The following is a 115,343-nucleotide window of genomic DNA, read 5'->3' as shown; positions in this document are numbered from 1 at the left end:
GGGCCGCACCGCACCGGGGCCGGTGGTCACCTGGACCCAAAATTCACAGCATACCCACCGAAACGCCTTTGACATTGCCAAGAATGTGGTGGGGGAGGAGTATACGGATCTGGAATTTTTTAAGGAAGCCGCGGAGATCGGACGCCTCATCGGATTGGAAGCCGGGTATGACTGGGACGATGGGCGCCAGGATATGCCGCATTTTCAGCTGGGTCCCTTTACCCGGATTATCTATCCGGAAGGGTACTCCCGGAAGGAGGAACCATGACGAAAGGAAAAAAATGGTTCATGGCCGGGGTGCTCATCCTCAGCCTGTCCGCATTTCTTTATGGAGAAAATCACCGACTCACCGTCACGGCAGTCCTGGTGGAGGATGAGAAAATCCCCGCAGGCTTTGGCGGATACCGGATTCTTCAACTCTCCGATCTCCATGGCCAGACCTTTGGGAAGGACCAGACCCGGCTCCTGGCCAAAATTCAGAAACTGGATCCCCATCTCATCGTCATCACCGGGGACTTCCTGGACCAGAAGACCACGGATCTGAGGGCCCTGGAGGATTTAACCGGGGACCTCCTGGAAGTGGCACCGGTCTATGTGGTGTCGGGAAACCATGAGGGTGGACCTTTGGGCGAAAAGCTTCTCCAGCGGATGGAGAAGTTGGGAGCCCGGGTGCTGCGAAATGAAGCCGTACTCTTAACCCATGCAGGAGATGAACTTCTCCTGGCCGGACTTTCGGATCCTGTACTGCAGATCGGGGACTTTCAAGAAGCGCTGAAGACCCTGTCCCAGGAAACGGCGGAGGCCCCTTACCGGATTCTTCTCGCCCATCGGCCAGAGTATTTGCCGGACTACGCCGAAGCGTCCTGGAATCTCGTCTTCTCTGGCCATGCCCACGGGGGACAGTTCCGTCTACCCGGCATCGGCGGGCTGGTGGCTCCAGGGCAAGGTTTCTTCCCGCCTTGGGATGCGGGACTTCAGGAAGCAGGGGATACCCTCATGATGGTGTCCCGGGGACTGGGCAATAGCATCATTCCCCAAAGGCTGGGCAACCCGCCGGAGCTGGTCCTGGTGACCCTGCGCCATCTTTCAGCCCCGTGACGGGTGTTCATGGTTTAGCCACGGGGAGGAAACGGATTTGACATGAGCCCCGGGTATAATGGAGAAAATGGCCTCTTGGCCGGGGAAGGAAGATCATCATGAAAGAGAAACTTCGGATTAAAGGGCTGGGTCACTCCGCCTTCAAGATTACCCTGTCGGATTATCATGTGGTTATTGATCCCTATGGGGACCATAAGGTCCCGGGCCTTCTGCCCCTTCGGGTAGATGCCCATGCCGTTTATGCCACCCATGGTCACGGTGATCACCACTTTCTGGAAGCGGTGACCCTCCTGGCCGAAGCACCGCCCTCCCCCTGGACCCTGACCCGGATCCCCTCTGCCCATGACGGGGTGGGCGGAAAGCTCCGGGGAATGAATGACATCCTTCTCTTTGAAGGCGGGGGCTGGCGCATCGCCCATTTGGGGGATCTGGGGGAAATGCTCTCGGAGGAGAAGCGGGCCATGCTTCGTCATTTGGATGTTCTCATGATCCCCGTGGGGGGATTTTTTACCCTGGGGCCCCAGGAAGCGCTGGAGCTTCTGGAGGCTCTTCATCCCCGCATCGTGGTGCCCATGCATTATCGGGAGGGGGAATTGGGGTATGAGGAACTGGAGGAGCTAACCAGTTTTCTTCAGTTCTGCCCCGAGGTGAAACACTATCCCACCGGAGAGATCCTCCTGGATGAGGATACCCCGGATCAGACGGCGGTGTTGGCCTACGTTCCAGGTTCCGTTTAAATTTTAGCCAAGGTTGGGGTATTTTTTCGGGATCCTCCCGGGGAAGCCATGGCATCTCCCCTAAAATTGTGCTAAGGTGAAATCAGGATCACCATGAACCACAAGGAGATGAGACCAGTGAGGATTATTTTGCTTGGACCGCCGGGAGCCGGAAAGGGAACGCAGGCTCACCACATCAGTCTTCATTACCAGATTCCCCATATTTCCACGGGAGACATCTTTATGCGCAACATCACCCAGGGAACAGCCCTGGGAATGCAGGCCAAGACTTATATGGATCAGGGCCAGCTGGTGCCGGATGAACTGACGGTGAAGCTGGTGGAGGATCGTCTCCATGAGCCTGACTGTCACGAAGGTTTCTTGCTGGATGGCTTTCCCCGGACGGAGAACCAGGCGAAGATCCTGTGCGCCCTTCTGGAAGCCCAGAAGGAGCAGCTGGATGCCGCCCTTCTCATTGATGTTCCTGAGAGCCTCATCCGGGAACGGATGCCGGGTCGTCGGATCTGCCCCCATTGCGGCGCCACCTATCATGTCCAGTTTAACCCGCCCCAGGTGGAGGGTATCTGTGACAAATGCCAGGAAAACCTGATCCAGCGCAAGGATGACCGGCCAGAGGCAGTGGAAGCCAGACTTGTGGTTTACACCACCCAGACGGCACCCCTCATTGCTTTCTTCAAGGAGAAGCACCTTCTCCTTCGGGTGGATGGCACCCGGGAAATTGATGAGGTGGAACGGGAGATACGAAAACTTCTGGATCCGTTAGTCTAAAAGCAAAGCCCTGCATTTCTGCAGGGCTTGTATTATTAGGGGAGAAGAAAGATCATCCCTTCATAGGGATGGAAGGTCACGTCGTCTCCTTCCTCCCGGGGGCGGTAGTTCCCCAGCAGGTATTTCCGGGAACGGAATTCTGGCGTAAAAGTGAGGGTGGTCTTCTTGCCGCTGAGGTTGAGGGCCACTAGAAGTCGCTGTTCTCCAATTTCCCGCAGATAGACCATGACCTGGGGATGGCTGCGAAGAAGACTTTTGAAGGACCCTTGACGGAGGGCAGGGTACTCCTGCCGAAGGGCAGTGAGTTTCCGGTAGAAGTCCAGGAGGGAGTTTTCCTTCTTTTCCTCATCCTCTACATTGATGTAGCTGAAGTTGGGGTTCACCGTGATCCAGGGCTTCACGGAGGAGAATCCGCCGAAGTTTTCCGCGGACCACTGCATGGGCGTCCGGGCATTGTCCCGGGACATACTGCTGACGATGCGCCGGGCCATACCCTTAGGCAGGTGCATCCGTTCCTGAAGGATCCGGTAGGCATTGAGGGCTTCATAATCCTTCCATTCCTCCGGTTCCAGCGGGCAGTTGGTCATTCCGATTTCTTCCCCCTGGAAAAGGACGGGGGTGCCCCGGAGGGTAAAGCTTAGCATGGCCAGGAGTTTGGCGGATTTTCTTCGGTACAGCTTGTCATCGCCAAATCGGGAGACCTGCCGAGGCTGATCATGATTGGAAAGGGCAATGCCTTGCCAGCCGCCTAGCCCTTGTATACGGGTTTGTCCGTCTTCCAAAAGACGTTTGAGATCCCGGGCCTCCCAGCGGTAGAATTTCCGAAAGTCAAATTTCCCCAAGGGACCGCAGCCCAGAAGATGGATCTCGCTGGGGAACATGAGATCCAGTTCCTTGGCCCCAGGACGGGTATAGGCGCTAAGATCCTCCTGCGTCACCAAAAAGCCTTCCCCCAGGGTGATGGCCTCGGGGTAATGATCCAGCACTTCCCGGCGCATTTCCTGGAGATAAACGTGGCTCATGGGCAAAGACACCACATGGTCAAAGGGAAACTGAAGGGGTTTTCCGTTCCCTGCATCGGGAAGGCCCGTGGCTTTACTGATGGCGTTGATGACATCCATGCGAAAACCCGCAATGCCCTTCTCCAGCCAAAACCGCATGACGGCATAGATCCCCTGACGAACGCCCAGATTTTCCCAGTTGAGGTCGCATTGCCTGGGGGTAAAGAGGGTGAGATAATACTCCTGGCTCTTCTGATCCCATTGCCAGGCTTCGTCACCGAAAGCGCTCATCCAGTTATTGGGGGGCAGGCGCTTCCCCCGGGGACCGCTCTTTCCTTTTCGGAAGAAATAGTACTGGCGCTGAGGGGAATGGGGATCCGCCAGCGCTTTTTGAAACCAGGGGTGGCGGTCCGAGGTATGGCTGGCCACCAGATCCATGAGGATCTCCATGTGGCGGCGCTTGGCTTCCCGAATCAGCTCTTCCATATCCTCCATGGTGCCATATTCAGGATTGATCTGGTAATAATCCGTCACATCATAGCCATAATCGGCATTTTCTGTGGCATACACTGGAGAAAGCCAAAGGGTGTCCACCCCCAGACTCTGGAGATAGTCCAGCTTTTCGATGATGCCGTTGAGATCGCCTATGCCATCGTCATTGGAGTCCTTGAAGGAACGGGGCCAGATCTGATAGATGATACGTTCCTGGAAATTTCGCATGATTTTCCTCCCTTGGGGTGGGTGATCTTACTTTCATTATAGCAAAGGTTTTCCTCTCTGCCGTACCTTCCTGAAATATTCCTGCTTCGCCCAGAAGGGCGGAAACCCCGCCCAGGGGCGGCTTCGGATAGGGGATCTGTCAAAGGCTGTGGGGAGGATTTGAAATTGAGTCTCAACTGTTTTATAATGTACCCTATGATCAAAATGAAAGTAGGTTCGGATATGAACATTAATGAAGCCCTGGAGGCTCTTCAGGGATTGCAGAAATTTGGAAGCATCTTGGGTCTGGAACGGATCCAGGAACTCCTTCGACGGCTCGGGGATCCCCAAAAATCCCTGAAGTTCGTCCACGTGGCGGGAACCAACGGGAAAGGCTCCACCGTGGCCTTCCTCAGTCAGATACTTCAGGAAGCGGGATATCGGGTAGGCATGTATACCTCCCCAGGCCTCATGGGTTTCCAGGACAGAATCCGCGTGGGGGGAGAAAACATCACCGATGAGGCCCTGATCCGGCTCACGGAAAGGGTTCTTTCCACCATGGAGGCCATGGTCAGCGAGGGCCTTTCCTCGCCCACGGAGTTTGAGGCGGTCACGGCCCTGGCATTTCTCTATTTTCTGGAGAAACAGTGTGATGTGGTGGTGCTGGAAGTGGGGCTGGGCGGAAGGCTGGACTCCACCAACGCCATCGATGCGCCCCTGGTCAGCGTGATTACCCCGGTGGATTATGACCACATGGAGATCCTCGGAAACACCCTGGGCGAAATCGCTGGGGAGAAGGCCGGAATCCTCAAGAGTGGGACAGTCCTGGTGCTCCATCCTCAACAGGAGGAGGCGGACCGGGTTATTCGCGCCCGCGCTCGGGAACTGGATATTCCCGTCCACAGCGTCCTCACGGGGCAGGCCCTGCCCATATCCCGACAACTGGAAGGACAGCGCTTTTCTTTAGCCGGGGAAAGCTTCACCCTAGGAATCCTGGGCGATCACCAGATCGCCAATGCCCTCACGGCCATGGCCGCCGTCCGCGTGCTGGAGGAAAAAGGGTTCACGGTCTCCCATGAGGCGCTGAAAAAGGGGCTGGCCAACGCCCGATGGGGTGGCCGCTTCGAGGTGCTTTCCACAGAACCTCCCGTTCTTGCCGATGGTGCCCATAATCCCCAAGGGGCAAGGGTCCTGGCGGAAAATCTCAAGAACTATTTTCCCGGCAGGCAGGGCATTTTCATCATGGGGGTGCTGGCCGACAAAGACTTTGACGCCATGATCGAGGCTGTGCTGCCCTATTCCAAGGGCTTCCTTACGGTGACCCCCAAGAATAACCGGGCACTGAAGGCGGAGCTTCTGGCCGCGGCCATAGAGATGCGGGGAAAGTCGGCCAAGGCCATGGCCTCCGTGGAAGAAGCATTAGCGGAAGCGCGGCGCATGATGGAGCCCTCGGACTATATCGTCTTCTTTGGGTCCCTGTACACCATGGCGGAAATCCGAAGCCTGTTCCTTTCCTAACTGGCCTTTCATCATCTTGACAGCAACTTGTCATTTTCGTGTAACCCATGGAAGAATCTCCGCGGGTATACTGAAGATAACGAAAACCCATGCAGGAATTTTCGAAAAAGGAAGTGCATGATCATGAAAAAACTGCTTACCGCCATCAGTCTTGTGATGCTGGTCCTCTTTGCAGTTTCCTGTGCCGGAAAAGTTACCCCGGAAACCCCAGCGGAATCTCCTGCAGCAGAAACCCCGGAGGAAACCCCTGTGGAGACCCCCGCAGAGACCCCGGAGGTGGAGCCGAAGACTCTGACCATCGATGAGCTTTACCCGTTCACGGCCAATGTGGAGCGCATCTACGAGGGGGAGGGCAATGAGTTTGCCGCCCTCACGGAATATGTGGATTTTCTGGAAGGAAACCGCATTCAGATTCGGCGCAGCAACGGAGGCACCGAAATCGTCTATGTATTGGAAAAAACCGCAGATCAGCTGGTGGAAGTGTTCCAGCAAGCCGAAACCTACTACAAGGAAAATTTCCTGAAGAAGGATGCTGCAAGCCCCAAGATCTGGCTCAAGGCCCCCATTGCTGTGGGAACGACCTGGTCAAGCGTTGCCGGCGAAACCAGCACCATTACGGCGCTGGATAAGGAACTGAATCTGCCCTACGGATCCGTGAAGGCCGTGGAAGTGACCACGGTATCTCCCCAGGGAACGACAAAAACCTATTTCGCCAAGGATCTGGGTTTGGTGAAGATCCTTACGACGGGAGAGGGCTATGAGGTTTCCTCTTCGCTGAAGGAAATAAATCCCAATCAGCCCCGGGTGAAGGTGGTCAATTTCTATTATCCCAATGCCAAGGATGAGAAGATTTTCCTTTATCGCAAGAACATCACCTTCCAGACCAATGATATTCCGCGGAACCTGCTCGTGGCTGCCTACAAAGAACTGCCGGCAGAGGCCGTAGGCGTACTCACGGCCAACACCAAGGTGAACTCCCTCTACCTCAATAATGACGGCATGGTGTACGTGGATCTCTCCCAGGACTTCCTCACGGAGATGAATCTGGGCTCCGGCTTCGAAGCGTTGGTTCTCCAGTCCTTAGCCAATACCTTTGGCGACTACTATGGAAGAGACAAGGTAATTCTCACCATCGACGGCAAGACCTATGAGTCCGGTCACATTATTCTGGACAAGTTCGAACCGCTGCAGGTGAACTATGACAGCATTGTCGACATGAATTAAGGTGTTGAAAATCCCCGGGACCGGGCTTTAAGCCCGGCATCGGGGATTCTCTTATGCCCAGAATTAAATTTGATGCTATTTAATCGGAGGCAAATCCTTTTCCTGTGGTATAATGGGGGAAGAATTACATCTAGGGGAGGAAATCATGCACACGAATACCGAAAAGAAATCCGTTTTTCAGAATAAAGCCGTCGTCATTCTCTTGGCGGTATTTTGTTCCATCCTTTGGGGAAGCGCCTTCCCTGTCCTCAAAATTACCTACCGAGAAATGTCCATGGCCGGAGACGACCTTTACGGGAAGATCCTCATCGCCGGCATCCGGTTCACCCTAGCGGGGCTCCTGATCCTCGTCTATGCCGCCGTGACCATGAAGGAACAGCTAAAGATCCGCACTCGGCGCGATTTTGGCCGGCTTCTTTTATTGGGTCTCGTCCAGACGTCCCTGAACTATTTCTTTTTCTACACGGGAGTCGCCAATACCACCGCCTCCAAAGGGGCCATCATTAGTTCCCTTTCAAATTTTCTCGTCATTATCCTCGCCCACTTCATCTACCGCAATGACAAGCTCAACCGGAACAAGATCTGGGGGATTCTCTTTGGACTCCTGGGGGTGCTCATCGTCAATATGGGCACGGGGCTGGATGCCCGCTTCACCTTCACCGGGGAGGGCTTCATGTTTATCTCCGTGGCCACGGGGGTTCTGGCAAGCTTCATGGTGAAGGCCTACAGCTCCACCATGCATCCGGTGCTTCTTTCCGCCTACCAGCTGGTTCTGGGGGGAGGGGTCATGCTCCTGGCTGCCCTTTTCGGAAACTACGAGGGGTTAACCCTGACCCCCTTAGCGGGAGGACTTCTTCTCTATTCCGCGCTGCTTTCCGCCGTGGCCTTTACCCTCTGGTATATCCTTCTCAAGTACAACAAGCCTGGGGAGATCACCATGTTCCGCTTCCTCATTCCGGTATCCGGGTCCCTGCTCTCGGTAATTTTCCTCAAGGAAAAACTGACCCTGCAGGTGGTGCTGTCTCTTCTGGCCATCATCGTAGGCATCATCCTCGTGAATCGGGAAGTCCCGGGGCAGAAGCGTTAACCCGAAGAAGAGCGCAAAAAAACAGGATTCCGAGGAATCCCATCGATGATCCTGAATGGAGGCTTTAGGGCCTCTTTTTTTGTGCTCTTTTCCCGAGACAGCAGAACTTCCTGGAGGAACCAAAGGGCGGTTAGGGGAAGGGCCGCTGAAAAACTGCCCCATCGGGTATTTGGGTGTAAGAAGGGAGAGGAGTGGATTCCCCAGCGCTGAAAATCAGCTGATTTTGCCCCACACGAAAGACAAAGCGGTATTGTTCATCATCGGTGGTGAGGATCAGCTGTTCCTTTTCCTGGGTAAATGTACCTTGGGCCAGATAACTGCTTAAGGGGCTGGTCATGAAGAAAAAGTGGTGATCTTCCTTTAGGGTAACCGCGGGCTTGATCACTTCAGTGGAAGCGGAAAACTCATACTTTCCCAGGGGTACGCCCGAGGGTTTGGGGGAGCCTAAGCAACCGGTGAGGAGGAGAAGGGGGAGAAGGAAGAGGACGGCAGCTTGAACAATCCGTCGCATGGGCAGGTCTCCTTTCATGGCACAAGAAAGGTTCATCCATCAGTAGTGCTAGTTTAGATGCCCGCCAGGCGCCAAAGGGACAGCACTAAAGTGTAGGCCAGGGGAACGAGGAGGGCGGGGAGCATGTTGGAGATTTTCAGCTTGGTGCCGAACACCATATTGATGCCCAGGCCCAGGATCATGATTCCGCCTACGCCGGAAATCATGGTGATGGTTTCCGGGGTCATGAGGGGCTTCAGGAGATTGGCAAAGAGGGCGATGGTTCCTTGGTAAAGGAGCACGGAGAAGCCCGAGAGCAGCACCCCAAAGCCCATGGTGGAGCTGAAGATCACAGCCATGATCCCGTCCAGGATGGATTTGGCGAAGAGCGTCCCGTGGCTGTTGGCCAGGGTGCTTTCAATGGTGCCGATGATGGCCATGGAACCGATGCAGAAGAGAAGGGTGGCGGTGAGAAAACCGTCTTTGACCTTTCCGTCGTAAATTTTGTTTACCAGAGTTTCCACATGACCGCTGAGGATTTCCAGCCTTCCCTCGATATTGATGATTTCCCCCAAGAGGGTTCCCAGGGCCATGGACAGAATGACCACCAGGGAGTTTTTCACCTGCAGGACGCCGGCGATGCCCAGATACATGACACAGAGCCCCAAAACCTTGAATAGGCTATAGCCGATGTCCTGGTTAATTCGCTTCTTGAAGATCATGCCCAGGAGACTGCCCACAACAATGGCAAAAAAGTTAACAATGGTTCCAATCAAAATATGCACCTCATCCTATTTCAAAATCAGCAGATAGTATACGACATAGATCCAGCTCAAGAGACCGTGGATAATGGCCCAGAGCACCGACTGGTGAAGACTCCAGCTGATGACCATGGCCAAACCCGTGCCCATGGTGATGCCGCTGCGGATCACTTCGCCTTTTTTCATGGGGATTCCTCCTTCCAAGGAATTTGTCTTTCAAACATTATAGCTCAAAAACCAGGCTTTGTTCACGAAATTTCAAGGTTTTTCCGATTCTGGAAGATAACCCTTGAAAAGCAAATTATGTTAATATATTATCAATTTAAGGGGTGGATGAATGATGACAGAATTTCAACAGGAAGAGTGGAAGGGATCTGCAGATCTGCAGCATATCCTGGATCATATGACCTTTATTGCCCGGGATTTCATGCAGATTCAGTGTCTGGATTCCTTATGCCTTGTGGACCGAAGAGGGACGGTACTATTTTGTGCGGGGAAAAATGGACTCCAGAACGACAAAGCCGGCAGAGGCGAAATGACCAAATGCCTGGAAACCCATCCTGAAATTCTCCAGGAAATCAAGGAGAGCATACGCCAGGGGGAAAAACGAAAAAGAGTGCTGGAAAGTCCCCTGACGGTTCTGGCTATCCCTCTGGAAGGGCCGAGAAAAGCCATGGGAGCCATGGTTCTCACCTACAGGGCAGAGGGACACAGCGAATCCGTCTGCGCCGTGGATTCTCTTTTTCAGGACCTGGTGGGTATCCATATTCTCCGGTATCAGGGAGAGGATCAAAAGGAGAATCTGGCAAAATGCAACGCTCGGCTGAAAAGCCTGGAGGATTATGAAAAGTTTGCCATCCTGGCAGCGGGGGAGAAGTTCCACTGGAACATCACGTCCATGGCCAAGGAACTGGAGATCGGACGAAACACCCTGTACAATAAAATGAAACGGTTGGGCATCAGCTGACCCACTGTGCGAAAAGTGTACAAAAGCAGAAAAATAGGTTTGTTAATTAACAAATACTTGAAAATATGTTAGAATAAAGACAAGCTAAGAAATTAGCTCCCATATGAAGGGTGGAAATACCCCTACCCTTTTGTTAAATATACTGTTTCCCTAGGCGGACCTGAGCAATCAGGTCCGCTTCCCTTTGTTCGCCAAAGGGTTTCAGTCTTCAAAAATCTCCATAAGAATGCGACCGTCGGGATCCGAAAGCCGGGTACCCAGGCTGTGGGCAAAGGTGGGGCCTTCATCGATGAGACTCATGGTTGGGATCCGCACGCCAGAACGGATCCCTTTGCCCCAGGCAAAGAATACCGTCTGATAGTCGGGTTTTTCGGGGTCAAAGCCATGGGTGGACCAGCCCTTGGCGTCATTTTCCGGGGAGTGCTCCCTTCGGGAGGTCAGGGCAGGCTGCGTATGGCTGTCGTGGAAATGGTATCCGCGGCGAGCCTCCAGCATGAAGGTGCAGTGGCGGTTAGCTCCTCGGGCCTTCGCTTCCTGGGCGCTGAGGATCCGTTCAATGCCGAAGTCCTCCCGCTGGGCAAGATCGGTGAGGATTTTCTCCACCCGGGATTTCAGCCCCTCATCCTGGGGATCGGCAAGATACACATAGGCGGAGCCGTCCTGGCTGTGGACATAGGCGTCATACTGGATGATTTTCTGCCCTCGGGTCTTCAGGAGTCCCTTGGCTTTCAGGACGGAGTTCAGGTGCATGGTATGGTTCACGGGAATCTGGTCATGGTCTCCGAGGACAAACAAGGTGGTGTCCGGGGTTCGCCCTTCCTTGTCCAGGAATGAAAAGATGGCCTGGAGCCGCCGGTCATAGCTAAGGAGCGCTTCCTGGGCTTCCTTGGAGTCATAGCCGTGGTGATGGCGCATGGCATCCAGTTCCACGAAGTGAACCATGAGGACATCCGGCTTCTTTTCCTTCAGCGTCCACAGGGCGCTGGCCAGGACAAAATCGTCCAGCTGCGGCTGGGCGATCCCTTGCCGAAGGTGGCCGAATTTACGGTTCAGGGCCAGCTCATAGTCCGGAGTGCCGTTTTGCAGGGAGACCAGGATCTGGTTCTGCCATGGGCGATTGGGGAAAATTTCCGGGAGATTCCAGGTAATGCGGGATTTTCCGGTGACGGGCCAGAGAAGAGCGCTCACGGTGAGACCCTTTCGCAGGGCGGCATCGTAGAAAGTATCCGCCTTGATCCGGTCCCGGGTCCAGTTCCAGTCGGGGCTTTCCCGACCGGGCTGCAGGAGCGTGTTGGACACCACCCCGTGATTCATGGGGAGTTTACCCGTGGAAATGCTCGTGTGGCAGGGATAGGTGAGGCTGGGATAGACGGAGTTTACCCGGTCGCACCAGGAAGCCTTCTCCATGAGCCGGGAGAATCCCGGCTGGGCCTTCAGAACGGCCAGATCTCGGCTGCCCAGGGCATCAAAGGAGAGAATGATCGTCTGCTGTTTATTCATATGCGATAGCGCGAAGCGCTGTTTCACCTCCAGGTCAAAGGATTGGAGAAACTATATCACAGGAAGTCTAAGGAATACTGAAAAGATGGTGAATAATTTGAAAACATGGGGAGAGAAAGGGCGATGCGGTCTTCTTTTGGTATAATGGAGACAGATTCAAATTAAGGACAGGGGGAGAAAGCCATGACCGTTTTGGGAAGTTCCTGGGATCAGTTTCTGGGGGAGGAGCTGAAGAAAGACTATTTCCGCCAGCTCAAAGCATTTTTAGCAGAAGAGTATGCGGAAGGCGAGGTGTACCCGCCGAAGAATCGGATTTTTGAAGCTTTTCGGCGAACAGACTACCCGGACGTCAAAGTGGTGATTCTGGGGCAGGATCCCTATCACGGGAAGGGACAGGCCGATGGTCTGGCATTTTCCGTGGCCCCGGGAGTTCCACTGCCGCCGTCCTTACGTAATATTTTCAAGGAGCGGGAGAGCGATCTGGGACTTCCCCTGCCCAGCCACGGCTCCCTGGAAGCCTGGGCCGATGCAGGGGTGCTTCTCCTCAACACCGTCCTCACGGTGCGTCAGGGGGAGGCAAACTCCCATGGGGGGAAGGGATGGGAAACCTTCACCGATGAAGTGATCCGCTGCCTTTCCAGCCGATGGGACCCGGTGGTGTTTCTCCTCTGGGGGAATGCGGCCCAGGCCAAGAAGGAGCTCATTTCCTTCCGGCATACCATCATCACTTCGCCTCATCCCAGCCCCTTGTCGGCCCATCGGGGTTTTTTTGGGTCCCGTCCTTTTTCCCGGGCTAATGAAGCTCTGGAAAAAGAGGGGAAAGCGCCCTTGTCCTGGATTACGGTCCCATGAGAAAAGAACGGTTTTCGTCATGAAAACCGTTCTTTTTGCTGTTCTTTGATTATAAGGCGGCAAAGCGCTTGGCGGAGACGCTCTTCAGCAGGAAATGGAGAAGGAGCACCAGGATCAGGAGCCCCAGGAACCCGGCCATGAAGACCACGAAGGGGGTGGGGGTGAACTTGATCCCCAGGAAGACGCAGAGCGCCGTGAGGCCAAAGCCCAGGAACATATGGATCATGGAGTTCAGATTCTGCTTTACGGCTTTTTGCTCCATGTCCCAGTTCAGTTTCGGCCAGAGTACGTCCAGGAGGATCCCCAGCTGATTGATGGCAATGGAGGCTAGGACCACCAGCACGAAGGAACCCAGGATAAAGAGCGGATCCACGGGAATCAGGGCAAAGATCAGACCGTAGAAGATGACCACGGCAATGACTTCCACATAGAAGGAGCTGAGGATCTTCGCATAGATCTGCTGCATATAGGACACAGGAATGTACTTGATGACATAGAAGTTCTTTCCTTCCCGGGAGATGGCCGTGGAGGAGATGATATTCAGGGAGGCCAGGGTGAAGGCAGCACCCAGAATGATCATGAGGAGCGTACCCTTATCCACATCCTTGGCCATGGCCAGGACGGTTTTGATGTCTTCCCCGTCTTCTGTCGTCCCCACCAGCATGGGGATCAGGAAGAAGAGGGGATAGATGAGGCTGATGAGGATACAGTTGAGGAAATAAACGGGGGTGCGGTAGACCAGCTTCAGTTCCTTCAGCGAGTAGGAGAAGAGCACGGAACGCTTGGAGGTTCCTTTCTTCAGTTCGCTGACGGTGAGCACCTTACGGTTGGCCTGGGATTCGGAGATCCCTGTGACACCCTTGAAGTAGAGGGCATTGCCCAGGAAGTAGAAGGCCACGAGAGCTACTGCCGTAAGGCCGATCATGATGAGGATATCGAGAATGCCGCTTTTTGGGCTGATGAGGGCTTCCAGAGCATAATGGCTCGTGGGGAATACCCATCCTGTGACTTTGAAGAGGGGCAGATCCCCTAAACCGCCAATCATGGGATTGGAGCCTTCGGACATGGTTCCGGCCAGATACTGGATCCCGAAGTTGAACCCCAGGGCCATGAAGAGGCTGAGAATTCCGGCGATCATGTTGAAGCGGTCACGATTCTTGAACTTATTGGAAAAGCGCATGACCACCATGGCTAGGGCTGAAGCCACCACCAGGGGGAATACGGGAATGAGGAGAAGGGCAAGGATCATGTACACGAAGTACAGAACACCGGCAGAATCCTTTACGCCGTATATGGTCAGCATGGGGAGGAAGAAGATGAGGATGATGAAATACTCGTAGATCAGCGAAACCAGAAATTTCGCGGAGAGGATTTCACCAGCTTTCACGGGGAGGTACAGGTAATTGTCCACATCCCGGGAAAAATAGAAGATGTTCATGACGGAAAAGAGCCCGAACATGAAGACCATGATGCCGGCAGATGGAATGAGAAGCCGGAGAATGAGAGACTGCATCTCCATGACGGAGAGGGCATCGTACATCTGCACCACCAGGGTACCCATGCTGAAGCCCATGAGGAGGGCCAGTCCCAGAATGAGGACGGCTGAACCCAGCCGCGTGCTGAAAAAGGAGTTTTTCTTGGTTCTGGAGGATCCGGTGAGGTTATTCAGGGTCTCGTCGTTGCGGAACATGGCCTGGGTGAGTACTAGGAGATTACTCTTCATCGCTGGTCATCTCCAGGAATATTTTCTCCAGACCCTCATTTTCACTGACCAATCCCCTCAGCTCATCCATGGTTCCGCAGAACATGAGCTTTCCTTTGTTGATGATGCCTACGCGGTCGCAGACTTTTTCCGCCACATCCAGGACGTGGGTGGAGAAGAAGACCACATTGCCCTTGTCGGCGTGTTCCCGCATCATTTCCTTCAGGTAGTAGGAGGATTTGGGGTCCAGGCCGGTCATGGGTTCATCCAGGACCCAAAGGCTGGGATCGTGGATGAGGGCGCCCATGAGGATCATTTTCTGGCGCATGCCGTGGGAATAGCTGGAAATGTAGTCTCCCAGGGCGTTTTCCATATCGAAGCGCTTGGAGAGATCCTTGATTCGCTCCTGGCGAAGGGTGCTGTCCACATTGTAGACATCGGCCATGAAGTTCAGGTATTCCAGTCCCTTCAGCCGAAGGAAAATATCCGGATTATCCGGAACGAAGCCGAACTGGCGTTTGTAGTTCAGGGGATCCTGGGTGATGGAGATATCATTGAGAATAATTTCGCCGGCATCGGGGCTGGTGATTCCCGTGATCATCTTGATCGTGGTGGTCTTCCCGGCGCCGTTGGGGCCAAGGAATCCGAAGATTTCACCGGGCTTCAGCTCCAGCGTCAGGTTGTCCACGGCCTTCAGCTTTCCGCCGTACACCTTGGTGACATTTTTAATCTGAATCATACTTTTTTTGGCTCTCTAAATTTGGAGAGTCTTCCTCCTTTTTGTGGCTTTGCCGAAATGTCACGGAAAGACAAACTTTCCGTCGGGGCAAAGGCTTGTAGCACTATAACATTGCTATATGACTGCCCTGAGTATAACAAATGAGATTCCGAGTGTAAAGTCAAAAAAGTAACAATGTTAAGACGATTTTTTTCGGACGGGAAAGGAGCAGGATGGATGCTCCTGCTCCTAGGGTTTCCTTATTTGTTTTTCAGAAGATCCCGAATTTCAGTGAGGAGCAGCTCCTCTTTCGTGGGAGCTGGGGGAGCTGCGGGTTCTTTCTTTTTGAATTTTTCAATGAGACGAATCATAACAAAAATGGCAAAGGCGACAATGAGGAAATTCACCACAGCTTGAATGAATGCGCCGATCATGATGGGCGTGCCGTTGACCGTGAAGCTGAGTGCCGTAAAATCCGGGACAGCAAAGATGGCTCCGATGAGGGGCATGACCAGATCTTTCACGAATGAGGTGACGATGGCCCCAAAAGCTCCGCCGATAATCACCGCCACCGCCAGATCCAGTACATTTCCTTTGACGGCGAAGGCTTTAAAGTCCTGCAAAAACTTTTTCATAAATAACCTCCTTTTATTTTCTGATATTTCAATTATAACATAGTCCCGGGGAAAGAAAAACGGGGAAGACCGCGGAAGATCGGGGGGTTGACGAGGCAGACCATAGTCGCAGGGACTCCCGGTGTGGTATACTGAACTATAAAAGATTGGTAAGTTTTTCCCTATTGGAAATACCGCTTCAGGGTATTTTCAGGAAGATCTGCCATACTGGATTTTAAACGTTGGAGTTGCAGACGATTTGGTGAAGGCGGGGCATGATTATGGAAGAAAAACACAGCGGAAAACTTGGTTATTTTGTACGGGAATGGGTGATCCCGGTGCTCACGGCCTTGGTTTTGGCCTGGCTGATCAATACCTTTTTGATCTTCCGCATCGAAGTGCCCACAGGATCCATGATTCCCACCATCAACAAGAATGACAAGATTTTTGTGCTCAAAGTGTATAACCGGGATAACTTCAAGCGCGGAGACATTCTGGTTTTCCGTTCGAAAGAAGAGGATGGGATGCTGCTCATTAAACGCGTCATCGGCGTTGGCGGCGATCATGTGGAGCTGAAAAATGGATTGCTCTATATCAACGGGGAACACATCGAAGAACCCTATGTGGTCAATAATTTGGACTTTTCCGGAACCTATGATGTGCCGGAGGGCACGCTCTTTTTTCTGGGAGACAACCGGGCCACCTCGCGGGACGCCCGCTACTGGGAGAATCCCTACATCAGTGTGGAGGATGTCCTGGGCAGGGGAGGACTTCGGGTTTATCCCTTGAATAATTTTGGATTTTTGAAATAGTCCCCTGGCGGGAAAGAGGAGCCTCGGCTCCAGAAGGAGGAACCCATGACCCTTGCACAATATTTGGAACAGCATAAAGAAGAGATGATTCGCGACGTGCTCCGCCTGGTGGCCACGGAATCCGTGCGCTCCGAAGGAAAGCCCGGAATGCCCAGCGGCGAGAAAGTCCACCAGGTACTCCAGGAGACCCTGGAACTGGCGAAGAGCCATGGACTGAAGACCTTCCATGTGGATGGTCATGCCGGAGTGGTGGAATACGGCGAAGGGGAGGACTATGTGGCGGTGCTGGGGCATCTGGATGTGGTCCCGGCAGGTGACGGTTGGAGCAAAAATCCCTTGGGCGAAGTTACAGAGGATAAACTCTACGGCCGGGGAACCATGGATGACAAAGGACCCATGGTGGCCGCCCTTTACGGCCTTATCGCTATCAAAGAACTGCAGATTCCCCTGAAGCACCGGATCCGCCTGATCTTCGGAACCAGCGAGGAAACGGGAGGACCGGACATCGAGAAGTATCTGGAGCAAGAGAAGCAGCCCGTGGCGGGCTTTACCCCCGATGCGGATTTTCCCGCCATCAATGCCGAAAAAGGCATCCTTGTCATTCGGCTCAGCAAGAAGCTCGAAGAGTCTCCGTTGAAAGCCCTGAAAGGCGGCAAGGCCGTGAATATGGTGCCGGATTTTGCCTCCTATACCCTTCGACTGGGGGAAAGCCTGAAGACCGATACCTTCGCAGGCGTTTCCGCCCACGGCAGCACGCCGCACCTGGGTGAAAATGCCATTTCCAAAATGCTTGAAGATCTGGTGAACCGGGAAGAGCTTCAGCCGATTAAGAACACTTTAAGTGTCCTTTGGTACAATCTTTGCCAAGACCTGGATGGTCATGCCATGGGCATCGCTTTGGAAGACGAAGCCTCCGGAAAACTGGTGCTGAATCTCGGGAAGATCGCCCTGCAAGAGGATGTGCTGGCCGCGGAGATCAACATCCGCTATCCGGTGACCTACAAGATGAATGACGTGACAGACAACATCAAAACCATTTTCGAATCCCAGGGATTCCAGATGGAGATCCTGCAGCACGATGCTCCTCTCTACTATCCGCAGGATGCGGATCTGGTGGTCAAACTCATGGACGTCTACACCCGGGAAACGAGAGATCAGCGTCCGCCGTTAGCCATCGGGGGAGGGACCTACGCCAAGATGATGAAGAACATCGTCGCCTTCGGACCGCAGCTTCCAGGCAGACCCGATACCATTCATCAGGTGGATGAGTATATCCTCCTTGAGGATCTCATGACCTGTGCGAGAATATATGCCAATGCCATGGTAGAACTGGCAAAATAGGAGGCAGTCGATGAACAGCAATAACAACAAGCCTGGGAAAAATAAGAATATCAAATTTTATATTATCTATTTTCTCAGTGTGCTCGTCATGGTCACAGTGTTCAATATCTTTGCGGATGACCTGAGAAACAAGGAACAGACATACAATCAGTTTACCAACGCCATCGAAGAAGGCCGAGTGGCAAAGATCCGCTTGGATGAATCCCAGCGCAAGTTTGAGTACTCCATGAAATCGGGAGACGAACTGGCCGGATTTACCCTCTATACGGGGCAGCTCAGCAACGATCAGGATATCCACAAGCTGATCCTGGAAAAGGAAATCCCCTTTGAAGTGGCCACGGTGCAAGTGGCTAACCCCATCCTGTCCCTTCTCGTGTCCTGGATTCTTCCCTTGGGGCTGCTGCTCTTTTTGGGCAACTACATCATGAAGTCCATGGACAAGCGTGGTGGCGGCATGATGTCCTTTGGCAAGAACACGGCCAAGCTCTATGAGAGCGATACGGGGGTCACCTTCAAGGATGTGGCCGGACAAGAAGAAGCCAAGGAATCCCTCATCGAGATTGTGGATTTCCTCCACAATCCGAAAAAATATGTGAGCATCGGCGCCAAACTGCCCAAGGGTGCACTGCTGGTGGGCCCTCCGGGTACCGGAAAAACCCTCTTGGCCAAGGCTGTGGCCGGTGAGGCCAAGGTGCCGTTCTTCTCCCTCTCCGGCTCCGCCTTCGTGGAGATGTTCGTCGGCATGGGCGCTGCCCGTGTCCGGGACCTCTTCAAGGAAGCCATGGCCAAAGCCCCCTGCATCATCTTCATCGATGAGATCGACGCCATCGGCAAATCCCGCGAAACGGGCGGATACGGCGGCAATGACGAGCGGGAACAGACCCTGAATCAGCTCCTGGCGGAAATGGACGGCTTTGATTCCTCCAAGGGAATCGTCATTCTGGCGGCCACCAACCGACCGGAAGTGCTGGACAAGGCTCTGCTTCGACCAGGCCGGTTCGACCGCCGCATCATCGTGGACGCGCCTGATCTGAAGGGCCGGGAAGCGATTCTTAAAGTTCATTCCAAAGACGTGAAGATGGGTGACGATGTGGATCTTTTGGATATCGCCAAGGGAACCCCCGGCGCCGTCGGTGCGGATCTGGCCAACATCATCAATGAGGCCGCACTGCGGGCGGTGAAAAACGGCCGTCAGTTTGTGAAGCAGGAAGACCTGCAGGAGTCCATTGAAGTGGTCATCGCCGGTCAGCAGAAAAAAGACCGGATCATGTCGCCGAAGGAAAAGCGGATCGTGGCTTTCCATGAAATCGGCCATGCCTTAGTGGCCGCCATGCAGAAAAATACCGATCCAGTGCTAAAGATCACCATCATTCCCCGCACCATGGGTTCCTTAGGGTACACCATGCAGGTGCCGGAGGATGACAAATACCTCATGAGCAAGGAAGAAATGCTGCAGGAAATCAGCATCCTCTTTGGCGGACGTTCGGCAGAAGAAGTGGAGTTCGACTCCATCACCACCGGTGCTTCCAATGATATCGAACGGGCGACCAATCTTGCCCGCCGCATGATTACGCTCTACGGCATGAGCGACACCTTCGACATGATGGCTGCCGAGTCCGTGCGCAATCAGTACCTGGACGGCCGCACCGTCATGAACGTCAGCGACCGCACCGCAGCCCTGGTGGACGAGGAAACCCTGAAGATCATCAAGGAATGCCATGCCCGCGCAAAAACCATCCTGCTGGAAAACCGCGAACTCATGACTCAGCTGGCGGAGATCCTTCTGGAGAAGGAAACCATCACGGGTCAGGAATTCATGGCCGTGGTTCGGGAGTTTAAGGGACCGGATTTCGGACTCACCAAAGCCGAACTGAAAGCCCGGGAGGAGAAGGCTCTGGCCCAGGAGGAAAATGAACATTCCGCCCTGGAAGAGATCATCACCGAAGAACCGGAGGTTCAGCCTGCGGTTTCGGAAGAGGAACCCCAAGGGGAAACTTCGGAACCAACGGAAGAGAAAAACGAATAGGACTGACCGACTAGATCAGCAGGATAGCCGTAATCGTGAGGATTGCGGCTATCCCTTTGGAGGAAAAATGAAAGAATTTAATTTAGAACTGCCCCAGAACGAACTGGTGCTGGAAGAAGCTTATTTGGCTCGGGTTATTGGCTATATTCAGGAGGAAATCCTTCGCAATACCCAGAAAAAACGTCAGGTTTACGATGAGATCATCGAGTACCGCAAAGGACAGCTGGATGAGTACCGCAGCGATGAGGACAAACAGATCGACTACTTTGACCATGAACGTTACGTTCAGGAGGAATCCTTCAAGTCCGTGGAAAAGCGCCTCACCGAGCTGACGGAGCTGGCAGGAACCCCTTACTTTGGCAAAGTGCTGTTTCGGGAAAAGGGAGCAGAAGAAGAGGGGATCTACATCGGCAAATATGGTCTGGTGGATGAAGAATCCTATGACCCCCTCATCATCGACTGGCGGGCCCCCATCGCCTCCCTCTTCTACAAGGGATCCCTGGGCCGGGACAAGTATCAGGCCCCTTTGGGGGATGTGGAAGTGGACATCACGAAGCGGCGTCAGTTTCTTATTCGTGACGCTGAGCTCCACGGGGTCTTTGACACCGAGTCCGATGTCCGGGATGAGATTTTGCTGGAAGTGCTCTCCTCCAACGTGGGAAAGAAGCTGAAGGACATCATCATGACCATCCAGGAGGAGCAGGACAAGATTATCCGCGACCGTCGAGAAGGGGTTGTGGTGGTCAATGGCGTGGCCGGCAGCGGAAAAACCTCCATTGCGCTCCATCGCACCGCCTATCTTCTTTACAACCATCGTAAGCTTTTGGAGAACAAGGTCCTCATTCTGGGTCCCAACAACATGTTCATGGACTACATCGCCCAGGTTCTGCCGTCCCTCGGAGAGGGAGGTGTCCACAACAACACCTTCAAGGACCTGGCTTTAAGCCTTCTAAATTATCATGGCCCCATCTTCATGGGCGAGGACTATACCGAGGCCCTCATCTCCGGCGATGAGGAGCTCATGGAAGACACCCGAAAGAAACGCAGTGCCGCTTTCCAGGAAGCCCTGGAGCAGCAGGTGGACATCACCGAAAGGACCTATTTTGAGTTCCGGGAGATCCGGTTCCAGGAGGTGGTCCTCATGGATGCCGAGGAAATGGAGCGGATCCTGCTTCGGGATTTCAAGCATATGCCTTTCTTCAAGCGGGCAGAGCGTCTGAAGCGCATGCTGGCGAAGCGGCTCAAGGATGCCCGTGATGTGAAAAGACTTGCCATCGACAAGAAATATGAAGAACTTCGAAAGAAGATGAAGGCATCCGGCGAGGATACCAGTGAGTGGCGAAACATGCGCCGTACGGACATTCGCCGACTCATGGCCCAGGTGAGCCTGGCAAGAGACACTTTCCGGGAATTTGCCCAAGGCGACTACTTCAACGCTTATGTTCCCTTTAAAACCTTTGATTTTCTCACGGAGGCGGATATCGCCCCCATGCTCTACCTCAAGCATCGGCTCCATGGGGTGAAGCTGCCCTTTACGGTGCAGCACCTGGTGCTGGATGAAGCCCAGGAATACTCCCTGCTCCACTTCAAGGCCCTGAAGGAAATCACCGGCTGCACCTCCATGACCATCGTGGGCGATGTCAACCAGATGATTCTGGCCGGCGAAAGCCCCATGAAGGATCTGAGCAGCGTCTTTGACCAGGTGCGTCCTTACCACCTGACCCGGAGCTACCGCTCCACCTTTGAGATCATGGACTTCGCCAATCGTTTCCTGAAGGAAAACAAGATCGTGCCCCTGGTGCGAAACGGAAAACCGGTGACGGAGCATCTGGAGGTGGATCTGGATGCCGCCGTGGACCTTATTGCCCAGACGGTGGAAAATTACCGTCGGGATAACCTGGATACCGTGGGGATTCTCACCCGGGATATGGAAACCACCCGGCAGCTGCACCGGCTGCTGCGCAAAAAGATCAATGTAAAGCTCATCGACTCCGAGGATGCGCTCCTCAAGGGTGACCTCTACATTATGCCTGCCTATTTTGCCAAGGGGCTGGAATTTGACGGGGTGATCATGGCGGAAAAAGCTTCGGGTGATGCCGAAGAGTCCCTCATTCACTACATCATGGCCACCCGGGCTCTCCATGAGCTCACCCGGATTACCTTCCGGGATCTCCATTTCTATTAAGCGATAAGAGAAGACAGCATAAAAGAGGCCGTTTCCAGGATCATCCCCGGAAACGGCCTCTTGAAATTGAGTTATAAGATGGCGACATCCAAATCCACGGTGATGAGGATCTTGGCTGTGCGGAAACGGTCTTTAAGCTTGGCTTCCAACGTTTTTCGAATCTCTTCCCGTTCTTTTTCCGTGGTGTGCTTGCTGTCCACGACGATTTCCAGAATGAGCAGTTCTTTTTCCGAGCGTCCCGTGTAGCGGAAATCATGGAAGGACAGGACATGATCCATTTCCTCCACCATTTCTCCCACGATGCGCTTCACTTCCAGATAGCGCTCATCCTTGTCGTTGAAGGGGTCCATATGGATGACCAGCTGGATGCCCAGATCCTCCCGGACATGGCGTTCGATGCGGTCCACCAGATTATGGGCTTCCACCAGCGTAAGATCATAGGGGATCTCCGCATCGATGGTGGCCATGGTGGTGGAGGGACCATAGGAATGGATATGGAGGTCATGGACGCCGGTGATGAGGGGGTAGGAGAGGATTTTCTCCTTGATGGCGTTGGCCAGGTCATCTTCGGGTTTTTCCCCCAGAAGAGGCCCGATGGTCTCCAGGGAAAGCCGGATCCCCGAATAGATGATGTAGAGGGCGATGGCCACACCGACGAAACCATCCACGGGGAAGGTGGTGAGACGGCTCACAAAGAGGCCGAGGAGCACCACGGAGGTGGTGAGGATGTCGCCAAGGGCGTCCTGGGCTGTGGCCAAAAGAGTACCTGACATGATTTTCTCTCCCAGCCGCTTATTGAGAAGATGGATGAAGATCTTCACGGAAATGGAGAGAAAAATAATGACCAGTGCCACGGTGGTGACGGTGACCTTCGCCGGATTTTTAATGCGGTCGATGGAAGATACCACAAACTGGTAGCCCACCACAATGACCAGGATGGAGATGGTAAGTCCCGTGAGGTACTCGATGCGTCCATGGCCGTAGGGATGCTCCTGATCCGGCTCCTTGCCGGCCATCTTAAAGCCAATGATGGTGATAACCGAGGACGCCGTGTCCGTCAGGTTGTTGAAGGCATCGGCGATGAGGGAGATACTTCCCGTGGCCATGCCCAAAAGCCCTTTCACGGCAAAAAGGAAGAAGTTCATGAGAATGCCCATGAACCCGGTGAGGCTTCCAATACGCTCCCGCTCCCGGGCCAGCTGAAGATCCCGTCCCTGGGTTATTTTTCGGATAATCATGTTAATCATGGCAGACTCCTTGTGGATCACCGGCCGCAGGCCGGAGGTAATAGATACAATTATAGCACAAGACATGTTAAAATAAACCTAAACGACATTTCAGGAGGATACTATGGATGAGAAATATTTAGCACTGGAGCTTCTCGACTTTCTGCATGAGTCTTCCACGGCGTACAATGCCGTGGCCGTGATGCGCGAGGATCTCCTGACTTTAGGATACCGGGAGCTAAAGGGCCAGGAGGCCTGGACCATTGGAGAAGGCGAAAAGCTCTTCTACACGAAAAACGATTCCTCCCTCTTTATGATTCAGGTGGGAAAAGACCCCCTGACCAAGGGATTCAAACTGGCAGGAGCCCATACGGATTCCCCGGGATTCCGGGTGAAGCCCGGAGCAGAAATGCTCCAGGACGGATTCCTGAAGCTCAATGTGGAAACCTATGGAGGCCCCATTCTGTCCTCCTGGTTTGACCGGCCCCTGTCTTTGGCAGGCCGGGTGATGCTGAAGGGGGAGTCCCTGCTTCAGCCCCTTTCGAGAATTGTGGACCTGAAAAAGCACATTCTCTATATCCCGTCTTTAGCCATCCACATGAACCGGAAGGTCAATGAGGGCGTGGAGGTTCACAAGCAGAAGCATGTGCTGCCCGTGGTAACCATGCTGGGCAAAGAGGAAACCAAGGAGAATTTCCTTCTTCATCTTCTGGCAGCAGAACTCTCCGTGGATCCGGATACCATTCTGGATTTTGACCTCTTTGCCTATGAAACGGAGAAGGGCTCCCTGGTGGGCCTTCAGGAGGAGTTCATCTCCTCCAAGCGGCAGGACAACCTCAGCATGGTGCACAGCATTCTCACCGCGGCTAAGAAGGCGGAATCCTTCAGCGGAATCAATGTCTGCGCGTTCTTTGACAATGAGGAATGCGGTAGTGCCTCCAAGCAGGGGGCGGACTCCACGCTTCTTCGGGATCTGCTGGAACGGGTGTACTATGCTCTGGGCGGAAATCGGGCAGGTTTCCTCCAGAATCTGGAGCATTCCTTCATGATCTCTGCGGACCTGGCCCACAGTGTTCACCCCAATTTCAGCGAGATGCATGATCCCACCAACCGTCCCGTCATCAACCAGGGACCGGTGATGAAGCTCTCCGCCAATCAGCGCTACACCTCCGACGGGGATTCCCTCAGCGTATTCAGCGGACTTTGCCGCAAGGCTGAAGTGCCCTTCCAGTATTTTGTAAACCGCAGCGATCTGCCCGGAGGCTCCACCATCGGACCCATCAGCTCCACCCATCTGCCCATCCGCACCGTGGATGTGGGCAATGCCATCCTGGGCATGCATTCCGTCCGAGAACTGGGCGGCGTTCGGGATCACTTTTATTTGACCAAAGTCCTTGAGGTCTATTTCAATCTGGACTAAGATGGTAATGTAGTTTTTTTGTCATCCCCGGGATGGCACAACTCTTTACAATGAAAAGCAGAGATTGAAATTTGAGGTGAAGGATTTGAAGAAAATAGGAAAGCTTACAGGCCTTCTTCTTGTGGCAGTCATGGCCGTGGGGATGGCCGGCTGTCAATATCTGGGGGTACCCAAAGACATCAGCGGCTACGTGGAAACCGCCCAGGAAGGCGCTGCGGACAACGAAGAACTGAAGACCTATCTGGAGGGGGTTCGCCCCGTGCTGGAGGCCTTCTATGCCGAGAAGGGGAAGCTGGAGACCGCCGAGGTGAAGGGCAATGAGATCCGCATCACCGTGGATCCAGGCACATCCCCAGACCCCTACAAGAGTTTTGAGGATCTTCTGGTCTTTGAAACCACCAGAATCACCCACAGCATCTACAATTACCGGCCGGATCATGCGGCGCTGAAGGGGCTCTACCGCATCGTCATCAGCTTTACGGGGCAGAAAACCGTGACCCTGTATGACGGACAGAGCACCACCATCAATGGAGCCAAAGGATTTGATTCCTCCACGGTGCTGGATGCCGTACGGCGCTAAGAAGGAAAAGGGGCCCGGAAATTTCCGGCCCTTTCTTCTATCCCGAAAATGGAGTAACCGTAAGGAGGATCCCCATGAGAAGCCATGAACTGAAACTGGACAAGCTGCAGCGGGAAGAGATCATCGCTCGCATCAAGGCCTACTTTGAAGAAGAACGGGAAGAGTTTCTGGGCGATCTGGCCGCAGGGCTGCTTCTGGATTTCTTTCTGGAGACCCTGGGACCGGCCCTTTACAATGCGGGAATCCAGGATGCTTACCGCTATCTGGAAGACCGTCTGGAGGACATGATGGCGCTCCAGAAACCGGAGGTGTAGCCATGAACAGACCCCTGCGAAGGGCGGAGCGGGCCATGGATAAAGAAACCCAGGAAGAAATCCTGAAACGAGGAGAATATGGCGTTCTGGGCTTTCTGGGCGAGGACGGCTATCCCCGGACCCTTCCCTTAAGCTACGTTTATGACGAAGGAAGGCTGTATTTCCATTCGGCCCGGGAAGGGGAGAAGGTGGAAGAACTTCGACAGGATCCCCGGGCCTCCTTCACCGTGGTCACGGGAACGAAGGTGCTGCCCGAGCTCTTCAGCACCGCGTATCAAAGCGTCATCGGCGTTGGGCATGTATCGGTGGTGGAGGGGGAGGAAAAGAAGCAGGCCCTGAGGAGACTGCTCGCGAAGTATTCGCCAGAACATCGAAAAACTGGAGAAGAGTACCTTCTCCGGGCGGAGAAGGCGACCCTGGTGTATCGGATGGACCTGCTCCAGGTGACGGGGAAGGAACGGAAAGCTCCTCCCGAGAAAGAGGATTAACGCAAACAAAGAGCTCCCGGAAGAATTTCTTCCGGGAGCTTTACTCGTTCTATTCGACTTTTCCCACGTCACTGAGAACCAGGGTCTTGTTGTGGCTAAGCGCCCAGCTGATGCCCCAGTCGTTCTGGAAGAGGAGGATGTTGCGGTCCCGCATGTCCTTCACCAGCCGGGTATCGGAGGTGATATTGAGATCATCGGGATTCAGCTCCTCGTTTTCGATCCAGCGGACAAAACGGTAGGGCAGGTGATCGATCTTAATGTCCACGCCGTACTCATTCTTCAGGCGGAACTCCAGCACGTCCATCTGCAGGGTGCCCACGACACCCACGATGATTTCCTCCATGCCGATGTGCAGTTCCTTGTAGACTTGGATGGCCCCTTCCTGGGCCACCTGGGTGACGCCCTTGACGAACTGCTTGCGCTTGATGGTGTCCACGGGCTTCACCCGGGCAAAATGCTCCGGAGCAAAGGTAGGGATGCCTTCAAAGCGGAACTTGTGGGACGGCGGGCACAGGGTATCCCCGATGGCGTAGATACCTGGATCGAAGACGCCGATGATGTCGCCGGCGTAGGCCTCTTCCACCATTTCCCGGTCCTGGGCCAAAAACTGCTGGGGCTGGGAAAGCTTAATGCGGTTTTTTCCCTGATAGTGGAAGACTTCCATGCCTTTCTTGAACTTGCCGGAGCAGATTCGGATAAAGGCGATGCGGTCCCGGTGCTGGGGGTTCATGTTGGCCTGGATCTTGAAGACGAAGGCCGAGAAATCCTCGGTGAAGACATCCACTTCCTCGCCTTCGGCGGTCATCCGCGGCAGGGGAGAGGAGGTGAGCTCCAGGAAGGATTTCAGGAAGGGCTCCACACCGAAGTTGGTGAGGGCGGAGGCGAAAAATACAGGGCTGAGCTGCCCGGTGCGTACTTTGGCCAGATCAAACTCATCCCCGGCAATATCCAGGAGCTCAATGTCTTCCATGAGCTTTTCGTGGAGGGGCGCGCCTAAAAGGTCCATGAAGACCTGGTCATCCACGGAGCCTTTGACGGAGCTCACGGCGGTGGAGCCGTGGGTGCCTTCCGAGGAGAAGACCTGGATGCTCTGGCTATGCCGCTCATAGACACCCTTGAACTCTTTTCCGGAGCCGATGGGCCAGTTCATGGGGTAGGTTTTGATCCCCAGCTCGTTCTGGATTTCATCCATGAGCTCGAAGGGATCCCGGGCTTCCCGGTCCATTTTGTTCACGATGGTGAAGATGGGAATGTTTCGCAGAGAGCACACATGGAAGAGTTTTCGGGTCTGGTCCTCCACCCCCTTGGCGGCATCCACCACCATGACGGCGGAGTCCGCAGCCATGAGGGTGCGATAGGTGTCTTCAGAGAAGTCCTGGTGTCCCGGGGTATCCAGGATATTGATGCAGTAGCCGTCATAGTTGAACTGCATGACAGAGGAGGTCACCGAAATTCCACGCTGTTTTTCGATCTCCATCCAGTCGGACACGGCATACTTGGCGGATTTTCGGGATTTGACCGATCCGGCCAGGCGAATGGCGCCTCCGTAGAGCAAAAGCTTTTCCGTGAGGGTGGTCTTACCGGCATCCGGGTGGGATATGATGGCGAAGGTTCGTCTTCTTTCAATTTCTTTTCTTAAGTCTTCCATAGGAATCCTCCATTCATTTGATCACGATCCTGTGACGGGCACGGGATCAAAAATTGCCGGATCCCTTGGGGCCGTGATCCGGTCGATGTTCTTTTAGGCCAATTATATATTATACGTCATCCCATGGAAAGATACCAGAAGAATTGTCCGAGGTTTCACTGATGAACAGCTTCCACGGCAAAGGAAAAGTTCGCCGCGGGACGGGGCAAAAATGTTGAAGGGGGGGGGAGAACCGAGCAAATCAGTGCTATGATGATTTTATGAGGTGATAAGCATGGTAAATATTCTGCTCCTGGGACTCATCAGTTTTTTCTCGGACATCAGTGCGGAAATGGTCTATCCATTGATTCCGCTGTATCTAACCTCGGCCTTTGGCGCCACCCCCGCTCTGGTGGGACTCATCGAGGGCCTGGCGGAGAGTCTGGCCAGTCTTCTTAAAGTGTTCAGCGGGTATGTGACGGACAAGTACCGCCATAAGAAGCGCGTGGCCTTTTTGGGGTACTCCACGGGGCTGATGTACAAAATCGCCCTTTTGGTGGCGGGATCCTGGGCAGGTGTCTTGGCCGCCCGGGTCATTGACCGGGTGGGCAAAGGCATCCGAACGGCCCCCCGGGATGTCATGGTCAGTGAGAGTGCGGAAGAAGGCCGACTGGGTCACGCCTTTGGGGTTCACAAAGCCCTGGATATGGCGGGGTCTGCCTTGGGGATCCTTTTGGCTTATCTTCTCCTGGGCCAGGCGGGCACAGGACAGTACCGGGCTATTTTTCGCCTGTCGTTGATTCCGGCGGTGCTGGGACTGCTCCTCTTTGGGTGGGTGAAAGAAAAGAAGGACCATGGTGAGGCGAGGAAACGGGAACCCTTCTGGAAACGCATGGGGGAACTGGACGGCCAGCTGAAGCTCTACTTGGCAGTGGCGTTTCTCTTTACCCTGGGGAACTCCTCCAACGGATTTTTGCTCCTGAAGGCCAAAGCGGCGGGATTTACGGACCGTTCAGTGATTCTCCTCTATTTTCTCTATAATCTCACGGCGGCCCTTCTCTCCATTCCTTTGGGGAAGCGTTCGGATCGGGTGGGGAGAAAGCGAGTTCTTGTGGCAGGCTACGGCGTCTTCTCTTTAGTGTACCTGGGCTTTGCCCGGGCAACCCAGCCCGGGGTTCTTACCGGACTCTTTGTGCTTTACGGGGTCTACACCGCCATGACGGCGGGGGTGGAACGGGCCTTCATCGCTGAGATCGCTCCGCCGGATCTCAAGGGCACCATGCTGGGGGCCCACGGCATGCTGGTGGGGTTGGCTCTTTTTCCGGCCAGCGCTGTGGCCGGACTTCTTTGGAACTACTTTGGCGCTTCCGCGCCTTTCTATTATGGAGCCGGGTTATCCCTCCTTTCTGCGTTGATACTTCAGCTGTTTCTCCGGAAAAAAGGAGAGGGAAGTGAATCCCTTCGTGAGGGCAGATAATATTAATGAAATATTAATCTTTCGATAACTTATTGATATACAAATAAGAGTATAATGGAAACACAATAAAATGGCGGAGTCTGAAGTTGACATGGATCCTCAGATGATCAGGGCTTTGGTAAAGTTTAAGCCAGGTCAGGGAGCCATGCAATGTACAGCAAGGAGAGATGAAAATGCGACGGAAAGGATTTGGAATACTGCTTCTTGGGCTGCTCCTCATGGTGTTCCTCGCGCCGGGCCTTCGGGTGTCGGCGTCCAGCGGGTACTATGAGATCACGGATTTTAATCTCACCGTGGATCTTCAGGGAAACGGTGATGCCCAGGTGGTGGAACGGATCACCTATGACTTTCAGGGAGGATTCAACGGCGTTCTCCGGGACATCGATTATTCGCGAACCAGCGGGTTAGCGGATCTTGCAGTTTTTGTCCAGGAAGGTTCCTCGCTGCGGGAGTTCAAGGAGGATGTGACCGGAGGAGCCCAGACTTATGAGCGGAGTAACGAAGGAAGCCTGGTGAAACTGAAAGTCTATGAACGGTCCGATCAGGTGAAAAAAACCTTTGTTTACCGATACACCTTGAAAAATGTGGCGGAAAAGTACAATGACATCGGCATCTTCAATCGGAAGATCATCGACACCGGTTGGGATGTTCCGCTGAATAACATCAACATTACCATCACCATTCCCGCGGGAGCCACCAAGGATCAGCTGAAGGTGTTCGCCCATGGTCCCCTGACGGGAACCAGCACCATCGTGGATGACCGCACCTTTACCTTTACGGTGCCTTCTGTGAATGGAGTTTTTGTGGAGACCCTGGTGATTTTCCCGCCGGCGCTTCTCCCTTCTTCCACCAATGTGTTTGCCCGGGATGAGCTCCAGAGTATCCTGGCCAACGAGCAAAGACTGGCCGATGAAGCCAACAAGGCGCGCGAAGAGGCCCAAAAGGCCGAAGAAGCCCGCCTGAAAAGAGAAAAACTTCGGCAGGATCTTCTACCGGTATTCGCCGGAGGTATCGCCGCAGCCCTCCTGAGCCTCCTTGCCATGGTTCGGAAGTTCAGCAAGGAGCTGAAACCCGAGTTCATGGGGGACTATTACCGGGAACTGCCCGAGGACTATACCCCCGCCGTCATGAGCTATCTGCTCAGTAAAGGGCGGACAAAGGATGACGACATCATGGCCACCCTCATGGATTTGGCTCGGAAAAAAGTCATCAGCCTGACCCCGATCACAGTGGAAAGCGGGAAGATCTTCCGGAAAGAGGAAGATTCGGTTCAGCTTCAGTGGCTGAACAAGGAGAAACTGTCATCACTCATGCCCCATGAACGGTTCCTGGCGGAATGGTTTCTGGATGACATCGGCGGCGGCCAGGGACTCATTCTGGATGATCTGGAAACCATCGTGAAAAAGAAAAAAGCGGCACTCCAGTTCCAGAATGACTATGAGTACTTCAAAGTCAAAGTCAAAGACGTGGCCGAAACCCAGGGCTTCTTCATGGCCAATAACCTTCAGGGGGCAGCACCCTTCATTGTGGTGGCGATCCTCTTCATGGGCGCCGGCGTGATCACCGGAGTTCTTCTGGGCTCCGTCCTGGCCTTCCTCATTGCCGGTCTGGGCTTCCTGATGCTCATTACCCTCATGGGGCTGAACTTTGTACGCAAGCTCTCCCGAAAAGGGACGGAGCATACCGCCATGTGGAAAGCCTTCAAGAAGTTCCTTCTGGATTTTTCCAACCTGAAGGAGGCAGAAATCCCCTCCATTGTCATTTGGGAGCACTATTTGGTCTATGCCACCGCTTTGGGCGTGGCGGACCAGGTCATTGAGCAGCTGCCCAAGGTCTTCTCCGAGGCGGATCTCTCCAATCCGGATCTGACCTATATGGGCGGATACCGCAGCTTCAACAACATCTACATCATGAATCATGCCTTTAACAACACCATGAGCAAAGTCAGCTCTGCGGTGAATGCGGCGCAGATCGCCAACTCGGCCAAGTCTTCCGGTTCCGGTTTCGGCGGAGGTTTCTCTGGAGGAAGCTCCGGAGGCGGCGGAGGCGGCGGAGGCGGCGGTGCCTTCTAATCCATGTTGTTTATTCGATCAAATATAGATGAGAAAGGAAGATGAATATGCCTACTGGAACGATTGTTTTACTTGTTGTCCTTGGGGTTATCGTACTTTTGGTGATTTTTGCCATTTCGGTCTACAATGGCCTGGTGGTCTTACGCAACCGGGTGAAGAATGCCTGGGCACAGATTGAAGTTCAGCTGAAAAATCGTGCAGACCTGATCCCCAACCTGGTGGAGACCGTGAAGGGCTATGCCACCCACGAAAAAGAAGTGTTTGAGAACGTCACCCGCGCCCGCAGCCAGGTGCTCAATGCCAAGGGTGTGGAAGCCACAGCCAAGGCTGATGCCGAACTTTCTTCCGCCATCAGCAGACTTTTGGTCACCGTGGAAGCTTATCCGGAACTGAAAGCCAATCAGAATTTCCTTTCCCTGCAGGCGGAACTGAAGGATGCGGAGGAGAAAATCCGCTATTCCCGACAGTTCTACAATGACACCACCATGAAGTACAACACGGATATCCAGATCTTCCCCAAGAATATTCTGGCGGGAATGTTTGGATTCCATGAGGAGCCCTTGTTTGAGGCTTCCGAAGCCGATCGGGCTGTACCGAAGGTTCAATTCTAAACCGATCTTTTCGTTGGAGCTGCAAGATCCTTGCAGCTTCAGCTTTTTCTTGGGTTTTTGCCATGAGGATGAGGGAATCGGGATACCCGAGACTCACGAGACACCCGCAGGAAGTTTTTTCATTGGAGATTGTTGACAGAAAATTGCTAATGAGATAAGATGTAAACAAATACACGGATTGTTACTGTTCGGCAGGCAAGACCAAGATTTCATGCAACAGGGGTTGCTTGGTTTCTTTGGTCTTTTTTTTCTTTATCTGGCCGGTTTTGCCTGGCGGAGAGGATAAAACGTGGATGGCTCTTATTCTAATTTATCCTAAAGGAGGAGAAATCATTATGATGAAGTATCTGCAAAAACTCGGCAGATCGCTCATGCTGCCCGTCGCCGTCCTGCCTGTCGCCTCGATTCTTATGGGTATCGGCTATGCCATCGACCCCGCAGGTTGGGGTGGCGGAAGCCCCATTGCCGCTTTCCTGATCAGTGCCGGTGGTGCAATTATTGATAATATGTCCATCCTGTTTGCCGTGGGTGTTGCCCTGGGCATGTCCAAGGATAAAGATGGTTCGGCCGCCCTGGCTGGTCTTGTGGCCTTCCTGGTGGTAACGAAGCTTCTATCCACGGGAACCGTGGCTCAGCTGACCTCCGTTCCTGCGGAAGAAGTCAATGCTGCCTTCGGAAAGATTTCCAACCAGTTCGTCGGAATTATCTCCGGTCTGGTGGCTGCTTCCATGTACAACCGTTTCTCCCATGTTCAGCTGACTCCAGCACTGTCCTTCTTCAGCGGCAAGCGTCTGGTGCCCATCATGACCTCCTTCGCCATGCTGCTGGTTTCCGCTGTGCTCTTCTTTGTATGGCCGGTGGTTTACTCCGGACTCGTGGCTTTCGGAACCACCATCTCCTCCATGGGCGCTGTGGGTGCCGGTATCTACGGATTCCTGAATAGGCTCCTCATCCCCACGGGACTTCATCATGCACTGAACTCCGTCTTCTGGTTTGACGCCATCGGCATCAACGACATCGGTAAGTTCTGGGCCAGTGAAGGCGTTCCCGGTGTCGTGGGACGTTATCAGGCTGGATTCTTCCCCGTCATGATGTTTGGTCTTCCTGCTGCGGCCTTGGCCATGTACCACACTGCCAAGGACAACAAGAAGAAGGTTGCGGCAGGTCTTCTCATGGCCGCTGCTTTCTCTTCCTTCTTCACTGGCGTTACGGAACCCATGGAATTCGCCTTTGTCTTCCTGGCTCCTGGACTCTACCTGGTCCATGCCGTGCTCACGGGTATTTCCGTGTTCCTGGCTGCCCAGTTCCAGTGGATTGCGGGCTTTGGCTTCAGCGCAGGTCTCATTGACTATATTCTGAGCTTGAACATGCCTCTGGCCGTCAACATCCTCATGCTGATCCCCCTGGGTCTGGTCATGGCGGTGATCTACTACTTCCTGTTCCGCTTCCTCATCGTGAAGCTGAACCTGAAGACTCCTGGCCGCGAAGATGATGAATCCGTGGAAGGCGAGGGCGTAGTCCTGGGTAAGAACGCGAACTTTGCCGTCATGGCTTCCACCATTCTGGAAGGACTGGGCGGAAAAGAAAACGTCGCTTCCCTGGATTACTGTGTCACCCGACTTCGTCTGGAAGTAAAAGACAACCTTCTGGTTAATGAAGGACAGATCAAGAAAGCCGGCATAGCAGGCATCATCCGTCCCTCCAAGACCAACGTCCAGGTGGTTGTGGGACCCCAGGTTCAGTTTGTCGCTGACGAGATGAAGAAACTGCTGTAATCCAATTCCCATAAACAGTCACAGGGCTGCGGTGAGCCGAAGGGTTCAGCGCAGCCCTTTCCACGTCCCCTTGAAAATGAGTGTTTTTTCTAGGAAAATTCAAAAATTCAATCTATAATGAAGAAAGAACAGCAAAAGGGGAGAAGGAGGTTCACCGTGAAGATCATCAAGGTATTCAACAACAATATCATCGCCGCCTTGAGCGATCTGGGCCAGGAACTGATCCTCACCGGTTCAGGTCTGGGGTTTCAGAAAAAACCGGGAGATCTGGTGGAGGAGCAGCGCATCGAAAAGGTGTATGAGGTCATGGAAGAAGGGAAGGAACGCTTCTACCGCCTCTTGAAAGACACCCCGGTAGAGCTCATCAATGCCACCGAAAGAATCCGGCAGCGAGCCAAGGATGAGCTGGGCATCTCCATGACTCTCAATGCCCTGGTGGGCATGATCGACCATATTACCTATGCCGTGGAACGGAAGAAAAACGGGATTGAGATCCCGAACCTCATGCTTCACGAAATCAAGAGCCTGTATCAGGAAGAGTTTGTCTTGGGCATGGAGGGGCTGGATGAAATTGAAAAGGCCACAGGAGTGAGGCTTTCGGAGCATGAAGCGGGATATATCACCATGCACATTGTCAACGCCTCCCTGGGGGAAAACAAGGAAAGCATCACCCGGATTTTCCAGTTCACCAACGGCGTGGTGAACATCATTGAGGAAGTCTTTGACCTGGACTTTTCCGAGGATGAAATTGCTGCGGCCCGGCTGAACTCCCACCTGAAGTTTCTGGCGAAGCGGATCCTGCTCAAACAGCCCACCACGGAAGATCAGGTGGAGGAGTTTTATGACCTGTTCATGCGGAAGAACAAGCGGTTTAAGACGGTGATCAAGAAGATCTCCGCATTCATGACGGAAAACTTCAGCCATGAGCTGACCCAGCAGGAAGCGGTATATCTCATGGTTCATATCAATAAGGCGATCAGCTGATGGAAATCCGGCTGGTTAAATTGAAAAACCGAACCTTTGCCTTCAGTCAGCGCTTGGGTAAAGCGCTGATGTTTCCTATTTCTGTGCTTCCTGCCGCGGGAATCATGGTGGGAATTGGGCACTGGATGGATTCCTTTGGCTGGGGGAGGGGATCCTTTCTTTCAGCCTTGCTTACGGCCGTGGGCATGATTATTCTTGATAACATCCCCATCCTTTTTGCCGCGGGCGTGGCCTTGGGCATGGCCCGGGAGCGGGATGGGGCTGCCGCCATGGCGGGCATTCTGGCTTATCTGGTCATCACTCGAATGCTTTCCCCGGAGTCTGTGGCCCAGTTCCAAGGGAAAGCCCTGGAACGGGTGGATCCGGCCTTTAGTTATATCGGCAACCAGTTCACGGGGATTCTTTCGGGGCTGGTGGCGGCGAAGACCTATAACCGCTTTCATCAGTTGCAGCTCCCCACGGGATTTTCTTTTTTTGGCGGCAAGCGGTCCGTGCCCCTGGTCAGCGCTCTTCTGGCGGTGCCCATCAGCATGGGACTCTATGCCCTTTGGCCCATACTCTACAACAGCCTCGTGGACTTCGGGAAAGGGATCAGCAATCTGGGCGCTCTGGGCGCCGGGATCTATGGGTTCATGAACCGTCTGCTCCTCCCTTTGGGGCTTCATCACCCGTTGAACTCCGTATTTTGGTTCGATGTCATTGGAATTAATGATATCGGGAACTTCTGGTCCTCCCAGGGAACCTACGGGGTCACCGGCCGGTATCAGGCGGGATTTTTTCCCGTCATGATGTTCGGACTTCCCGGAGCTGCCCTGGCCATGGCCCATGCGGCCTATCCCGGCAAGAAGAAGCAGACCCGGTCCTTTATGCTGACCTCGGCCTTTGCCTCTTTCTTTACGGGAATCACAGAACCCTTGGAGTTCTCCTTCATGTTTGCGGCCCCACCGCTCTATGTGCTCCATGCAGCACTCACGGGTCTTTCCCTCTATCTCAGTGCAAAATTCCAGTGGATTGCAGGGTTTGGCTTCAGTGCAGGGTTCACGGACTTCTTCCTCAGCATCCGCATGCCCTTTGCCAAAAATTTGCCCATGCTTCTGGTGCTGGGAATCGTCCTCTTCTTCACCTACTTCTTACTGTTCACCGCAGCCATCCGGAAGTTCAATATCCTAACGCCTGGCCGGGAGAAACGACGGGAAGTGGACACGTCTGCTGCAGAAAATCTCTACACCACCAACTACCGGCGCTTTGCAAAGAATCTGCTGAAGGCTTGTGGCGGCGCGGAAAATATCGTCTCTTTGGACTGCTGCATCACCCGTCTTCGGCTGGAGGTGAAAGACTCCCGATTGGTCCATACGAAACGGATCACGGAGATGGGGGTTCTGGGCATCCGAGAGATGGAGCCCGGTCTGCAAATTATCATTGGCCCCCAGGTGGCTTATATTCTCGATGAGATGCAAAAGCTCATTCATGGAAAAGGATAGCATGAAAAAGGGTTTCCCATGGCGGGAAACCCTTTTGCTTACTTCTCTAAAGGGAGAAGTCCGATTTTCTTCTGCATTTTCCGAAGGGTTCGGGTGGCTACCCGGGATGCTTTCTGGGCGCCTTCACGGTAGATGGCGGCCAGGGCTTCCTTGTTTTCCAGAAGCTCCTTCACTTTGATCTGCACCGGTTCCAGTTCGCCGATGATCACTTCTGCCACAAATTCTTTAAAGTCTTTGTAGCCTTTTCCCTCAAACTGAGCCACTACAGCCTCAGGCTTGATGCCTTGGATGGCGCAGACGATGTTGATGAGATTTTTCACGCCGGGCTGTTCATCGGTGTAGTTGACGACACCCACGGAATCGGTGACGGCCCGGGAGATTTTTCGCCGGATCACTGCAGGGGGATCCAGGAGAAGGATATAGGAATTCTCATTATCATCGGATTTGGACATTTTCTTCGTGGGATCCTGGAGGTCCATGATCTTCGCTGCACTTTCCGACACTTTGGCTTCAGGGAGTACAAAGGTATCCGAGTAGCTGGAATTGAAGCGCTGGGCAATATCCCGGGCCAGCTCCACATGCTGCTTCTGGTCCACACCCACGGGCACCAGGTTCGTATTGTAGATGAGGATATCCGCCGCCATGAGCACGGGATAGTTGAAGAGTCCGGCGGAGATGGAGGTATTTTCCTTCAGCTTTGCCGTTTTATCCTTGTACTGGGTCATGCGGGACAGTTCGCCCATGTTGGCCGTACAGGTGAGGAGCCAGGAGGCTTCGGAATGAGCCGGCACATGGGACTGCACGAAGAGCGTGCTTTTTTCATGATTCAGTCCGGCAGCAATGTAGATGGCGAGGATTTCCAGCACCCGTCTTCGGAGATCTTTAGGCTCTTGGCGAACTGTAATGGCATGGAGATCCGCTATGCAGTAGAAGCATTCGTACTCATCCTGAAGGCCGATCCAATTTTTCAGGGCACCCAGATAGTTACCCAGGGTGATCTCCCCTGAGGGTTTTATGGCGCTGAACACGATTTTTTTCTTTTCTTCCAAAGGTATTCCCTCCAACTTCTTTTTTCACTTTCTCCATTATAGCACAGGATACGGGAGGCACTGTTCCTCCTGCTGTTTTTTTCCATGGAAAAGGCAGCCACCGAAGTGACTGCCATGCTCTCTTTTTGAATTATCTTCTGGAGTTGAGCTTCTCGTTCTTTCTTGCTCTTCTGCAATCAGGGCATCTTACGGGTTCGTTTTCGAATCCTTTTTCCTTGTAAAATTCCTGCTCGCCTACTGTGAAGGTGAACTCGTTTCCGCAGTCTCTGCAAATGATCTTCTTGTCTTCCATTTTTTTTCCTCCTTAGCTACAGTAATTTCTTAGAATTTTCTGAGGCTAAGGGCCTGAACCATTCTTAACAAATACTGTGTCTAAATATTTTTTTACCTTTCGGCAAGATTATTATATCAGATAATTCCCACAAAGGGAATATCTGGGTAAAGTTTATTTCTTGTTTTATTTTAAAGATGGATTCACCAAAAACCTTTGGAAATCAGGGGTTCACGCGGAATGGGGAAAACGTGTCGATAGATTTGACAACGTTATCCTGACGCGAGACACCAGGTCGAATTTTCCGGATCCCTTCGTCGAAAAAAACAGAAGTGAAATAATTGAAAACGTTGGAAAAAAGGCGGCTGAAGGTTTGACTAAATTTTCGGATAATTATATAATTGAATCAAAGCTCATTCGGTTTCTCACCAAAAAATTAAAGGGAGTGATTGACATGATACAGGTTATTTATGGCAAGAGAGGCTCGGGGAAAAGCAAGAAAATGGTCTCCCTTGCCAATGAACAGGTCAAGACATCAAAGGGGAATGTAGTTTTTGTCGATGATGATTCCAGAGCCATCCACGAGCTGGATCGTCAGATCCGTTTTATCGATGCTTCCGAATACAGTCTCACCGATTACCGCTCCATTTACGGTTTCCTTTGTGGCATCATCTCCACCAACTATGATGTGACCACGATCTTTATCGATGGCCTATTGAACGGCATGGATAAGAAAAGCGAAAGCTCCGACAAGGTCTTTGCAAGACTGCAGGAATTCTCCGAAAAGAATTCCATCGATCTCTATATCGCCATGCATGACGAAGGCGATTTGGCCATCTCTGAACTCGAAAAATATAAGGTTTTCAGTTAACCTTTTTAAAAGCGCCTTTGGGCGCTTTTCGTTCCTTCTTAACGAAAATGAAGAGTGGCCCAAGGAAAAGAGGAGTTGAAGGACTCCTCTTTTCCTTGAGCGGAGAGTTCCTGATCCGCGTCAGGGAAAACTGGACATTTTGTTTCACAAAATCAGCAGTTTTGGGTATACTAGGTGTAGTAATAAAGGCAGGAGTTGGAAAAATGAGTGTATTTCAAGAACTAACCCGAAGGGGATATATCAAGCAGCTGACCCATGAGGAAGAGATCCAGAAGGCCCTGGAAACGGAAAAGGTCACCTTCTACATCGGATTTGATCCCACGGCGGACAGTCTCCATGTGGGCCATTTCATCGCCATGATGTTCATGGCGCATATGCAAAGAGCCGGGCACCGTCCCATCGCTCTGGTGGGCGGAGGCACCGCCATGATCGGAGATCCTTCGGGAAAAACCGACATGCGCACCATGCTGACCCGGGAAGATATTGAACGCAATGTGGCGGGCATCAAAAAGCAGATGGAGAAGTTCATCGACTTCAGCGACGGCAAAGCCCTGATGCTGAATAATGCGGACTGGCTTCTCAATCTGAACTATGTGGATTTTCTCCGAGATATCGGGATTCACTTTTCTGTGAACAACATGCTGCGGGCAGAGTCCATCAAGCAGCGCATGGAAAAGGGACTGTCCTTCCTGGAGTTCAACTACATGCTCATGCAGGGCTATGATTTCCTCTACCTTAATCAGCACCATGGCTGCACCATGCAGCTGGGCGGCGATGATCAGTGGTCTAACATGCTGGCGGGCATTGACCTGGTTCGCCGAAAAGAGCGCAAGACCGCCTATGCCATGACCTGCACCCTGCTGACCAATTCCGAAGGCCAGAAAATGGGCAAAACCGTCAATGGCGCCCTCTGGCTCAATGCAGAGAAAACCCCCGTGTACGATTTCTACCAGTACTGGAGAAATGTGGACGACAAGGATGTGGTGAAGTGTCTTAAGCTTCTGACCTTCGTCGATATCAATGAGATTGAGCGCATCGAAGCCCTGGAGGGCTCTGCCCTCAATGAGGCCAAGAAGCTTCTGGCCTTCGAAGTCACGAAGCTGGTCCACGGGGAAGACGAGGCAGAGAAAGCCAGAAGCGCCGCAGAAGCCCTGTTTGGCGGCGGAACGGACCTCTCCCATGTGCCCACGGTGGAAATCACCAGGGAAGATCTGGCGAAACCCATGCTGGACATTCTGACCGCGGCAGGAGTTTTCCCTTCCAAATCCGAAGGACGCCGAAACATGGAGCAGGGGGGAGTCACCGTTGGCGAGGACAAGGTGACGGATCCCACGCATCTCTTCAAGGAGGAGGACTTTAGCGAAGGATATCTTCTGGTGAAAAAGGGCAAGAAGAAGGTATACCGCGTCCTCTTGACGGATTAATGGCACTTTATGCCATCTCCGATCTGCATCTGTCCCTCAGCGGGGACAAACCCATGGATATCTTTTCCGATCAGTGGAAAGATCATGATCAGCGCATCCGCGATAACTGGCTGAAGAAGATCGGCCCCGAGGATACGGTCCTCCTGGCGGGAGACCTTTCCTGGTCCATGACCATGGACTCGGGAAGGGAAGAACTGGATTTCATCGCCGCCTTGCCCGGCAAAAAGATGATCATCAAGGGAAATCATGATTACTGGTGGGGGAGCATCACCAAGCTGAACAAGATGCATCCGGAAATGAATTTCATCCAAAACAATTTCTTTCCCTATGGCGACTATGCCATCTGCGGAACCCGGGGCTGGGTGCTGCCCGGCAGCGTCCTGTTCAAACCTGAGGATGAAAAAATCTACAAACGGGAGATTCTTCGTCTGCGGCTCTCTTTGGACACGGCGAAAAAAGCAGGATTTGCGAAGTTCATCGTCATGATCCATTATCCGCCGGTGAACGAAACCTTCCAGGACTCCGCATTTACCGACATTTTTGAGGAGTATGGGGTGGAGAAGGTCATCTACGGCCACCTTCACGGGAAATCCCTCCAGCGGGTCATGACGGGGTACCGTCGGGGCGTGGAGTATATCCTCACATCCTGTGACTATATTGATTTTGATCCCATCCGGATCATGGACTAGCATTCACGAAGTTTAGAATAAATCTTTGGAGGTTATTATGTACGATCATCAGGATCAACTGTCAATCAACGCCATTCGCGCACTGTCCATCGAAGCGGTGGAAAAGGCGAACTCCGGTCATCCGGGACTTCCCTTGGGTGCAGCTCCCTTCGCTTATGTACTGTGGGCCAAGAATATGATGCATAACCCGGCAGACCCCAAGTGGTTCAACCGGGACCGTTTCGTACTCTCCGCCGGACACGGCTCGGCCATGCTCTATAGTCTTCTTCATCTGGCCGGCTACGATCTGCCGTTGGAGGAACTGAAGAAGTTCCGTCAGTGGGGATCCAAGACTCCAGGACATCCGGAATACGGTCACACCGCAGGCGTGGAAGCCACCACAGGTCCTCTGGGCCAGGGCATTGCCATGGCTGTGGGCATGGCCATGGCAGAACGCCATCTGGCAGCTACCTACAACCGGGAGAATCTGAACATTGTGGATCACTACACCTACGCCCTTTGCGGCGATGGCGATCTCATGGAAGGCGTTTCCGGAGAAGCCTCTTCCCTGGCAGCCCACCTGAAGCTGGGAAGACTGATCCTGCTCTATGACTCCAATGATATTTCCCTGGATGGGGATTTGAACAAGTCCTTCTCCGAGAGCGTCAAGGGCCGCTATGAGGCCTACGGCTGGCATTACCTTCTGGTGAAGGATGCCAATAACCTGGACGAAGTCCATGCCGCCATTGCAGAAGCCAAGACCGTCACGGACCGCCCCACCATCATCGAAATCAAATCCGTCATCGGCATCGGCTCTCCCCATGCCGGAACGGCCAAGGTTCACGGCTCACCCTTGGGCGCCGCGGGCGTACAGGCGACAAAGGAATACTTCCAGTATCCCTATGGCCCCTTCGAAGTTCCCCAGGAAGCCTATGACACCTTCCGCGGACATATTGCGGAAAATGGCGTAAAAGCCTATGAAGCCTGGAATCAGCTCTTCGCGGAGTATCAGACAGCATATCCGGAACTGGCCGCGGCCTTCCAGGATGCAGTGGCAGGACGTCTGCCCGAAAATCTGGCGGAGAACATGCCCGTCATCGAGGCCGGAAAAGCCGTGGCCACCCGTAATGCCTCCGGCGATGCCATCAACTGGTTTGCCAAGAAGCTTCCCTTCTTCATCGGCGGATCCGCCGATTTGGCCGGATCCAACAAGACCACCATCAATGGGGAGAAGGATTTTTCCGCAGCGGACTACAGCGGGCGGAACATCTGGTTCGGAGTTCGGGAATTTGCCATGGGCGCCATGATGAATGGTATGCATCTCCATGGAGGACTGAAAGTATTCGGCGGAACCTTCTTCGTCTTCTCCGACTATGTTCGTCCTGCCGTTCGCCTTTCCGCCCTCATGGGACTTCCCGTGACCTATGTGTTCACCCATGACAGTGTGGCCGTAGGCGAAGACGGACCCACCCATGAGCCCATCGAGCATCTGCCTTCCCTGCGGGCCATGCCGAACCTTTCGGTGATCCGTCCGGCGGATGCCAATGAGACCTATGCAGCCTGGAAGGTGGCTCTAGAGTCTGAAAAGACTCCCACCACGCTGGTGCTTTCCCGTCAGAACCTGAAGACCCTCCCCTTGAGCGGAGCGTTGGCTATGGAAGGCGTGAAGCGCGGAGCCTATGTGGTTTCCCCCGCAGAAAAAGCACAGGCGGATGCCCTTCTTCTTGCCACGGGGTCAGAAGTATCCCTGGCCTTTGATGCCCAGCAGGAACTGAAAAAGGAAGGCATTGACGTGGCCGTCATCTCCATGCCCTCCTGGGATCTCTTTGAAAAGCAGGATGCGGCGTACAAAGCCAGCGTGCTGAATCCAGCCGTGAAGAAGCGTTTGGCGCTGGAACTGGCCAATCCCCTGGGTTGGGAGCGGTACACCGGCGACGAGGGACAGATCCTCGGTATTCAGGGCTTCGGCGCTTCCGCTCCGGGAGAAGAAGTCATGGAGAAATTCGGCTTCAATGTCCCCCATGTGGTGGAACTGGTGAAGAACCTGGTCAAGTAAAGAACAGTTTAAATGCGGATGGATTTTCCATCCGCATTTTTTTAAGTTACAATCCGCTATAATGAGAGTAGAACATACAGGGAGGAACCGCCATGGAAGGATACGCACTGATTACCGGAGCCACCTCAGGCATTGGACTGGAGCTGGCAAGAAACTTTTGCAGGGACAAGATTCCCGTGATTCTGGCGGCACGCAGTGAGGAGCGGCTCCAGGAGCTGAAGAAACATCTGGAGGAAAGCTACAACGCTCATGTGGTCACGGTGGCCGTGGATCTGGCCAAAGAGGAAGGACCGGAGATGCTTTACCAGGCGGTGAAGGATCTTCCAGTGGTATTTCTCGTAAACAATGCCGGCATCGGGACCTTTGGGCGGCTGGCCAATACGGCCATGGCCGACGAGGTTCAGCTGGTGAAGCTCAACATTCTGGCCCTGCTGAAATTGACGAAGCTCTTTGTCCCGGCCATGGTGGAACATCGATCCGGCTATATTCTCAACGTCGCCTCCATGGCGGCCTTCATGCCCGGGCCCGTCATGGCCAATTACTATGCCTCCAAGGCCTATGTGCTGAGCCTCTCGGAAGCCCTCCATGAAGAACTGAAAAGCCAGGGGATCAGGGTGACGGCCCTTTGCCCCGGACCTGTCCGGACGAACTTTCAGGAACGGGCGGGGATTCAAAAAAAGCCTTCTGCCCAGCGCTTCATGCTGGAAGCCAAAGCTGTGGCCGATGAAGGCTATGCCGGCCTCTGGAAGGGGAAAGCCGTGGTGATCCCCGGGACCTTCAGCAAGGTCATGCCAGCGCTTCTTGGCTTCCTGCCCCGGAGCCTCCGGAGAAAAGCCGCCTGGCTCTCGCAAAAAGAGTAACAGCCTTGGATAATTTTGGTATAATAAGAATAGAATAAGTTCCTTAGTTCATGAGGAGAAGTGGAGGGGCACCGTGGCCAATAAGGATTGGAAAACGTTCATGATTCCCTACGAACAGGCCGTGGAAGAGTTGAAGGTCAAGCTGAGGGCCATCCGTACGGAATACCGACGGCGGAATGATTATTCACCCATTGAGTTTATCACGGGACGCGTGAAGGAAATCTCCTCCATGCTGGAGAAAGCTAACAAGTTTGAGATTCCCCATGACCGGCTGGCCTTTGAACTGGAAGACATCGCCGGGATCCGCATCATGTGCCAGTTTGTGGATGACATCGCCATGGTGGTGGATATTCTCCGAAAACGCCAGGATATGGAAATTCTCTATGAGAAGGACTATATCACCAACGTGAAGCCCAGCGGCTATCGGAGCTACCACATTATTATCAAATATCCGGTGTACATGGCAGCGGGCTCTGTGGACATCATCGCAGAGATCCAGATCCGAACCCTGGCCATGAACTTCTGGGCCGTCACCGAGCACAGTCTCAACTACAAGTACAAGCAGAGCATACCCGAGCATATCCGCCAAAAGCTGAAATTTGCGGCGGAATCGGCCTACCAGCTGGATCAGACCATGCTGGACATTAAGGATGAAATCCGGGACGCCCAGCGGCTTTTTGAAGTGAAATCTGCTTTAGTGTCCACCATTACCAACGATATCCTCTACCTCATGTCCCTGGATAAGATCCAGGAAGCCTCCCGGTTCCAGAATCAGCTGAGCAAGCTGGTGGAGTATGGGGATGTGACGGATCTCAACAATCTTCATCAGCTGGTGAAAAAAGAGATCAACCGCTTCCGATGAAGAGGTACATTGTGAATACGAGGGTTTATTCCCTTCCTTAGGGAAGGGAATGTTTTTTTGCCTGGAGGGTTTGGAAAACCTCTCCCGGCACTTCAATTTTACGCAATTTAATAGTATAATATTCATGATAAAGGATTCCCCAAAGGAAGAGAAAGTAGGTACCAACAAGGTTATGGAGACAAACAGCAAGGATTTGGCTGCCGTTCTGCGCGACGGTCATGAGATCAGACATATGAGTGAGCCCTCTCTGGAACTGATGAAGGCAGCGGTGAAAAAAACACCGGCAGCCATCAAACACCTCAAACATCCGCCCCTGGAGGTCATGCTCCTGGCGGTCACCGGAGGCTGGAACAGCCTGCGGTTCATTGAGCATCCTCCCTATGCTGTTCAGCTGGCAGCAGTGCGCAATAAAGGATGGGCGATTCAGTACATCAAAGAGCAGACGGAAGAACTCCAGCTGGAAGCGGTGAGAAGGGATTATGATGCCATCCAGTACATCCCCAATCCCTCCTGCACCGTGCAGGTGGCGGCGGTGACGACCTTTTGGAGCGCTCTGAAATACATCGAGAACCCCTGTTTTGAAGCCAAGGTCCTGGCCGTGGGCAAAAGCGAACAGGCCATCACCTATGTGGGCGATTATGGCGAGGAGGAGCTGAAAAGCTACCTTCTGGCGAACATCCGCATCGTGAAGTACATCTATGACTCTCTGGATGTTCAGCTTCTTTATGCCGTGCTGAAGGAAAAATTCGGCCAGGAAGGGGTGGAACCCCACTACATTCAGGATTTTATGGAGCTGCAGATCCTCGACATCAACAAAGTGAATTTCATCCGGGATTTTGGTTCCCGAAGCACCAAGCAGGCTTTGGTGGACTATGTGCTGGGCCGTTAGGAGGGAGAAGCCATGAATTATAAAGAAACCTTAGATGCCGTGGAACTGTCTCTGCTCAGCCGATCGGTCCCGCTGATCATCGGCGAAAGCGGCATTGGAAAAACCTCCCTCATTCGGGAGTTCTGCAAAAAGAATGAGCTGTATCTGGTCAACATCGACGCCAATCTGCTGAAGGAAGGCGAGATAGGCGGACTTCCCATGGTGGTGGGCGGAAAGACCTTCTATGCCACCCATCATAAGCTCATGGAGATCGATACCTACCTGGAAAACAATCCGGGGTATGTGCTGCTCTTCATCGATGAAATCAACCGTTCGGATCATTCCGTCCAACAGGAGCTGATGAATCTCATCCTCAACCGGGAAATCAACGGTTATAAGCTGTCAGACCGCGTGCTGGTGGCTGCAGCCATGAATCCCACCAACAAAATGGATGATTTCCGCAATACGGATTACCAGGTGGTGGATATGGATCCCGCCCAGGAGGACCGGTTCATCTGGTTCCATATGGATTCGGATCCCCGGGAATGGATCCGCTGGGGCATGGAAGAGGGCCAGATTCACGAAATGGTGATTCAGTTCATCTCCAACTTCCGGGAGTATCTCAACTACGCCAGCGACGATGAGTACATCCGGGCCACCCCCAGAAGCTGGGAACGGGTATCCCAGGCCCTGAAGGTGTTTGAGACCCGACACTATGAAAATAAAACCCTCTATCATCTGGTCAAGGGCAATGTGGGCACCCGCCTGGCCCAGGAGTTCATGGCGTTCCTGGAAGAGAACAAAAATCCTCTGATCTCCACCCAGGATCTCTATGAGATGGAAGTGGTGGGACAGTTTGTCCGGGATGAAATTGCCCAGGCAAGCCATTCCCGGCTCTACATCCTCGCCAAGAACATGGTCATTCGGCTGAAGGAAACGAAGAGTGCCAAGGATGCGGACCGATTTTCCGAAGTGCTCAACCTCATGCCCAAGGATCTGCGCATTTCCATCATGAAGGAGCTGAAGAGTGATTACGGGGATATCTATCCTCTGCTCTTAAACTCTGATCTCTTCCTGGAAGGATTTTTCGATTGCTATGGACGATCTTAGAGACTATGTGGACCTGACCTTCAATCAGGACTATCAGGCCAAGGACCAGATCCATGACAAGAAGCAGGCGCTTCTGGCTGATGCGGTGAACTACCGGGAAACCGGGATTCTGCGCAAAGGCTTTGTCCAGGACTTCTTTGCCTACATCACGGACCTCACCTTTCAGATGGTGAGTACGGGAGAGGACTACTATGCCCTTTTTCTCAATGATATGGTACGGGAGGCGGATCTTGAGCTTCCGTTTCCCACGGCCAGTGTTCTGAAGGGAAACAAGATTCTTTTCCTCTTCAATCCCCTGTGGTTTGTGGAGCTGGAGACCCGGGAAGCCATCGCCATGATCAAACATGAAGTGCTGCATATTCTTCTGAAGCATCATGCCCGGGAGCGGGCGCTAAAGCCCAAATTCCGCAAGCTGGCCATCAATCTGGCCATGGATATCTCCGTGAACCAGTACCTCAGCCATCTTCCGCCCTATGTGGAGCGGATTAACTCCGTGAACCGGCGGTTTGATCTGCAGCTTCGCACCGGAGAGACCCTGGAGTTCTATACGGAAGCCATCCATCAGGCCATCGAAGAGCACCCCCAGGAAGCGTCAGAGCTGACGGAGTCCCAGGAGGTGAACTATGCCGAGGTCCATGACCGCTGGGCGGAGTCCGAGGATGAACAGCAGGATGAGGTGAAGGACAAGCTGAAAAGCACCCTGCGGTACGCGTCGAAAAATGGGATCCCCGATGAAGTGCAGAAAATCCTCCACGACCAGACACCGGCGGAAGTCCCTTGGGGCAGAGTGGTGGGGAAAGCCCTGCGTACGCTGCCCAAGGGCCAGAAGAAGACGGTGACTCGGGTGAACCGGCGTCAGCCGGAACGGCTGGATCTTCGGGGAGAGCTGAAAAACCATATCCCGGACATTACGGTGGCCGTGGATATTTCCGGCAGCATTGATGACAAGGCCATGAATGGTTTCCTTCGGGAAATCCTGTCCCTGAGCCGCCGATACAAGGAAAGTATCCGGATTCTGGAATGTGATGATGCCATCCGAAGGGATTACCGCATCCGCAGCCTGAAGGATATCCAGCCTTTGCTGAAACGGCGTGGAGGTACCCGGTTCTCGCCGGTGATGGAAAAACTGAAGGAAGAAAATCAGCGGGATACGCTCCTCATCTATTTCACCGACGGGCAGGGTGAGCGGCAGCTGGAGCTTCGGCCCATCCACCATAAGACCCTGTGGATGGTGAAAGGAGACAAGCTGTCCCTGGCGGATCCCCATGGGGAGGTCATCTACCTGCGCAAGGAGACTCCTGAGAATGAACCCACTTATGGCATCCAGGTCATGCGAGCCATGCTGAACGATTGGGCAAGATAATTTAGGTCATAAAAAAACGGGTATTCGGATTTTATGGTGGAAAAGGGCTTATAAATCACCCTTCTCCAAATTCTTAATAAGTGTGGAAAAATCGACACCAAAGTTGTCTGTAATGTCGTGATCATTCACTTCATACCAATTGAAAGTATCGTATAACATAGCTTTATTGAAAGCACTTGAATTAAATCGTGGCTTACGCTTTTTATGGAGCTTCTCATTGAAAAGGATTTTGGCTCGTAAGGCATCAAACGAGTAACCTCTACCCATTCGCTCTACCTGCCTAATAATGCTGTTAATTGACTCCGTATAAGCATTAGTGAGCCTTTTATCAAAGTAGTTGAATATTTCGACATGCCAGTTGTCTACGGCTCTCACGAGGTCTTTATATGCGTCTTTAGAGTTGCTGGACATACAACGGTGTCTCCATTGACTATAACGAAGATGACCTTCATCTGGATCAGGAGTATCCCATATCCAGTAAAACTCTTCTTTGAGTTCATAGGCTTCTTTTAAAGCAGGAAGATTACCTAACCAAGTATCTAAGAGGAATGATTCACGTTCATTTAGATCGTGTTTACGCTTTAGAAGGATAAACCTCTCACGCATAAGGGTACGTCTTTCTTTTTGGCTCATATGGGCTTTCAAAGACTTTCTGACGTTATCTAAGGCTTGATTAGCCATTCTAACTACATGAAACTTATCTACGACAACTTTAGCGTGTGGAAGGATAGTGCTCACTGCGTCTTTGTAGGGCTTCCACATATCCATTGTGACGTACTCAATGTAAGTCCTGTCACTGATTTCTGAAAGACGTTGGATGACTGTTTCCTTGTTACGGTTAGGCTTGATATCATAAATAGTCCTGCGTTCAATATTAGTCAATACAAGCCGAGGTCTACGGATAATATGTATCTCGTCTATCCCAAGCCACTTAGGAGTTTCAAACTGGTATTCACGTTCTTTGAGTGCCACATAGTCCTTAAAAACGTTCCTAATGGTTTTCTCGTCAACACCAACGCTTTCTGCGACTTCTACAAAGGTCTTAGACATGGATTGCTCTTGAATGGACTTTAAAAGCCTTTTGGTCATACTACGCTTTTCATCTACAGATATTAGGCGTTCCCAGAAGGTAGATCCGCATTCACGACACTTGTATCGTCTACGGTTCAATTGTAAGCCCACTCGCTTTAAACGAATGGGCAAATCCATAATTAGTTGATTTCTTGAACTGTGTTTGTACAACTTGTCAAAACCACATTCAGGACAACGTTCAGGTGGTCCGACTGCTTCTACTTTAAATATCATATCGGTTTCATTTTCTTGTGGCGGTTCTATTGTTTTAATGTCTGGTAGAGATAATAAGTCTGACATATTATTCATCCTTTATTACTCTGCGGTGTTAAGGTATCAATTATAGATTTGATGTCGAAATCATCAGTGTTAAATTATTTTTGTGACCACAAATGCACTTAGAAAATCCCTTAAAGCATTAGCTGGTTCACTTGAATAGGGAGTTGTAAAAAAGTTCCCTTAGCCTGCACAACAAGATAATTTCGAAATATCTTTATCGAACGTAAGTGCAGCTAATTTTAGCCCTTCAGCCATTGTTAAATATGGTGCTAGGGTTTCTGTTAAATCTTCTATCGTTAAGCCAAATTTAACAGCTAATGATGCTGCATAGATGACATCTCCTGCATTCTCAGATACAATATGAACCCCTAATACTTTTAGTGTTTCTGCATCTGCTACTAGTTTAAATACACCGGTTGTTTCACGGTTTACAATTGCTCTTGGAACAGCATCTAAAGGTAATACAGATGTCTTCACATCATACCCTTTCTCTTTTGCTTGTTCTTCTGTTAAACCAACCGTTGCAACCGTCGGATTCGTAAACGTAACAGCAGGAACTACCGATAAATCTATTTTTTTGTTTAATCCACCAATAGCATTATCAGTAATAATTCCACCTTCATAGGCTGCTACATATACAAATTGTGGTCCTAAAGTCACATCTCCTGCTGCATAAATCTTTTCATTACTTGTTTGACCAAAATCATTGATCAGGATTTCATTATTTTTTCCAGTTTCAACACCTGCTGCACTTAAATTTAAAGAATCCGTATTTGGTTTTCTTCCAGTGGCAACAAGTAACTGATCTGATTCAATGACTTCTCTACTGCCATTTACTGTTACGTAAACCCTTTTTATCTCTCCACTTTGTTCAACACGCTCAAAAGTTGCCCCTTTGACAAGGTTTATACCCTGTTCAATTAACGCTTTTTCAACTGACTCTGAAATCTCAGGATCATACTCCTTTAAAAGTCGCTCACTTCTTTGCATAAGCGTTATTTCTGAACCTAAATGATGAAATAGTTGTCCAAGCTCCATTCCAATGTATCCTGAACCAATTACAGTTAATCGTTTTGGTATTTTCTTTAACTCAAGAAGTGTTGTACTAGTTAAATAGTCCATTTTTTCAAGTCCTGAAATTTGGGGCAACGAAGGCGATGCACCTGTTGCAATTAAAAAGCGTTTTGCAGATAACTTTGCCCCATTGACCTCAACCGTACTAGCATCAACGAATTTTGCTTCACCTTTAATTAAATCAAAATTATATTCATTAATTAAATCCATATATTTTTGATTCCGAAGTTCGCTCACCAATTTATCCTTTTGCGTGATTAAACTAGCTAAATCCACTTCTCCAGCGGATGTTTGTAAACCTATAAACGGATTGTCTTTTGATAAATGATTGATTTCCCCTGCCCTAAGAAGAGTTTTTGACGGAACACAGCCAATATTCACACAGGTTCCCCCAACCGTTCCGCGCTCAATCATTCCAACTTTTGCACCGTATTCTATAGCTTTAATTGCCGAAGAAAAGGCAGCAGCACCAGAACCAATAATAAGAAGGTCATAATTGTCTTCATTAATTAACGCCACGTTTTCTAGTGATGATACTTCTTCAATTTTTCCGGCTTGGTAATTTGCTTCATCAATCGCCTTTATTGCACTTTCAACCTCAATATCATCGGGCAGTACAAATACTGCTTCACCACGACGATAACTAGACTCAATATTTTTAGCACCTATCTTTTCAAGTGCTGATTCTACGTGTTTTTCACAACCCGTACAAGTCATTCCTGAAATGTTTACCTTAAATTTATTCATAAAAAAGCTCCTTTCGTTAATTAATCTCTCATGTTAATGTTTCTATTATTGGACACGAATGTAATTGCTTTTCATCTGGACATCGTTGTTTTAAGTCGTCTAACATAGTTTCAATTCGTTTTAAATCCTCTATTTGTTTTTGCACTTCCTTTTGTTTTTTAGAAACAAATTCGAACATATCTTGACAACGAACTTCATCTTTATCTACAACACCAAGTAATTTATAAATCTCGCTTAAAGAAAAACCAAGTTCCTGTATTCGTTTAATAAACCCAACACGCTTAACGTCATCATATGAATATATCCGATAACCAGCTTCCGTTCGGTGAGGTTCTTGTAATAAATTTTTTCGCTCGTAATATCTGATCGTTTCTTTATTAACTCCACATTTATCTGCAAACTCACTAATGCGATAAATCATCTTATTTCACCCCATGAATATTATAAACCGTGTACCATAGTACACGGTCAAGTAAATTGGACTATTCTATTTTTTCCCAAAGTATCACTCGTATGTGATTGATACTTTTATATAATACTATTGATTATCCTAACATCCCACCAGAAAATCCGATTTAAACACCAGTTGTTTTTAAACTATTAAGAAAGTAATTCCACTATATATTCCGAAGACCCAAAAAAACCAGGGTGGTTAAACCCTGGTTTTTTATGCGGTTAGCAGCCTTCGCAGGTGGTGCATCCGGTGGATTCCTGAACCTTATTGGGCCTCAGTACCATTCCCTGGCCAAGATTTTCCTCGGTGGCCAGAATTTGGAAGCCTTCAAACTCGTTGTAGAGTTCCTCTTCCACATAGAAGGTAAGATCCTGGATGGTGGTCTCCAAGTCGCCGTCTTTTTTCGTATCTACAGTGAGTCCGAAGCGGGGACCGCTGCAGGCATAGCCTGCCAGTTTGATCCGGATATTATTCTCCGTCACGTTGTTGGAGCGGAGAAAATGGAGAAACTCGGCATAGGCCGGGCTGCTCATGGTCAGCAGTTCTTTTTTCATGGTTTCCATCACAAGACCTCCTTCATTTTGCCCTAGGTCAGTTTATACCGCACAGCCGGTGGCGCAAGTGGAACATCCGCTGGCGTCATCAATCTTGCGGGGTCTCAGAGACATGCCGCCGCCGAAGTTTTCTTCATCGGACAGGATGACAAACCCCTGATACTCATCGTAAAGATCCTTGGAAACGATGAAGGTCACATCCTTCAGTACTTCCACGTAGTCATTGTCGGTGGCTTCATCCACCATGAGGCCAAAGCGGGGACCGCTGCAGCCAAAACCGGCCAGGGCCAGACGGACGACCTTGGGCTCAATCTCGTTGGCTTCCAAGAGGTCGTTGAACTCGTTATATCCTGCATCAGAAATATCGATGAGGCTCATCGTTGTATTATTCATGCGTAACATCTCCCTTAATTCATACCAGATTACTCAGATTTCCCCTCTATTATAGACGATCCCGGATCAATGTTCAAGGATTCTGATGAAACCTTCAGGGTTTGATGCAAAATTCCTTCGACACTAAATGAACATTCTGAATATTTCGATGGAGAGCGGCGAAAAGCGAGGGTTCATATGATACAATAAAATTAAATCCACCGTTCCTTCTGAAATGAAATGAAGGCTGATCGGGGAAATCAGCCTTCACGTCATACTTCATAAAAAGGGGGAAATATGAAATACATTTTGGTAAATAGGATTGTTTGGGTAATGTGTGTTATGAATATAGTTTAGCATAGATTGGATAAAATTGAAAGTGATTCTCAATTAAAAGGTGAGAATATTTTATGAACAGGGGGAAAGACGATGAACAGCATCTTGTCCCATGAAAAAGAAGAACTGATCCGGGTCATCTTCATGCCCATCAGTAACCGGCTCCAGGAGGAGACGGGATCATCCCTGGTGGAAGTGGAGGAGCATGGTCACCTGTTCGTTTCCTTTATCACGGCCCTGGGGAATATCCGTGTCCGATGCAGCGGTAAGCGATTTATCATCCAGGAGTTCAATCTGGAGCTCCGGGATACGACCATGGACTATTTTCTTCTTCGGCTCTGTCTATTTCTGCGGCGTAATGAGGGAAACATCATCAGTATTTTGCGGGACCCCCGGACCGCAACCCTGGTGGATTTTGTGGAAAGCCGGTATCCCGATTCCGTGTTCACCTCCTTAGGGGAGAAGTCCTATCTGGAATTGAAGGTGTCCCGATTCATCGCCCGGATTGCCGAACGGGCCCAGGTGAATCAATCGTAAACAATTGATTAATTCCGTGGTTTTTTCCGAAAGTTTACCCAGATTCAGGTAAAATGAAGGGGAGTAAACTATGGAACAAGACCAAGGAGGTTAACCATGAAAATATTGTCTTTTGTCGCTGATATTTTTGAAGATCTGGAGCTCTGGTATCCCTTAATCCGCCTGAAAGAAGAGGGGTGGGAAGTGGATGTGGTGGCTTTGGATAAAGCCAAGACCTATGTGGGCAAATATGGCCTTAAAGCCCAGGCTAACAAGACCTACGATGAGGTAGACTCCAAGGATTATGACGGACTGCTCATTCCCGGCGGCTATGCTCCGGATATCCTTCGGGTGGAAGAAGACTGCATCCGGCTCACCCAGGAGTTCAACGCCCAGGGCAAACCCATCGGAATGATCTGCCATGCTGGATGGGTTCCCGTCACTGCGGATATTCTCCGGGGAAAAACGGGTACCAGCACCCGAAAGATCAAAGCAGATCTGGAAGGGGCCGGACTCACCTGGGTGGATGAGGAAGTGGTGGTGTCCGAGAACATCATCAGCTCCCGTTCTCCTAAGGATCTTCACGTGTATACCACTGCCTTCATCGATGAAGTGAAGAAATACAAAGAGAAAAATCAAGGATAGCAAAGTACCGCTGCAAATCGATACCAACCGATTTTGCAGCGGTGTTTTTTTGCTCAAATTACTGAATAAAGTGGTTGGAATTCAGGGGATATTCGGATTCTGATGTTTATTTGGGGAGGAGCTAAAGTCGTTATATGCATCAGCTTAAACTGAACTGGAATAAAAGGAGAAGGAATACCCGATTCATCTAGCGGTCATCGTCAAATTACATTTTGTCCAGAGTTCTGAGCTGCTAAATAGAAAAAGGATGACATCAGTTTAATCAGACGATGACTTACGAGTAGGGCCCAATCAGTTCACTCCCTGATAAAGTGAGTCTAATCCGGATGGTTAGAGGATACTCAGGGTTTCCCCTTTGATTGTGATGGAAATGAGTAGTGTTAAATTTGAAGGAGTTTGAATTGTCGTGAATGCAGGAGGAAAATAAGTTTTACCGCATGGAAAATAATCGCATATTACATTAATTAGTAAATAGTTATTCTTAATAATAAATGTTATAACTAATTATTATTATTATTATTAATATAAAATTAAATATAAATTATAAATATTAAATACTAAAAGATTACAGATATTTATTATGTATAAATTGTTAATTTTATTTAAATAGATAAATTGATTAAAAAATAATGATACATTAATTATAAGATAAAAAATATACTATTTAGGAGGTTATAATGAAAAAGAAAATATACAGTCTTATGGCTATTCTACTGATCTTCTTGGGTATAACGGCGTGTAATAAGGTCAATGTGCAAGAGGAAGTAGCCGATAAATTTCTCAGAGCCTATTATTCGCAGTATGAGCATAAGGACCTTCTCGCTAAAATTTATAAATCAGAACTCAGTGAGGCAGTAATCGCTGAGTATTATCAGGAAATTTTTCCAAATTTGGTGCCAGTGGAGGCTCAGTCCCAACTTTTTCGAAATCGAGCACTGCCACCTTTTCAGTTCTTGGAGACTAACATTGTAAAGGCTACCGTCTCATCGATTCAGTTCGAGAAGGCTAAAAATGAGCTTGAGGGAACCTTGAAATTTCAGGTTAAGGTTGTGTTTGAAGACGTACAAGGGATAAAAACTGGAAAAGAAGCTACGGGCTTAATTCGCGTGCTAAAGGGAAACCAGGAGTATCAGGTAATAGGCTTTGAAATCACATCATCATAATTTGCAAATCGATGGAATAAATCTAAATCCATAGCCCTAACTGTTGGATATGCTCCCTATAAGAGCGGCAGTGAAAAAAACACTGCTAATCTTGAAGGGAGCATATTAACTTTGGTCATGAGTCAGAGAGGGTCCCTTTCCGTCTTCCCATGTTGCGATGCTCATGATAATCAAGTCATGACAGACGGCAGGTTCAGCAGGTTTTAGGCTTTTAAGGCGTCTTAAGCAACCTCTAGCTATGATTAATTACGTCTCCAGTGGTGAAAAAACTGATCTCGATAACTTTCCACGCTGCCCATAAAAAAGCCGTTGCAAACCCTGTGGGGTGTGCAGCGGCGATGGCTTTAGTGGGGTGGATTACTTGGCGACGATGTTCACCAGGCGTCCCTTGATGACAATGACCTTGGCCACGGTCTTTCCTTCGGTTTCCCGAAGAATGGCCGGAGCTGCCAGGGAAAGGGTCTTGATTTCATCCTCGGTGGATGAGGTGGAAACCATGATGCGCTCCTTGATTTTGCCATTCACCTGAATGGCGATTTCCACTTCATCTTTGACGAGGGCCTGGGCATCCAGGATGGGCCAGGGCTCATCGAAAATGCTGGTACTGTGGCCAAAGAGGGACCAGATCTCTTCGCTGAAATGGGGAGCGAAAGGCGCCAGAAGTCGGATAAAGTCCTCGGTAACCTGTTTCAGGGTGCCATGGTGGTGCTGGTCCAGTCCAATGTACTTGTTCAGTGCATTGGTCAGCTCCATCATTCGGGCGATGGCGGTGTTGAACTGCATCTTCTCCGCATCTTCCGTGACGCCCTTCACAGCGTTGGCATTCCAGTAGAGAAGTTCCTTTTCTTCCGAACGAATGGTATCCACGTGATCGGAGCTCTGGAGAATATCCCGGACGTTGTGGAAGTTACGTTCCACACGGTCGACGAATCGGGCCATGGAACGGATTCCTTCATCGGACCAGGCACCGCCGTCGGAGTAGGAGAAGCCGAACATGAGGTACATGCGGAACACATCGGCACCGTACTGGTCGATGTATTCATCAGGGGAGATGGTGTTTCCCTTGGATTTGCTCATCTTCTGGCCATCGGGACCCAGGATCAGGCCCTGATGGGTGAGGGACTTGAAGGGCTCGTCGAAGGACAGGTACCCCATGTCCCGAAGAGCCTTGGTGATGAAGCGGGAGTAGAGGAGGTGCATGACGGCATGCTCCGGTCCGCCCACATACTTGTCCACGGGGAGCATCTCGTTCACCTTCGCTTTATCGAAGGGGGCATCGCTGTTCTTGTTGTCCACATAGCGCAGATAGTACCAGGAGGAGCAGACAAAGGTATCCAGGGTGTCCGCTTCCCGGGTGGCGGGTCCGCCGCATCGCGGGCATGTGGTGTTCATGAAGCTTTCGCTTTTCGCCAGGGGGGATTTTCCGTCGGGGGTGAAGGCCACATCATAGGGCAGTCTCACGGGAAGATCCGATTCCTCCACAGCGACTTCACCGCAGTGATCACAGTAGACGATGGGAATGGGCGCACCCCAGTAACGCTGGCGGGAAACCAGCCAGTCCCGGAGACGGTAGTTGACCTTCAAGGCACCCTTCTTGCGTTCTTCCAGCCAAGCGGTGACCTGGGATTTGGCGTCATCGCCCTGGAGACCGTCAAATCCTGGGGAGTTGACCATGGGGCCATACTCGCAGAAGGGAAGAGCATCTCCGCCTTCGATGACCCGCTCAATAGGAAGCTGGTACTTGGTGGCAAACTCAAAGTCCCGTTCATCATGGGCAGGAACGGCCATGACAATACCGGTTCCGTAGGTGTTGAGGACATAGTCGCCCACCCAGATGGGGATTTCCCGGCCATTGATGGGATTCACGGCATAGGAGCCCGTGAAGACGCCGGTTTTTTCCCGGGTCAGGGACTGGCGGTCGATATCGGACTGCTTCTTGGCCGCATCCTGATAGGCTTCCACAGCAGCACGGTTTTCCGGGGTGGTCAGCACATCTACCAGCTTGTTCTCCGGGGCAAAGACCACATAGGTGGCTCCGAAAAGGGTGTCCACACGGGTGGTGAAGACGTCGAAGGTGAGGTCCATGTCCTTCACGTCGAAGGTGACGGAAGAACCATAGGAGCGGCCAATCCAGTGCTTTTGCATGGATTTTGTCTTTTCCGGCCAGTCGAGGCCTTCCAGACCTTCCAGAAGTTCATCGGCATACTTGGTGATGTTGAAGAACCATTGGGTCAGGTCCTTCTTTTCCACGGCGGTGCCGCATCGTTCACAGAGGCCATCCACCACCTGCTCATTGGCCAGTACGGTGTTGCAGCTGGGACACCAATTCACCGGTGCATTTTTTCGATAAGCCAGGTTGTTTTTGTACAGCTGAAGGAACAGCCACTGGGTCCACTTGTAGTAGTCGGGATCGCAGGTGACCACTTCATGGTCCCAGTTGAACATGGCGCCCATGGCCTTCAGCTGAGTTTCCATGGTTTCGATGTTTTTCAGCGTGGAGTCCATGGGATGGATTCCAGTTTTGATGGCGAAGTTTTCCGCCGGGAGACCAAAGGCGTCAAAGCCCATGGGCTGGAACACATTATAGCCCTGCATACGCTTCATCCGGGCCCAGGAGTCCGTGGGTCCGTAGTTGAACCAGTGTCCGGCGTGGAGCTTGCTGCCGGAAGGATAGGAGAACATCTCCAGCACGTAGAGCTTTTCTTTTCCGCTCTTCTTCGTAAAGGTGGTGCTTTCGTTTTCTGCCCAGGTTTTCTGCCATTTTTTGTCGACTTGTTTTCCGTAGATTGTCATGATTACCCTCCTTCATCATACAAAAAAACTCCGTCTCAACGAAGAGACGGAGTTGTCCGTGGTACCACTCTAATTAAGCCCGAAGGCTTCACTTTGCGGAAGTTAACGGTTCCACCCGTAGCGGATTAGGCTAAGGCTCCAGGACGAGTTCTCCGGCTTCACTGCTCCTTCACACCACCCAGGAGCTCGCTGTCAGTAAAGTTTGCGGATACTATTTCCCTTCATCGCACATATAGACTGATTATAAAGCAGAGACCGGCTTTCGTCAATCCAAGAAAAGACTTCTTCCTAGAGCCCCTTGGGGGTCGTGGGGGTCAACCCCCGCTCCTCCAGAATCTGGAAAATACTCTTGGAAGAGGTATCCGCCATGGTGTAGCCCAGAAGGGTTACAATCTCTTCCAGCTCTTCCACCGTGGGACTTTCCACTTCCAGATAGGGGAAGGGGACAAACTCCTTTTCGTTGATGTCGATTTCCACCAGGGAGTTCTTCACCTGATAGCTTTCCCGGGTTTTCCGGATATTTTGAATCAGCTCCAAACCTAAGGCCTTGAAGATGCCTTCGCCGGTTTCCCGGTCGCTGACGGGGGTTTCAAACTCCTCCATCCGCTTCACCACATCCCGGGAGATGAGGCGCTTGGTGGTCATGAGCACATCCACTTTTTTCGTTCTGTGATCTTCCACCACGCGAATCCGCGCATAACCCTGGGCTTTCAGCAGACGCCGGTCGGGAAAGTCGTAGATGAGATTGTCCTGCTGCTCGTCCTTGACCAGGGAAGCCCCTGCTTCCACCATGATCCGTCGGATGTGTTCCAGATCGATGTCCAGTATTTTAACTTCCAGTTCCATGGGATTCTCCTTTATGACGGTTCTAAAGACCGTGTATATTTGCGTCTTCTCCTCAGGTTCAAGTCTTTTTAACCTGGCAAAAATCCATAAAATGAGGACCTTTACCTTATCGTATCGCAAGGACTGAAACCTTTACATTACAGGTCTGATAATTTTATGTAAACTCTCTTGACTGTTTACATCAACTCCATTATGATGCAGGTGATATGAGGAATCAACCTTGTACCGGTATTATACATTTTTTCCCTTAGGCAGAACAAGTTGCTGGGTTCGAAAAGACCTTATCCTGGAAACCTGAAGAGAGAATGTCAAGAAGTGAGGTGTAGAACATGAACGCTTATGAAGCTACCAAGAGGATCTACAACATCAGCGAAGAGCTGGCCATCTTGTCGAAGGAACTGGGTGCTACCGTAAAGGAAAGCCACAGGAATCTCATCGAACAGAAAATCAACATTTTAGAAAATGAGTTTTTCATGATCAAGCATAGGCTGGAGAAGATCAATCTTCCCGCAGGAAATTACTAGAATTTCCACGACAAAAGAGAAAACCGTCCTTGGACGGGGCTGAAACGAAAGAGGAAACCGGAAGAAGCCCTTGGGCCTGTTCCAGGAAAAGGAAGCGAAGGAGGACCGAAAGGTCCTTTTTTGCATGAAAAGGCAGGGGAGAATTTTCTCCCCTGCCTTAAACATTCGATGAGGTTATGCCATGGAGTTGTTGGATCCCAGAACTTCGTCGATTTTATGCTCAACCAGTTCCTGGATCAGGGTGCGGGCTGCGCCCAGATATCCGCGGGGATCAAAGGCTTCTGGCTTGTCGCCGAAGGCTTTGCGGATCCCGGCAGTCATGGCCAGACGGATGTCCGTGTCCATGTTGATCTTGCAGACGGCCATGGAGGAAGCTTTGCGGAGCATTTCCACAGGAATACCCTGGGCGCCCTTGATCTGTCCGCCGTACTGGTTACAGATGGCGATATGATCCTGGCTTACGGCAGAAGCGCCGTGGAGAACGATGGGGTATCCAGGCATCTTCTTCTGAATTTCTTCCAGAATGTGGAACTTCAGATCAGGAGTACCGGCGAACTTGAATGCCCCGTGGGAGGTTCCGATGGCGATGGCCAGGGAATCGCAGCCTGTACGGGTGACAAAATCCAGCGCCTGGTCAGGATCGGTGTACACATGGGCTTCGGCATGGACGTCATCTTCGATGCCGGCGAGAACACCCAGCTCTGCTTCCACGACGACGCCGTGGGCATGGGCATACTCCACCACTTCCTTGGTGACGCGGACATTTTCTTCATAATCATAATGGGATCCGTCGATCATGACGGAGGTGAAGCCTGCGTCAATGACTTCCTTAACCGTGGCTAGGTCGGGACCATGGTCCAGATGAAGGGCAATATCGATGCCGGTGTCTTCGATGGCGGCATCCACCATGGCCTTCAGGTACTTGGGCCCGGCGTATTTCAGCGCTCCCTTGGACACCGCGAGAATGACTGCGGAATTCTTGGCTTTGCAAGCGTTGACCACACCCTGGATAATTTCCATGTTGTTGATGTTGAACGCTCCAATGGCATAATTGCCTTCATAGGCTTTACGGAACATTTCTTTTGTTGTGACTAATGCCATGACTAAAAACCACCTTTCAAAATAGAACTTTTGCTCGAATCTTGGGGATTCCTTTGTCCCGGGGGACAAAATGGGTTCTTCCCATCTATTATAGTACATTCTTGGGCATCAATCCATAAAATTGCCACTGGTTCATAAACCGTTAACCTTCTATGGGGCTAGGTATCACCCCCGGGAGAAAGCATGGTAAATGGCGAAAAACCGGGTATAATGAAGATACTGGAACATCGGTAAAGGGGGCAGGAAGATGACAACACAGGATCCGAAGGAAAAAAAGACAGAACTGGCAGCCAGGAAAAAGGGGACCATGTGGCCGATTCTCGCCCGGAGAGAGGGAGAATATTTCGAGCTCAATGGCGAGATTCGGGGGCGGGAAGATCTGATCCCTATCTATCAGGATGACTATGTGGGGAATAAGGCCTATGAACGGACGCTGTCCATGATCCTCAATGCAGCTTTTCAAAAGCGGTATCCCCAAGATAAACTGGTAATTGATCATTCCATCAGCAAAGGGCTCTACTGCTGGGTGGAAGGGAGAGTTTTATCCCCCCAGGAGATCCATGAACTCTGGGAAGAAATGAAAAAGCTAGTCCGGGAAGACCTGCCCATTCTAAAGGAGTGTGTTTCCCTGGAAGAGGCTTTGAAGCTATTTCGAGAGAACGGTCAGGAGGAAAAGCGGGAGCTTCTGGCTTCTTCCGGTTTGGAGGAGCTGAAAATCTATACCCTGGGAACGTATTCGGATTACTTCTATGGGAAAATGGCCCCACGGACAGGGATCGTCAGCCTTTTTAACCTGACACCCTACAAGAGCGGATTTGTCATGGGGTATCCCACCATCCAGGAACCGGAGAAGGTCCATGATTTTATCCCCCAGGACAAGCTTTTTGGGATCTTTGAGGAAACCGCCCGCTGGGATGAGCTCATCGGGGTAAACTATGTGGGGCTCCTCAATGAGAAAATCCGTCAGGGGGAAGCCCGGACCCTGATCAATATCACCGAAGCCCTCCATGAGAAAAAAATTGCCTACATTGCCGATGAAATCAAAGCCCGGGAGGATGTCCGAATTATTCTCATCGCCGGCCCCAGCTCTTCAGGGAAAACTTCCTTTGCCAACCGCTTGGGAATTCAGCTTCGGGTCAACGGACTCATGCCCATGGCCATCGGCATGGATGACTATTTTCTTCCCCGGAAAATGACCCCGTTAAAAGATGATGGAACTTACGATTTTGAAAGTCCCCAAGCCATGGATCTGGAACTCTTTGAGACCCAGATGAAAGCTCTCTTGTCCGGCGAGGAAGTGCAGCTTCCCCGATTTAACTTTAAAACCGGAATGCGGGAAATATCGGACCGGAAGGTCAAGCTGCCACCCCATGGGGTGCTCCTCATCGAAGGCATTCATGGCCTGAATCCGCTGCTTCTCGCCCATGTGGAGCGCCGCTTGAAGTTCAAGATCTATATCAGTGCTCTGACAGTGCTGAATCTGGATCGAAGCAACCGCATTGCCACCACCGATGTGCGAAAACTGCGCCGCATGGCCCGGGATTTCCTCTCCCGAGGCTACAGCCCGGAAGAGACGCTGCTCTTTTTCCCCAATGTGTCCCAAGGCGAGAAGAAATACATCTTTCCCTATCAGGAAGAAGCTGATGCCATGTTCAACTCCACCCTGCTCTATGAGCTTTCGGTGCTGAAGAAACATACGCTGCCGGAGCTGAAAAAGATCCCCAAGTCCTCTTCGGCCTTTGAAGAGGCTCGGCGGCTCATCACCATCTTGCGGCTCTTTGAGGATATCGGCGATGACCTGGTGCCCACCAATTCCTTGCTGCGCGAGTTCATCGGCGGCAGTCAGTTCTATGATTACTAAAGATAAGGCAGGTGAAACCTCCAAGGAGGAGAAAGCATGAAGAAAAAATATGGTGTGTTTGATATTATCGGGCCGGTGATGATCGGGCCTTCCAGCTCCCATACGGCTGGCGCGGCAAAACTGGCCAAGATTGCCCGGGGGATTGCCGGAGAAGAACCCGTGAAAGTGGTCTTCTATCTTCACGGATCCTTTTCCAAAACCTATAAGGGCCATGGTACAGACCGAGCCCTGGTGGCGGGAGTGCTGGGCATGGATCCCGCCGATGACCAGCTGAAGGAATCCCTGAAGCTGGCCAAAATGAAGGGCATGGACATTCGCTTTGAGGAGAAGGACCTGGGGGATGTCCATCCTAACACCGTTCGAATCGACATGACCATGGCCGATGGGCGGGAGATCAGGATCACCGGTTCCTCCATTGGGGGAGGAGCTGTGGAGATCACCCGCATCGATGACGATGATCTGCAGTTTTCCGGGAACTATCCCACCCTGCTCATCACCCAGCGGGATGTGCCGGGGGTGGTGGCCAATGTGACGAACCTTCTCTATGAGGAAGGGGTGAATATCGCCTTCATGTCGCTTTTCCGCTCCCAGAAGGGTCGGGATGCCATGATGATGTTCGAACTGGATCAGAATGTCAGTACAGCCATGATTGATCGGCTAAAAAAAGTGCCCAGCGTGGAAAACGTGCGGTTTATCCCCTTATCCAGCAACGTCATCAACTATCCTGTGCTCTAGGCCAGGGATCTTGGAGGGACAAAAGATGAATATCAAAAACGGAAAAGAACTGGTGCGGCGCTGCAAAGAAGAGGGACTCTCCATTGGCGAGTTCATCCTGAAGCAGGAAATGGAAGAAAGCGGCCTCAGCCGGGAAGAAATCTATGATCGTATGCTGGACAATCTCCGGGTCATGGCCTTCTCCACCACCAAGGGTGTGGGGGAGAAAGTCATCTCCGTCTCCGGGCTCATCGGGGGCGATGCGTACCGTTTGGGCAAGTACCTGGAAAGCGGCAAGAGCGTCACGGGCAGGACCATGGTGAAGGCCATGAGCTATGCCCTGTCCTGCTCGGAAGTCAACGCCTCCATGGGGAAGATCGTGGCCTGTCCCACGGCGGGAGCCTGCGGGATCCTGCCGGCGGTGATCATGACCATGAAGGAAGAGCATCAGGTGGAGGAGAAGGATCTGGTCATGGGACTCTTTGCCTCTGCGGGCATCGGCGCCATCATCGCCCAGAATGCCACCATATCGGGAGCGGAAGGCGGATGTCAGGCGGAGTGCGGTTCCGCTGCAGCCATGGCGGCGGCAGCGGTGGTGGAGATCATGGGGGGAACCCCCGATATGTGTCTCCATGCCGGGGCCATTGTCTTCAAGAATACCCTGGGCCTGGTCTGCGATCCCATCGGCGGTCTGGTGGAGGTGCCCTGTGCCAAGCGAAATGCTGCCGGGGCTGTCAGTGCCATGACGGCCGCGGATATGGTGCTGGCCGGTGTCCAGTCCCGGATTCCCTTTGATGACACCGTCACCGCCATGTACTCCGTGGGCAAGCTGATGCCCGAAGCCCTGCGGGAGACGGGGATCGGCGGTTTGGCCGGAACCAAGACGGGCAAGAAGCTGAAGAAGGAAATCTTTGGCGACAAGGACGGCAAATCCAAGAACAAGATGAACGACGATACCTTTGACGCCGAGAAGACCGGCGAGTAAAGGCAGGCCAAGAGGCGCCAATGGACGGGGACCGATCCTTCTTTCCGCCAGAGAGTGCGCCATTGGGGATAGATAGCGAGAACCACGAAATAAAGGCTGGCTTCCAAATCTGGAAGCCAGCCTTTTTCAAGTTCGTAACGGAAGGGGTGCTGTTTTTTTGGATTAGATGAAGAGGGTGGCGTTGGACTCGTCGGACTCGGCCAGCATGTAGCCGACACCGCCAAGCTTGACACCGTCCAGAAGCTCTTCTTCCTTGATGCCCAGAAGGTCCATGCTCATCTGGCAGGCTACCAGTTCCACGCCGCTGTCGAGGGCCGATTTCATGAGCTCCTCCAGGGATTGGACATTCTTCTGGTCCATGATGGAACGGATCATCTTCGGTCCCATGCCTGCCATGTTCATTTGGGAAAGGCCCAGCTTGGTGCTGTTCTTGGGCAGCATGAAGCCGAACATTTTTTCGATGAAGGTCTTCTGCACCACGGGAGCCTGCTGCTTCTTCAGGATGCTGATGCCCCAGAAGGTGAAGAACATGGTGACTTTCTTGTTCATGGAGGCTGCGCCGTTGGCGATGATGAAGGAGGCGATGGCTTTGTCCAGGTCGCCGGAGAAGACCACCATGGTCATGTTTTCCTTTTGGGGAGCAGTGTTTACGCAAGCCACGGGGGTGTCATCGGAGACGGAGGCCATCCCTTTTCGCAGGGAGGCTTTGATGAGGCCCTTGTCTTTGTTGACGCTGAGGAGCTCATTGCCGGTGCGTCGAGCCCAGGCTTTGATGTCCTCATAGAAGCCCATATCTGAAGCGGTGATGTTCAGGGTGTCTCCGGTGTCCACGGCATCGATGGCGCTCTTTACCCGCATGAGGGGGCCAGGGCAGCAAAGACCCGTGGCGTCGATGTCGACGGTTTTTCCGGTGGAAAGAACGGAGGATTCCAGAGTTTCCAGAACAGGGGAGGTGCTTTCCTTCTTGGCCTCTTCCTGGTGGAGGACGTTAAAGAGCTTGAAGCCTCCGGTGAGGTTCTTCGTGGTAAAGCCATGCTGGTTCAGGATTCGCGAAGCGATGTATCCGCGAAGGCCCACCTGACAATAGATATAGATGGTTTTGGAAGCATCCAGTTCGCCCATGCGGTCCCGAAGGCTGTTCAGGGGAATGTGTACCCGACCGGGGATGGAGCCGTTGTCCACTTCCACCTCATCCCGGACATCCAGGAGGGTCATGGAGGCAGGATCAAAACTGGCCATGAATTCTTCCACGGGGACATTGTCCACCAGACCGTTCAAGGTGTTTTCAGCCACAAAACCGGCCATGTTGGCAGGGGACTTGGCACTGAGGAAGGGCGGAGCATAGGCCAGTTCCAGTTCCGTGAGGTCATCGATGGTTCCGCCGTACTTCAGGACGGTGGCGATGACGTCGATGAATTTGTCCACCCCTTCATAACCCACAGCCTGAGCGCCCAGGACCTTACGGTTTTCGGTGAAGACGAGCTTGATGGTGAGCTGGGTGGCACCGGGATAGTAACCGGCATGGTTGTTGGGATGGATGAAAATGCTGCGGGGCTTCAGGCCCTGTCTGAGGGCATTTCGCTCGTTCATTCCCGCAGAAGCAGCGGTCATGTCGAAGATCTTCAGGATGGAGGTGCCGATGGCGCCTTTATAGATGCTGTCCTTTCCGGCAATGTTGTCCGCGATGATGCGGCCCTGACGGTTGGCCGGTCCGGCCAGGGGAATGGCGGTTCTACCGCCGGTGAGATAGTCCGTGATTTCCACGGCATCGCCACCGGCATAGATGAAGGGATAGTTGGTGCGCATATGGTCATCGGTGATGATGTGTCCGCGCTGTCCCAGCTGGATTCCGGAATCTTTGAGGAAAGCGGTGTCTGGAGTGACGCCGATGGCGGATACCACGAAGTCTCCTTCCAGGATGGCGCCAGAGCTTAAGGTGACACGGATTTTTCCGCCCTCTTCCGTGAAGGCTTTGACCCCATCGTTGAGATGCAGGGTGATTCCCCGCTCCGTGAGTTCTTTCTCTGCCATGGTGGAGATTTCCGAGTCAAAGGGAGCCAGGATGTGGGGGGCAGCTTCCACCAGAGAAACCTGAAGGCCTCTTTCCACGAGGTTTTCGGCAGTTTCTACGCCGATGAATCCGCCGCCGATGACGATGGCCCGGGATGAGGGGGAAAGATCCACTCTTTCCTTTATGGCATCCATATCCTTGATGTCCCGCAGGGAGAGCACTAAAGAGGAGTCAATGCCGGGGATGGGGGGCTTCATGGGCTTTGCGCCGGGAGAGAGGATCAGATAGTCAAAGGATTCCGTATAGACTCCACGGTCCTTGGCGTTCACCGTGACGGTTTTCGCCTCTGGATCCACAGCCACGGCTTCCGAAAAGACGCGTACATCCAGCTGGAAGCGGTCCTTCATGGCCTGGGGCGTCTGGAGAATGAGGCTGGAACGTTCTTTGATGACTTCTCCGATGTGGTAGGGAAGGCCGCAGTTGGCAAAGGAAATGAACTCTCCCTTTTCCAGCACCACAATTTCCATGGACTCATCCATGCGGCGAAGACGGGCTGCAGCGGATGCTCCGGCGGCAACACCACCGACGATGACGGTTTTCTTTGACATGATCTTACTCCTCCTCAATATAGAGCAACGATATTATTGCAATGACTTTGGGATTGACAACGGTATAGGTGATTTCCGTTCCGCTGCGATGGCCTTCGATGAGGCCGGCAGCCTTCAGCTTCTGGAGATGCTGGGAGACGGTGGATTGGGGAAGCTCAAGACACTCCTGAATATGGCTAACGTTGCAGCCGCGGGTATCGATGAGGCCTCGGAGTATACATAGGCGTACAGGATGGCCCAGGGCTTTGAAGAGCTCGGCATCCTGCTCGTATCGGTTGACGTTGCTGTCCACACAGCTCACCTCCATTAATCTTTACATCCGTATATTACGTTATTGCGATTTACTTGTCAAGAATTTATCAATAGTTATTTTGTGTCAATCTTCCTCATGCTCAGGGCTTGCCCGGATCAGGCTTCCCGGCAGTAGAACTCTGTGGGGAGAAGTTCTGTCCATGAAAAAAGAGAGCCGAGGCTCTCTTTGGGGATACGAGGATTTAGCGTTTCTTCAGTTTGATGGTGCTCACCATGAGATAGGAGAAAGCCACCATGAGGGTGGGGATGAGAAAACGCAGGTTCATGCTGTTGCGAAGAAGCAGCATAAAGAGGGCCAGCATGCATCCGGCGATGGTGATGGGCACACCCATGAAAACACCGTTGAAGCTGCTGGAGTTGTACCGGGCAAGACGGTAGGCGCCAGCCACGGGAAAGAGGATCACAGGGATCAGCCCCAGAAAGCTGAAGTCGATGAGATCAAACATGAAGTAGGCTAAGATGGCCGGGGCCACCCCAAAGGAAACCAAATCGGACAGGGAGTCCAGTTCTTTCCCCAGGGGGCTTTCCGCATTGAGCAGCCGGGCGATCCGTCCGTCATAGCGGTCGATGAGACCAGCTCCCAGGATAAACAGGCCCGCATTGAGGTACTGACCTTCCGTGGTGGCCAAGAGAGCCATGATCCCGAAGGCCAGGTTCATGAAGGTCAGAATATTGGGAATGAATGCGCGTTTCATATGTTGTACGGAAGAAACCGTAATTCCTTCCTACTCCTTCCTCTTGCAATATACTTACCATTATAAACAACTTCCAAGATTGTTACAATAATTTCAATTTTCCTCGGATTCGTTCTGCTATAGTGTTAAGTATGTAGAATAGGGAATTTGGAGAAAAGCTCCCCTTAAGGAAACAATGGTATAATAAATTCAAGATTTTTGAGCGGAGGACAACGATGCAAAAGGTGAAATTCATTTATAATCCCTTAGCCGGGGATCATCTCATCATGGACAAGCTGGATCAGGTGGTGGATCTCCATCAGAAGAATGGATATCTTCTTGTCCCGGCCAGGCTGGGTCCCGAAATGGATATGCGGCGGGCCCTGGAGGATGCAAAGGAAGGCTATCATCATATTCTCATCGCTGGCGGCGATGGCAGTGTGGATCTTCTGATCAATGAGATGAAACGTAGGGATCTGGATCTGCCCATTGGGATTCTGCCCATGGGGACGGCCAATGATTATGCCCGATTCCTCGGGATCCCTAAGGATATCGAGCTGGCGCTGACCCGGATGTTCCGCCATGCTCCCCGGAAAATGGATATCGGCATGATCAACGAGAAGTACTTTCTCAATGTGGCCAGTACAGGGCTATTCACCGATGTGTCCCAGAAGACCCAGGATGAACTGAAGAACTCCATTGGCAAGCTGGCCTACTACATCAAGGGTATCGAACAGATCCCCACCTTCCGGAAAATTCCGGTGAAGGTGACCTCTCAGCATGGGAGTTTTGAAGGGGACATGTATGCCCTTCTGGTCTTCAATGGGCGAACGGCAGGCAATCTGGATCTGGCCTACAAGTCCAAGGCCGATGATGGTCTCCTGGATGTGATCCTCATTAAAGCGGCGAATTTTAAGGAGATTGTTCCGCTGCTGGCGAAGATGCTGCGAGGGGACCATCTGGAAGACCCCGTGGGGCTTCTCTATTTCCAGACCGATGAAATCACCATCGATACCACAGATCCCCTCATCGTCAGCGATATTGACGGGGAAAGGGGACCGGATTTTCCCCTGAATATCCGGTGTATTCCCCAGGGGATCACTGTTTTAGGGGCCGATGAGGACGTCACACCGTAAAAAATCCGGGATCCACTCTCGGGGAGAAACGGGGGAAGGATGTGGATGAAAATTGTCCATCAGATGTCCTCCAAAACTCTCCCCAAAAACCGCCAAGGGCCACACCCGGGGATATTGACATCCCTGGGAGGTTGATGTAAAATTTACATCATAATTCCTAGTGAAACAGTAGGAAATAAAGTGAGGTTAAAAATATGATTTATCAGAATGCAATCCAAATGGTCGGAAACACGCCGCTTTTGCGGGTGAATGGCTTCGATGAAGAGAACCGTGCGGAAGTATATATTAAGCTCGAAAAGTTCAATCCGGCAGGAAGCGTGAAGGACCGGGCAGCCCTGGGCATGCTGGAAGCTGCCGAGAAGGCCGGCATTCTCAAGGAAGGTTCCGTCATTGTGGAGCCCACCAGCGGAAATACGGGAATCGCCCTGGCTATGCTGGGACGGGCCAAGGGATACCGGGTGGTCATCGTCATGCCGGAAACCATGAGCATGGAACGACGAAGCCTCATCGCCGCTTATGGGGCTGAGCTGGTGCTCACCGATGGCGCCAAGGGTATGAAGGGCGCCATTGCCAAGGCTGAAGAGCTGAAGGCTGAAATCGGGGATTCCGCTTTTATTCCCCAGCAGTTCATCAATCCCTCCAATCCCATCAAGCACTACGAAACCACAGCGGAGGAAATATTCCGCGATATTCCTGAACTGGATGCCTTTGTGGTGGGTGTAGGAACCGGCGGAACCATCTCCGGCTTTGCCCGTTATGCCAAGGATCAGGGGAAAAAGGTCCATGTGGTGGCGGTAGAGCCCACAACCTCCGCCGTCCTGTCCGGCGAGCAGCCTGGACCCCATAAGATCCAGGGCATCGGCGCAGGCTTTATTCCCGAGAACTATAAGGCTGACCTGGTGGATGAAATCGTCAAGGTCAGCACCGATGATGCCTTTGCCACAGCCAAGACCTTCGGACAAACCGAAGGCGTCCTCATCGGCATTTCTGCCGGGGCAAACCTTTTTGGTGCCCTGGAAATTGCCAAGAGGCTGGGAAAAGGAAAGAAAGTCGTCACCGTGGCTCCAGACGGTGGGGAAAAGTATATTTCCATGGGGCTGTATGATTAATTGATTGATTGAGGTGCACGATGTTTAGAGCCTTGAACGAGGACATCCGCAATATTATGAAACGGGATCCGGCCGCCAAAAGTTATTTGGAGGTTCTCTTCCTGTATCCCTCGGTGCATGCGCTCTTTGCCTACCGCATCGGTCATTATCTCTACAAAAAGAATCGGTTTTTCCTGGCTCGGCTCATCAGTCAGTGGAGCCGCTGGATGACCGGGATAGAGATTCATCCCGGAGCGACCATTGGAAGACGGCTCTTCATCGACCATGGCATGGGCGTCGTCATTGGCGAAACTACGACCATCGGGGATGACTGCCTCATTTATCATGGGGTCACCTTGGGCGGAACGGACACGAAGGAAAAAAAGCGTCATCCCGATTTGGGAAACCACGTGCTGGTGGGCGCCGGGGCGAAAATCTTAGGTCCCATTCGCATGGGAGACGGCGCCAAGATCGGTGCCAACTCCGTGGTGCTGAAGGATGTACCGGAAGGGGCCACCGCAGTGGGCATTCCGGCAAGAATCCTGGTGAAGAAACACAGCGATTCGGAAGTGAAGTTCCTGTATTACAATTATATTTAAGCTAACGGCCCTGAAGTTCGCTTCAGGGCCTTTCTAACGTTTTCATTTCCGCTGGGATCATCTATAATGAAGGAAAACCGGCCACCGAAGAGGCCGGCGGGAGGAAAGGGGAGGAGAAATTTGGAAGAACTGCTGAAAAATGTGGAAGAGGAGCTCAAGAAGCAGGGGATCCGAAACTTCGGTTATCTTCACGTCCGCACCCTGGAGGAGTCCCGGGACTATTTTGCGGAGCGCATCGCCCGGGGGCTGACCACCACCTTTGAAGAAAACGATCTGGACAAGAAGGTGGATCTGTCCGCCTCTTTGCCTGGGGCCAAGACCATTCTCAGTGTGGCGGTGCCCTACTATTACGATAGCTATATGGCCTCCGGCGGCTACTTTTCTCTCTATACCCAGGGGAGGGACTATCATCTGGTGGTCCGGGAAATCCTGGAGAAGGTGGCTGGCCTTTTTCGGGCCAAGGGGGGCCAGGCGGAGGTTTTTGCCGACAACAATGCCCTGCCGGAACGCCTCATCGCCTACATGGCGGGGGTGGGGGAAATCGGCCGAAACCATCTTCTTATTACACCGGATTATGGAAGCTATGTATTTCTGGGCGAGATCCTCACGGATCTGGAGCTGCCCGCCACAGAGCGTGACCCAGCAAAAATTCAGGATTATGCGGTCTGCAAAGACTGCCGAAACTGCCTGAAGGCCTGCCCCACGCAGATTCTGGGGGAGAGATATTATGATACCAAGCGCTGCATGTCTTATATTACGCAAAACAAGACCGTGGAGGATGAGGATTTTCGACTTTTTAAAGGACGACTCTTTGGCTGTGACACCTGTCAACGGGCCTGTCCGCTGAATCGGGGAATATCGACCACATCCATTGCGGATTTCACGCCCCGGCCGTACATGCGCCATCCCGATCTACTGGCCATCCTAAACCTCACCAATGCCGAGTTTCGACCCTATCAGGAAACCTCCTCCGGGTGGCGGGGGAAAAAGCTGCTCCAGCGAAATGCCTTGGTGGAACTCATGCGGCAAAAGGTGCCCGTGGAGGGGGAAAAGCTTCCCACAGAGTATCTCCGGGAGCATTGGAATAGACTTCAAAACATTTTCATTTTATAATGGAACTATTACAGAAAAAGGGGTAAGGACATTGAGAAAATTGATCTTGAAACTGGTGGCCAAGACACCAGAAGGGTTTCAGAAATTTGTGGCACAAAAAGGCCTGAACTATATCTTCAATCATTATGCCCATGTGACGCTGGAGGGAAAGGAAAATCTTCCCTCAAAAGAGGAGACGGTGATCTTCATCTGCAATCATTTGAGCAATATCGACGGTCCGGCGCTGAATCATGTGCTGGGGGATTATGCGCCTACCTTTGTGGCGGGGATGAAGCTGACCAATGATCCCTTCACCGGCCTGTTCAAAAAAGTCTTCAAGCATATCAATATTAAGCCAAACTCTCCGGATAAGGCAGCCATGAAGGAAATCATCACCCTGCTGAAGACGGGGAATAATGTGGTGATTTTCCCTGAAGGAACCCGTTCCCGAGTGGGATCCATGATTGAAGGCAAGCGGGGAATTCTCCTCATGGCCAAACTGGCGAAGGTGAGAATCGTGCCTTTGGCCATGACGGGCACGGAAAAAGTGCTGCCCATTGACCAGAACAACATGACGGGCGAGAAGCTTCATCAGGGGAATATTCTGGTGAAAGTGGGACAGCCTTTCCATTTGCCGGAGAAGCGGGAAGATCAGTCCAAAGAGCAGTATGATCAGGACACCATGGACTACATCATGCGAAGCATCGCAGCCATGCTGCCGGAGAAGTACCGGGGAGTCTATGCCTGACGCTCTTCCTAGAAAAGGAGAAGGACATGAATAAAAAAAACCGAGAAATTCTGGCCATTCTGGAAGAAACCTATCCGGATGCCCGCTGTGAGCTGAATCACGAAAGTCCGCTGCAGCTTCTGGTGGCCACCATCTTATCCGCCCAATCCACGGATAAAAAGGTCAATGAAGTCACGGCGAAGCTTTTTCAGGAGTATGCCACACTGGAAGATTTTCTGACGATTACGCCGGAAATTCTGGAGAGCCATATCAAAGTCATCGGCCTCTACAAAACCAAAGGACAAAATCTCCTGAAGCTGTTTCCTCTCCTGAAGGAGAGGCATCACGGGGAAGTTCCCCGGACCATGGAAGAGCTGGTGGCCCTTCCCGGCGTGGGCCGGAAAACCGCCAATGTGGTTCTCTCCAATGCCTTTGATGTTCCCGCCATCGCCGTGGACACCCATGTGTTTCGGGTGAGCAATCGCCTGGGGATAGTGAAGGAAACCACTGTGGAAAAAACCGAGGAAAGCCTCATGAAAGCTCTGGACAAGAAGGTGTGGACCAAAGCCCATCATCTTTTGATCTTCCACGGGCGCAGACTTTGCATGGCCCGGGCGCCTAAATGCGGAGAATGCCCGGTGAATGAACTGTGCACCTATTATGCGGGGGAGAAAAAATCCCTGAAGAAACCGAAACGCTCATAAATGACAGCCCAGGAGGGAAGGGGGAAGGCCTATGAAGTCCAAGGACAATGCAATAATCGTCGCTGCCAATAATTCCAGGGTCATCCTCCTTGTCCTGGCCTTTTTTTCGGCTGCTTTTCTAACCGCCCACACCCTGACCGATGAGGGGCGAAAAATGGTGGATCTGCGGCTGGACAACATCAACATCATCCTGGCCGCCATTTCTTTTTTTATGCTGTTCCTGTATGCCTCCTACAACCACATGAAGTATGTGCTGGTCTTGGGCATCATCGTATTGGGAAGCTCCTTCCTGGAATACAAAAATAATATCATCATCATCAATGGCCGGATCGAACTGGCTTTTTTAGGGATCTACATGGTGATCGTACTTCTGACCTATTTCACCTTGAAGTCCTTTTTTTCGGACAGTATTTATAATTATGTCAACAAGGATCTCTTCATTGTACTGGCCGTGATTCTCATCGTGGCCTATTTCACCGTATTTCAGGCAGTGATGAAAGAACCGGTGATCCTCACCGGACCCTATGCCTATGCCCTGGAAATCATCATGCTCCTGATCATCCCGTTTTTTGCCGGCTGGTATTTCAATGCGTCGGTCATTCAGAAGAATGTCTTCAACATGACAGTCTATCTGACCGCGCTTCTCTACTTCACCGCCATGATCTGTTACAGCATCTTCTATAACGGCTTTGATTTTCGCTATCTCATCACGGCGAAAATACTGGAGACCCTAACCTTCTCCATCTATATTATTGCCATTCCCTGGTCCATGCTGGAAATCGTGCGGAACAAGGATGTGGTCATTGAGAAGTCAGAGGTACTGAAGAATAACCTCTTCATGTTCTTCAAGTCTGCGGAATATAACGAGAACATAACGGTTTTCGTTAACTCCAAGCATGAGATCCTCTATTCCAACTCCAAGTACAAGATCTTCTTCAACAACTACGGAAAGGAGCTGGAGAAGGATCTTTCGCTGTATCTTAAAGAAAAATACGAAATCATCAAATACAATATGAACTACTCCTCTTCCATCAAGGTCCATCTCCATGAGAACACCCATATTTTGGATGTGGACGTGGTGTACATTGAGCAAAACGATGAGGAAATCTTCTGTATCACGGCCAAGGACATCACGGTCATACGGGCCATGCAGGAATCCCTGGAGCGGTCGGAGTACAAGTACCGCAGCTTCTTCAACCTGATTCCGGACTATATCTACGTTTATGACATCGGGAAGAACCGGGTCATGGAAGCCAATGACATGGTCTACGACGAGTTTCGGGTCCTGCCGGGAAACGTCAATGAGAACCGATCCCCGGACAGCCAGTTCATGGGGATGAAATTCGCAGAGCTCAATGATATCGGCCGGAAAATCGAGTCCGGGGAGATCCTCAAACTGGACATCATGAAAATCCAAGATCACAAGGGCAACGATATCTATGTGGAGCCCAACTTCCGTCTGATCAGCTTCGATCAGACGAAGAAGCAGATGCTGGTTTTCCTTCGCAATGTCACCAGCAGCGTGAAGCTCCATGAGCTGCGCATCGAGAATGAGGCGAATATCCGCCAGCTCTACATTGCCCGGGAGAATGAGAAACTCTTCAACGAGTTCTTTGCCAATATGTCCCATGAACTGCGAACCCCCATCAATGTCATTTTGTCGGCGTTGGAGCTCATGGAGCTGTCGAACTTCTCCCCGGAGAAAGCAGGCAACTATGCACAGCTTATTCGCCACAACTCTTACCGACTGATTCGCATTGTTTCCAACATTCTCGATATTACCAAGGTGGACTCGGGATTCTACAAGCTCCACATGACCAATGGTGATGTGGTGAGTTTTGCGGAGGATATTGTCATGTCCATTGTGGACTATGCGGAAAACAAGGGCATCCGGGTTATTTTTGACACGGAAGTGGAGGAACACACCATGGCCTTTGATCCAGAAGCTTTGGAGCGTTCGCTTCTTAATCTCTTATCCAACGCCATCAAGTTCACTCCCCAGGGAGGAAAAATTCTGGTTAATCTTTCTCTGGATCCGGAGGAGGGCCTGGTGAAGATCGATGTGGAAGACAACGGCATCGGCATTCCGCCGGAAAATGTCAACTTTATCTTTGACCGGTTTATCCAGGTGAACAAGTCCACCACCCGGGACAATGAAGGTACCGGTATCGGACTCTCCATTGTGAAGAAGCTCATGAACCTCATGGGCGGAGACTGTGTGGTGAAGAGCGAGCTTAATGTGGGCACCACCTTTACCCTGATTCTTCGGGATCAGTTGGTGGATGACGAGGAAGATACGAGTCGGGATTATTATGACAAGGCATCCAAGCGCGTTGAGATTGAATTCTCCGACATCAAAAAGGGGGGCAGCAATCATGAAGCTGAAAACCACAACACGAAAAATAGCGCCGATCTCCCTCCTTTGGATCCTGATGGCGGTGAGCCTTCTTTATAGCTTTACCAATCGGCCCTGGGGGACGGTCCGGAATCTGACGCTTCCGGTGGATGGAAAGATTCCCTTTATCCCTGGCTTTGTCCTCGTTTATCATACGTGGTATCCGCTATCCCTAAGTCTTCTTTTCCTGCTTTACCGGAAAGAACGAAGGATCTTTGTGGAATCAGCGCTGTCAGCCATTCTGGGCAATCTTTTCGCCAATGCCACCTTCCTTCTCTTTCAGACGGAGGTGCCCAGGCCCCAAGATTTCGGACAGGGCTTTTTGGAGGGTATCCTTCGGGCCACCTATGGCGTGGACAATCCCTATAATGGATTTCCCTCCATCCATGTGCTGGTGACCACCGTTCTGGTGATCGGCATTCTGCGCACCGATTTTTCTAGGCGGGAAAAAGCAGGGATAATGGCCTATGGGATCCTGATCATCCTTTCCACATGGCTGATCCGTCAGCATGTTTTTCTGGACATTTTGGGCGGAATCCTCTATGGTATTTTAGTATATGGCTTTACCCTTCGTCTTTTCACCAAGGATAAGGTCACCAGTTTATTCGATGGAGTGTGATGAAGATGAAGATTGGTGTGATCATGGGCGGAATTTCCAGTGAAAGGGAAGTGTCCCTGGCCTCGGGAAGAGAGATCGTGAGCAATCTCCAGCAGGGAGCTCATGAAGTGGTCCCCATTGTTCTGGATACCAAGCAGGATATTTTTGAAAAAGTACGTGGAATTGATTTTGCCCTATTGGCATTGCATGGCAAGTACGGGGAGGATGGCACGGTGCAGAGTATTCTGGACAGCCTGAATATCCCCTATTCCGGGTGCGGAATGCTCTCCAGTGCCATCTGCATGAATAAGGACCTGACGAAGGGGATCATGAAGAGCAAAAACCTTCGAACAGCCCGCTGGCTGGTGGTTTCCGATGTGGCCGACCTTTCTGAAGAGGCCGTGGCCAAACTGGGGTATCCCGTGGTGGTGAAGCCCAACAGCGGAGGCTCCTCCGTGGCCACCTTCATCTGCAGGGATATGGCGGAAGTGGTGGCTGGCGTCCGGGAAGGACTGCTGGTGGATAAGGAAGTCATGGTGGAGGAGTTCATCGCCGGCGATGAGATCACCGTGCCCATTCTGGATGGGAAAATTTTCCCCACCCTCATCATCAAGCCTCAAAAAGGCGGTTTCTTTGATTATGCTTCCAAGTATGATGAAGGCGGAGCCACCGAGGAAATCATCGAGTTCCCCGCGGCGCTTCAAGCGGAGATCAATACGCTGGCCCTGGAAACCTACAACGCCCTGAAGTGTGAAGTGTATGCCCGGGTGGATCTCATCGTCTGCCAGGGAGTACCCTATCTTCTGGAAGTGAATACCCTGCCAGGCATGACCAAAACATCGCTCTTTCCCAAGAGTGCCCAAGGCATAGGGATGAGCTATCGGCAGCTCCTGGAGGAGATTATCCGGGTTTCCCTCCGCGTCAGAGAGTAAAGATCAAAAAAGAGCAGTGGATTTCTCCATTGCTCTTTTTTGATGCCCGGAAGTGTCCTTCCGGTTTTTATTTTTGGGGTTCCATGACAGCAAAGTAATTCCCTTCCCGATCGGAAAAGTTGAAGACTTTTCCCCCGGGAATCTCCACCAGAGCGCCTACATTGATCTCTCGGCTTTTCATGTGTGCATAGAGTGCTTCAAGATCCTCGGTGAAGAACATGATGGAGGGGGTGCCCAGATTGAGTTCGGGTTCCATCTTGGCAATGACCGCCCGTTCGTGGAGGACAAAGGAGGTTTCTGAATCCTGGGAGGGAGCGATCTCCCGCCAGCGGATCTCCTTGTCGCTTTTGCTGAGGAGGGCAAAACCCAAGTCCTCCGTCCAAAATTTAGTTACTTCATCGATATTCTCCACATAGAGCATGACCTGCCCGATTTTTTGGATCATACTATCCTTCCTTTCCCTCAGGGGATTTTGGAACAAGTCTATCATGATCTTCCTCTCCAGATTTCAACAGGCTGTAAATTATTTGAAAATCCTTAGTTTTGCTTCCAGGAATTAGGGCTCCTGGGCATAGGCTACCACCAGATCCAGGGTGGCTTTCATGGAGTCCATGTGGGTCCTTTCATACCCATGGGATGCAAAGACGCCGGGGCCGATGAGTCCGGTGATGAGGTCATGGCCGGCACCCAGGGCAGCGGAGGCGTCGGAGCCGTAATAGGGATAGATGTCCGTGGCATAGGGGATATTCTCTTTCTCGCAGAGGTTTTCCAAGGCCTGGCGAAGAGCATAGTCGTAGGGGCCGGAGCTGTCCTTGGCGCAGATGTTAACCTTAAACTCCGAGCTGTTTTGCTGATTCCCGGGAGCCCCCATGTCCACGGCGATGAACTCCAGAAGATTGTCCGGAAGCGCCGCTTTCGCCCCATGACCCACTTCCTCATAGTTGGAGATGAAGAAATGGAGGGTTTTTGTCCGGGGCTTGTCCCGGAGGATGGCCATGGCTTCCAGCAAGATGGCGACGCTGGCTTTGTCATCGAGGTAACGGGACTTGATGAAGCCATTATCCAGGATCCGGAGCTTCGGGTCCATGAAGACAAAGTCGCCTACGCGGATGCCCAGTTTGGCCACATCCTCGGCGTTCTCCACCCGTTCATCCAGAATGATTTCCATATGTTCCTGATTCCGCTCCAGGGTCCGGGCATTGTTCCCGTCGATGTGGACGGAGGGCATGGTGGTCTGCACGGTACCGCTGATGAGCTTCCCTGAGCCGGTACGCACTTCGCAGTTCTCGGACTCCAGGGTATTGTACATATAGCCGCCGATGAGGGTGAACTCCAGGGAGCCCTTGGATTTCACCGACTTCACCATGCCGCCCAAGGTATCCACATGGGCGGAGAAGAGTCGTCCCTGGGGTTCCTTTCCGGGGAGGGTGGCCAGCACAGCCCCCTTGTTGGTTTCCTTGTAGGCAATGCCCAGACGGCTGAGCTCCGTCTTGATGTAGGTCATGACTTCTCCGTGATAGCCCGTGGGGCTGGGAATGGCCATGAGCTCCTTCAGGTATGTCTTGATGTTGGTTTCAAATTCCATGGTAACCTCCTGGAAACTGTTTTCTTTGATCTTACCTTATTTCCCCCCACCATGTACAGATTGAATCGGGAATCTGGGGAAAGGGGACCATTTGAAGCCATGAGGATCCCCGCCGTAAGGAGGCAAATTCCAGTTCATTTGACGCAGTTCTTTCGATTCCATGAAGAATTTCCCATTGCATTTACACCACCAAAGAATTGCGTTATTATGGACAGGAAAATGCGTTTTGAGAAGTCTCCCAGGGAGAAGCGGAGGAATCTGTAATCTCTTTGTGAGATTTGACAGCTTTTGTCATGGTATAATGATTCCAGACAGACAGGACAGGTTCCTGAAACGGAAAAACAGGAGGGAAGGCAGCAGATTCTGCCGAAATTCATGAAAAGAAAAACCATCATCGCCATGATACTTGCCCTGGGGATCATCTCCGCAGGAGCCGTGACCTATCAGGGATTTGCTTTTGAAAAGGATAAGAAAGAGGCGGAGACCATTGCCATTGAGGCGCGGACTCAGGCACAAACCATCCAGGAAGAAAGAGACCAGGCGTTAATTCAAGAATGGTCGGAAAAGGTCTATCCCGGCGTTACGGTCATGGGGCTGGATCTATCCGGAAAAACCCTGGGGGAAGCCCAGAAATCCATCCAAACCGATCTCCTCGACAAGGTGAAAAAAACCGGAGTGGTGGTGAAAGCCCGGGAAAAGGAATTTACCATCACCTACGGCGAACTGGATATTGCCCTGGATGCGGAAAAGCTGGCCCAGGAAGCCCTGAGCATTGGCAAGGATCTGAAGGATTCGGAAAAACTTCAGCGTATTGAAGGGAAAGAGGCGGTAGAACTGACCCTGGAGTTCACCCACAACACGGACAAAATCGAAACCTTCGTGAAGCAGGTGGAGAGTCAGGTGAATCAGGAAGCAAAGGAAGCCACCATTTCCTTCAGCGGCGGTGATTTTAAAGTCACGGATCACGCCGATGGGCTCATCATCAATGAAGAAAAGCTGCTCACCGACTTAACGGCAGCCCTTTCGGATCTGGCTGCACCGAAAACGGTGGAGGCGGAGATTGTGGTCTCCCATCCCCGGGTTACCTCGGAGGATCTGAAGGAAATCAACGGACAGCTGGCTTCCTATACCACTTACTACGGATCATCCATCGAAAACCGAAAATATAATGTGGCCTTTGCGGCATCGAAGATCAACGGTACGGTCCTGCTTCCCGGGGAAACCTTCAGTTACAACAAGGAAGTCGGCGCCGTGACCTTGGCTGCAGGCTTTAAGAACGCCGGCGTCTTTGTGGGCAATAAAGTGGAAGACGGCGTAGGCGGAGGTCTCTGCCAAGTATCCAGCACGCTCTATCAGGCGGTGCTTCACAGCAATCTTAATGTGGTACAGCGTCGAAACCACAGCATGGCTGTGGCTTACCTGAATCCCGGAATGGATGCCGTAGTGTATTCCCCATCCCTGGATCTGAAGTTCACCAACAACTATGACAGCCCGGTTTATGTCTATGCCTATGGCGCCAACGGAAAACTCACCGTGGCCATTTATGGGGATACCCAGGATCTGGGCGGAAAGACCTACAAGGTCTTCTCCGAGACCACAGCCGTCCTGCAGCCCCAGACCATCCGAGTGGCCGACAACACCCTTTATGTCGGAGAAGAGGTCGTGGACCAGAAGCCCGTCACCGGATACAAGTCCAAAACCTACCGACAGACTCTGGTGGGCGGAAAAGTTGTGGCTACGGAAGTCATTTCCCAGGACAGCTACAAGAAAGTGGACAAGATTGTCCGCTATGGCACCAAGGAACGGCCGGCAACGGTAGAACCGGTGGAAACGCCAGCACCCTAAAGAGACCATCATCCTTTCACAGAAACAGCACCGAGCGGCCACTCTCGTTTTCGAGGGGGCCGTTTCTGCTAGAAGAAGGTTTGCTGCGGAAGGGGAGAAGCCGTTTCTGCCGGGTGACCCGCCTGAGGCAAGGTTCAAGACTTGGGACTTTGCTCCGGAAAACGGGACTTTTCAAGGACACTTGTAACATCCTATTCACGAATTCCCCCTTGGGGTATGGTAAAATAATGGAAGAATGCCCTGAAGAAGGGGAAATGCAGATGTAGGCCCACGGCCGAAGAGGACAGGAGGATCACGATGGAAATCGTCAAAGCGGTAGAAAGAAATGTGGAAAAAGTCATCATCGGGAAAAATAGTGTGGTGAAAAATATACTCAAGGGGATCCTGGCCGGAGGGCATATTCTCATTGAGGATATTCCAGGCATCGGGAAGACCACGCTGGTGAAAGCCCTGGCCAAGAGTCTCAATCTTAGCTATTCCCGGATTCAGTTCACACCGGACTTGCTGCCTTCGGATATTCTTGGCGTATCCATCTACAACCAGAAGGAAATGACCTTTGAGTTCCGGAAAGGCCCGGTATTTGCCCATATCGTCCTGGCCGATGAAATCAACCGGACTTCTCCGAAAACCCAGGCAGCACTTTTGGAAGCCATGGAAGAACATCAGGTTTCAGAAGGGGGAGCTATTTATCCCTTGGAGGCGCCGTTCTTTGTCATGGCCACGCAAAATCCCATTGAGTATGAGGGAACCTTTAATCTTCCGGAAGCCCAGCTGGACCGGTTCATGATGAGGATCCGCATCGGCTATCCCAGCCTGGATGACGAAGTGACCATCTTGAAAAGGGTGAGAGAAGAGCTGCCCCTGAACCACATCGGGCCGGTGGCGGATCTTTCCGATGTCCTTCGCCTTCAGGAGATGACCCGAAAAATCAATGTGGCGGATCCCATCTATCAGTACATCGTCAATATTGTGAAGGAAACCCGTGAAAGCAAGCTCTTCACGTTGGGTGCCAGCCCCCGGGCGTCCATTGCTCTCATGCGGGTCAGCCAAGCCACGGCCCTCATGAAGGGCCGGGATTTTGTCATTCCGGAAGATGTGAAGGAGAATGTCGGCATGGTGCTTTCCCACCGCCTGATCCTCTCCTCCTATGCCCGGGGGCAGGGAAGCAGCGCTTACGAAGCCCTGCAGATCATGGTTTCCACGGTGGAGCCACCCCGAATGGATCTCTGAAATGAGGATCGACTTTAAATTTCTCGGGGGATTTTTAGGCATCATCCTGCTCTATTATGCGGTGGGCGGCGTGGTCTTCACGTCCTTATACTTCATCTTTCTTTGTATTTTTGTCCTGGCCGTTATGTCCGTGTTTTTCTTTCTCCGAAAAGTCAGCGGGAAAATTACTCCCGTGCGCCCGGAGTATGAGGTGTTTGACACGGCACGGATTCTGATTCAGATTTACAATGACTCCCGGTTTTTTCTTCCCCATGTCACCGCCATCATGAACCGGGATGAGATGGAGACGCGGAGCATCGGACCCCGGAGAAAGATTCAGCTGGCCTATAACGCCTATCTCACCCATCGGGGGATCTATGAGTTTGACCACATGAACCTGGAGATCCGGGATATCTTCAATATTTTTACCCTGACCAAACTGCTCCATAAGCAAAGCATCCGGGTTTACCCCAAAATCAAGGACATGAGTCATTATGCCTTTGAACTGGGCGTGGGCAGCGCGGGAATCAGCGCATCCCGGTCGCCGCAGAAGGATCCCTACAATACCCGGGAGCTTCGTCGCTATGCCCCGGGAGACAGCCTGAAACGGATCAACTGGAAGGTCTCCGCTAAACAGGGGGAGCTTTATGTTCGAGTGGGAGAGCAAACCAAAGGGATGGATTTTCTTCTGGTCATTGACATGAATGAGTCCATCTATCGTCTGGATCCCGACGGCCTTAAGGAAGAAGCCCTGATCAGCACGGCCCTGGGGGTCTCCAAGATGCTCATTGCGGCGGGAAAGGACCATAAGGTGATCATCAATGCCCTGGAGCGCAAGGAGGTGGAGATCCGCCGCATGGCGAATTTCAACGCCCTGGTGGAGTATATGGTGGAACACAACTCCGTGGGCCGGAAGCCCCTCCACGAATTTATGAATGAAAAAACGGAAATTTTCAAGGGTGCAGCGTCCATCATTATCTTTTCTTCGGACCGGGGACCGGATCTTCGTCATGTGGTGGAGAAAGTCAAGGACAAGTACAACCACATTACCTGGTTCTCCTGCATCGGTCGAGGAGGACAGGAGGAGCTGGAAGGCATCACCCTTTTGGAAATCGAGGATATCTGATATGGAAAAAGTTAAAGGCAGACTCCTGCCCCTGCTTCTCATCTTTATCAATATGCTCATCGTGGCATCCGTCATGGAGAGCGCATACTACATCGAAAACTTCAGCATGTTCCTGCTTTTGGGGTATGCTTTCTTTCCTGTGCTCACAGGACTGGGGTTCATCGGTGCGCTGCGGGGAAGGGGAAAACTTCTACGGGGAGTTTTCTTCTTTCTTTTTCTTGGGGCGGTCTATGTCTCGTTTCTCTTGATCTCCAACCTTCCCGTGGAGAAGATTCCATCGGATCTGGATCGCATTGTCACCCTGATTACCCGGGGGCAGCGGCTCTCTTTCCAGAATTTTGAGGTGATTATGAAGCTTCTCGTCTTTGCGGGAAGTGTGATCCTCACCCTGACCCTCTATATTTTCCCCTATCAGCTCATTATCTTCGATATGGGCCTTATTTTCTTTCTTTGGATTGTGGACTACTATGACAACACCTATCGGTATCTGCGGTATTTTCTTCCCCTCTGGGCGTTTAGCATCATCCTCTATCGCGCTGGCCTGGCCGACAAGGAAGCGAAAAACTTCAAGGTCAACAAAGGGGCCCGCATTCTGCAGGCGGTAGCGCTGACCCTGGTGATCACCCTGGCTTCTCTTCTCATCAACATTGATGAGAAGGGGGTCTACTCCGATCGGATCTGGAATTATTTCAACAATCAGGTGGTTCCCGAGACCTTTCTGGAGGGTCGCAGCATGAAAGACCCCTTCAATATTTCCGCATCGGGATACACAGATTCGGAAAGGCTCCTCGGTGGCAATGTGAACATCAATGAGGATGAAGTGCTCTGGGCTGTGGGCGAGGAACCCATTTACCTGCGGGGAAATGTTCGGCTTCGCTATACGGGAGTAGCCTGGGCCCGGGACAATGTGGTGTATGAAACCGGCGGACGGGTGGATGCGGAAAGGGTGGCGCGCTATGAGGAGCTGGTTCAGGGTGATGAGGAAGCCCTGAAAATGATGGAAATCCGTCCGCGGAAGACCATCACCTCGAATCTCTTTAACAGCCTGTATGCCCGGGAGATCACTTTCCCCAATTCCTTCGCCCGGGTATTCTACGACCCTATTTTGGGCGTGTTTGCCAGCAATGAGACCGTGACATCCAATTACCGCATTGCCTACTACCAGGAAGATGCGGTGGAGAAGTCTCTGCGCCGGGTTAATCCGGGAAGTCAGCTGTCCGATAATAGTCCTTATCTTCAGCTCCCCTTCACCGTCACGGAGAGAACGCGGGCGTTGACCCAGGAAATTGTCCAGGGGATTCCTTCCGTACTGGGAAAGGCAGAAGCGATCACCGCGTACCTCAAGGCCAACTATGCCTATACCCTGACGCCAGATACCCCCCGGGACTACGTGGATTTTGTGGACTATTTCCTCTTTGAGGATCCGGAGGGCTACTGTGTGTATTTTGCTACGGCGCTCACTGTCATGCTTCGCATTGCCGGAGTACCCTCCCGTTATGTGGAAGGATACAAAATGGGCACGGAAATGCGGGGGGACCGTTATATTGTCCGTAACAGCGATGCCCACGCCTGGACCGAGGTGCTCGTGGATGCGGATAATGATATCTGGATGACCTTTGATGCCACGGGAACCCCTCGAGAGCTGATTTACGGGGAAGAGCCCAATCCCGATGACGGACCTGTGGTCGATCCTGATGACCCGGTGGAAACCGCACCCAACGAGACCGGCAGCGAGAATCCCCGGCCCGGCCAGGACGAGGAAGATCCCGAGGTGGTCAATCCCGGAGCTTCGTGGCTTCGCCTGATCGTGTTGGTTCTTTTGGCTGCAGGGTCCAGCTTCCTTCTGGTGCTGTTTGGCGTGAAAAAATGGAGAATTCATCAGGCTTATTCGAAAGCCTCGCTGAAGCCATTTTTCCGGGAAATCACCCAAGGGCTGGCATATCTCTATATGGAGCGGCAGCCTGGGGAAACTCATTTGGAAATGGCGGCCCGCATTAAGGACAAGGCTGTCCGGGAAGCCTATACCCGCCTGGTGGAGGAAGTTTACAAAGAAGAGTTCAGTAAAGCCCCTGGTCATTTTGATGAGCGAAAAGAGCTCCGGGAGAGGGTCTATCTCCTGGTCAGGGATTATCGGGGGAGAGTCTTTTACCTGGTGAGGAAGCATTTCTGGTAATATGGTATGATGTACACAGCAAAAGAAGAAGGAGACAAGTATGTATAAAATGATCTGCATCGATATCGACGGCACATTGGTTCAACCGGATCTTTCGGTTTCTCAGGCCAATGCGGAGGCCATTGCCAAGGCGAAAGCCAAAGGAGTGGTCATTGCCCTCAGCACCGGCAGGATGCACCGGAGCGCTCTGGCGTATGCTGACGAGCTTCAGCTCACCGACCCCATCATTTCCTCCAATGGCGCCTACGTGCGGTCCAAGGAGGGAAATGAAGTGTATTATGAGCAGAATCTCTCCACGGAGGATCTCCAATTTCTGGTGAACACCTTGGAAAAGTTTGACACGAAGATCAACTTCTATGATCCCCGGGAGATGTTCATCTCCGAAGTTCGGGATTATGTTCTGCGCTATGAGCGGGCTGCTGCTACTTTGCCGGAAAATCGGCGCATCGCCATCCGGTATTTGAGCGAGAGCTACACCATGGAGGATTTTATTGCGGAGAAGGGTGGAAAAATTCAAAAGGGCATCGTCTTCCCCCGGCCCGACCGCATCGACGCCATTCGGGAAGCCGTCGCTCAAAATCCATCCATCCGGGTGGTTAGTTCCGGCGCAGATAACTTGGAATTCACCTCTTGGCATGCCGATAAGGGCAAAGGCGTCCTGGCATTGGCCAAAGTACTGAATATCCAGCCCCATGAGATCATCGCCGTGGGGGACAGCGAAAATGATCTGGCTATGCTCCGGGTGGCGGGGATGCCGGTGGCCATGGGGAATGCCGCTCCTGAAGTTAAAGCCGCGGCAAAATATGTCACGGGGACCAACCTGGAAGATGGGGTGGCCCGCATGATCCATCGTTTCATTTTGGAGGAAAACCCATCATGATCAACATTGTTCTGTTTCGGCCGGAAATTCCACAAAACACCGGGAACATCGGAAGAACCTGCGTTCTCACCGGGGCGAAGCTCCATATTGTCGGTCCTATGGGGTTTCAGATCAATGACAAGACCGTTACCCGCGCAGGACTGGATTACTGGAACGAACTGGATTTGACCATCTACGGAAGCTTTGAAGAGCTGACTGCGAAGTATCCGGATCGTCCGTTCTACTTCTCCAGCACGAAGGGAAAGCGCTTCCATACGGAGATCGCTTTTGAGGAAGACTGCTTCATCGTCTTTGGCCGGGAGTCCAGCGGTTTACCAGAACATCTTATGGAGCAGTATAAGGATCAGCTTTTCCGGGTTCCCATGATCGAGACCAGCACCCGGAGCCTGAACCTCTCCAATACAGTGGCCATTGTCGCCTATGAAGCCCTTGGACAGTTAAATTTTCCGCACATGTGTTGACGATTACATCATTGCGGTGCCAAAATCTGCGGAATTTCGCATCAATTTTAGCAAATTTTTTCGTGATAGACGAAAGATATCGTAATTTCATGGGGTTACTCCCCCGGATTGCCACGATAAATATTGAGATTTTGTTAATAAGCCGATATAATGGAAACAACGACATTGCGTCGAACGAATGTATGGAGGGTTTATTGTATGAAGAAAATGCTTGCTATCCTCATGTCCATCATGTTGGTTGGTATGGTGTTTGTTGGTTGCGGCCAGAAGTCCGGATCTACCGGATATGAAATTGCGCTGATCACCGACAAAGGCAATATCGACGACAAGTCTTTCAACCAGGGCGCTTGGGAAGGCGTAGTTAAGTTTGCGGAGGCCAACAAGGTCACCCACAAATACTACAAGCCTGAAGAAGCTTCCGATGCCGGATACCTGGCTGCCATTGATCTGGCTGTCACCGGTGGAGCAAAGGTCATTGTTACCCCAGGATTCCTCTTCGAGGTTGCTGTGTACAATGCGCAGACCAAGTATCCCGATGTGAAGTTCATCCTGCTGGACGGAGCTCCACACACTGCAGACTATGCAACATTCAAGACTGAAGCCAACGTAGCCAGCGTTATGTATGCCGAAGAAGAATCCGGCTACCTGGCAGGCTATGCCGCAGTTATGGATGGAATGACCAAGCTCGGATTCATGGGCGGAATGGCTGTTCCTGCAGTTCAGGCTTTCGGTTACGGATTCCTTCAGGGCGCAGAAGCTGCGGCCAAGGAACTGAATCTGGCTGATGGCACCGTAAAGGTCACCTATCACTACACCGGAAACTTTGAAGAGAACGACACCAACAAGGCTACCGCAAAGACCATGTACCAGGAAGGCGTCGAAGTGATTTTCGCTTGCGGCGGATCCGTAGGTAAGAGCGTTATGTCTGCTGCTGCTGAAGCCAAGGGCAAAGTCATTGGCGTAGACGTTGACCAGAGATACGATAGCGAAACCGTCATCACTTCAGCAATGAAGGGACTGGGAGCTTCCGTTGTCAGCGTTCTGGAATCCATCTACAAGACCAACAAGTGGGCTGATTTCTCTGGAAAGACCACTTTCTTCAATGCTAAGAATGATGGCGTAGGTCTGCCGACCGTCGTTATCGGAGATGCCAAGGCCAATGCCTTCGACAGATTCTCCAAGTTTGACAAAGCTGCATATGACAAGGTCTTCGCAACCCTCGTTAGCGGAAGCGTAAAGCCCATCCGTGAGTTCAAGGTTGCTGCTGAAACCGGATATGCCACTGCAGATGAACTGACCACCAACCTCAAGCTGGTGAAGGTTGCTGTAGAAACAAGATAATTATTCCGGACTGTTCCACTCACATATTGGCCTGAGCCTTATGTAAGTAAGAATGTAAATGGGGGAAGGCGAGAGTTTTCCCCCATTTTGTCCATTAAAAATACAGAGGGAAGAAGAGGTTAACGTGGATAATAATTATGTTATTGAAATGAGAAATATTACCAAGATATTTCCCGGAATTATCGCCAACGACGACGTCACCCTGAACTTAAAAAAAGGCGAGATCCATGCTCTCCTTGGCGAAAACGGCGCAGGCAAGTCTACTCTGATGAGTGTCCTCTTCGGACTTTACCAGGCCGAAAAGGGCGAAATCCGAATGAACGGCGAAGTGATAAAGATCAATAACCCCAATGATGCCAATCGACTGGGCATCGGCATGGTTCATCAGCATTTCAAGCTGGTGGAGATTTTTACGGTTCTGGAAAATATCATTCTCGGGGTGGAACCCAACACCATGGGATTCCTCCAGAAAAAAGACGCTCGGGAAAAAGTAGTGAAGCTCAGTGAGCAGTACGGACTCAAAGTAGATCCCGATGCGCTCATCGAGTCGATTTCCGTGGGAATGCAGCAGCGTGTGGAAATTCTGAAGATGCTCTATCGGGACAATGAAATCCTGATTTTTGACGAGCCCACAGCAGTACTGACACCCCAGGAAATCCGGGAGCTTCTGGATATTATGAAGGGATTTGCCAAAGAAGGAAAATCCATACTGTTCATTACCCATAAGCTTAATGAGATTAAAGAGGTGGCTGACCGTTGCACCGTTCTCCGAAAGGGAAAATATATCGGAACCGTGGATGTCATGACCACATCAAAGGAAGAACTCTCCAAGATGATGGTAGGCCGGGATATCAGCTTCAGTGTTGACAAAGAACCCAGCAAGCCTGAAGACGTGGTGCTCTCCGTGCGCAATCTGACGGTGGCCTCCAAGATCCATAAAAATAACGCCGTGAAGAATGTTTCCTTTGATGTTCGCCGTGGTGAAATCGTTTGCCTTGCCGGAATAGATGGAAACGGCCAGACGGAACTGGTTTCGGCACTGACAGGTCTGGAAAAATCCACGGGAGGTACCATCACGCTCCTGGGTCAGGATTTAACAAAGGCGACAATCCGCAAGCGTTCCACTTCCGGAATGAGCCATATCCCGGAAGACCGCCACAAGCATGGTCTAGTCCTGGATTACAGTTTGGAAGAAAATCTTGTGCTTCAGCGGTATTTTGAACCGGACTTCCAAAAGCGCGGGTTCATCCGTTTTGATGCCATGCGTAAATATGCGGATAAACTGATCAAGCAGTACGATGTGCGCAGCGGCCAGGGACCCACAACCCCAGCCAGAAGCATGTCTGGCGGAAATCAGCAGAAGGCGATTATTGCCCGGGAAATTGACAAGAAACACGAACTGCTGGTGGCTGTACAGCCCACGCGAGGTCTTGATGTGGGCGCCATTGAGTATATTCACAAACAGCTGGTGGCCACCCGGGATGCCGGCAAGGGTGTGCTTTTAGTCTCCCTGGAACTGGATGAAGTCATGGATGTCAGCGACAGAATCCTGGTCATCTATGAAGGGGAAATTGTCGGCGAACTGGATCCGAAGACGTCCACCGTGGAAGAGCTGGGACTTTATATGTCCGGCGCCAAGAGGAATGTACAAAAGGAGAACAGCGATGGAGAGTAAGAAAAAGTTATCGTTAAAGTCAATCACAGGCAATAAGGGATTCTCATCCTTTACTGCTGCGCTGTTAGCCATTGTGCTGGGCTTGGTTTTTGGATTTATCGTCATGCTGGCTGCGGATTCTGCCAATGCCGTGGCGGGTTTCTCGAACATCATGGCCGGCGGATTCCGCCGAATTGGTGATGTGTTCTACTTTGCCACCCCCATCCTCATGACGGGTCTGGCCGTGGGCTTTGCCTTCAAGATGGGGCTCTTCAACATTGGAGCTTCTGGTCAGTATACCATGGGTATGTTTTTCGCCCTTTACGTGGGCTTCATGGTGGATCTGCCCAGCAGTATCCATTGGGTTGTGGCCATCATTGCAGGCATGATCGGCGGAATGCTCTGGGGAATCATCCCGGGAATATTCAAGGCTCTTCTCAATGTGAATGAAGTCATCACCTCCATCATGTTCAACTACATCGGCATGTACCTGGTGGACATGTGGATTCAGGGAAATGGCACCATGTACATTTCCTCCAAAACGAGAACCAACTACCTGCCAGCCACCGTACAGATCCCGTCCTTGGGGATCAAGGGCTCCAACGTCAACGTCAGCATTATCCTGGCGGTGATCATCGGTGTCCTGCTCTATATTGTTCTCCAGAAAACCACTTTCGGGTATGAACTGAAAGCCACCGGCTTCAACAAAACGGCAGCGGACTATGCGGGCATGAACGGCAAGCGCAACATTATCCTCACCATGGCCATTGCCGGTGCATTGGCCGGTCTGGGCGGCGCCTTCGCCATCCTGGCCCCCTCTGCGATTCCCGGAAGCAGCATGACCTATGAGCCCATCAACATCATCGCCTCGGCTGGTTTCAATGGTATCGCCGTGGCTCTTCTGGGCAACTCCCATCCGCTGGGCATCATTTTCTCCTCGATCTTCGTCTCCCATATTCAGCGAGGAGGAACCTTGGCCAGCCTTCAGGGATATAAGCCGGAAATCATCGACGTGGTTATCGCGGTCATCATCTACTTCTCGGCCTTCGCCCTGGTCATGAACTCCGCCTTGGGCAAGTTCATCAAGAATAGACGACATCATGAAACGCCGGCGAAGAAAGAGCCGCTGGAGAAAGTAAAACCCGCAAAGGAGGAGAAATAATGGATACCGTATACTACCTTGTGCAAAATATGCTCCCTGTAGCCATTCCATTGCTTCTCGTAGCCCTGGGCGGTATGTTCAGTGAACGCAGCGGTGTCATCAACATCGCCCTGGAAGGTATTATGCTCTTTGGCGCATTCTTTGGCGCACTATTTGTGTATAACATCCAGAAGAGCGGCATGAATCCCCAGACGATCCTGCTTCTCGGGATGCTGGTGGCTGCCGTGGCAGGCATCGTCTACTCGCTCCTTCTGTCCTTTGCTGCGGTGACGATGAAAGCCAATCAGACCATCACGGGAACCTCCATGAACATGCTGATTCCCGCAGCCATCTTGCTGTTCTCGAAGATGTTCTTCAACAGCGACGGCATCACCACCAATGTGAACTTCTACATCCAGAAGGTTCCGGGATTAGGCGATCTGCCCTTTGTTGGTCCCCTGTTCTTCCAGAAAACCTATCTGACCATCTACATCGGTTTTCTGCTCATGGTGGTTTCTACCATCATTTTCTACAAGACCCGCTTTGGTCTCCGACTTCGGGCTTGCGGAGAGCATCCCCAGGCCGCAGATTCTGTGGGCATCAATGTCTACAAAATGCGTTATGCTGGAGTCACCATCTCCGGTATTTTGGGCGGAGTCGGCGGATTCTTCTACTCCGTCGGCGTCATGAGCGGAAATGTCAACGGGCATACCGGCGTAGCCGGATTCGGATTCCTGGCCCTGGCGGTGATGATCTTCGGCCAGTGGCGTCCAGGCAGAATTCTGTTCGCGGCTCTGTTCTTTGCGTTCCTCCGCACCTTAGCCTATTCCGTCTCGCTGATTCCTTTCCTGAACAACTTGGGAATCAACCAGACCTACTACAAGATGCTTCCCTATGTCGCGACCATGGTGGTTCTGGCCTTCACCTCCAAGAAGTCCCGTGCGCCGAAAGCGGAAGGGATTCCTTACGATAAATCTCTTCGTTAAGCAGGGAAACCCCTTGCAAACTTCCGGCCGAGCCCGTATAATATTCTCAATATGAAACTCCGTGATGGGGAAGAGTACATGATGAACAGTCTTTAAAGAGAGCAGGGGAGGGTGAGAACCCTGCAGGACGACATGATGGAATGGGCCCCGGAGAGGCAGTGCGAAACGCAAGGAGTAGTGACTGACGGGTGCCCGCCGTGACAAGGGATAGGATATGCTAGTATCCGAAATTGAGATGCGCAGCCTTTGGGCTACGCGAAATCAGGTGGCAACGCGAGTGACTTCGCCCTGTTAAGGGGCGAAGTCTTTTATTTTATCCAATATTTTGTGAAAGGAGGAATCATCATGTGGTGAACGGAGAAGAAGTTATCACCCCCACGGCCGGCCATTGGGCCTTCAAAAATGAAAGGAAGTTATCAGTATGAATGTCAAAAAGCTTACCCTCTCCGCCATCCTTCTCGCCATTGGCTATCTTCTTCATCAGTTCGTTCCCGGAATCCCCTTTCTTGGGGGGATGAAGATGGATTTTCTCCTGATCATGATGTTTTTCTCCATCTTCATGATGGACAGTTATCGTGAAGTTCTGGCGGTGAGCCTGGCCTGTGGTGTGATTTCCGCCATGACCACCACCTTCCCCGGGGGGCAGATTGCCAACCTGGTGGACAAGCTCGTCACCGGTGCGCTGGTATTCCAGGGCTATCGACTGCTGAAGCCCCGCATGGCACGGACAGCCCTGACCCTTCTCGTGGCTGCCGTGGGAACGATTCTCAGCGGAAGCATCTTCCTGGCGACGGGACTGGCCGTGAGTCAGGCCCCCCTGTCCTTTGGCGCTCTCTTCCTGGGGGTAGTCCTCCCCACGGCGATTCTCAACACCTTCATGGCCCTTCTTCTTCAGCGGATCATGGACCGGGCAGGGTATGTGAAACTACTGGGATCCCCCACCCCCAGCAATTCTTAAATATTTCTGAGGATTTTCGAGGATATTTTGAGGGTCAAAGGGCTTCTTGTATACTGAATTTCAAGAGAGGGCGCATCCAAAGGCGCCCAGAATAAAGCGAGGTACAAGATGAATAAGATTAAGCTCATCACCGACAGCACCTCAGATCTGACCCCTGATCTGGTGTCAAAATATGATATCGAAGTTCTGCCCCTCAATGTCCACATCGGGGACAAGACCTATAAAGACGGTCAGGACATTACGCTCAGTCAGATGTACGCCGGCGTAAAAGCCGGAGGACCTTTCCCCACCACCAGCCAGGTCAATCCCCAAGAGTTCCATGATGCCTACAAGAAGTATCTTGACGAAGGCTACAAAATTATCTCCGTCCATATCTCCAGTCTTCTTTCCGGAACGATTCAGTCCGCGGAAATTGCAAAGGATATGCTGGAAAGTGAAGATATTACCGTGATCGACTCCCAGGGTGTTTCCGCCGTACTTCTTCTTTCCCTCGTGGAAGCGGGTGAGATGATCAAGGCCGGGAAAAGTTATGAGGAAGTGGTGGCCGGAATCCGGGAAAACTGCAGCCGCACCAAGGTGCTCGTCACCTTCGACACCATGGAGTATCTGGTCAAAGGCGGACGCGTACCGAAATCGGTCGGCGCCATTGGCGGATTTTTAGGCATCAAGCCCCTGATTTCCCTCAAAGAAGGCAAGCTGGAAATGGTGGATAAAGCCCGAGGCACCAAGAAGGCGCTGAAATCCCTGCTCAGTTTTGTGGATGAAGCCCAGGTAAGACCCGGCACGAAGGTTGTGGTCATCAATTCTTTAGACAGCGAATCCAATCGCGCACTCTGTGCACACCTGGAGGAAAAGGGACAGTCCTATCTGGAAATCCAGGTGGGTTGCGTCATTGGCGTCCATGCAGGACCAAAGCTCACAGGGGTTTTCTACTTAAGCTAAGAATCTTGGAAAAGAAAGGAGAGGCAACTCTCCTTTTTCGTTGCGATAAAATTGAATTGAACACAATCTATTTACAAAGGGACTGAAAAAAGGTATGATAAAAGAAAGCATTTCAAGGTAACTTGAGATCATGACGACCAATCGGGGAGGATCATATGACACATATTTATGAAACGATCATTCTGGGCGGTGGACCCGCCGGACTTTCTGCCGCGCTTTATGCCGGACGGGGAAAGCTGGACACCCTGCTCATCGAAAAGGGTTCCTTTGGCGGACAGGTAGCCACGACCTATGAAGTGGACAACTATCCGGGAACGGACATCGGCATCACCGGCCCGCAGCTGGCGGACAAAATGCGCAAGCAGGCCGAGACCTTCGGCACCAAGTTTGTGAAGGAAGACATCGTGAACGTGGAGCTTCAGGATAAGATCAAGAAGATCACCACCACCAAAGGGGAGTATCTCGGAAAAACCGTCATCATTGCCACGGGAGCTTCGCCCAAAATGGTGGGGTTCAAGGGAGAAGCGGACCTTCGCGGCCGAGGCGTCTCCTACTGCGCAACCTGTGATGCGGATTTCTTCACCGATCTTCCCATCGCGGTCATCGGAGGCGGGGACTCCGCCATCCAGGAAGCCCTCTACCTGGCCAAGTTCGGCTCCAAGGTGACGATTATTCACCGCCGACAGGGGTTCCGGGCAGCACAGTATTTGGTTGACCGGGCAAAAGCCCATGAAAAGATCGACTTCCTGCTGGACAGTGTCGTGGAGGAAGCGGTGGAAACCGAGGGACTGCTGACAGGATTAAAGATCCGGAATGTTGTTACGGGAGAAGTCACAGATTTCCCGGTGGATGGCGTCTTCGTCTTTGTAGGTTATGAGCCCATCTCGGACCTCTTTGTGGGAAAAGTAAAGATGAATGATTTTAAAGAAATCATCACCGATGTCTATATGCGAACCGATGTCCCCGGCGTATTTGCGGCAGGGGATGTCCGGGAAACCACCATCCGGCAGGTGGTCACCGCCGCCGCCGATGGGGCAGTGGCAGCCATCTCCTGTGAGAAATATCTGGGCGAAGAAGCGTAAAGTCAGGACCTTGCTGGGGAGTATTCCCATGGCAGGGTCTTTTTCTTGCCATTTACATTTGATTCTGTAAGGATTAGAATGAGTTGAGAATTATTCTCATAAAGCACACAAAAGAGACGGAAAGGAATGAAGAATAGATGAATAAAAAAATCGCTATCATTGGCGCTACGGGAATGATCGGTTCCCGCGTCCTGATGGAACTCATTGCCCGGGAATATGTGATTACCGCCATCTCCCGCAACCCCTTTGATCTGCCGGGAAGTACGCTGATTATCGCCTGTGAAGGGGATGTCATGGACAGTAAAGTGGTGACGGGCCATGTGAAAGCCCTGGAAAATGAGGTGCTCATCAGCGTGATTAACCCGGATCCAGCCCATCCGGAAACCTTTGTCGAAGCTGCCCGCAACCTGGTCAAAATCGCCGAGGATTCCGGCATCGATAAACTGATCACCGTGGGGGGAGCTGGAAGCCTGCTGCTCCCGGACGGCACAATGCTCATGGATTCACCGGATTTTCCGGAAAGCTTCAAAGCCATCGCCAAGGCCCATAAAGAAGCCCTGGAGGTCTATACCTCCCTGGAGGGAAACAAGTTCAACTGGATCAACGTCAGCCCGGCATCTCAAATTCATCCGGATGAAAAGCGGGGAGGGTACCGCATCGGGAAGGACAACCATCTCCTGCAGGATGCCTCCGGACGCTCCTTTATCTCGGCAGAGGATTTTGCTTCCGTTGTAGCAGATCTCATTGAGGACGAAACTGTACGCAATCAGCGGATAACTGTAGCCTATTAGCTAAATATTGACAAATTTCTCTTTTTTACTGGAATCAGATCATGTATACTGGTGATAGCATAGGGAAAGGGATCATCGATTATCGACAAATCCCAGGACAGAGGGGGAACGGGGGAAATTGAAACAGAAATTCATCATGGCATTGGCAGGCCTTCTATTGGTCTCCTTTTGCATGAATGCTTATCTATTGGTCGCCATGAACCGGGTGGAAAAAATCACCACCACCAACTCCAATCGGCTTCAGTATTTGGAAGATAATCTGGAGAAAGCCGTTTACGAGGTGGTGAGCAAAGAGAACTTCCCCCATGAGAACAGCATGGTGGAGGACTTAAGTTGGGGTCTTTCGGATATTCTGGATGCCCAGAAGAAAACCTCCCAGCTGAATCTGCAGTTTAAGCTGAAGAACATTGACACTTCGTCCAACGTCTTTGTTTCGGTGGAAACCGTGGAGGGCTTGGAGGAACTGGTGGAAGTGCAGCTTCTCAACGAAACCACCTACGCCTTCGAGAAAATCATCTCTGTGCTGGAGCCCCTGCGGATTGATCTGGTGGTGGAGAAATACGGCGAGAAGCGCATTGAAAATCTCGTGGATGAAACGATGCTGTATCGCAAGTTCACCGGCGATTCCACCATGAATCTTCTTGATTTTTCCTATAAGTACAATGAAACCACCCATGAACTCAATACTTCCTTCAGCAGCCAGGTGATCTTCTCGGCGCTGATGGACCTGTCTGTAGTGAAAGCGGACATTGTCATTGAAAAGGATGGCCTGGTACTGTCCAGGCTGCCCATGGAGAAAACCAAAAGCGCAGCCCCGGAGAATCAGATCTATGAAGGGAAGGTCACGAATTTCAAGGTCCTCACCCAGGACCCGGAAATCGTGGATTTCACCATCCTCATCGAAGACAGCAAGGGGTTTGTCTACCGGTATAATTTCGCCAAGTTCCGGTTTATCTCCGGCGAAGCGGTGATGCAGACCAACTATCTGCCAGAACTATCCATGAAATGAGTAGAAGAGATTCGGGGCAAACCTGAATCTCTTTTGTTTTGCTAAAATTTGAGCAGAGGTGGATTTCCAGGCAAAAAAGCACCGAAGTCTGGATGGACTTCGGTACTTTAAATTAATAAATTCGATTTTGGAACCACCAGGTGGAGGCGCCACTGTCCACAAAACGGTCCAGCTCTTCCGGGCCAAAGGAACCCACGTTGTAGGGCTTTAGCAGGGTGTTTCGATCTCCGTTGACGGTGCTTTGGATAGAGTCCACGTACTTCCAGGTGAGCTGGAGCTCATCCCATCGGGTAAACAGGGTGGAGTCTCCGTTCATGGCATCCAGAAGGAGCTTCTCATAGGAGTCGGGAGAGTTGAAGAGATAAAGACAGCTTTGGCAGTAATCCATCTCCGCCATGGTCATCTGGTCCATGACTCCTGGTTTCTTCACATTAAGATGGAGGGTTATGCCTTCATCGGGTTGGATCTTGATTTCCAGGATGTTGGGCTGATTGTCCAAATCCAAGGTATAGGGGTTGCTTTTTCGAAACTCGATGGTAATTTGGGCAGTCTTGTTTTTCATGGCTTTTCCCGTGAGGAGATAGAAGGGGACCCCCTGCCATCGCTCATTGTCGATGAAGATCTTCGTGGCCACCAGAGTTTCGGTGGTGGAATCCTCAGAAACCTTATCTTCCTGGGTATAACCGCTGTACTGTCCCAGGATCAGCCGGTGGGACAGATCCTCCGGACCAAAGGGGCGTAGGGCTTCAAAGACTTTCACCTTCTCATTGCGCACATCGTCGGCATCCAGGCTTACGGGGGGCTCCATGGCGGTGATGGCGAGGAGTTGGAGCAGATGGTTCTGCACCATATCCCGCAACGCGCCCGTATGGTCGTAGTAGCCCCCTCGGGTCCCCACGCCTTCTTTCTCCAGGACGGTGATCTGCACATTGTCAATGTGGTGCCGGTTCCACACCGGGCCAAAGATGGTGTTTTGGAATCGGAGCATGTTGATGTTTTGAATCATTTCCTTGGCCACATAGTGATCGATGCGGTAGATGTCTTTCTCCGGGAAAACCCGGGCGATGCTTTCGTTCAGCAAGGTGGCGCTGTCCAGATCCTGGCCGAAGGGTTTTTCAATGACCAGCCTCTGCCACAGGGAGGGCAGGGCCCGAATGCCGCTGGACTCTAGATTTTCGACTATGGGGCTGAAGTAATCTGGAGATACCGCCAGATAGAAGAGGAAGCTTCTTTCGGGATCAGAAGAGGTACGATCCTCCAGGGTCTGCTTCAGGCGCAGGTAGTCTTCAGGATTGTCGAAATCCAGGCGAAAATAGGAGATTGCTTTGGCAAAGTCCAGAAATTCCTGGTCATCAATGGCTTTGGTGGAGAATTTTTTCGTGGCATCCAAGAGATCCTGGTGGTATTCCCCATGGGTTTTGGGTCTTCTTCCGATGGAAAGCAGGGAGAAGTCCTTGGGCAAAAAACCGTGGAGATGGAGCTGGAACAGGGCAGGAACGAGTTTTCGGTGGGTCAGGTCCCCCGTTCCGCCGAAGATAATCATCTGGGTTTGTATTGTTGCATCTGTTATCATATCGATCCTCCGGACCGTAGTCCTCATGTTGTATTAAATGGGTTTCTGATGAAATATTATACCATAGCCCCGTGGCTGAAATGTGAATAAAGATTGAAGTCCAGGCTTAGGGGTCAGCGGGTTTCGTAAACCATTGCAAATCAAGAGGCTGGGGTGACAGAATTGTCCCAAGGGAGAATATTTATTAACAGAAAACGGGTATAGTTAATCATTTATTTACATGAAATGGCTCTTTTTTTCGGCAAACATGTTTTAAAATGACAGTATATGGGTTATAATGTGGTTGTGGGACAAAAGATGACGTGGTGGGACATAAACGTCAAGGGGTGGAACGATGAACAGTTTTATGAAAATACAGCAGAAGATCATTCCCGAAGCCACCGCTTTGCTGGAAAGACGGTATTCTATCCTTAGAACCATCTTCAACAGCCAACCCATCGGACGGCGCACTCTTTCGGCAAAGCTGGAACTGGGAGAACGAATTGTTCGGGGAGATCTGGATTTTTTCAAGTCCATGGATCTCATCGAAGTGTCGCTTCCCGGCGTCACCTTAACCGAGCAGGGCATTGAGATGCTCAACAGTTTGCGGGCCTTCGTCTCGGAGGTCAAAGGACTGGAGGATATCGAAAATCTCCTGAAAAAGGAGCTGGGCTACAAGAAAATCATTGTGGTTCCCGGCGATTCCGACAAAGATCCCAATGTGAAACGGGAGCTGGGCAACGCCGCAGCCATGTGCCTTTCCGGGATGATCCGGCACAAGGACATCATCGCCCTCACGGGAGGAAGCACCATCAAAGAAATGGTGGACAGTTTTCCCCGGATGGATTTCAAGGACAATCTCATTGTTCCTGCCCGAGGAAGTCTCGGGAAGATCATTGATATTCAGTCCAACAACCTGGTGGCAGCCTTGGCGGAAAAGCTAGGCGCGCCATACAAACTTCTTAACGTGCCAGACAATCTCAGCAGCCAGTCCTTGGAGGTTCTTCTGAAAGAGAAGGAAATTCGGGAAGTGGTGGATCTCATTAAGAGAGCGCAGATTTTGGTTCTAGGCATCGGCCGGGCAGATAAAATGGCCCAGCGCCGAGGACTATCCCGGGAGGAAATAACCGAGCTTCTTGAAGAAGGAGCCGTGGGCGAAGCTTTCGGTACGTACTTCGGAAAGGGAGGCAAGATTATCCGGAAGATTAATTCCGTGGGAATCCGCCTCGAGGATTACAACAATGTGGGCACCCTGATTGCCGTGACGGGAGGGTCATCGAAGGCCGAAGCCATCGATGCCGTGCGTCTGGGCAATGAGAATGCCATCTTGGTCACCGATGAGGGGGCCGCAAGAAAAGTGATGCAGATATTAAAATCTCAATACAATGAGTTTTAAATAAATCCAAATTTTAGGAGGAGATTTATCAATGGCAGAAGTATTAGTTGGAGTAAATGGTTTTGGTAGAATCGGAAGATTGGCATTCAGAGCAGCACTGGAGAACCCCGAAGTTAAGGTTGTCGGTGTCAATGATCCTTTCATCGACCTGGATTACATGGTGTACATGATCAAGTATGATTCCGTACACGGTGGATTCAAGGGCACGGTGGAAGTGGATGAGGCCAACAACAGCCTGATCGTCAACGGAGAAACCGTCAAGGTCTTCGCTGAAATGGATGCAGCCAACATCAACTGGGCCAGCGTAGGCGCAGAGTATGTTCTGGAATGCACCGGAATCAACACCACCATCGACAAGGCTCAGGCACACATGAAGGGTGGAGCCAAGAAGGTAGTCATTTCCGCTCCTTCCGCAGATGCGCCCATGTTCGTTATGGGTGTAAACCACAAGACCTACACCACTGACATGAACGTTATTTCCAATGCATCCTGCACCACCAACTGCCTGGCTCCTTTGGCCAAGGTTATCCATGACAAATTCGGCATTGTGGAAGGTCTCATGACCACCGTCCATGCCACCACCGCTACCCAGAAGACCGTAGACGGACCCTCCAAGAAGGACTGGAGAGGCGGCAGAGCAGCTGCAGCCAACATTATCCCTTCCTCCACCGGAGCCGCCAAGGCTGTGGGCAAGGTTATCCCTGAACTGAACGGAAAGCTCACCGGAATGTCCTTCCGTGTACCCACCATCGATGTTTCGGTTGTGGACCTCACCGTCAGACTGGAGAAGGGTGCCAAGTACGAAGAAATCAAGGCCGCTGTGAAGGAAGCCTCTGAAGGCGAATTCAAGGGAATCATCGGATACACCGAAGACGCTGTGGTTTCCACCGACTTCATCCACGATCCCCGCACCAGCATTTTCGATGCTGACGCCGGCATTTCCCTGAATGACAACTTTGTCAAGCTGGTCGCCTGGTATGACAATGAATGGGGTTATTCCAACAAGCTGGTGGATCTTGTGGCATATATTGCCAAGGTAGACGCTGCGAAGTAGTATCATCCTGCATAAAGGTCTGGTCCGATAGTCTTGGCTATGTGGCCAGACCTTTTCAAGGAACAAATAAGTTTGAGGTGAAGATCATGAGTTACAATAAAAAGACCATTGAAGACATTCAGGTCGCCGGAAAGCGAGTCCTCGTCCGATGTGACTTTAACGTTCCCCTGCAGGACGGCAAGATCACCGATGAGAACCGGCTTTTAGGGGCTCTTCCCACCATCAAGTATCTATTGGACCATCAAGCCAGAGTCATTCTCTGCTCCCATCTGGGCAAACCCAAGGCTCCGGAGGCAAAGTCCTCCCTGGCGCCGGTGGCGGCAAGACTCAGTGAACTGCTGGGCCTGGAAGTCAAGTTCCCTGCCGATGACACGGTGGTGGGCGAGAATGCCAAAAAGGCGGCAGAAGAGCTGAAGGATGGCGAAGTCATGCTTCTGGAAAATACTCGTTTCCGTCCGGAAGAATCCAAGAATGGCGAAGAGTTTGCCAAGGAATTGGCCAGCCTCGCTGAAATCTATGTCAATGATGCCTTTGGCAGCGCCCATCGCGCCCATGCCTCCACAGAAGGCGTCACGAAGTATCTGGACACAGCCGTGGCCGGCTACCTCATCAACAAGGAACTGAAGTTCCTGGGAGAAGCCGTGAACAATCCCGTACGTCCCTTCGTGGCCATTTTGGGCGGAGCCAAGGTTTCCGACAAGATCAATGTGATCAATGCCCTGCTGGACAAGGTAGATACCCTGATCATCGGCGGCGGCATGTCCTACACCTTCCTCAAATCCCAGGGCTACACCGTGGGCACCTCCCTTCTGGAAGCCGACCGTGTGGAATATGCCCAGGAGATGATTGCCAAGGCCAAGGAAAAGGGCGTTCAGCTTCTTCTTCCCGTGGATAATGTCATTGCGGACAAGTTCAGTGCCGATGCGGCACCGGTGGTCACCGAAGATGCCAATATTCCGGAAGGCTATATGGGACTGGATATCGGACCCAAGACCGCTGATCTGTATGCCGATGCCATCAAGGGCGCCAAGACCGTCATCTGGAACGGCCCCATGGGTGTTTTCGAATTCGAGAACTTTGCCAAGGGAACCATCAAGGTGGCTGAAGCCATGGCCGAATCCGATGCCACTACGGTCATCGGTGGAGGAGACTCCGCCGCAGCGGTGAATATTCTGGGCTTTGGGGACAAGATGACCCATATTTCCACCGGAGGCGGAGCTTCCCTGGAATTCCTGGAAGGAACCGTTCTGCCCGGTATCGCTGCACTGAACGACAAGTAGGAGGATCGAATATGCGTAAGCCAATTATCGCCGGAAACTGGAAAATGCACTACACCGTGGATGAAGCTGTGGCTGTGGCCAAGGCGCTGACTCCTCTGGTCAAGGATGCCGAGGCCGATGTGGTCATTTGTGCACCCTACATTCATCTGCCGGCTCTGGTCAAGGAACTGGAAGGCACCAACATCAAGGTTGGGGCACAGAACATGCATTTTGAAGAGAAGGGAGCTTACACAGGGGAAATCGCCCCGTCGATGCTCACCGCTCTGGGCGTGGAGTATGTGATCATTGGTCACTCGGAACGCCGACAGTACTTCAACGAAACCGATGAAACGGTGAATCTGAAGCTGAAAACCGCTTATCGCCATGGCCTTCTGCCCATCCTTTGCGTGGGCGAGTCCCTGGAGGACCGGGAAGCCGGCACCACGGATGCGGTCATCGAAAATCAGATCAACAAGGCTTTTCTGGAGATTTCTCCGGAAGATGCCCTGAAAACCGTCATTGCCTATGAACCCATCTGGGCCATTGGCACGGGAAAAACAGCCACCAGCGAACAGGCCAATGAGACGATCCGCGCGATCCGTCACATGGTCATGAATCTCTACGGCGCGGCCATTGCCGATGCTGTTCGGATTCAGTACGGCGGATCCGTCAAACCCAGCACCATCAAGGAGCAGATGGGGATGTCGGATATCGACGGCGCATTGGTCGGCGGAGCCAGTCTCGTGGCCGATGACTTTGCGAAAATCGTGAACTTTTAGACCTTGCCAAACCTCCGGATCATGGTGATACGGAATTTGCAGATCAAACTGGAGGAATAACCATGAAAAAACCTGTAATGCTGATGATCCTTGATGGATTCGGCCTCACAGACAATCCCTTGGGCAATGCCGTCATGGCAGCACACAAGCCCAATTATGACTACTACTGGGGTAACTACCCCCACACCACCATTGCCGCCAGCGGCATGGCTGTGGGTCTGCCGGAAGGGCAGATGGGAAACTCTGAAGTGGGCCATATGAACATCGGCGCCGGAAGAGTCATCTTCCAGGAGCTTACCCGAATCACCCATGAAATTGAAACCGGAGATTTTTTCAACAATGAAAAACTGATCCTGGCAGTGGACCATGCCCGGGAAAACGGGACGGATCTCCACCTCATGGGGCTGGTTTCCGATGGCGGAGTTCACTCCCACATCGAACACATCAAAGCCCTGTTTAAACTGGCCAAGGATCGGGGACTTGACCGGGTCTACCTCCATGCCTTCATGGACGGCCGGGACGTTTCCCCCACTTCAGGAATCAATTTCCTTGATGATCTGGAGCGCTACTTTGCAGAAATCGGCGTGGGCAAAATTGCCACCGTCAGTGGCCGCTACTACGCCATGGATCGGGACAACCGCTGGGATCGCGTGAAAAAGGCTTATGATGCGCTGGTTTACGGGACAGGTGAGTTCTTCCCCACAGCCCATGACTGCATGAGTAACAGTTATGCCCAGGAGGTCACGGACGAGTTCATCGTTCCCGCCGTCATCGGTGCTCCAGGGGCCCCTGCAGCCACTGTGAAGAACGGAGATTCAGTGATTTTCTTCAACTTCCGGCCTGACCGGGGAAGAGAAATGACCCGAGCCCTCAACGACAAGGTTTTCCATGGCTTTGAGCGGGAAAATCTGGACCTCACCTATGTCACCATGACCCAGTATGACAAGACCCTGGAGAACGTCCATGTGGCCTTCACCCCCACGAATTTCAACAATACCCTGGGCAAGTACATTGCCGACAAGGGCATTAAGCAGCTGAGAATCGCGGAAACCGAGAAGTACGCCCATGTGACCTTCTTCTTCAACGGCGGAGTGGAAATTCCCAATGAGGGTGAGGACCGAATTCTGGTTTCTTCCCCCAAGGTGGCCACCTATGACCTGAAGCCGGAGATGAGTGCGGAAGGGGTGACCGATAAGGTCATCGAAGCCATGGACAAGGAAGACTACGGTCTGGTGATCTTAAACTATGCAAACCCTGACATGGTGGGACATACCGGCATGATGAAAGCCGTGGTGGAAGCCCTGGAAGATATCGATACCTACATGAAGCGGGTCATCGACAAAGTTCTGGAAAAAGACGGTACCGTATTTATCACCGCTGATCACGGCAATGCCGAGCAGCTCATCGATTACGTCACCGGAGGCCCCATGACGGCTCACACCACCAATCCGGTTCCCCTGATCTATGTGACCAACCAGCCAACGAAGGTGTTGAAGGACGGCGGAAGACTCGCTGACCTGGCCCCCACCATGCTGGAAGAAATGGGACTGGAGATCCCGGCAGAAATGACCGGAAATTCCCTTCTCGTCTAACCAAAGCTTTCCCCAATGAAAGAATAGATATTCCATAAGGAGGAATTCATCCATGAAACAGTACGTAGAAATCGTAGACGTCATTGCTAGACAGATTCTGGACTCCAGAGCTTTCCCCACCGTCGAGGTCGAAGTATACCTGGAAGACGGAACCGTTGGCAGAGCCGCAGTTCCCTCAGGAGCATCCACCGGTATTTTTGAAGCACTGGAAATGAGAGACGGCGACAAGAGCGTCTATAACGGAAAGGGCGTTCTCAAGGCTGTGGATCACGTCAACACCGAGATCGCTTCTGAAATCATCGGCCTCAATGTCTTTGATCAGACCTACATCGACAAGCTGATGATCGAACTGGACGGAACCAAGAACAAGAGCAATCTGGGCGCCAACGCCATTCTGGGCGTATCCCTGGCTGTGGCCAAGGCTGCTGCAGGATCCCTGGGACTGCCCCTCTATCAATACATCGGCGGCGTCAATGCCAAGGCTCTTCCTGTTCCCATGATGAACATCATCAACGGCGGATCCCATGCCGACAACAACGTGGATCTTCAGGAGTTCATGATCATGCCTGTGGGCGCTGAAAGCTTCAGCAAGGCTCTGCAGATGTGCTCCGAGACCTACTTCGTCCTAAAGGGACTGCTGAAGTCCAAGGGACTTTCCACGGGCGTTGGCGACGAAGGCGGCTTTGCCCCTAACCTGAACTCCAACGAAGATGCCATCAAGATCATCATCGAAGCCATTGAGAAGGCTGGATTTGTTCCTGGAAAGGATCTCTTCATTGCCCTGGATCCTGCTTCTTCCGAGTTCTTCCAGGATGGCGTGTACAACCTGGCTGGTGAAGGCCGCAAGCTGACTCCTGCTGAAATGGTGGACTACTATGCTGAGCTGGTTGAAAAGTACCCCATCATCTCCATCGAAGATGGTATGGCTGAAGAGGACTGGGAAGGCTGGAAGCTCATCACCGAGAAGCTGGGCAAGAAGATTCAGCTCGTGGGCGACGATCTCTTCGTCACCAACGTGGAAAGACTGAAGATGGGTATCGAGCGCGGCGTTGCCAACTCCATCCTCATTAAGCTGAACCAGATCGGATCCCTCACTGAAACTCTGGATGCCATTGAAATGGCCAACAGAGCCGGATACACGGCCGTGATCTCCCATCGTTCCGGAGAGACCGAGGATTCCACCATCGCCGACCTGGCTGTGGCCCTCAACGCTGGACAGATCAAGACGGGCGCTCCTGCAAGAAGCGAACGTGTAGCCAAGTACAATCAGCTCCTCAGAATTGAAGAGGAACTGGATGAAGTGGCTCAGTACAGAGGCCGTACAGGTTTCTTCAATCTGAAGTAATTTCACCCTGATGAAAGCCTCCGGTTTTATGGCCGGAGGCTTTTTCCATCCTCGTCAAGGGAAATGTCATGGTCACCGCAGGAAATCTATGCTAAGATGAGGTGAAACCATCGGGGAAACCGTTTGGTTTTCATCACATTTTCTTGTCGGGACGGGCGAGGTGTGATAGAATAAGATGTTAGTTGAACAGGAGGGATATTATGGAAACTGTTTTGATCATCGTTGAATTCATTCTTGCCATCGTCATGATCGGTCTGGTCATGGTTCAGCAGAGCAAATCCGACGGCCTTAAGGGACTCACCGGAGGAAGCGGCCAGGACACATTCTTCAGCAAGAACAGAACAAGAACAGGGGAAGCCTTGCTTAAGCGGCTCACCGTCATTGTCGCCATTCTGTTTGCTGTGAATACCATCGTAATGAATATTATCTAGAAATGGATCGTGCTGCCTGGAGAACAGGCAGCATTTTGCTTTTTATGGAATAGATTTGGGAGGTGGAATCATCGTGAAAATTCATTGGCTCATCCCTGTGCTGCTCTTGGGGATCTTCCTGGGAAGCGGCTGTTCCCCGAAAAGTCCTGAAGGTAACCTACCGCCGGAGGAAGAAAATGTGACCGTGGCGGTGAAGAATGGGGATTTGAAGGGGACGCTGCGCATGCCCCAAAAGGAAGCAAAACCGATTCTGGTCATCCTCATCCCGGGGTCTGGTCCCACGGACCGCAACGGGAACAATCCCCAGGCAGGGGAGAACAACAGTCTGAAGATGATTGCGGAAGCGCTGAGCGAGGAGGGCTTCTCCAGTCTGCGCTATGACAAGCGGGGCATTGGCGAGAGCAAAGGGCTGTTAGTCAAGGAAAGCGATCTCACCTTCGAGGATTCCATCACCGATGTCTTGGCTTGGGTGGAGAAATACCAGAAGGATTCCCGATTCAGCCAGATCATCCTCCTGGGCCACAGCGAGGGTGCCCTCATCGGCGCTGCGGCAGCTTCCCGAAGCCCTGCGGTGAAGGCTCTGATTTCCGTGGCAGGGACTGCTGTTCCCGCGGATGAGCTTCTCCTTTCACAGCTGAAGGTCCAGGCACCGGATCTCTATGAAGCCAGTGTGCCGCTGGTGGAGGAGCTCAGGCAGGGAAGACTGATCCCTAAAGTTCCCCTGAACCTTTTCTCCATCTTTCGCCCCAGTGTTCAGCCCTATCTGATCAGCTGGTTTTCCTATGATCCCCGGGAAGTTATGGCTTCCGTGAAAGTTCCGGTTCTCATCCTCCACGGGGACCGGGATCTGCAGGTTCCGGTGGAAGATGCGGAAAAGCTCAAGGCAGTCAACCCAGCTGCTGAACTTCTCGTCGTCCCCGGAATGAACCATATCCTGAAGGATGCTCCCGAGGATCCCCAGGGGAATTTTGCCACCTACAGTGATCCTGACTTGCCCCTATCTGATGTATTCATCACAAAGGTCCTTGAATTTCTCTGTAAACGATAATATCATACTAACATGAGGTGTCTTTCACCTTTGAGATTTATGGGATAAAAAGGGGGATTTATGGAAACAGTATTTATTGTCACCGCCCTGGTGGGTTTGCTCGCGCTCATTTCAGCCTTTGTCATCGTGGTGAAGATCCGCCGCTATGACAGCGGAAATGAACGGATGCGGGAAATTTCCGGGTATATTCATGATGGGGCTCTGGCCTTTTTAAAGAGTCAGTACAAGTATCTGGCCATCTTCATCGTTGTCGTGTTTGTCATTCTTCTTTGGGCCATTGATCTCAAAACGGCTCTGGCTTTTGTGGTGGGAGCGGTATTCTCCATCCTGGCCGGCTATTTTGGGATGTTTGTGGCGACGAAGGCCAACGTGCGGACGACTGCAGCGGCAATGCACAGCCAGAGCCGTGCGCTGAAGATCGCCTTCTCCGGCGGTGCGGTCATGGGGCTTTGCGTTGTGGGCCTTGGGGTCATCGGCATCGGTTTCCTTTTGCTGGTGTTTCCGGAGGATACCAAGAGCCTCACGGGATTTGCCCTGGGCGCTTCGTCCATCGCGCTTTTTGCCCGAGTGGGCGGAGGAATCTTCACCAAAGCCGCCGATGTGGGGGCAGATCTGGTGGGAAAAGTAGAAGCGGGAATCCCCGAGGATGATCCCAGAAATCCTGCTGTCATTGCCGACAACGTGGGGGATAATGTGGGCGACGTGGCCGGTATGGGCGCGGATCTCTTTGAGTCCTATGTGGGCTCCATCATTTCAGCAGTAACCCTGGGGTACATCGTTCTGGGCCGCTATGGGGCCGTGTTCCCCCTGGTCATGACCTCCCTGGGTATCGTCGCTTCCATCGTGGGGATCATCATCGCTAGCAAGGGCAATGGGGAAAATCCTCAGAAAGCCCTTAACCTGGGAACTTATGTAGCCGGACTTCTGGTCATCATCGGCACGTTCATCGTGAGTTACCTCATCTTCGACGGCTTCCAGGCATTCTTTGCCGTGGCCATCGGTCTTGTGGTGGGTATCCTCATCGGACGGGTGACGGAAATCTACACTTCGGCGGACTTCCAGAGCGTGAAAACCATTGCCCTGGATTCGGTCACCGGCAGCGCCACCAATATTATTTCTGGACTTGGTGTGGGGATGTTCTCCACCATGATTCCGACCCTTCTCATTATCGTGGGCATCCTGGTCTCCTATTTTGTCATGGGCGGCATGGGAAATCCCACTTCCGGACTCTACGGTATCGCGCTGGCGGCGGTGGGCATGCTGTCCACCACAGGGATCACCGTGGCTGTGGATGCTTACGGACCCATTGCGGACAATGCGGGGGGCATTGCCCAGATGGCTGATCTTCCCAAGGAAGTTCGAGAAATCACCGATAAGCTGGATTCCGTGGGAAATACCACGGCAGCCATCGGAAAGGGCTTTGCCATCGGTTCCGCGGCGCTGACTGCCCTTTCGCTCTTTGCCTCCTATGCCGAAAGCGTCAGCCTGAAATCCATTGATCTTCTGAACCCCATGAGCCTTGTGGGTCTTCTCCTGGGCGGTATGCTCCCCTTCCTCTTTGCCGCGCTGACCATGAACTCTGTGGGAAAGGCGGCTAACCAGATGGTGACGGAAGTTCGCCGCCAGTTCCGGGAAATTCCCGGCATCATGGATGGTACGGGAAAACCGGACTATGACAGCTGTGTTCAGATTTCCACCAAGGCTTCCCTGCGGGAAATGATCATGCCAGGAATTCTCGCGGTGGTCATTCCCGTGGCCGTGGGGCTGGTCTTTGGCGCAGAGACCTTAGGCGGCCTCATCGCCGGGGCGGTGGTCACAGGCGTCCTTCTAGCCATCATGATGTCCAATGCCGGCGGAGCCTGGGACAATGCCAAGAAGTACATCGAATCGGGTGAACACGGCGGAAAGGGCAGCGTGGCCCATAAAGCCGGTGTGGTAGGCGATACGGTGGGGGATCCCTTTAAGGACACCGCAGGACCTTCCATGAATATTCTCATCAAGCTCATGTCCATCGTCTCTTTAGTCTTTGCTCCGGTAATTCTGGAGTACGGCGGACTGCTTCTGAAGATCCTGAATTAATCGTGCAAAAAGGCAGCTTTCGGGCTGCCTTTTCCCTTGGATTCTTTTGTACAGAATTCGTTAATTTTTTGGACAATGGCAAAACCTTGATGTTTTTAGAGTATACTCTTACTATGAGAACATGTTTCTGTCTTCAAAAGAAGACGGATTTGGAGGTACGAATGTTAAGTGAAAAAATAATGACCATGCTGGGCGAACACCAGTACAAGCCCCTAAACACCGAGGAAATGGCGGATGCCATGGGTTTGGACAAAGGAGAGCGCAAGGAGCTTCGGAAAGTGATTGAGCAGATGGTGCGCGAAGGCCTGGTTATTAAACTTAAAAAAGAAAAAATTGCCCTTCCGGAGCCCTATGGGGTCTACAGCGGTCGCCTGGATGTGAATAAGCGGGGCTTTGGGTTTGTGTTCCGCGGCGAAGGCCTGGGGGATATTTTTATCCCGGAGAATGCCATGAAAGACGCCATGAACGGCGATAAAGTTCAGGCGAAAGTCCTTCGGGAAACCGCAGGAACCAAGCGGGCGGAAGGAGAAATCCTTCAGGTGCTGGAACGGAAAAACAATAAGGTCATCGGCGTCTATGAGGAAGGAAAAGCCTTTGGCTTTGTTCTTCCGGAGGATCAGAAGATCAAGCATGATATCTTTATCCACAAGAAGCATCGGAACTTTGCGGAAACCGGGGATGTGGTGGTGGTGGAAATCACCAAATGGCCGGAGAAGGGCAGAAACCCGGAGGGGATGATTACAGAAATTCTGGGGAAAAAAGGGGACAAGGGTGTGGATATTCTCACCATTGTGAAGAAATTCAACCTGCCGGAAGAGTTTTCACCCAAGGTCATGGGGTATACCGACCGGATTCCCGAGGAAATTCCCGAAGCGGAACTGGCCAGACGCCGGGATCTGCGCCATGCGTCCATCATGACCATTGATGGCGCCGATGCCAAGGATCTGGATGATGCCGTATCGGTGGAGCGGCTAAAGGACGGCAAGTTCAAGCTCAGCGTCCACATTGCCGATGTTACCCACTACGTCCGGGAGGGAAGTCCCATCGACAAAGAGGCCTTCAAACGGGCGACGTCCGTGTACCTTCTGGATCTCGTCATTCCCATGCTGCCGAAGAAGCTGTCAAATAATCTGTGCTCCCTCAATCCCTTTGAGCCAAAGCTGACCCTCAGCTGCGATATGATCTTCGATGCAAAGGGGCAAGTGGTGGAACATGAGATCTACGAGTCTGTGATCTCTTCTAAGCTTCGAGCCACCTATGAGGAAGTGACGAAGGTCCTGGAAGGGGAGCGAGGCGGCGCATTGGAAAAATATGAGCCCTTTATTCCCATGCTGAAAGACATGCAGGAGCTCCAGGGGATCCTGGAAGCCAAGCGACATCGCAGAGGATCCATTGAGTTTGACTTCCCGGAGAGCAAGATTGAGCTGGACAAACTGGGCAAGCCTGTTTCCGTATCCCTCTATCCTCGGGAAATCTCCAACCGGATGATTGAGGAGTTCATGCTGGCGGCCAATGAAACGGTGGCTGAGCATATGTTCTGGACCCATCTGCCCTTTATTTACCGAATCCATGAGGAGCCCGATGCGGAGAAGCTGAAGGCCTTTACGGAGTTCTCCTTTAACCTGGGTTACCCGGTGAAGCTCTTTGCCGGTGTCCAGCCAAAGATCCTCCAGGAAATCCTGGAGAAGGTCCAGGGAAAGAATGAGGAGCCCGTGCTCTCCAAGCTTCTTCTTCGAAGCATGATGCAGGCAAAGTATGCCCCGGAAAACATCGGTCATTTTGGTCTGGCGGCCACATACTACACGCACTTTACCTCGCCCATCCGTCGTTATCCGGATCTGGCCATCCATCGGATCATCAAAGAGTATCTCAATGGGGGCATTGATGAAAAACGGGCTCGTCTCCTGATCCCCTTTGTTGCTGACGCATCGAAACAGGCTTCTGAAATGGAGCGCGTTGCCGTAGACGCCGAGCGGGAACTGGATGCCCTGAAGAAAGCGGAGTACATGCATGGTCATCTGGGGGAAACCTTCGAAGGGATCATTTCTTCCGTCACCAGCTTTGGGCTCTTTGTGGAATTGCCCAATACCATTGAAGGGCTGATCCACATCACGGCCATGTACGATGACTACTACGTCTATGATGAGCGATACATGACCCTCACCGGGGAACATAATGGAAAGAAGTTTTCCCTGGGCGAGAAGATCACCGTGTTGGTGTCCAATGTGAATTTGGATACCCATGAGATTTTCTTCGAAATCAGCAGTGAAGAAGAGTAGAATAAAAAAAGACATGGCGGTGAAGATTCACCGCCATGTGCTATTTGCCGCTGGATAAGGGATCGATCTTGATGATGAGTCCCGTCTGTTTCCGTTGAAGGAGGATCACATTGAACTTGTACATAAACTTGTCTGCCACTTTTTTATGGGCAGCTTCCGTCATGTGGATGCCGTCATAGAAATAGCGCTCAGGTTCGATGCTGAGATCGGCTTCCGTAAAGGCTTTGCTGAAGTCTATGACATCGATGTGTTCATCAATGCAGTAATCTTCAATGAGTCTTCGATAGCGTTTCAGTGTGTGAGAAGCCTGGGTGCAGGCGCCGGTCTCATCCTCATGGGCTTTTTCCGCCGGTTCGATGAGGATGTTCGGCTGCAGGATGAGAATGGGCTGGATACCGTTCTCATTGCACAGGCGAATCATTTCCAGGACGTTGTTGTAAATGAAGTTAGCGGTTCTTCCCCGCAAGGCATCATTGGTTCCGGCCAGGATGAATACCGTGTCCGGACGATGGGCTAGGACGTCTTCCGAAAAACGGACGAGGACATCCGATGTGGTATCGCCATTGATTCCTTTATTGAGAATACTCAGCTGGCAGCCTTGCTGCACGAGATCCAGCCAGGCTTTTCCTGAAGGTACGCCGTAGCCGGTCACTAAACTGTCGCCTATGATCAAAAGCTTCATGGTCCTCACCACCCGATAAAGATTATCCTTAGCCATATTCTACACTATCTCACTGAAAAGTTAAATATTTATTAACAGATTATTTATGGATAATTGCGAATTTTTAGAGGCTGAAGCAGAAGAGGTGATATTTATAAAGAACCTCATCTGAGGCGGTCACGGGATTATTTCCGGAGTTTTATTGTATTTTAAGGATTTCCCGTTATAATGATACTAGTGCAATACACGGGGATGTATTGGCTTCGACGGGGACACGGAGGATTTGATAAGCGAGTAGAAGGAAGTCATGGTCCTTCTTTAAACAACGATGGCATAATGTAAACGCAGAAGATAATTTTGCACTAGCAGCTTAGTCTGCTACGTTCTACCCGGGATGTCCGCTGCCTGGGACTAGAGCGCCGATTAGCGGAAAAACGAGTCTGAGTAAGCTTTGCCTCAGAAACGGGATTCATGAAGCTACCAACTTTGGAGTCTGCACGTAACCTCCAAAGAAGGGAAATTTGATTACGATGCTACACTCGTAGAAAGTCAGGTTTGACGGTTTTCGGACAGGGGTTCGACACCCCTCATCTCCACCATTTATGAAACCACCTATGGATGAGTTATTCATCAGTAGGTGGTTTTTGTTTTACAAAAAGTCTAGAATCATAACTTCTTCTGTTTTTGAGATTGTATATCCATTATTACCAATTTAGATATTTCAAATAATATTACTAAATGCGACCTTCAATTATGAAATCAAATTTACAGTTTCGTCATGTCGATCGCCTTGATAAATGTCATTTAATACAATACAATTTTGTAAAACATTATTGTATATACTAATTTACAATACTATTTTAGAAGAAAGGTGTTGAGTAAAATGGCGAAATATGTGGACGGATTTGTATTGGTCGTGCCAAATGATAAAACTGAAGAATATAAGAAAATGGCCGAAGAGGGTCGGAATATTTGGATGAAGCTTGGTGCCTTAGAATATTATGAGTGTTGTGGAAATGATATGGTTCCACAAGATATGGGCGGAGGAAGTGCACGTACTTTTCCGGAAATGGCCGGAGCAAAGAATGATGAAACAGTATGGTTTTCTTTTATCGTTTTTAAGTCAAAAGAACACCGAGATGAAGTTAATGCGAAGATGATGGAAGAAATGGACAAACAAATGGATGGAATGACAGATATGTTGATGCCTTTTGACATCAAGCGAATGGCGTATGGTGGTTTCCAAGTCGAAGTAGAAGGTTAAAGAATAGTATAAAAATTAAAAAATCGATTTTCCACCCCCCTACCTTGAGATCATTGAAAACTAGGTAGGGGGGTGTGAGTTGTATCTACATATTGTACTTTCGCCAGGTGAAGTTTCGAATATCGAGATATATTCAGTATCTTGATTTAAACACTACCTCATACTCCTTTTCATTGATTATAACGTATAAGAGTGTCGCTTGGTAAATACATGAAATCTTTCCCAAAGAAAAGATTCATAGTACTTAGAATAATTTTAACCATAAGATTAGTATTATTATTGATTTATTCAAAGTAATATGACGTTAGTACACATGAATTGAAAAAGGTGGTAAATATGGGCGTTTGGGGAATGGGAATAGTACAAAGCGACGAGTATTGCGAAATTTATGAAAGATTTATGGAAGAGTACGACCAAGGAAAACCACTTTCCAATATCAGAAATGACATCTTAGATGAATATTTGGAGGAGTTTGACAGCAACGACGGGATTCTTCATGATGTCTATTTTGCCATAGGGAAGGCTGAATGGATGTGTGGGGGCGTATCAGATGAGGTCATGGAGAAAATCTCGTGCATTATCAAGTCCGGTGAAAATATCGTTTTTTACAGTGAATTAGAAGCAACAGAAAGTGACTTGAAGTTGCGTCAAAAAAAACTTGAGATATTTTTGAATTCGCTATCTACACCAAGAGGAAAAATCAAGAAGCGCAAAGTACCAATGGAGAAATATGTAAGATTCAACGCAGAAAAACTTCCGCTATTTCGAAGCGGTGATGTATTTGCTTATGAGATCAATGGAAAGTACAGAATACTTTGTTTCGTAAGTTGAGGTAAATTTTATTCGACATATGCATCGTTTTGTTATGCTTGGGCCACACTCTACGAACAAGTACCCTTACTTGAAGTGTTACTGCTACGATTGGACGGGTTCTTTCCGAAGTTAGTTGATATTATTTAACAAGATCTTTTTTCTCAACATCTCAAATCCGCATCGGCCAAACATGATTCGTTTGATCACTTTGATTTTGTTCACGGTTCCTTCTGCGAGGCCATTGCTATAGGGGAATATGATCGCATTTCGGATCGCCTCCTCATCTTTTTCCACCCCCACAAGGAAACTGTTCAGTTCGGGAATATTTAGTTCGGCGAGGGACTGTTTCCAGCTCTGGAGCAGGTGACTGTTTTTTCCCAGGAGTATCGCTTTAAACTCTTTCAAGAGCTGTAGAACTCTTTCCATCTCCGGGTAGTAGTTTAGGATGTGGTGGTAGTGGTCTTCGCGGAGATCTTTGATGAGGGCTCGATCTCGATAGAGCAAGGCAATCAGCGATTGTCGATCAATCCGAATCTGTGTTTTGGATTTCGTAGTGGGACCCGTGGTCGCTTCAATATGGTATTTCTGCAAGAAGTCCCGGATGATTGCCGAGCCTCCGGTGTACCCTCTCGCTTGGAGATTCTTCCAGATTTTTAGACTGGACTGTCCCTTTGCGGACATCTCCAGGATCTCTTCCTTATAGGGATCTAGCTTACTCTCTCGTTTGGACCCGGTCCTTCCGTGTTTTCCAGAAGGATCCGCATTTAGCATACGACGGACAGTCCGTTCGCTAATGCCCAGGGCATCGGCAATTTTCATCTTTGTATAGCCTTCCGCCTTCATTTCCTGGATGGTTCGGATTTTGCTCGCTCTTACGCTCTCATTTTCGGCAATCGAGGACTTTATGATGGGGATAGCCTCATACTTTGCTTGTTCTTCAGGGAGGACTCTCGCATAAGCTGCGACAGTGCGGTTGCCCAAGCGGAAGACTGCCGCAATTTGGTTCTGGGTAAACCCGTCACTTCGCATCTTTTGGACGGCTAAGATCAATTCCCATTTGTTGGCATAGCGATATTTCTCTCGAAGTCGAGGAAGATCTTGGTGCTCGACTTGTGGACGTGACATGTCTTCAACAAGAACATAGGCAGGAAGGGTCCTCTTGAGATATCCCTTGGCATACTCTGTAAGATTTTTGATCAGATGGAACCGGTCACTCAGCTGGATAATATTCTCATTCGCTGCACTGATGGCTTTTCGATAGGTGATGGAACCGTCCCGACTTACGATTTGCAGATTCGGGAACTCGTCCAACCAACGTTTCACGTCATCAAAGTCCCGAGAATTCAGGATGTCGACCACTTTTCGGGTTTCTACGTTAATCAGCACCGTGCCATAACGCTGGCCTTTTCGGAAAGCAAAATCATCGATGCAAGCTATCCGAAGAGCAAGCTTATCGATAATTACCGCCCCTTTTTTAAGAGCTCGCAAATCGTGGATTTGCCAACCCGAACCACATTTTTCCGAAGATATTTTTCTGCCGAGATGGAACTCATACTTTTAGAAAGGGTAATGATTTCTTCGATTAATCGATTCGTCTTTTTGGATTTTGGTCGGATAAAGGTAAAGGGTTCTGCAAAAGTTCGATGAGTGCAGTTCGGATTATCACAAAAAAACTTCCGGTTATGGAGTCGAATGATCGTCTTCCGATTTTGCAGCGGTAGATCCTGGAATTCCCGCAGATATCGAGAATGTACGCGGGAAGAAAGCGTTCCACAAAATGGACAAGATACCTCATTCAACGTGGACTCGACCAACAGGTAGATGGTATCCTCCTGAAAATCGGTGGATAAAAGAGTCAGATGGTTATCAAGAAGTTTTATGAGTTCTTCCAAAGACATCACCGTCCTATAATATAGTTATTAACTATATTATAACTCATTTATATAGATTTATCAACTAACTTCGGAAAGAACCATTGGACGTCCAAAACCTGACGGGATAAGGCGTCCGAAGTTTGCTGGAGAAGATGGCCAGTTCAACGGTGTGTTGAGCTGGCCATCTTTTTAACTTAATTCTCCGCTGATCACGAGTCTCACCATGTGGTCATCGATGATCCGCTTGCCGTTCTGGCAGCCATAGA

General features: G+C 51.5%; 104 protein-coding genes, 1 other RNA gene and 2 other annotated features (1 of these 107 running past the window's edge). Of the genes, 76 read left to right on the top strand and 29 right to left on the bottom strand.

The window, feature by feature from the left end:
• The 4 genes from KCG48_RS07775 to KCG48_RS07760 all read left to right on the top strand — a co-directional run.
• Nucleotides 1-268, top strand: partial view of a M15 family metallopeptidase gene (locus KCG48_RS07775; RefSeq protein ID WP_211801069.1) — the end only. Its footprint begins 335 nt before the window's first position; the window shows 268 of its 603 coding nt (coding positions 336-603); its start codon lies off the left edge, out of view; the stop codon is at nucleotides 266-268.
• Nucleotides 265-1,098, top strand: a complete 834-nt coding sequence (locus tag KCG48_RS07770; protein ID WP_230977051.1) for a metallophosphoesterase — start codon at nucleotides 265-267, stop codon at nucleotides 1,096-1,098. Before KCG48_RS07775 ends, KCG48_RS07770 begins: the two co-directional genes overlap by 4 nt.
• A gap of 98 nt (nucleotides 1,099-1,196) precedes the next feature.
• Complete coding sequence (locus KCG48_RS07765; protein ID WP_211801068.1) at nucleotides 1,197-1,835, top strand: MBL fold metallo-hydrolase; 639 nt, start codon at nucleotides 1,197-1,199, stop codon at nucleotides 1,833-1,835.
• A 117-nt stretch (nucleotides 1,836-1,952) separates the two neighbouring features.
• On the top strand, nucleotides 1,953-2,603 hold the full coding sequence (locus KCG48_RS07760; protein ID WP_211801067.1) for an adenylate kinase: 651 nt from the start codon (nucleotides 1,953-1,955) through the stop codon (nucleotides 2,601-2,603).
• A gap of 35 nt (nucleotides 2,604-2,638) precedes the next feature.
• Here KCG48_RS07760 and KCG48_RS07755 read toward each other — a convergent pair whose 3' ends face one another.
• Entirely contained in the window at nucleotides 2,639-4,324 is a 1,686-nt protein-coding gene (locus KCG48_RS07755; RefSeq protein ID WP_211801066.1) for a glycoside hydrolase family 13 protein, read from the bottom strand.
• Nucleotides 4,325-4,546: 222 nt separating this feature from the next.
• Between KCG48_RS07755 and KCG48_RS07750 the strand changes: the two genes are divergently transcribed.
• The 3 genes from KCG48_RS07750 to KCG48_RS07740 all read left to right on the top strand — a co-directional run bounded on the left by KCG48_RS07750 (nucleotide 4,547) and on the right by KCG48_RS07740 (nucleotide 8,132).
• Nucleotides 4,547-5,821: a bifunctional folylpolyglutamate synthase/dihydrofolate synthase gene (locus KCG48_RS07750; RefSeq protein ID WP_211801065.1), complete on the top strand. Its 1,275-nt coding sequence runs from the start codon at nucleotides 4,547-4,549 to the stop codon at nucleotides 5,819-5,821.
• A gap of 123 nt (nucleotides 5,822-5,944) precedes the next feature.
• Complete coding sequence (locus KCG48_RS07745) at nucleotides 5,945-7,045, top strand: GerMN domain-containing protein (protein ID WP_211801064.1); 1,101 nt, start codon at nucleotides 5,945-5,947, stop codon at nucleotides 7,043-7,045.
• A 145-nt stretch (nucleotides 7,046-7,190) separates the two neighbouring features.
• Complete coding sequence (locus tag KCG48_RS07740) at nucleotides 7,191-8,132, top strand: DMT family transporter (protein WP_211801063.1); 942 nt, start codon at nucleotides 7,191-7,193, stop codon at nucleotides 8,130-8,132.
• A 130-nt stretch (nucleotides 8,133-8,262) separates the two neighbouring features.
• Here KCG48_RS07740 and KCG48_RS07735 read toward each other — a convergent pair whose 3' ends face one another.
• Genes KCG48_RS07735 through KCG48_RS07725 form a run of 3 tightly spaced genes read right to left on the bottom strand, consistent with a single transcriptional unit; the run spans nucleotide 8,263 to nucleotide 9,569 of the window.
• Nucleotides 8,263-8,643, bottom strand: coding sequence for a hypothetical protein (locus KCG48_RS07735; protein ID WP_211801061.1), 381 nt, complete (start codon nucleotides 8,641-8,643; stop codon nucleotides 8,263-8,265).
• A gap of 53 nt (nucleotides 8,644-8,696) precedes the next feature.
• Entirely contained in the window at nucleotides 8,697-9,398 is a 702-nt protein-coding gene (locus KCG48_RS07730; RefSeq protein WP_211801059.1) for a DUF554 domain-containing protein, read from the bottom strand.
• A gap of 15 nt (nucleotides 9,399-9,413) precedes the next feature.
• Entirely contained in the window at nucleotides 9,414-9,569 is a 156-nt protein-coding gene (locus KCG48_RS07725; RefSeq protein ID WP_211801058.1) for a hypothetical protein, read from the bottom strand.
• A 151-nt stretch (nucleotides 9,570-9,720) separates the two neighbouring features.
• On the opposite strand from KCG48_RS07725, the gene KCG48_RS07720 reads away from it, so the two are divergent.
• Nucleotides 9,721-10,350 (top strand): helix-turn-helix domain-containing protein, encoded by a 630-nt coding sequence (locus tag KCG48_RS07720; RefSeq protein WP_211801056.1) that lies wholly within the window; start codon nucleotides 9,721-9,723, stop codon nucleotides 10,348-10,350.
• A 201-nt stretch (nucleotides 10,351-10,551) separates the two neighbouring features.
• Here KCG48_RS07720 and KCG48_RS07715 read toward each other — a convergent pair whose 3' ends face one another.
• Nucleotides 10,552-11,850: an alkaline phosphatase family protein gene (locus tag KCG48_RS07715; protein ID WP_211801054.1), complete on the bottom strand. Its 1,299-nt coding sequence runs from the start codon at nucleotides 11,848-11,850 to the stop codon at nucleotides 10,552-10,554.
• A gap of 183 nt (nucleotides 11,851-12,033) precedes the next feature.
• On the opposite strand from KCG48_RS07715, the gene ung reads away from it, so the two are divergent.
• Nucleotides 12,034-12,702, top strand: a complete 669-nt coding sequence (ung, locus tag KCG48_RS07710; RefSeq protein WP_211801052.1) for a uracil-DNA glycosylase — start codon at nucleotides 12,034-12,036, stop codon at nucleotides 12,700-12,702.
• Nucleotides 12,703-12,751: 49 nt separating this feature from the next.
• Here ung and KCG48_RS07705 read toward each other — a convergent pair whose 3' ends face one another.
• The 3 genes from KCG48_RS07705 to mscL form a co-directional block, all read right to left on the bottom strand.
• A complete protein-coding gene (locus tag KCG48_RS07705) occupies nucleotides 12,752-14,425 on the bottom strand; it encodes a putative ABC transporter permease subunit (RefSeq protein WP_211801050.1) in 1,674 nt (557 codons plus the stop codon).
• Nucleotides 14,415-15,143 carry an ABC transporter ATP-binding protein gene (locus KCG48_RS07700; RefSeq protein WP_211801048.1) on the bottom strand — a complete coding sequence of 243 codons (729 nt, stop codon included), beginning with the start codon at nucleotides 15,141-15,143 and terminating at the stop codon, nucleotides 14,415-14,417. Before KCG48_RS07700 ends, KCG48_RS07705 begins: the two co-directional genes overlap by 11 nt.
• Nucleotides 15,144-15,382: 239 nt before the next feature.
• Nucleotides 15,383-15,757, bottom strand: a complete 375-nt coding sequence (gene mscL / locus KCG48_RS07695; RefSeq protein WP_211801047.1) for a large-conductance mechanosensitive channel protein MscL — start codon at nucleotides 15,755-15,757, stop codon at nucleotides 15,383-15,385.
• Between the two features lie 254 nt (nucleotides 15,758-16,011).
• Between mscL and lepB the strand changes: the two genes are divergently transcribed.
• From lepB to KCG48_RS07675, 4 genes are all read left to right on the top strand, one after another.
• Nucleotides 16,012-16,548 (top strand): signal peptidase I, encoded by a 537-nt coding sequence (gene lepB / locus KCG48_RS07690; RefSeq protein WP_211801046.1) that lies wholly within the window; start codon nucleotides 16,012-16,014, stop codon nucleotides 16,546-16,548.
• A 45-nt stretch (nucleotides 16,549-16,593) separates the two neighbouring features.
• The gene (locus KCG48_RS07685; RefSeq protein ID WP_211801045.1) at nucleotides 16,594-17,889 is read left to right on the top strand and encodes a Sapep family Mn(2+)-dependent dipeptidase; all 1,296 of its coding nucleotides are present in this window, start codon (nucleotides 16,594-16,596) and stop codon (nucleotides 17,887-17,889) included.
• A gap of 10 nt (nucleotides 17,890-17,899) precedes the next feature.
• Complete coding sequence (gene ftsH, locus KCG48_RS07680) at nucleotides 17,900-19,915, top strand: ATP-dependent zinc metalloprotease FtsH (protein WP_230977050.1); 2,016 nt, start codon at nucleotides 17,900-17,902, stop codon at nucleotides 19,913-19,915.
• 67 nt (nucleotides 19,916-19,982) lie between these two features.
• The gene (locus KCG48_RS07675; protein WP_211801044.1) at nucleotides 19,983-22,100 is read left to right on the top strand and encodes a HelD family protein; all 2,118 of its coding nucleotides are present in this window, start codon (nucleotides 19,983-19,985) and stop codon (nucleotides 22,098-22,100) included.
• Nucleotides 22,101-22,171: 71 nt separating this feature from the next.
• On the opposite strand, the gene KCG48_RS07670 is transcribed toward KCG48_RS07675, so the two are convergent.
• Nucleotides 22,172-23,347 (bottom strand): cation diffusion facilitator family transporter, encoded by a 1,176-nt coding sequence (locus KCG48_RS07670; RefSeq protein ID WP_211801043.1) that lies wholly within the window; start codon nucleotides 23,345-23,347, stop codon nucleotides 22,172-22,174.
• A gap of 103 nt (nucleotides 23,348-23,450) precedes the next feature.
• On the opposite strand from KCG48_RS07670, the gene KCG48_RS07665 reads away from it, so the two are divergent.
• The 4 genes from KCG48_RS07665 (at nucleotide 23,451) to KCG48_RS07650 (ending at nucleotide 26,128) form a co-directional block, all read left to right on the top strand.
• On the top strand, nucleotides 23,451-24,746 hold the full coding sequence (locus tag KCG48_RS07665; RefSeq protein WP_211801042.1) for a M18 family aminopeptidase: 1,296 nt from the start codon (nucleotides 23,451-23,453) through the stop codon (nucleotides 24,744-24,746).
• Nucleotides 24,747-24,831: 85 nt separating this feature from the next.
• Nucleotides 24,832-25,326 (top strand): hypothetical protein, encoded by a 495-nt coding sequence (locus KCG48_RS07660; protein WP_211801039.1) that lies wholly within the window; start codon nucleotides 24,832-24,834, stop codon nucleotides 25,324-25,326.
• Between the two features lie 74 nt (nucleotides 25,327-25,400).
• The gene (locus KCG48_RS07655; RefSeq protein WP_211801037.1) at nucleotides 25,401-25,640 is read left to right on the top strand and encodes a DUF2164 family protein; all 240 of its coding nucleotides are present in this window, start codon (nucleotides 25,401-25,403) and stop codon (nucleotides 25,638-25,640) included.
• Nucleotides 25,641-25,642: 2 nt separating this feature from the next.
• Nucleotides 25,643-26,128, top strand: a complete 486-nt coding sequence (locus KCG48_RS07650) for a pyridoxamine 5'-phosphate oxidase family protein (protein WP_211801035.1) — start codon at nucleotides 25,643-25,645, stop codon at nucleotides 26,126-26,128.
• 49 nt (nucleotides 26,129-26,177) lie between these two features.
• On the opposite strand, the gene KCG48_RS07645 is transcribed toward KCG48_RS07650, so the two are convergent.
• The gene (locus KCG48_RS07645; protein ID WP_211801034.1) at nucleotides 26,178-27,776 is read right to left on the bottom strand and encodes a peptide chain release factor 3; all 1,599 of its coding nucleotides are present in this window, start codon (nucleotides 27,774-27,776) and stop codon (nucleotides 26,178-26,180) included.
• A 274-nt stretch (nucleotides 27,777-28,050) separates the two neighbouring features.
• On the opposite strand from KCG48_RS07645, the gene KCG48_RS07640 reads away from it, so the two are divergent.
• The 6 genes from KCG48_RS07640 to nagE (KCG48_RS07615) all read left to right on the top strand — a co-directional run bounded on the left by KCG48_RS07640 (nucleotide 28,051) and on the right by nagE (KCG48_RS07615) (nucleotide 36,155).
• Entirely contained in the window at nucleotides 28,051-29,232 is a 1,182-nt protein-coding gene (locus KCG48_RS07640) for an MFS transporter (RefSeq protein ID WP_211801033.1), read from the top strand.
• Nucleotides 29,233-29,405: 173 nt separating this feature from the next.
• Nucleotides 29,406-31,304, top strand: a complete 1,899-nt coding sequence (locus KCG48_RS07635) for a DUF2207 domain-containing protein (protein ID WP_211801032.1) — start codon at nucleotides 29,406-29,408, stop codon at nucleotides 31,302-31,304.
• A gap of 47 nt (nucleotides 31,305-31,351) precedes the next feature.
• A complete protein-coding gene (locus KCG48_RS07630; protein WP_211801031.1) occupies nucleotides 31,352-31,915 on the top strand; it encodes a LemA family protein in 564 nt (187 codons plus the stop codon).
• Between the two features lie 335 nt (nucleotides 31,916-32,250).
• Nucleotides 32,251-33,690 (top strand): N-acetylglucosamine-specific PTS transporter subunit IIBC, encoded by a 1,440-nt coding sequence (nagE, locus tag KCG48_RS07625; protein WP_211801030.1) that lies wholly within the window; start codon nucleotides 32,251-32,253, stop codon nucleotides 33,688-33,690.
• 156 nt (nucleotides 33,691-33,846) lie between these two features.
• Complete coding sequence (locus KCG48_RS07620) at nucleotides 33,847-34,674, top strand: PRD domain-containing protein (protein ID WP_211801029.1); 828 nt, start codon at nucleotides 33,847-33,849, stop codon at nucleotides 34,672-34,674.
• A complete protein-coding gene (gene nagE / locus KCG48_RS07615; protein WP_211801028.1) occupies nucleotides 34,674-36,155 on the top strand; it encodes an N-acetylglucosamine-specific PTS transporter subunit IIBC in 1,482 nt (493 codons plus the stop codon). Before KCG48_RS07620 ends, nagE (KCG48_RS07615) begins: the two co-directional genes overlap by 1 nt.
• A gap of 38 nt (nucleotides 36,156-36,193) precedes the next feature.
• Here nagE (KCG48_RS07615) and trpS read toward each other — a convergent pair whose 3' ends face one another.
• Nucleotides 36,194-37,204 (bottom strand): tryptophan--tRNA ligase, encoded by a 1,011-nt coding sequence (trpS, locus tag KCG48_RS07610; protein ID WP_211801027.1) that lies wholly within the window; start codon nucleotides 37,202-37,204, stop codon nucleotides 36,194-36,196.
• A gap of 130 nt (nucleotides 37,205-37,334) precedes the next feature.
• Nucleotides 37,335-37,496, bottom strand: a complete 162-nt coding sequence (locus tag KCG48_RS07605) for a zinc-ribbon domain-containing protein (protein ID WP_211801026.1) — start codon at nucleotides 37,494-37,496, stop codon at nucleotides 37,335-37,337.
• A gap of 433 nt (nucleotides 37,497-37,929) precedes the next feature.
• Here KCG48_RS07605 and KCG48_RS07600 point away from each other — a divergent pair, with 433 nt between their 5' ends.
• The 9 genes from KCG48_RS07600 (at nucleotide 37,930) to KCG48_RS07560 (ending at nucleotide 47,557) form a co-directional block, all read left to right on the top strand.
• Complete coding sequence (locus KCG48_RS07600) at nucleotides 37,930-38,346, top strand: ATP-binding protein (protein ID WP_211801025.1); 417 nt, start codon at nucleotides 37,930-37,932, stop codon at nucleotides 38,344-38,346.
• A gap of 203 nt (nucleotides 38,347-38,549) precedes the next feature.
• Nucleotides 38,550-39,770 carry a tyrosine--tRNA ligase gene (tyrS, locus tag KCG48_RS07595; RefSeq protein ID WP_211801024.1) on the top strand — a complete coding sequence of 407 codons (1,221 nt, stop codon included), beginning with the start codon at nucleotides 38,550-38,552 and terminating at the stop codon, nucleotides 39,768-39,770.
• The gene (locus tag KCG48_RS07590; RefSeq protein ID WP_211801023.1) at nucleotides 39,770-40,459 is read left to right on the top strand and encodes a metallophosphoesterase; all 690 of its coding nucleotides are present in this window, start codon (nucleotides 39,770-39,772) and stop codon (nucleotides 40,457-40,459) included. Before tyrS ends, KCG48_RS07590 begins: the two co-directional genes overlap by 1 nt.
• 37 nt (nucleotides 40,460-40,496) lie before the next feature.
• A complete protein-coding gene (gene tkt / locus KCG48_RS07585) occupies nucleotides 40,497-42,494 on the top strand; it encodes a transketolase (protein ID WP_211801022.1) in 1,998 nt (665 codons plus the stop codon).
• A gap of 92 nt (nucleotides 42,495-42,586) precedes the next feature.
• Nucleotides 42,587-43,354, top strand: coding sequence for an SDR family NAD(P)-dependent oxidoreductase (locus KCG48_RS07580; RefSeq protein ID WP_211801021.1), 768 nt, complete (start codon nucleotides 42,587-42,589; stop codon nucleotides 43,352-43,354).
• 73 nt (nucleotides 43,355-43,427) lie between these two features.
• Nucleotides 43,428-44,216 (top strand): GTP pyrophosphokinase, encoded by a 789-nt coding sequence (locus KCG48_RS07575; RefSeq protein WP_211801020.1) that lies wholly within the window; start codon nucleotides 43,428-43,430, stop codon nucleotides 44,214-44,216.
• Nucleotides 44,217-44,340: 124 nt separating this feature from the next.
• Nucleotides 44,341-45,105, top strand: coding sequence for a DUF4116 domain-containing protein (locus KCG48_RS07570; protein WP_211801019.1), 765 nt, complete (start codon nucleotides 44,341-44,343; stop codon nucleotides 45,103-45,105).
• Nucleotides 45,106-45,117: 12 nt separating this feature from the next.
• A complete protein-coding gene (locus tag KCG48_RS07565; protein WP_211801018.1) occupies nucleotides 45,118-46,194 on the top strand; it encodes an AAA family ATPase in 1,077 nt (358 codons plus the stop codon).
• Nucleotides 46,181-47,557: a vWA domain-containing protein gene (locus KCG48_RS07560; RefSeq protein ID WP_211801017.1), complete on the top strand. Its 1,377-nt coding sequence runs from the start codon at nucleotides 46,181-46,183 to the stop codon at nucleotides 47,555-47,557. Before KCG48_RS07565 ends, KCG48_RS07560 begins: the two co-directional genes overlap by 14 nt.
• A gap of 48 nt (nucleotides 47,558-47,605) precedes the next feature.
• Here the strand turns inward: KCG48_RS07560 and KCG48_RS07555 are convergent, their stop codons facing one another.
• From KCG48_RS07555 to KCG48_RS07535, 5 genes are all read right to left on the bottom strand, one after another.
• Nucleotides 47,606-48,928 carry an ISL3 family transposase gene (locus tag KCG48_RS07555; RefSeq protein ID WP_211801015.1) on the bottom strand — a complete coding sequence of 441 codons (1,323 nt, stop codon included), beginning with the start codon at nucleotides 48,926-48,928 and terminating at the stop codon, nucleotides 47,606-47,608.
• Between the two features lie 159 nt (nucleotides 48,929-49,087).
• Nucleotides 49,088-50,728 (bottom strand): mercury(II) reductase, encoded by a 1,641-nt coding sequence (gene merA / locus KCG48_RS07550; RefSeq protein ID WP_211801013.1) that lies wholly within the window; start codon nucleotides 50,726-50,728, stop codon nucleotides 49,088-49,090.
• Nucleotides 50,729-50,756: 28 nt separating this feature from the next.
• The gene (merR, locus tag KCG48_RS07545; protein WP_001863748.1) at nucleotides 50,757-51,149 is read right to left on the bottom strand and encodes an Hg(II)-responsive transcriptional regulator; all 393 of its coding nucleotides are present in this window, start codon (nucleotides 51,147-51,149) and stop codon (nucleotides 50,757-50,759) included.
• A 254-nt stretch (nucleotides 51,150-51,403) separates the two neighbouring features.
• Complete coding sequence (locus KCG48_RS07540; RefSeq protein ID WP_230977048.1) at nucleotides 51,404-51,745, bottom strand: HesB-like protein; 342 nt, start codon at nucleotides 51,743-51,745, stop codon at nucleotides 51,404-51,406.
• Nucleotides 51,746-51,778: 33 nt separating this feature from the next.
• The gene (locus KCG48_RS07535) at nucleotides 51,779-52,129 is read right to left on the bottom strand and encodes a HesB-like protein (RefSeq protein ID WP_230977047.1); all 351 of its coding nucleotides are present in this window, start codon (nucleotides 52,127-52,129) and stop codon (nucleotides 51,779-51,781) included.
• 408 nt (nucleotides 52,130-52,537) lie between these two features.
• On the opposite strand from KCG48_RS07535, the gene KCG48_RS07530 reads away from it, so the two are divergent.
• The 3 genes from KCG48_RS07530 (at nucleotide 52,538) to KCG48_RS07520 (ending at nucleotide 54,768) form a co-directional block, all read left to right on the top strand.
• Nucleotides 52,538-52,981 (top strand): hypothetical protein, encoded by a 444-nt coding sequence (locus KCG48_RS07530; RefSeq protein WP_211801011.1) that lies wholly within the window; start codon nucleotides 52,538-52,540, stop codon nucleotides 52,979-52,981.
• A gap of 96 nt (nucleotides 52,982-53,077) precedes the next feature.
• Nucleotides 53,078-53,605 carry a type 1 glutamine amidotransferase domain-containing protein gene (locus tag KCG48_RS07525; RefSeq protein ID WP_211801009.1) on the top strand — a complete coding sequence of 176 codons (528 nt, stop codon included), beginning with the start codon at nucleotides 53,078-53,080 and terminating at the stop codon, nucleotides 53,603-53,605.
• 677 nt (nucleotides 53,606-54,282) lie between these two features.
• Complete coding sequence (locus tag KCG48_RS07520) at nucleotides 54,283-54,768, top strand: hypothetical protein (RefSeq protein WP_211801007.1); 486 nt, start codon at nucleotides 54,283-54,285, stop codon at nucleotides 54,766-54,768.
• A gap of 357 nt (nucleotides 54,769-55,125) precedes the next feature.
• Here the strand turns inward: KCG48_RS07520 and leuS are convergent, their stop codons facing one another.
• Together leuS and KCG48_RS07510 are read right to left on the bottom strand one after the other, a co-directional pair.
• Nucleotides 55,126-57,561 carry a leucine--tRNA ligase gene (leuS, locus tag KCG48_RS07515; RefSeq protein ID WP_211801005.1) on the bottom strand — a complete coding sequence of 812 codons (2,436 nt, stop codon included), beginning with the start codon at nucleotides 57,559-57,561 and terminating at the stop codon, nucleotides 55,126-55,128.
• A gap of 39 nt (nucleotides 57,562-57,600) precedes the next feature.
• Nucleotides 57,601-57,795, bottom strand: a binding site (T-box leader).
• Nucleotides 57,796-57,849: 54 nt separating this feature from the next.
• Complete coding sequence (locus KCG48_RS07510; protein WP_211801003.1) at nucleotides 57,850-58,407, bottom strand: class IV adenylate cyclase; 558 nt, start codon at nucleotides 58,405-58,407, stop codon at nucleotides 57,850-57,852.
• Between the two features lie 329 nt (nucleotides 58,408-58,736).
• Here KCG48_RS07510 and KCG48_RS07505 point away from each other — a divergent pair, with 329 nt between their 5' ends.
• Nucleotides 58,737-58,931, top strand: coding sequence for a hypothetical protein (locus KCG48_RS07505; RefSeq protein ID WP_211801002.1), 195 nt, complete (start codon nucleotides 58,737-58,739; stop codon nucleotides 58,929-58,931).
• Nucleotides 58,932-59,105: 174 nt separating this feature from the next.
• Here KCG48_RS07505 and fba read toward each other — a convergent pair whose 3' ends face one another.
• On the bottom strand, nucleotides 59,106-60,032 hold the full coding sequence (fba, locus tag KCG48_RS07500; protein WP_211801001.1) for a class II fructose-1,6-bisphosphate aldolase: 927 nt from the start codon (nucleotides 60,030-60,032) through the stop codon (nucleotides 59,106-59,108).
• 247 nt (nucleotides 60,033-60,279) lie between these two features.
• Here fba and KCG48_RS07495 point away from each other — a divergent pair, with 247 nt between their 5' ends.
• The 3 genes from KCG48_RS07495 to sdaAA are packed head-to-tail and all read left to right on the top strand — an operon-like array spanning nucleotide 60,280 to nucleotide 63,592.
• Nucleotides 60,280-61,893 carry a nucleoside kinase gene (locus KCG48_RS07495; protein ID WP_211801000.1) on the top strand — a complete coding sequence of 538 codons (1,614 nt, stop codon included), beginning with the start codon at nucleotides 60,280-60,282 and terminating at the stop codon, nucleotides 61,891-61,893.
• A 36-nt stretch (nucleotides 61,894-61,929) separates the two neighbouring features.
• A complete protein-coding gene (gene sdaAB, locus KCG48_RS07490; RefSeq protein WP_211800999.1) occupies nucleotides 61,930-62,628 on the top strand; it encodes an L-serine ammonia-lyase, iron-sulfur-dependent subunit beta in 699 nt (232 codons plus the stop codon).
• A gap of 25 nt (nucleotides 62,629-62,653) precedes the next feature.
• Complete coding sequence (gene sdaAA / locus KCG48_RS07485) at nucleotides 62,654-63,592, top strand: L-serine ammonia-lyase, iron-sulfur-dependent, subunit alpha (protein WP_211800998.1); 939 nt, start codon at nucleotides 62,654-62,656, stop codon at nucleotides 63,590-63,592.
• Nucleotides 63,593-63,754: 162 nt separating this feature from the next.
• Here sdaAA and KCG48_RS07480 read toward each other — a convergent pair whose 3' ends face one another.
• The 3 genes from KCG48_RS07480 to pssA all read right to left on the bottom strand — a co-directional run bounded on the left by KCG48_RS07480 (nucleotide 63,755) and on the right by pssA (nucleotide 67,218).
• Nucleotides 63,755-66,211, bottom strand: a complete 2,457-nt coding sequence (locus KCG48_RS07480; protein WP_211800997.1) for an FAD-dependent oxidoreductase — start codon at nucleotides 66,209-66,211, stop codon at nucleotides 63,755-63,757.
• A 4-nt stretch (nucleotides 66,212-66,215) separates the two neighbouring features.
• On the bottom strand, nucleotides 66,216-66,503 hold the full coding sequence (locus KCG48_RS07475) for an ArsR/SmtB family transcription factor (protein ID WP_331000387.1): 288 nt from the start codon (nucleotides 66,501-66,503) through the stop codon (nucleotides 66,216-66,218).
• A 202-nt stretch (nucleotides 66,504-66,705) separates the two neighbouring features.
• Nucleotides 66,706-67,218: a CDP-diacylglycerol--serine O-phosphatidyltransferase gene (gene pssA / locus KCG48_RS07470; protein WP_211800994.1), complete on the bottom strand. Its 513-nt coding sequence runs from the start codon at nucleotides 67,216-67,218 to the stop codon at nucleotides 66,706-66,708.
• A 215-nt stretch (nucleotides 67,219-67,433) separates the two neighbouring features.
• Between pssA and KCG48_RS07465 the strand changes: the two genes are divergently transcribed.
• The 9 genes from KCG48_RS07465 to KCG48_RS07425 all read left to right on the top strand — a co-directional run bounded on the left by KCG48_RS07465 (nucleotide 67,434) and on the right by KCG48_RS07425 (nucleotide 76,468).
• Nucleotides 67,434-68,333, top strand: coding sequence for a YegS/Rv2252/BmrU family lipid kinase (locus KCG48_RS07465; RefSeq protein WP_211800992.1), 900 nt, complete (start codon nucleotides 67,434-67,436; stop codon nucleotides 68,331-68,333).
• A gap of 194 nt (nucleotides 68,334-68,527) precedes the next feature.
• Nucleotides 68,528-69,442, top strand: a complete 915-nt coding sequence (cysK, locus tag KCG48_RS07460) for a cysteine synthase A (RefSeq protein ID WP_211800989.1) — start codon at nucleotides 68,528-68,530, stop codon at nucleotides 69,440-69,442.
• A gap of 20 nt (nucleotides 69,443-69,462) precedes the next feature.
• Nucleotides 69,463-70,020, top strand: a complete 558-nt coding sequence (gene epsC / locus KCG48_RS07455) for a serine O-acetyltransferase EpsC (RefSeq protein WP_211800987.1) — start codon at nucleotides 69,463-69,465, stop codon at nucleotides 70,018-70,020.
• 120 nt (nucleotides 70,021-70,140) lie between these two features.
• Nucleotides 70,141-71,133, top strand: a complete 993-nt coding sequence (gene queG, locus KCG48_RS07450) for a tRNA epoxyqueuosine(34) reductase QueG (protein WP_211800985.1) — start codon at nucleotides 70,141-70,143, stop codon at nucleotides 71,131-71,133.
• Between the two features lie 31 nt (nucleotides 71,134-71,164).
• A complete protein-coding gene (locus KCG48_RS07445; protein ID WP_230977046.1) occupies nucleotides 71,165-71,860 on the top strand; it encodes a lysophospholipid acyltransferase family protein in 696 nt (231 codons plus the stop codon).
• A 26-nt stretch (nucleotides 71,861-71,886) separates the two neighbouring features.
• Nucleotides 71,887-72,543 carry an endonuclease III gene (gene nth, locus KCG48_RS07440; RefSeq protein WP_211800980.1) on the top strand — a complete coding sequence of 219 codons (657 nt, stop codon included), beginning with the start codon at nucleotides 71,887-71,889 and terminating at the stop codon, nucleotides 72,541-72,543.
• Nucleotides 72,544-72,574: 31 nt separating this feature from the next.
• Nucleotides 72,575-74,998: a sensor histidine kinase gene (locus KCG48_RS07435; protein WP_211800978.1), complete on the top strand. Its 2,424-nt coding sequence runs from the start codon at nucleotides 72,575-72,577 to the stop codon at nucleotides 74,996-74,998.
• Complete coding sequence (locus KCG48_RS07430; RefSeq protein ID WP_211800976.1) at nucleotides 74,919-75,557, top strand: phosphatase PAP2 family protein; 639 nt, start codon at nucleotides 74,919-74,921, stop codon at nucleotides 75,555-75,557. The genes KCG48_RS07435 and KCG48_RS07430 overlap by 80 nt, the downstream gene beginning before the upstream one ends.
• A gap of 5 nt (nucleotides 75,558-75,562) precedes the next feature.
• The gene (locus KCG48_RS07425) at nucleotides 75,563-76,468 is read left to right on the top strand and encodes a D-alanine--D-alanine ligase (protein WP_211800974.1); all 906 of its coding nucleotides are present in this window, start codon (nucleotides 75,563-75,565) and stop codon (nucleotides 76,466-76,468) included.
• A gap of 67 nt (nucleotides 76,469-76,535) precedes the next feature.
• Here KCG48_RS07425 and KCG48_RS07420 read toward each other — a convergent pair whose 3' ends face one another.
• The gene (locus KCG48_RS07420) at nucleotides 76,536-76,913 is read right to left on the bottom strand and encodes a VOC family protein (protein WP_211800972.1); all 378 of its coding nucleotides are present in this window, start codon (nucleotides 76,911-76,913) and stop codon (nucleotides 76,536-76,538) included.
• A 111-nt stretch (nucleotides 76,914-77,024) separates the two neighbouring features.
• A complete protein-coding gene (locus tag KCG48_RS07415; RefSeq protein WP_211800970.1) occupies nucleotides 77,025-78,053 on the bottom strand; it encodes a M42 family metallopeptidase in 1,029 nt (342 codons plus the stop codon).
• A 375-nt stretch (nucleotides 78,054-78,428) separates the two neighbouring features.
• On the opposite strand from KCG48_RS07415, the gene KCG48_RS07410 reads away from it, so the two are divergent.
• From KCG48_RS07410 to KCG48_RS07340, 15 genes are all read left to right on the top strand, one after another.
• A complete protein-coding gene (locus tag KCG48_RS07410) occupies nucleotides 78,429-79,898 on the top strand; it encodes a VanW family protein (RefSeq protein ID WP_211800968.1) in 1,470 nt (489 codons plus the stop codon).
• Nucleotides 79,899-80,195: 297 nt separating this feature from the next.
• Nucleotides 80,196-81,128, top strand: a complete 933-nt coding sequence (locus KCG48_RS07405; RefSeq protein WP_211800966.1) for an AAA family ATPase — start codon at nucleotides 80,196-80,198, stop codon at nucleotides 81,126-81,128.
• 1 nt (nucleotide 81,129) lies between these two features.
• Nucleotides 81,130-82,233, top strand: a complete 1,104-nt coding sequence (locus tag KCG48_RS07400; protein ID WP_211800965.1) for a DUF58 domain-containing protein — start codon at nucleotides 81,130-81,132, stop codon at nucleotides 82,231-82,233.
• A 1-nt stretch (nucleotide 82,234) separates the two neighbouring features.
• Nucleotides 82,235-84,406: a transglutaminase-like domain-containing protein gene (locus KCG48_RS07395; RefSeq protein WP_211800964.1), complete on the top strand. Its 2,172-nt coding sequence runs from the start codon at nucleotides 82,235-82,237 to the stop codon at nucleotides 84,404-84,406.
• Between the two features lie 40 nt (nucleotides 84,407-84,446).
• On the top strand, nucleotides 84,447-85,286 hold the full coding sequence (locus KCG48_RS07390; RefSeq protein ID WP_211800963.1) for a Cof-type HAD-IIB family hydrolase: 840 nt from the start codon (nucleotides 84,447-84,449) through the stop codon (nucleotides 85,284-85,286).
• The gene (locus KCG48_RS07385) at nucleotides 85,280-85,747 is read left to right on the top strand and encodes a tRNA (cytidine(34)-2'-O)-methyltransferase (RefSeq protein WP_211801087.1); all 468 of its coding nucleotides are present in this window, start codon (nucleotides 85,280-85,282) and stop codon (nucleotides 85,745-85,747) included. The genes KCG48_RS07390 and KCG48_RS07385 overlap by 7 nt, the downstream gene beginning before the upstream one ends.
• A gap of 198 nt (nucleotides 85,748-85,945) precedes the next feature.
• Complete coding sequence (locus tag KCG48_RS07380) at nucleotides 85,946-87,088, top strand: BMP family lipoprotein (RefSeq protein WP_211800962.1); 1,143 nt, start codon at nucleotides 85,946-85,948, stop codon at nucleotides 87,086-87,088.
• 148 nt (nucleotides 87,089-87,236) lie between these two features.
• Nucleotides 87,237-88,763 carry an ABC transporter ATP-binding protein gene (locus tag KCG48_RS07375; protein ID WP_211801085.1) on the top strand — a complete coding sequence of 509 codons (1,527 nt, stop codon included), beginning with the start codon at nucleotides 87,237-87,239 and terminating at the stop codon, nucleotides 88,761-88,763.
• Nucleotides 88,753-89,904, top strand: a complete 1,152-nt coding sequence (locus tag KCG48_RS07370) for an ABC transporter permease (RefSeq protein ID WP_211800961.1) — start codon at nucleotides 88,753-88,755, stop codon at nucleotides 89,902-89,904. The genes KCG48_RS07375 and KCG48_RS07370 overlap by 11 nt, the downstream gene beginning before the upstream one ends.
• Nucleotides 89,904-90,869, top strand: a complete 966-nt coding sequence (locus tag KCG48_RS07365; protein ID WP_211800959.1) for an ABC transporter permease — start codon at nucleotides 89,904-89,906, stop codon at nucleotides 90,867-90,869. The genes KCG48_RS07370 and KCG48_RS07365 overlap by 1 nt, the downstream gene beginning before the upstream one ends.
• A 52-nt stretch (nucleotides 90,870-90,921) precedes the next feature.
• Nucleotides 90,922-91,163: a binding site (T-box leader), on the top strand.
• A gap of 127 nt (nucleotides 91,164-91,290) precedes the next feature.
• Nucleotides 91,291-91,827 carry a tryptophan transporter gene (locus KCG48_RS07360; protein ID WP_211800958.1) on the top strand — a complete coding sequence of 179 codons (537 nt, stop codon included), beginning with the start codon at nucleotides 91,291-91,293 and terminating at the stop codon, nucleotides 91,825-91,827.
• 108 nt (nucleotides 91,828-91,935) lie between these two features.
• Nucleotides 91,936-92,769, top strand: a complete 834-nt coding sequence (locus tag KCG48_RS07355; protein WP_211800957.1) for a DegV family protein — start codon at nucleotides 91,936-91,938, stop codon at nucleotides 92,767-92,769.
• A 155-nt stretch (nucleotides 92,770-92,924) separates the two neighbouring features.
• Nucleotides 92,925-93,851, top strand: a complete 927-nt coding sequence (trxB, locus tag KCG48_RS07350) for a thioredoxin-disulfide reductase (RefSeq protein WP_211800956.1) — start codon at nucleotides 92,925-92,927, stop codon at nucleotides 93,849-93,851.
• 137 nt (nucleotides 93,852-93,988) lie between these two features.
• Nucleotides 93,989-94,642: an NAD(P)-dependent oxidoreductase gene (locus KCG48_RS07345; protein ID WP_211800955.1), complete on the top strand. Its 654-nt coding sequence runs from the start codon at nucleotides 93,989-93,991 to the stop codon at nucleotides 94,640-94,642.
• A gap of 172 nt (nucleotides 94,643-94,814) precedes the next feature.
• Nucleotides 94,815-95,651: a hypothetical protein gene (locus KCG48_RS07340; RefSeq protein WP_211800954.1), complete on the top strand. Its 837-nt coding sequence runs from the start codon at nucleotides 94,815-94,817 to the stop codon at nucleotides 95,649-95,651.
• A gap of 112 nt (nucleotides 95,652-95,763) precedes the next feature.
• Here KCG48_RS07340 and zwf read toward each other — a convergent pair whose 3' ends face one another.
• On the bottom strand, nucleotides 95,764-97,224 hold the full coding sequence (zwf, locus tag KCG48_RS07335) for a glucose-6-phosphate dehydrogenase (RefSeq protein WP_211800953.1): 1,461 nt from the start codon (nucleotides 97,222-97,224) through the stop codon (nucleotides 95,764-95,766).
• Between the two features lie 334 nt (nucleotides 97,225-97,558).
• Between zwf and KCG48_RS07330 the strand changes: the two genes are divergently transcribed.
• From KCG48_RS07330 to rnr, 10 genes are all read left to right on the top strand, one after another.
• Nucleotides 97,559-98,599: a sugar-binding transcriptional regulator gene (locus KCG48_RS07330; protein ID WP_211800952.1), complete on the top strand. Its 1,041-nt coding sequence runs from the start codon at nucleotides 97,559-97,561 to the stop codon at nucleotides 98,597-98,599.
• A gap of 31 nt (nucleotides 98,600-98,630) precedes the next feature.
• Nucleotides 98,631-99,653 (top strand): type I glyceraldehyde-3-phosphate dehydrogenase, encoded by a 1,023-nt coding sequence (gene gap, locus KCG48_RS07325; protein ID WP_211800951.1) that lies wholly within the window; start codon nucleotides 98,631-98,633, stop codon nucleotides 99,651-99,653.
• An 86-nt stretch (nucleotides 99,654-99,739) separates the two neighbouring features.
• Nucleotides 99,740-100,933 (top strand): phosphoglycerate kinase, encoded by a 1,194-nt coding sequence (locus tag KCG48_RS07320; protein ID WP_211800949.1) that lies wholly within the window; start codon nucleotides 99,740-99,742, stop codon nucleotides 100,931-100,933.
• An 11-nt stretch (nucleotides 100,934-100,944) separates the two neighbouring features.
• Entirely contained in the window at nucleotides 100,945-101,691 is a 747-nt protein-coding gene (gene tpiA, locus KCG48_RS07315; protein WP_211800947.1) for a triose-phosphate isomerase, read from the top strand.
• A gap of 62 nt (nucleotides 101,692-101,753) precedes the next feature.
• Nucleotides 101,754-103,283: a 2,3-bisphosphoglycerate-independent phosphoglycerate mutase gene (gpmI, locus tag KCG48_RS07310; protein WP_211800945.1), complete on the top strand. Its 1,530-nt coding sequence runs from the start codon at nucleotides 101,754-101,756 to the stop codon at nucleotides 103,281-103,283.
• Between the two features lie 52 nt (nucleotides 103,284-103,335).
• Nucleotides 103,336-104,628 (top strand): phosphopyruvate hydratase, encoded by a 1,293-nt coding sequence (eno, locus tag KCG48_RS07305; protein WP_211800943.1) that lies wholly within the window; start codon nucleotides 103,336-103,338, stop codon nucleotides 104,626-104,628.
• A 200-nt stretch (nucleotides 104,629-104,828) separates the two neighbouring features.
• The gene (gene secG, locus KCG48_RS07300) at nucleotides 104,829-105,059 is read left to right on the top strand and encodes a preprotein translocase subunit SecG (RefSeq protein WP_211800941.1); all 231 of its coding nucleotides are present in this window, start codon (nucleotides 104,829-104,831) and stop codon (nucleotides 105,057-105,059) included.
• Nucleotides 105,060-105,132: 73 nt separating this feature from the next.
• On the top strand, nucleotides 105,133-106,107 hold the full coding sequence (locus KCG48_RS07295) for an alpha/beta hydrolase (RefSeq protein WP_211800940.1): 975 nt from the start codon (nucleotides 105,133-105,135) through the stop codon (nucleotides 106,105-106,107).
• A gap of 60 nt (nucleotides 106,108-106,167) precedes the next feature.
• On the top strand, nucleotides 106,168-108,186 hold the full coding sequence (locus KCG48_RS07290) for a sodium-translocating pyrophosphatase (RefSeq protein WP_211800939.1): 2,019 nt from the start codon (nucleotides 106,168-106,170) through the stop codon (nucleotides 108,184-108,186).
• Between the two features lie 161 nt (nucleotides 108,187-108,347).
• A complete protein-coding gene (gene rnr, locus KCG48_RS07285; RefSeq protein ID WP_211800938.1) occupies nucleotides 108,348-110,465 on the top strand; it encodes a ribonuclease R in 2,118 nt (705 codons plus the stop codon).
• Between the two features lie 40 nt (nucleotides 110,466-110,505).
• Here rnr and KCG48_RS07280 read toward each other — a convergent pair whose 3' ends face one another.
• The gene (locus KCG48_RS07280) at nucleotides 110,506-111,183 is read right to left on the bottom strand and encodes a GDSL-type esterase/lipase family protein (protein ID WP_211800937.1); all 678 of its coding nucleotides are present in this window, start codon (nucleotides 111,181-111,183) and stop codon (nucleotides 110,506-110,508) included.
• Nucleotides 111,184-111,374: 191 nt separating this feature from the next.
• Between KCG48_RS07280 and ssrA the strand changes: the two genes are divergently transcribed.
• From ssrA to KCG48_RS07265, 3 genes are all read left to right on the top strand, one after another.
• Nucleotides 111,375-111,725, top strand: a transfer-messenger RNA (tmRNA) gene (ssrA, locus tag KCG48_RS07275).
• 284 nt (nucleotides 111,726-112,009) lie between these two features.
• Nucleotides 112,010-112,390 carry a DUF1428 domain-containing protein gene (locus tag KCG48_RS07270; RefSeq protein WP_211800936.1) on the top strand — a complete coding sequence of 127 codons (381 nt, stop codon included), beginning with the start codon at nucleotides 112,010-112,012 and terminating at the stop codon, nucleotides 112,388-112,390.
• A gap of 318 nt (nucleotides 112,391-112,708) precedes the next feature.
• Entirely contained in the window at nucleotides 112,709-113,221 is a 513-nt protein-coding gene (locus tag KCG48_RS07265) for a hypothetical protein (protein ID WP_211800935.1), read from the top strand.
• Nucleotides 113,222-113,332: 111 nt separating this feature from the next.
• Here KCG48_RS07265 and KCG48_RS07260 read toward each other — a convergent pair whose 3' ends face one another.
• Complete coding sequence (locus KCG48_RS07260) at nucleotides 113,333-114,691, bottom strand: ISL3 family transposase (RefSeq protein WP_211800934.1); 1,359 nt, start codon at nucleotides 114,689-114,691, stop codon at nucleotides 113,333-113,335.
• Nucleotides 114,664-115,101, bottom strand: a complete 438-nt coding sequence (locus KCG48_RS15080) for a transposase family protein (protein WP_408004706.1) — start codon at nucleotides 115,099-115,101, stop codon at nucleotides 114,664-114,666. The genes KCG48_RS07260 and KCG48_RS15080 overlap by 28 nt, the downstream gene beginning before the upstream one ends.
• Nucleotides 115,102-115,343: the final 242 nt, after the last annotated feature.

Source organism: Proteiniclasticum sediminis (assembly GCF_018128025.1).
In the GTDB taxonomy this organism is placed as follows: domain Bacteria; phylum Bacillota; class Clostridia; order Clostridiales; family Clostridiaceae; genus Proteiniclasticum; species Proteiniclasticum sediminis.
The sequence above is the reverse complement of the archived record's forward strand: the minus strand, read 5'-3'. Positions and strand labels throughout refer to the sequence as shown.

Excerpts from the sequence above, each read along its gene's own strand:
- KCG48_RS07635 (WP_211801032.1), top strand. The coding sequence starts at position 29,406 with ATGCGACGGAAAGGATTTGGAATACTGCTTCTTGGGCTGCTCCTCATG.
- KCG48_RS07495 (WP_211801000.1), top strand. The coding sequence starts at position 60,280 with ATGACAACACAGGATCCGAAGGAAAAAAAGACAGAACTGGCAGCCAGG.
- KCG48_RS07565 (WP_211801018.1), top strand. The coding sequence starts at position 45,118 with ATGAATTATAAAGAAACCTTAGATGCCGTGGAACTGTCTCTGCTCAGC.
- KCG48_RS07720 (WP_211801056.1), top strand. The coding sequence starts at position 9,721 with ATGATGACAGAATTTCAACAGGAAGAGTGGAAGGGATCTGCAGATCTG.
- KCG48_RS07535 (WP_230977047.1), bottom strand. The coding sequence starts at position 52,129 with ATGAATAATACAACGATGAGCCTCATCGATATTTCTGATGCAGGATAT.
- KCG48_RS07380 (WP_211800962.1), top strand. The coding sequence starts at position 85,946 with ATGAAGAAAATGCTTGCTATCCTCATGTCCATCATGTTGGTTGGTATG.
- KCG48_RS07505 (WP_211801002.1), top strand. The coding sequence starts at position 58,737 with ATGAACGCTTATGAAGCTACCAAGAGGATCTACAACATCAGCGAAGAG.
- KCG48_RS07740 (WP_211801063.1), top strand. The coding sequence starts at position 7,191 with ATGCACACGAATACCGAAAAGAAATCCGTTTTTCAGAATAAAGCCGTC.
- KCG48_RS07375 (WP_211801085.1), top strand. The coding sequence starts at position 87,237 with ATGAGAAATATTACCAAGATATTTCCCGGAATTATCGCCAACGACGAC.
- secG (WP_211800941.1), top strand. The coding sequence starts at position 104,829 with ATGGAAACTGTTTTGATCATCGTTGAATTCATTCTTGCCATCGTCATG.
- KCG48_RS07735 (WP_211801061.1), bottom strand. The coding sequence starts at position 8,643 with ATGCGACGGATTGTTCAAGCTGCCGTCCTCTTCCTTCTCCCCCTTCTC.
- KCG48_RS07560 (WP_211801017.1), top strand. The coding sequence starts at position 46,181 with ATGGACGATCTTAGAGACTATGTGGACCTGACCTTCAATCAGGACTAT.
- ftsH (WP_230977050.1), top strand. The coding sequence starts at position 17,900 with ATGAACAGCAATAACAACAAGCCTGGGAAAAATAAGAATATCAAATTT.
- KCG48_RS07355 (WP_211800957.1), top strand. The coding sequence starts at position 91,936 with ATGAATAAGATTAAGCTCATCACCGACAGCACCTCAGATCTGACCCCT.
- tyrS (WP_211801024.1), top strand. The coding sequence starts at position 38,550 with ATGAGTGTATTTCAAGAACTAACCCGAAGGGGATATATCAAGCAGCTG.
- tkt (WP_211801022.1), top strand. The coding sequence starts at position 40,497 with ATGTACGATCATCAGGATCAACTGTCAATCAACGCCATTCGCGCACTG.
- rnr (WP_211800938.1), top strand. The coding sequence starts at position 108,348 with ATGTTAAGTGAAAAAATAATGACCATGCTGGGCGAACACCAGTACAAG.
- nagE (WP_211801030.1), top strand. The coding sequence starts at position 32,251 with ATGATGAAGTATCTGCAAAAACTCGGCAGATCGCTCATGCTGCCCGTC.
- KCG48_RS07770 (WP_230977051.1), top strand. The coding sequence starts at position 265 with ATGACGAAAGGAAAAAAATGGTTCATGGCCGGGGTGCTCATCCTCAGC.
- KCG48_RS07330 (WP_211800952.1), top strand. The coding sequence starts at position 97,559 with ATGAACAGTTTTATGAAAATACAGCAGAAGATCATTCCCGAAGCCACC.
- KCG48_RS07745 (WP_211801064.1), top strand. The coding sequence starts at position 5,945 with ATGAAAAAACTGCTTACCGCCATCAGTCTTGTGATGCTGGTCCTCTTT.
- KCG48_RS07675 (WP_211801044.1), top strand. The coding sequence starts at position 19,983 with ATGAAAGAATTTAATTTAGAACTGCCCCAGAACGAACTGGTGCTGGAA.
- KCG48_RS07645 (WP_211801034.1), bottom strand. The coding sequence starts at position 27,776 with ATGGAAGACTTAAGAAAAGAAATTGAAAGAAGACGAACCTTCGCCATC.
- KCG48_RS07340 (WP_211800954.1), top strand. The coding sequence starts at position 94,815 with ATGAATGCTTATCTATTGGTCGCCATGAACCGGGTGGAAAAAATCACC.
- KCG48_RS07670 (WP_211801043.1), bottom strand. The coding sequence starts at position 23,347 with ATGATTAACATGATTATCCGAAAAATAACCCAGGGACGGGATCTTCAG.
- epsC (WP_211800987.1), top strand. The coding sequence starts at position 69,463 with ATGTTTAGAGCCTTGAACGAGGACATCCGCAATATTATGAAACGGGAT.
- KCG48_RS07755 (WP_211801066.1), bottom strand. The coding sequence starts at position 4,324 with ATGCGAAATTTCCAGGAACGTATCATCTATCAGATCTGGCCCCGTTCC.
- fba (WP_211801001.1), bottom strand. The coding sequence starts at position 60,032 with ATGGCATTAGTCACAACAAAAGAAATGTTCCGTAAAGCCTATGAAGGC.
- sdaAB (WP_211800999.1), top strand. The coding sequence starts at position 61,930 with ATGAAGAAAAAATATGGTGTGTTTGATATTATCGGGCCGGTGATGATC.
- KCG48_RS07605 (WP_211801026.1), bottom strand. The coding sequence starts at position 37,496 with ATGGAAGACAAGAAGATCATTTGCAGAGACTGCGGAAACGAGTTCACC.
- merR (WP_001863748.1), bottom strand. The coding sequence starts at position 51,149 with ATGATTTATCGCATTAGTGAGTTTGCAGATAAATGTGGAGTTAATAAA.
- KCG48_RS07425 (WP_211800974.1), top strand. The coding sequence starts at position 75,563 with ATGAAGATTGGTGTGATCATGGGCGGAATTTCCAGTGAAAGGGAAGTG.
- tpiA (WP_211800947.1), top strand. The coding sequence starts at position 100,945 with ATGCGTAAGCCAATTATCGCCGGAAACTGGAAAATGCACTACACCGTG.
- KCG48_RS07650 (WP_211801035.1), top strand. The coding sequence starts at position 25,643 with ATGAACAGACCCCTGCGAAGGGCGGAGCGGGCCATGGATAAAGAAACC.
- KCG48_RS07700 (WP_211801048.1), bottom strand. The coding sequence starts at position 15,143 with ATGATTCAGATTAAAAATGTCACCAAGGTGTACGGCGGAAAGCTGAAG.
- KCG48_RS07480 (WP_211800997.1), bottom strand. The coding sequence starts at position 66,211 with ATGTCAAAGAAAACCGTCATCGTCGGTGGTGTTGCCGCCGGAGCATCC.
- KCG48_RS07555 (WP_211801015.1), bottom strand. The coding sequence starts at position 48,928 with ATGTCAGACTTATTATCTCTACCAGACATTAAAACAATAGAACCGCCA.
- KCG48_RS07435 (WP_211800978.1), top strand. The coding sequence starts at position 72,575 with ATGAAGTCCAAGGACAATGCAATAATCGTCGCTGCCAATAATTCCAGG.
- KCG48_RS07640 (WP_211801033.1), top strand. The coding sequence starts at position 28,051 with ATGGTAAATATTCTGCTCCTGGGACTCATCAGTTTTTTCTCGGACATC.
- KCG48_RS07400 (WP_211800965.1), top strand. The coding sequence starts at position 81,130 with ATGAGGATCGACTTTAAATTTCTCGGGGGATTTTTAGGCATCATCCTG.
- KCG48_RS07370 (WP_211800961.1), top strand. The coding sequence starts at position 88,753 with ATGGAGAGTAAGAAAAAGTTATCGTTAAAGTCAATCACAGGCAATAAG.
- KCG48_RS07415 (WP_211800970.1), bottom strand. The coding sequence starts at position 78,053 with ATGGAATTTGAAACCAACATCAAGACATACCTGAAGGAGCTCATGGCC.
- KCG48_RS07715 (WP_211801054.1), bottom strand. The coding sequence starts at position 11,850 with ATGAATAAACAGCAGACGATCATTCTCTCCTTTGATGCCCTGGGCAGC.
- KCG48_RS07580 (WP_211801021.1), top strand. The coding sequence starts at position 42,587 with ATGGAAGGATACGCACTGATTACCGGAGCCACCTCAGGCATTGGACTG.
- KCG48_RS07465 (WP_211800992.1), top strand. The coding sequence starts at position 67,434 with ATGCAAAAGGTGAAATTCATTTATAATCCCTTAGCCGGGGATCATCTC.
- nagE (WP_211801028.1), top strand. The coding sequence starts at position 34,674 with ATGGAAATCCGGCTGGTTAAATTGAAAAACCGAACCTTTGCCTTCAGT.
- merA (WP_211801013.1), bottom strand. The coding sequence starts at position 50,728 with ATGAATAAATTTAAGGTAAACATTTCAGGAATGACTTGTACGGGTTGT.
- zwf (WP_211800953.1), bottom strand. The coding sequence starts at position 97,224 with ATGATAACAGATGCAACAATACAAACCCAGATGATTATCTTCGGCGGA.
- KCG48_RS07430 (WP_211800976.1), top strand. The coding sequence starts at position 74,919 with ATGAAGCTGAAAACCACAACACGAAAAATAGCGCCGATCTCCCTCCTT.
- KCG48_RS07405 (WP_211800966.1), top strand. The coding sequence starts at position 80,196 with ATGGAAATCGTCAAAGCGGTAGAAAGAAATGTGGAAAAAGTCATCATC.
- KCG48_RS07590 (WP_211801023.1), top strand. The coding sequence starts at position 39,770 with ATGGCACTTTATGCCATCTCCGATCTGCATCTGTCCCTCAGCGGGGAC.
- KCG48_RS07765 (WP_211801068.1), top strand. The coding sequence starts at position 1,197 with ATGAAAGAGAAACTTCGGATTAAAGGGCTGGGTCACTCCGCCTTCAAG.
- KCG48_RS07410 (WP_211800968.1), top strand. The coding sequence starts at position 78,429 with ATGAAAAGAAAAACCATCATCGCCATGATACTTGCCCTGGGGATCATC.
- KCG48_RS07685 (WP_211801045.1), top strand. The coding sequence starts at position 16,594 with ATGACCCTTGCACAATATTTGGAACAGCATAAAGAAGAGATGATTCGC.
- KCG48_RS07665 (WP_211801042.1), top strand. The coding sequence starts at position 23,451 with ATGGATGAGAAATATTTAGCACTGGAGCTTCTCGACTTTCTGCATGAG.
- KCG48_RS07510 (WP_211801003.1), bottom strand. The coding sequence starts at position 58,407 with ATGGAACTGGAAGTTAAAATACTGGACATCGATCTGGAACACATCCGA.
- KCG48_RS15080 (WP_408004706.1), bottom strand. The coding sequence starts at position 115,101 with ATGTCTTTGGAAGAACTCATAAAACTTCTTGATAACCATCTGACTCTT.
- KCG48_RS07420 (WP_211800972.1), bottom strand. The coding sequence starts at position 76,913 with ATGATCCAAAAAATCGGGCAGGTCATGCTCTATGTGGAGAATATCGAT.
- KCG48_RS07655 (WP_211801037.1), top strand. The coding sequence starts at position 25,401 with ATGAGAAGCCATGAACTGAAACTGGACAAGCTGCAGCGGGAAGAGATC.
- KCG48_RS07530 (WP_211801011.1), top strand. The coding sequence starts at position 52,538 with ATGAACAGCATCTTGTCCCATGAAAAAGAAGAACTGATCCGGGTCATC.
- KCG48_RS07345 (WP_211800955.1), top strand. The coding sequence starts at position 93,989 with ATGAATAAAAAAATCGCTATCATTGGCGCTACGGGAATGATCGGTTCC.
- KCG48_RS07705 (WP_211801050.1), bottom strand. The coding sequence starts at position 14,425 with ATGAAGAGTAATCTCCTAGTACTCACCCAGGCCATGTTCCGCAACGAC.
- KCG48_RS07630 (WP_211801031.1), top strand. The coding sequence starts at position 31,352 with ATGCCTACTGGAACGATTGTTTTACTTGTTGTCCTTGGGGTTATCGTA.
- mscL (WP_211801047.1), bottom strand. The coding sequence starts at position 15,757 with ATGAAAAAGTTTTTGCAGGACTTTAAAGCCTTCGCCGTCAAAGGAAAT.
- KCG48_RS07280 (WP_211800937.1), bottom strand. The coding sequence starts at position 111,183 with ATGGCTAAGGATAATCTTTATCGGGTGGTGAGGACCATGAAGCTTTTG.
- KCG48_RS07320 (WP_211800949.1), top strand. The coding sequence starts at position 99,740 with ATGAGTTACAATAAAAAGACCATTGAAGACATTCAGGTCGCCGGAAAG.
- pssA (WP_211800994.1), bottom strand. The coding sequence starts at position 67,218 with ATGAAACGCGCATTCATTCCCAATATTCTGACCTTCATGAACCTGGCC.
- KCG48_RS07395 (WP_211800964.1), top strand. The coding sequence starts at position 82,235 with ATGGAAAAAGTTAAAGGCAGACTCCTGCCCCTGCTTCTCATCTTTATC.
- KCG48_RS07600 (WP_211801025.1), top strand. The coding sequence starts at position 37,930 with ATGATACAGGTTATTTATGGCAAGAGAGGCTCGGGGAAAAGCAAGAAA.
- gap (WP_211800951.1), top strand. The coding sequence starts at position 98,631 with ATGGCAGAAGTATTAGTTGGAGTAAATGGTTTTGGTAGAATCGGAAGA.
- KCG48_RS07540 (WP_230977048.1), bottom strand. The coding sequence starts at position 51,745 with ATGGAAACCATGAAAAAAGAACTGCTGACCATGAGCAGCCCGGCCTAT.
- KCG48_RS07570 (WP_211801019.1), top strand. The coding sequence starts at position 44,341 with ATGATAAAGGATTCCCCAAAGGAAGAGAAAGTAGGTACCAACAAGGTT.
- nth (WP_211800980.1), top strand. The coding sequence starts at position 71,887 with ATGAATAAAAAAAACCGAGAAATTCTGGCCATTCTGGAAGAAACCTAT.
- lepB (WP_211801046.1), top strand. The coding sequence starts at position 16,012 with ATGATTATGGAAGAAAAACACAGCGGAAAACTTGGTTATTTTGTACGG.
- KCG48_RS07390 (WP_211800963.1), top strand. The coding sequence starts at position 84,447 with ATGTATAAAATGATCTGCATCGATATCGACGGCACATTGGTTCAACCG.
- KCG48_RS07365 (WP_211800959.1), top strand. The coding sequence starts at position 89,904 with ATGGATACCGTATACTACCTTGTGCAAAATATGCTCCCTGTAGCCATT.
- KCG48_RS07750 (WP_211801065.1), top strand. The coding sequence starts at position 4,547 with ATGAACATTAATGAAGCCCTGGAGGCTCTTCAGGGATTGCAGAAATTT.
- sdaAA (WP_211800998.1), top strand. The coding sequence starts at position 62,654 with ATGAATATCAAAAACGGAAAAGAACTGGTGCGGCGCTGCAAAGAAGAG.
- trxB (WP_211800956.1), top strand. The coding sequence starts at position 92,925 with ATGACACATATTTATGAAACGATCATTCTGGGCGGTGGACCCGCCGGA.
- KCG48_RS07520 (WP_211801007.1), top strand. The coding sequence starts at position 54,283 with ATGAAAAAGAAAATATACAGTCTTATGGCTATTCTACTGATCTTCTTG.
- ung (WP_211801052.1), top strand. The coding sequence starts at position 12,034 with ATGACCGTTTTGGGAAGTTCCTGGGATCAGTTTCTGGGGGAGGAGCTG.
- KCG48_RS07725 (WP_211801058.1), bottom strand. The coding sequence starts at position 9,569 with ATGAAAAAAGGCGAAGTGATCCGCAGCGGCATCACCATGGGCACGGGT.
- KCG48_RS07270 (WP_211800936.1), top strand. The coding sequence starts at position 112,010 with ATGGCGAAATATGTGGACGGATTTGTATTGGTCGTGCCAAATGATAAA.
- KCG48_RS07290 (WP_211800939.1), top strand. The coding sequence starts at position 106,168 with ATGGAAACAGTATTTATTGTCACCGCCCTGGTGGGTTTGCTCGCGCTC.
- leuS (WP_211801005.1), bottom strand. The coding sequence starts at position 57,561 with ATGACAATCTACGGAAAACAAGTCGACAAAAAATGGCAGAAAACCTGG.
- eno (WP_211800943.1), top strand. The coding sequence starts at position 103,336 with ATGAAACAGTACGTAGAAATCGTAGACGTCATTGCTAGACAGATTCTG.
- KCG48_RS07525 (WP_211801009.1), top strand. The coding sequence starts at position 53,078 with ATGAAAATATTGTCTTTTGTCGCTGATATTTTTGAAGATCTGGAGCTC.
- KCG48_RS07360 (WP_211800958.1), top strand. The coding sequence starts at position 91,291 with ATGAATGTCAAAAAGCTTACCCTCTCCGCCATCCTTCTCGCCATTGGC.
- gpmI (WP_211800945.1), top strand. The coding sequence starts at position 101,754 with ATGAAAAAACCTGTAATGCTGATGATCCTTGATGGATTCGGCCTCACA.
- cysK (WP_211800989.1), top strand. The coding sequence starts at position 68,528 with ATGATTTATCAGAATGCAATCCAAATGGTCGGAAACACGCCGCTTTTG.